102 protein-coding genes, 1 tRNA gene and 1 pseudogene (1 of these 104 only partly in view) are annotated in these 112611 nt (G+C 61.7%); 49 read left to right on the top strand and 55 right to left on the bottom strand.

Annotated elements, in window-relative coordinates; translation table 11 throughout:
* Positions 1-166: 166 nt before the first annotated feature.
* From ACIOVF_RS08970 to ACIOVF_RS08980, 3 genes are all read right to left on the bottom strand, one after another.
* Entirely contained in the window at positions 167-1462 is a 1296-nt protein-coding gene (locus ACIOVF_RS08970) for an NAD(P)/FAD-dependent oxidoreductase (RefSeq protein WP_045200816.1), read from the bottom strand.
* 84 nt (positions 1463-1546) lie between these two features.
* Entirely contained in the window at positions 1547-1720 is a 174-nt protein-coding gene (locus ACIOVF_RS08975) for a DUF3094 family protein (RefSeq protein ID WP_045200819.1), read from the bottom strand.
* A 168-nt stretch (positions 1721-1888) separates the two neighbouring features.
* Positions 1889-2518: a DUF1780 domain-containing protein gene (locus tag ACIOVF_RS08980; protein WP_010220617.1), complete on the bottom strand. Its 630-nt coding sequence runs from the start codon at positions 2516-2518 to the stop codon at positions 1889-1891.
* 122 nt (positions 2519-2640) lie between these two features.
* On the opposite strand from ACIOVF_RS08980, the gene ACIOVF_RS08985 reads away from it, so the two are divergent.
* A complete protein-coding gene (locus tag ACIOVF_RS08985) occupies positions 2641-3102 on the top strand; it encodes a hypothetical protein (protein WP_213603237.1) in 462 nt (153 codons plus the stop codon).
* Positions 3103-3147: 45 nt separating this feature from the next.
* Positions 3148-3837 (top strand): energy-coupling factor ABC transporter permease, encoded by a 690-nt coding sequence (locus tag ACIOVF_RS08990; protein WP_045200823.1) that lies wholly within the window; start codon positions 3148-3150, stop codon positions 3835-3837.
* A gap of 4 nt (positions 3838-3841) precedes the next feature.
* On the opposite strand, the gene yacG is transcribed toward ACIOVF_RS08990, so the two are convergent.
* Genes yacG through ACIOVF_RS09010 form a run of 4 tightly spaced genes read right to left on the bottom strand, consistent with a single transcriptional unit; the run spans position 3842 to position 6742 of the window.
* On the bottom strand, positions 3842-4042 hold the full coding sequence (gene yacG / locus ACIOVF_RS08995; RefSeq protein WP_045200825.1) for a DNA gyrase inhibitor YacG: 201 nt from the start codon (positions 4040-4042) through the stop codon (positions 3842-3844).
* On the bottom strand, positions 4039-4662 hold the full coding sequence (gene coaE / locus ACIOVF_RS09000; RefSeq protein WP_401288882.1) for a dephospho-CoA kinase: 624 nt from the start codon (positions 4660-4662) through the stop codon (positions 4039-4041). Before coaE ends, yacG begins: the two co-directional genes overlap by 4 nt.
* Complete coding sequence (locus ACIOVF_RS09005) at positions 4662-5531, bottom strand: A24 family peptidase (protein ID WP_195885041.1); 870 nt, start codon at positions 5529-5531, stop codon at positions 4662-4664. The genes coaE and ACIOVF_RS09005 overlap by 1 nt, the downstream gene beginning before the upstream one ends.
* A gap of 2 nt (positions 5532-5533) precedes the next feature.
* Positions 5534-6742, bottom strand: a complete 1209-nt coding sequence (locus ACIOVF_RS09010) for a type II secretion system F family protein (RefSeq protein ID WP_401288885.1) — start codon at positions 6740-6742, stop codon at positions 5534-5536.
* A gap of 217 nt (positions 6743-6959) precedes the next feature.
* Here ACIOVF_RS09010 and ACIOVF_RS09015 point away from each other — a divergent pair, with 217 nt between their 5' ends.
* From ACIOVF_RS09015 to ACIOVF_RS09065, 11 genes are all read left to right on the top strand, one after another.
* A complete protein-coding gene (locus tag ACIOVF_RS09015) occupies positions 6960-7370 on the top strand; it encodes a pilin (RefSeq protein ID WP_093379440.1) in 411 nt (136 codons plus the stop codon).
* Between the two features lie 70 nt (positions 7371-7440).
* Positions 7441-7516: transfer RNA gene (locus ACIOVF_RS09020), tRNA-Thr, on the top strand.
* 161 nt (positions 7517-7677) lie between these two features.
* A complete protein-coding gene (locus tag ACIOVF_RS09025) occupies positions 7678-8994 on the top strand; it encodes a tyrosine-type recombinase/integrase (protein ID WP_401288888.1) in 1317 nt (438 codons plus the stop codon).
* A gap of 310 nt (positions 8995-9304) precedes the next feature.
* Positions 9305-10249 (top strand): hypothetical protein, encoded by a 945-nt coding sequence (locus ACIOVF_RS09030; protein WP_401288891.1) that lies wholly within the window; start codon positions 9305-9307, stop codon positions 10247-10249.
* A 65-nt stretch (positions 10250-10314) separates the two neighbouring features.
* Positions 10315-10578: a helix-turn-helix transcriptional regulator gene (locus ACIOVF_RS09035; protein ID WP_401288894.1), complete on the top strand. Its 264-nt coding sequence runs from the start codon at positions 10315-10317 to the stop codon at positions 10576-10578.
* Positions 10575-11168: a hypothetical protein gene (locus ACIOVF_RS09040; RefSeq protein WP_401288897.1), complete on the top strand. Its 594-nt coding sequence runs from the start codon at positions 10575-10577 to the stop codon at positions 11166-11168. Before ACIOVF_RS09035 ends, ACIOVF_RS09040 begins: the two co-directional genes overlap by 4 nt.
* Before the next feature lie 394 nt (positions 11169-11562).
* Positions 11563-11721 (top strand): hypothetical protein, encoded by a 159-nt coding sequence (locus tag ACIOVF_RS09045; protein WP_401288900.1) that lies wholly within the window; start codon positions 11563-11565, stop codon positions 11719-11721.
* On the top strand, positions 11718-12002 hold the full coding sequence (locus tag ACIOVF_RS09050; protein ID WP_401288903.1) for a hypothetical protein: 285 nt from the start codon (positions 11718-11720) through the stop codon (positions 12000-12002). The genes ACIOVF_RS09045 and ACIOVF_RS09050 overlap by 4 nt, the downstream gene beginning before the upstream one ends.
* Entirely contained in the window at positions 11999-12283 is a 285-nt protein-coding gene (locus ACIOVF_RS09055; protein ID WP_401288905.1) for a DUF3077 domain-containing protein, read from the top strand. The genes ACIOVF_RS09050 and ACIOVF_RS09055 overlap by 4 nt, the downstream gene beginning before the upstream one ends.
* Complete coding sequence (locus ACIOVF_RS09060) at positions 12280-15180, top strand: DUF927 domain-containing protein (protein WP_401288908.1); 2901 nt, start codon at positions 12280-12282, stop codon at positions 15178-15180. Before ACIOVF_RS09055 ends, ACIOVF_RS09060 begins: the two co-directional genes overlap by 4 nt.
* An 87-nt stretch (positions 15181-15267) precedes the next feature.
* Positions 15268-16143 (top strand): chromosome segregation protein SMC, encoded by an 876-nt coding sequence (locus tag ACIOVF_RS09065; RefSeq protein WP_401288911.1) that lies wholly within the window; start codon positions 15268-15270, stop codon positions 16141-16143.
* Positions 16144-16514: 371 nt separating this feature from the next.
* Here the strand turns inward: ACIOVF_RS09065 and ACIOVF_RS09070 are convergent, their stop codons facing one another.
* The 4 genes from ACIOVF_RS09070 to ACIOVF_RS09085 form a co-directional block, all read right to left on the bottom strand.
* A complete protein-coding gene (locus ACIOVF_RS09070; protein WP_401288914.1) occupies positions 16515-17426 on the bottom strand; it encodes a hypothetical protein in 912 nt (303 codons plus the stop codon).
* A 37-nt stretch (positions 17427-17463) separates the two neighbouring features.
* The gene (locus tag ACIOVF_RS09075; protein WP_401288917.1) at positions 17464-18273 is read right to left on the bottom strand and encodes a hypothetical protein; all 810 of its coding nucleotides are present in this window, start codon (positions 18271-18273) and stop codon (positions 17464-17466) included.
* Positions 18274-19098: 825 nt separating this feature from the next.
* The gene (locus ACIOVF_RS09080; RefSeq protein ID WP_401288920.1) at positions 19099-21714 is read right to left on the bottom strand and encodes an AAA family ATPase; all 2616 of its coding nucleotides are present in this window, start codon (positions 21712-21714) and stop codon (positions 19099-19101) included.
* 774 nt (positions 21715-22488) lie between these two features.
* Positions 22489-23898: a hypothetical protein gene (locus ACIOVF_RS09085; RefSeq protein ID WP_401288923.1), complete on the bottom strand. Its 1410-nt coding sequence runs from the start codon at positions 23896-23898 to the stop codon at positions 22489-22491.
* 593 nt (positions 23899-24491) lie between these two features.
* On the opposite strand from ACIOVF_RS09085, the gene ACIOVF_RS09090 reads away from it, so the two are divergent.
* Positions 24492-25208, top strand: a complete 717-nt coding sequence (locus ACIOVF_RS09090; RefSeq protein ID WP_401288926.1) for a DUF4339 domain-containing protein — start codon at positions 24492-24494, stop codon at positions 25206-25208.
* A 530-nt stretch (positions 25209-25738) separates the two neighbouring features.
* The gene (locus ACIOVF_RS09095) at positions 25739-26260 is read left to right on the top strand and encodes a hypothetical protein (protein WP_401288929.1); all 522 of its coding nucleotides are present in this window, start codon (positions 25739-25741) and stop codon (positions 26258-26260) included.
* 66 nt (positions 26261-26326) lie between these two features.
* Here the strand turns inward: ACIOVF_RS09095 and ACIOVF_RS09100 are convergent, their stop codons facing one another.
* The 3 genes from ACIOVF_RS09100 to ACIOVF_RS09110 form a co-directional block, all read right to left on the bottom strand.
* A complete protein-coding gene (locus tag ACIOVF_RS09100) occupies positions 26327-26695 on the bottom strand; it encodes a YcgJ family protein (protein ID WP_401288932.1) in 369 nt (122 codons plus the stop codon).
* A 63-nt stretch (positions 26696-26758) separates the two neighbouring features.
* Complete coding sequence (locus ACIOVF_RS09105; RefSeq protein WP_258608058.1) at positions 26759-27061, bottom strand: DUF3077 domain-containing protein; 303 nt, start codon at positions 27059-27061, stop codon at positions 26759-26761.
* Between the two features lie 65 nt (positions 27062-27126).
* Positions 27127-27354 (bottom strand): hypothetical protein, encoded by a 228-nt coding sequence (locus ACIOVF_RS09110; RefSeq protein ID WP_258594901.1) that lies wholly within the window; start codon positions 27352-27354, stop codon positions 27127-27129.
* A 466-nt stretch (positions 27355-27820) separates the two neighbouring features.
* Here ACIOVF_RS09110 and ACIOVF_RS09115 point away from each other — a divergent pair, with 466 nt between their 5' ends.
* On the top strand, positions 27821-28423 hold the full coding sequence (locus tag ACIOVF_RS09115; RefSeq protein WP_401288935.1) for a hypothetical protein: 603 nt from the start codon (positions 27821-27823) through the stop codon (positions 28421-28423).
* On the opposite strand, the gene ACIOVF_RS09120 is transcribed toward ACIOVF_RS09115, so the two are convergent.
* Complete coding sequence (locus ACIOVF_RS09120) at positions 28420-29295, bottom strand: EamA family transporter (RefSeq protein ID WP_401288938.1); 876 nt, start codon at positions 29293-29295, stop codon at positions 28420-28422. The genes ACIOVF_RS09115 and ACIOVF_RS09120 overlap by 4 nt on opposite strands.
* A 95-nt stretch (positions 29296-29390) precedes the next feature.
* Here ACIOVF_RS09120 and ACIOVF_RS09125 point away from each other — a divergent pair, with 95 nt between their 5' ends.
* A complete protein-coding gene (locus tag ACIOVF_RS09125) occupies positions 29391-30167 on the top strand; it encodes a helix-turn-helix domain-containing protein (RefSeq protein WP_401288941.1) in 777 nt (258 codons plus the stop codon).
* Positions 30164-30718: a nucleotidyltransferase family protein gene (locus ACIOVF_RS09130; protein WP_401288944.1), complete on the top strand. Its 555-nt coding sequence runs from the start codon at positions 30164-30166 to the stop codon at positions 30716-30718. The genes ACIOVF_RS09125 and ACIOVF_RS09130 overlap by 4 nt, the downstream gene beginning before the upstream one ends.
* Positions 30719-31529: 811 nt before the next feature.
* Here ACIOVF_RS09130 and ACIOVF_RS09135 read toward each other — a convergent pair.
* From ACIOVF_RS09135 to cra, 4 genes are all read right to left on the bottom strand, one after another.
* The gene (locus tag ACIOVF_RS09135) at positions 31530-32234 is read right to left on the bottom strand and encodes a DUF4225 domain-containing protein (RefSeq protein ID WP_401288947.1); all 705 of its coding nucleotides are present in this window, start codon (positions 32232-32234) and stop codon (positions 31530-31532) included.
* Complete coding sequence (locus ACIOVF_RS09140; RefSeq protein WP_195885015.1) at positions 32231-32725, bottom strand: Hcp family type VI secretion system effector; 495 nt, start codon at positions 32723-32725, stop codon at positions 32231-32233. The genes ACIOVF_RS09135 and ACIOVF_RS09140 overlap by 4 nt, the downstream gene beginning before the upstream one ends.
* 98 nt (positions 32726-32823) lie before the next feature.
* The gene (locus tag ACIOVF_RS09145) at positions 32824-33603 is read right to left on the bottom strand and encodes a TatD family hydrolase (protein WP_401288951.1); all 780 of its coding nucleotides are present in this window, start codon (positions 33601-33603) and stop codon (positions 32824-32826) included.
* A gap of 2 nt (positions 33604-33605) precedes the next feature.
* Positions 33606-34601 carry a catabolite repressor/activator gene (gene cra / locus ACIOVF_RS09150; protein ID WP_045197136.1) on the bottom strand — a complete coding sequence of 332 codons (996 nt, stop codon included), beginning with the start codon at positions 34599-34601 and terminating at the stop codon, positions 33606-33608.
* A 389-nt stretch (positions 34602-34990) separates the two neighbouring features.
* Here cra and ptsP point away from each other — a divergent pair, with 389 nt between their 5' ends.
* From ptsP to ACIOVF_RS09165, 3 genes are read left to right on the top strand one after another with little or no spacing between them, the layout of a single operon-like run.
* Positions 34991-37849 (top strand): phosphoenolpyruvate--protein phosphotransferase, encoded by a 2859-nt coding sequence (gene ptsP / locus ACIOVF_RS09155; RefSeq protein WP_401288954.1) that lies wholly within the window; start codon positions 34991-34993, stop codon positions 37847-37849.
* Positions 37849-38799, top strand: coding sequence for a 1-phosphofructokinase (gene pfkB, locus ACIOVF_RS09160; protein ID WP_401288957.1), 951 nt, complete (start codon positions 37849-37851; stop codon positions 38797-38799). The genes ptsP and pfkB overlap by 1 nt, the downstream gene beginning before the upstream one ends.
* On the top strand, positions 38796-40532 hold the full coding sequence (locus ACIOVF_RS09165; RefSeq protein ID WP_401288960.1) for a PTS fructose-like transporter subunit IIB: 1737 nt from the start codon (positions 38796-38798) through the stop codon (positions 40530-40532). The genes pfkB and ACIOVF_RS09165 overlap by 4 nt, the downstream gene beginning before the upstream one ends.
* Here the strand turns inward: ACIOVF_RS09165 and ACIOVF_RS09170 are convergent, their stop codons facing one another.
* Entirely contained in the window at positions 40533-40763 is a 231-nt protein-coding gene (locus tag ACIOVF_RS09170; RefSeq protein ID WP_093379533.1) for a DUF3820 family protein, read from the bottom strand.
* Between the two features lie 201 nt (positions 40764-40964).
* Between ACIOVF_RS09170 and ACIOVF_RS09175 the strand changes: the two genes are divergently transcribed.
* Positions 40965-41441: a PA2169 family four-helix-bundle protein gene (locus ACIOVF_RS09175; protein ID WP_045197145.1), complete on the top strand. Its 477-nt coding sequence runs from the start codon at positions 40965-40967 to the stop codon at positions 41439-41441.
* On the opposite strand, the gene ACIOVF_RS09180 is transcribed toward ACIOVF_RS09175, so the two are convergent.
* The 7 genes from ACIOVF_RS09180 to ACIOVF_RS09210 all read right to left on the bottom strand — a co-directional run bounded on the left by ACIOVF_RS09180 (position 41438) and on the right by ACIOVF_RS09210 (position 51351).
* Positions 41438-42931 (bottom strand): diguanylate cyclase, encoded by a 1494-nt coding sequence (locus ACIOVF_RS09180; RefSeq protein ID WP_401289427.1) that lies wholly within the window; start codon positions 42929-42931, stop codon positions 41438-41440. The genes ACIOVF_RS09175 and ACIOVF_RS09180 overlap by 4 nt on opposite strands.
* A gap of 195 nt (positions 42932-43126) precedes the next feature.
* A complete protein-coding gene (locus tag ACIOVF_RS09185) occupies positions 43127-44458 on the bottom strand; it encodes an OprD family porin (protein WP_401288963.1) in 1332 nt (443 codons plus the stop codon).
* Between the two features lie 205 nt (positions 44459-44663).
* A complete protein-coding gene (locus tag ACIOVF_RS09190; protein WP_093379544.1) occupies positions 44664-44879 on the bottom strand; it encodes a hypothetical protein in 216 nt (71 codons plus the stop codon).
* 175 nt (positions 44880-45054) lie between these two features.
* Positions 45055-46437, bottom strand: a complete 1383-nt coding sequence (locus ACIOVF_RS09195; protein ID WP_401288966.1) for a heavy metal sensor histidine kinase — start codon at positions 46435-46437, stop codon at positions 45055-45057.
* Positions 46412-47086: a heavy metal response regulator transcription factor gene (locus ACIOVF_RS09200; RefSeq protein WP_045197149.1), complete on the bottom strand. Its 675-nt coding sequence runs from the start codon at positions 47084-47086 to the stop codon at positions 46412-46414. The genes ACIOVF_RS09195 and ACIOVF_RS09200 overlap by 26 nt, the downstream gene beginning before the upstream one ends.
* A 9-nt stretch (positions 47087-47095) precedes the next feature.
* Complete coding sequence (locus tag ACIOVF_RS09205; protein WP_045197151.1) at positions 47096-50188, bottom strand: multidrug efflux RND transporter permease subunit; 3093 nt, start codon at positions 50186-50188, stop codon at positions 47096-47098.
* Positions 50185-51351: an efflux RND transporter periplasmic adaptor subunit gene (locus ACIOVF_RS09210; RefSeq protein WP_401288970.1), complete on the bottom strand. Its 1167-nt coding sequence runs from the start codon at positions 51349-51351 to the stop codon at positions 50185-50187. The genes ACIOVF_RS09205 and ACIOVF_RS09210 overlap by 4 nt, the downstream gene beginning before the upstream one ends.
* 291 nt (positions 51352-51642) lie before the next feature.
* On the opposite strand from ACIOVF_RS09210, the pseudogene ACIOVF_RS09215 reads away from it, so the two are divergent.
* Together ACIOVF_RS09215 and ACIOVF_RS09220 are read left to right on the top strand one after the other, a co-directional pair.
* Positions 51643-51924: pseudogene (locus ACIOVF_RS09215) on the top strand (PAS domain-containing protein); the annotation flags it as partial.
* Positions 51925-52140: 216 nt separating this feature from the next.
* Complete coding sequence (locus ACIOVF_RS09220) at positions 52141-53226, top strand: methyl-accepting chemotaxis protein (RefSeq protein WP_371128667.1); 1086 nt, start codon at positions 52141-52143, stop codon at positions 53224-53226.
* A gap of 6 nt (positions 53227-53232) precedes the next feature.
* Here the strand turns inward: ACIOVF_RS09220 and ACIOVF_RS09225 are convergent, their stop codons facing one another.
* From ACIOVF_RS09225 to norR, 4 genes are all read right to left on the bottom strand, one after another.
* The gene (locus ACIOVF_RS09225; RefSeq protein WP_401288973.1) at positions 53233-53982 is read right to left on the bottom strand and encodes a YkgJ family cysteine cluster protein; all 750 of its coding nucleotides are present in this window, start codon (positions 53980-53982) and stop codon (positions 53233-53235) included.
* Complete coding sequence (locus tag ACIOVF_RS09230) at positions 53979-54290, bottom strand: hypothetical protein (RefSeq protein WP_093379574.1); 312 nt, start codon at positions 54288-54290, stop codon at positions 53979-53981. Before ACIOVF_RS09230 ends, ACIOVF_RS09225 begins: the two co-directional genes overlap by 4 nt.
* Before the next feature lie 80 nt (positions 54291-54370).
* Positions 54371-55270 carry a chemotaxis protein gene (locus ACIOVF_RS09235; RefSeq protein WP_045197161.1) on the bottom strand — a complete coding sequence of 300 codons (900 nt, stop codon included), beginning with the start codon at positions 55268-55270 and terminating at the stop codon, positions 54371-54373.
* Positions 55271-55350: 80 nt separating this feature from the next.
* Entirely contained in the window at positions 55351-56904 is a 1554-nt protein-coding gene (gene norR, locus ACIOVF_RS09240; protein WP_093379579.1) for a nitric oxide reductase transcriptional regulator NorR, read from the bottom strand.
* Positions 56905-57057: 153 nt separating this feature from the next.
* Here norR and hmpA point away from each other — a divergent pair, with 153 nt between their 5' ends.
* Positions 57058-58239, top strand: coding sequence for an NO-inducible flavohemoprotein (gene hmpA / locus ACIOVF_RS09245; RefSeq protein ID WP_401288977.1), 1182 nt, complete (start codon positions 57058-57060; stop codon positions 58237-58239).
* A gap of 171 nt (positions 58240-58410) precedes the next feature.
* On the top strand, positions 58411-58878 hold the full coding sequence (locus tag ACIOVF_RS09250; protein WP_093379589.1) for a phosphate-starvation-inducible protein PsiE: 468 nt from the start codon (positions 58411-58413) through the stop codon (positions 58876-58878).
* Here ACIOVF_RS09250 and ACIOVF_RS09255 read toward each other — a convergent pair.
* A complete protein-coding gene (locus tag ACIOVF_RS09255; protein WP_123566509.1) occupies positions 58847-59152 on the bottom strand; it encodes a DUF3509 domain-containing protein in 306 nt (101 codons plus the stop codon). The genes ACIOVF_RS09250 and ACIOVF_RS09255 overlap by 32 nt on opposite strands.
* A 200-nt stretch (positions 59153-59352) precedes the next feature.
* Between ACIOVF_RS09255 and ACIOVF_RS09260 the strand changes: the two genes are divergently transcribed.
* The 4 genes from ACIOVF_RS09260 (at position 59353) to ACIOVF_RS09275 (ending at position 63132) form a co-directional block, all read left to right on the top strand.
* Positions 59353-59769: a hypothetical protein gene (locus ACIOVF_RS09260; protein WP_401288981.1), complete on the top strand. Its 417-nt coding sequence runs from the start codon at positions 59353-59355 to the stop codon at positions 59767-59769.
* A gap of 3 nt (positions 59770-59772) precedes the next feature.
* Positions 59773-61200, top strand: a complete 1428-nt coding sequence (locus ACIOVF_RS09265; RefSeq protein ID WP_401288984.1) for a PAAR domain-containing protein — start codon at positions 59773-59775, stop codon at positions 61198-61200.
* The gene (locus ACIOVF_RS09270) at positions 61193-61591 is read left to right on the top strand and encodes a hypothetical protein (RefSeq protein WP_401288987.1); all 399 of its coding nucleotides are present in this window, start codon (positions 61193-61195) and stop codon (positions 61589-61591) included. Before ACIOVF_RS09265 ends, ACIOVF_RS09270 begins: the two co-directional genes overlap by 8 nt.
* Before the next feature lie 1139 nt (positions 61592-62730).
* Positions 62731-63132: a hypothetical protein gene (locus ACIOVF_RS09275; RefSeq protein WP_045197177.1), complete on the top strand. Its 402-nt coding sequence runs from the start codon at positions 62731-62733 to the stop codon at positions 63130-63132.
* A gap of 57 nt (positions 63133-63189) precedes the next feature.
* Here the strand turns inward: ACIOVF_RS09275 and ACIOVF_RS09280 are convergent, their stop codons facing one another.
* From ACIOVF_RS09280 to ACIOVF_RS09295, 4 genes are all read right to left on the bottom strand, one after another.
* Positions 63190-63594: an HPF/RaiA family ribosome-associated protein gene (locus tag ACIOVF_RS09280; RefSeq protein ID WP_045197178.1), complete on the bottom strand. Its 405-nt coding sequence runs from the start codon at positions 63592-63594 to the stop codon at positions 63190-63192.
* 178 nt (positions 63595-63772) lie between these two features.
* Positions 63773-66112, bottom strand: a complete 2340-nt coding sequence (fecA, locus tag ACIOVF_RS09285; RefSeq protein ID WP_401288991.1) for a TonB-dependent Fe(3+) dicitrate receptor FecA — start codon at positions 66110-66112, stop codon at positions 63773-63775.
* A 90-nt stretch (positions 66113-66202) separates the two neighbouring features.
* A complete protein-coding gene (locus ACIOVF_RS09290; protein ID WP_401288993.1) occupies positions 66203-67135 on the bottom strand; it encodes a FecR domain-containing protein in 933 nt (310 codons plus the stop codon).
* The gene (locus tag ACIOVF_RS09295) at positions 67132-67626 is read right to left on the bottom strand and encodes a sigma-70 family RNA polymerase sigma factor (protein ID WP_045197879.1); all 495 of its coding nucleotides are present in this window, start codon (positions 67624-67626) and stop codon (positions 67132-67134) included. Before ACIOVF_RS09295 ends, ACIOVF_RS09290 begins: the two co-directional genes overlap by 4 nt.
* 219 nt (positions 67627-67845) lie before the next feature.
* On the opposite strand from ACIOVF_RS09295, the gene ACIOVF_RS09300 reads away from it, so the two are divergent.
* The 7 genes from ACIOVF_RS09300 to ACIOVF_RS09330 all read left to right on the top strand — a co-directional run bounded on the left by ACIOVF_RS09300 (position 67846) and on the right by ACIOVF_RS09330 (position 76155).
* Positions 67846-69813: a ligand-gated channel protein gene (locus tag ACIOVF_RS09300; RefSeq protein ID WP_401288996.1), complete on the top strand. Its 1968-nt coding sequence runs from the start codon at positions 67846-67848 to the stop codon at positions 69811-69813.
* A gap of 74 nt (positions 69814-69887) precedes the next feature.
* Entirely contained in the window at positions 69888-70193 is a 306-nt protein-coding gene (locus tag ACIOVF_RS09305) for a DUF3649 domain-containing protein (RefSeq protein ID WP_045197184.1), read from the top strand.
* Positions 70190-71764 (top strand): PepSY domain-containing protein, encoded by a 1575-nt coding sequence (locus tag ACIOVF_RS09310; protein WP_258715765.1) that lies wholly within the window; start codon positions 70190-70192, stop codon positions 71762-71764. Before ACIOVF_RS09305 ends, ACIOVF_RS09310 begins: the two co-directional genes overlap by 4 nt.
* Positions 71764-72090, top strand: a complete 327-nt coding sequence (locus ACIOVF_RS09315; protein WP_401288999.1) for a DUF3325 domain-containing protein — start codon at positions 71764-71766, stop codon at positions 72088-72090. The genes ACIOVF_RS09310 and ACIOVF_RS09315 overlap by 1 nt, the downstream gene beginning before the upstream one ends.
* Positions 72091-72112: 22 nt before the next feature.
* Positions 72113-72676, top strand: coding sequence for an RNA polymerase sigma factor (locus tag ACIOVF_RS09320; RefSeq protein ID WP_258717221.1), 564 nt, complete (start codon positions 72113-72115; stop codon positions 72674-72676).
* Positions 72673-73647, top strand: coding sequence for a FecR domain-containing protein (locus ACIOVF_RS09325; protein WP_045197189.1), 975 nt, complete (start codon positions 72673-72675; stop codon positions 73645-73647). The genes ACIOVF_RS09320 and ACIOVF_RS09325 overlap by 4 nt, the downstream gene beginning before the upstream one ends.
* Before the next feature lie 105 nt (positions 73648-73752).
* Positions 73753-76155, top strand: a complete 2403-nt coding sequence (locus ACIOVF_RS09330; protein WP_401289001.1) for a TonB-dependent siderophore receptor — start codon at positions 73753-73755, stop codon at positions 76153-76155.
* Here ACIOVF_RS09330 and ACIOVF_RS09335 read toward each other — a convergent pair.
* Complete coding sequence (locus ACIOVF_RS09335) at positions 76152-77027, bottom strand: AraC family transcriptional regulator (protein WP_195884991.1); 876 nt, start codon at positions 77025-77027, stop codon at positions 76152-76154. The two genes, ACIOVF_RS09330 and ACIOVF_RS09335, sit on opposite strands and share 4 nt — an antisense overlap.
* 137 nt (positions 77028-77164) lie before the next feature.
* On the opposite strand from ACIOVF_RS09335, the gene ACIOVF_RS09340 reads away from it, so the two are divergent.
* Together ACIOVF_RS09340 and ACIOVF_RS09345 are read left to right on the top strand one after the other, a co-directional pair.
* Entirely contained in the window at positions 77165-78067 is a 903-nt protein-coding gene (locus ACIOVF_RS09340) for a DMT family transporter (protein WP_045197195.1), read from the top strand.
* Between the two features lie 190 nt (positions 78068-78257).
* Complete coding sequence (locus ACIOVF_RS09345; protein WP_045197197.1) at positions 78258-78626, top strand: hypothetical protein; 369 nt, start codon at positions 78258-78260, stop codon at positions 78624-78626.
* Here the strand turns inward: ACIOVF_RS09345 and ACIOVF_RS09350 are convergent.
* Positions 78623-79600: a D-glycerate dehydrogenase gene (locus ACIOVF_RS09350; protein ID WP_045197199.1), complete on the bottom strand. Its 978-nt coding sequence runs from the start codon at positions 79598-79600 to the stop codon at positions 78623-78625. The two genes, ACIOVF_RS09345 and ACIOVF_RS09350, sit on opposite strands and share 4 nt — an antisense overlap.
* Before the next feature lie 73 nt (positions 79601-79673).
* A complete protein-coding gene (locus tag ACIOVF_RS09355) occupies positions 79674-80621 on the bottom strand; it encodes a LysR family transcriptional regulator (protein WP_045197201.1) in 948 nt (315 codons plus the stop codon).
* 186 nt (positions 80622-80807) lie between these two features.
* Between ACIOVF_RS09355 and ACIOVF_RS09360 the strand changes: the two genes are divergently transcribed.
* Genes ACIOVF_RS09360 through ACIOVF_RS09375 form a run of 4 tightly spaced genes read left to right on the top strand, consistent with a single transcriptional unit; the run spans position 80808 to position 85585 of the window.
* Positions 80808-82334, top strand: a complete 1527-nt coding sequence (locus ACIOVF_RS09360; protein WP_401289006.1) for an efflux transporter outer membrane subunit — start codon at positions 80808-80810, stop codon at positions 82332-82334.
* The gene (locus ACIOVF_RS09365) at positions 82331-84517 is read left to right on the top strand and encodes an FUSC family protein (protein WP_045197206.1); all 2187 of its coding nucleotides are present in this window, start codon (positions 82331-82333) and stop codon (positions 84515-84517) included. The genes ACIOVF_RS09360 and ACIOVF_RS09365 overlap by 4 nt, the downstream gene beginning before the upstream one ends.
* On the top strand, positions 84507-84707 hold the full coding sequence (locus ACIOVF_RS09370) for a DUF1656 domain-containing protein (protein ID WP_028943216.1): 201 nt from the start codon (positions 84507-84509) through the stop codon (positions 84705-84707). Before ACIOVF_RS09365 ends, ACIOVF_RS09370 begins: the two co-directional genes overlap by 11 nt.
* A gap of 11 nt (positions 84708-84718) precedes the next feature.
* Positions 84719-85585, top strand: coding sequence for an HlyD family secretion protein (locus ACIOVF_RS09375; RefSeq protein WP_258594834.1), 867 nt, complete (start codon positions 84719-84721; stop codon positions 85583-85585).
* A gap of 7 nt (positions 85586-85592) precedes the next feature.
* Here the strand turns inward: ACIOVF_RS09375 and ACIOVF_RS09380 are convergent, their stop codons facing one another.
* A complete protein-coding gene (locus tag ACIOVF_RS09380) occupies positions 85593-86045 on the bottom strand; it encodes a universal stress protein (protein ID WP_401289011.1) in 453 nt (150 codons plus the stop codon).
* A 162-nt stretch (positions 86046-86207) separates the two neighbouring features.
* Here ACIOVF_RS09380 and ACIOVF_RS09385 point away from each other — a divergent pair, with 162 nt between their 5' ends.
* From ACIOVF_RS09385 to ACIOVF_RS09400, 4 genes are all read left to right on the top strand, one after another.
* Positions 86208-87113, top strand: a complete 906-nt coding sequence (locus tag ACIOVF_RS09385) for a LysR family transcriptional regulator (RefSeq protein WP_045197211.1) — start codon at positions 86208-86210, stop codon at positions 87111-87113.
* A gap of 111 nt (positions 87114-87224) precedes the next feature.
* Positions 87225-88766 (top strand): MFS transporter, encoded by a 1542-nt coding sequence (locus ACIOVF_RS09390; RefSeq protein WP_401289014.1) that lies wholly within the window; start codon positions 87225-87227, stop codon positions 88764-88766.
* A 23-nt stretch (positions 88767-88789) separates the two neighbouring features.
* A complete protein-coding gene (locus ACIOVF_RS09395) occupies positions 88790-89860 on the top strand; it encodes an HlyD family secretion protein (RefSeq protein WP_401289017.1) in 1071 nt (356 codons plus the stop codon).
* The gene (locus ACIOVF_RS09400) at positions 89857-91311 is read left to right on the top strand and encodes an efflux transporter outer membrane subunit (protein ID WP_258607995.1); all 1455 of its coding nucleotides are present in this window, start codon (positions 89857-89859) and stop codon (positions 91309-91311) included. The genes ACIOVF_RS09395 and ACIOVF_RS09400 overlap by 4 nt, the downstream gene beginning before the upstream one ends.
* Before the next feature lie 38 nt (positions 91312-91349).
* Here the strand turns inward: ACIOVF_RS09400 and ACIOVF_RS09405 are convergent, their stop codons facing one another.
* The 15 genes from ACIOVF_RS09405 to yaaA all read right to left on the bottom strand — a co-directional run bounded on the left by ACIOVF_RS09405 (position 91350) and on the right by yaaA (position 110897).
* Positions 91350-92174 (bottom strand): SDR family oxidoreductase, encoded by an 825-nt coding sequence (locus tag ACIOVF_RS09405; RefSeq protein WP_045197880.1) that lies wholly within the window; start codon positions 92172-92174, stop codon positions 91350-91352.
* A 469-nt stretch (positions 92175-92643) separates the two neighbouring features.
* Positions 92644-93108, bottom strand: a complete 465-nt coding sequence (locus ACIOVF_RS09410) for a hypothetical protein (protein WP_045197219.1) — start codon at positions 93106-93108, stop codon at positions 92644-92646.
* Positions 93109-93214: 106 nt separating this feature from the next.
* Positions 93215-94666, bottom strand: coding sequence for a mannose-1-phosphate guanylyltransferase/mannose-6-phosphate isomerase (locus ACIOVF_RS09415; RefSeq protein ID WP_045197221.1), 1452 nt, complete (start codon positions 94664-94666; stop codon positions 93215-93217).
* Positions 94667-94699: 33 nt separating this feature from the next.
* Positions 94700-95356, bottom strand: a complete 657-nt coding sequence (locus tag ACIOVF_RS09420) for an alginate O-acetyltransferase AlgF (RefSeq protein WP_401289022.1) — start codon at positions 95354-95356, stop codon at positions 94700-94702.
* A gap of 13 nt (positions 95357-95369) precedes the next feature.
* Entirely contained in the window at positions 95370-96527 is a 1158-nt protein-coding gene (locus ACIOVF_RS09425; RefSeq protein ID WP_401289025.1) for an alginate O-acetyltransferase, read from the bottom strand.
* An 11-nt stretch (positions 96528-96538) separates the two neighbouring features.
* Positions 96539-97996: an MBOAT family protein gene (locus ACIOVF_RS09430; protein WP_195884985.1), complete on the bottom strand. Its 1458-nt coding sequence runs from the start codon at positions 97994-97996 to the stop codon at positions 96539-96541.
* Positions 97997-98135: 139 nt separating this feature from the next.
* Positions 98136-99245 carry a mannuronate-specific alginate lyase gene (locus ACIOVF_RS09435; protein ID WP_401289028.1) on the bottom strand — a complete coding sequence of 370 codons (1110 nt, stop codon included), beginning with the start codon at positions 99243-99245 and terminating at the stop codon, positions 98136-98138.
* A gap of 7 nt (positions 99246-99252) precedes the next feature.
* A complete protein-coding gene (locus ACIOVF_RS09440) occupies positions 99253-100662 on the bottom strand; it encodes an alginate O-acetyltransferase (RefSeq protein WP_213603309.1) in 1410 nt (469 codons plus the stop codon).
* 13 nt (positions 100663-100675) lie between these two features.
* A complete protein-coding gene (algG, locus tag ACIOVF_RS09445; RefSeq protein WP_195884982.1) occupies positions 100676-102241 on the bottom strand; it encodes a mannuronan 5-epimerase AlgG in 1566 nt (521 codons plus the stop codon).
* Positions 102242-102259: 18 nt separating this feature from the next.
* Complete coding sequence (locus ACIOVF_RS09450) at positions 102260-103741, bottom strand: alginate export family protein (RefSeq protein ID WP_045197235.1); 1482 nt, start codon at positions 103739-103741, stop codon at positions 102260-102262.
* On the bottom strand, positions 103738-105234 hold the full coding sequence (algK, locus tag ACIOVF_RS09455; RefSeq protein WP_401289032.1) for an alginate biosynthesis TPR repeat lipoprotein AlgK: 1497 nt from the start codon (positions 105232-105234) through the stop codon (positions 103738-103740). The genes ACIOVF_RS09450 and algK overlap by 4 nt, the downstream gene beginning before the upstream one ends.
* A 12-nt stretch (positions 105235-105246) precedes the next feature.
* Positions 105247-106413, bottom strand: a complete 1167-nt coding sequence (locus ACIOVF_RS09460; protein ID WP_093379721.1) for an alginate biosynthesis protein Alg44 — start codon at positions 106411-106413, stop codon at positions 105247-105249.
* A gap of 37 nt (positions 106414-106450) precedes the next feature.
* Positions 106451-107941: a mannuronan synthase gene (gene alg8 / locus ACIOVF_RS09465; protein ID WP_177329156.1), complete on the bottom strand. Its 1491-nt coding sequence runs from the start codon at positions 107939-107941 to the stop codon at positions 106451-106453.
* Positions 107942-108004: 63 nt separating this feature from the next.
* Positions 108005-109321, bottom strand: a complete 1317-nt coding sequence (locus tag ACIOVF_RS09470) for a nucleotide sugar dehydrogenase (protein ID WP_045197240.1) — start codon at positions 109319-109321, stop codon at positions 108005-108007.
* Positions 109322-110117: 796 nt separating this feature from the next.
* Positions 110118-110897 (bottom strand): peroxide stress protein YaaA, encoded by a 780-nt coding sequence (gene yaaA / locus ACIOVF_RS09475; RefSeq protein ID WP_045197242.1) that lies wholly within the window; start codon positions 110895-110897, stop codon positions 110118-110120.
* A 134-nt stretch (positions 110898-111031) separates the two neighbouring features.
* Between yaaA and ACIOVF_RS09480 the strand changes: the two genes are divergently transcribed.
* Positions 111032-112159, top strand: coding sequence for a polysaccharide deacetylase family protein (locus ACIOVF_RS09480; RefSeq protein ID WP_401289037.1), 1128 nt, complete (start codon positions 111032-111034; stop codon positions 112157-112159).
* Between the two features lie 340 nt (positions 112160-112499).
* Positions 112500-112611: the start of a PhoH family protein gene (locus ACIOVF_RS09485; RefSeq protein ID WP_045197246.1), read on the top strand. It continues 1283 nt past the right edge of the window; 112 of the gene's 1395 nt are visible here — the first part of the coding sequence; its start codon is at positions 112500-112502; its stop codon lies off the right edge, out of view.

Here is a 112611-nt window from a genome sequence, read left to right on the forward strand (position 1 = left end):
TCCTCCCACCCCCCAAACCACCAACGTTCTGCCTCCCTCGTAAACTTTCTCCCCCCCCGGCCTCGGGCCCCCCCGCCGCCGCCCCCCCCCCCCCCCCCCCCCGGGGGGGGGGGGGCCCCCCCGCCTCGACTTGACCCGCGATGAGGCCCTCAAAGCCAATACAAAATCAGTGCAGCTTCAACCGCGGCTCAGTCCCGCGACCAATCCGGCTGCCGAGCATCAGCATCAGCGTACGGAAAGTCCCATACAGCGCCATCTGGTGCATGCGATACAGCGACACATAAAACATCCGCGCCAACCAGCCCTCGAGCATCACGCTACCGGTCAGGTTGCCCATCAGGTTACCCACCGCCGAGAAGCGCGACAGCGACACCAGCGAGCCGTAATCCCGGTACGCATAAGTCGGTAACGGCTTGCCTTCCAGGCGCGCCTTGAGCCCCTTGGCCAGCAACGACGCCTGCTGATGCGCAGCCTGTGCCCGTGGCGGCACGTTACGGTCGCTACCCGGTTGCGGGCAGGCAGCACAGTCGCCAAAGGCGAAAATGTTGTCGTCCAGAGTAGTCTGCAGGGTAGGGCGCACCACCAGTTGGTTGATGCGGTTGGTTTCCAGGCCGTCGATGTCTTTGAGGAACCCCGGCGCCCGAATACCTGCTGCCCACACCTTGAGGCTGGCCTGAATCACCTCGCCATTGCTGGTGCGCAGCTCATCGGCCGTCACTTCACTGACCGCCGCGTTGGTCATCACCGTTACACCGAGTTTTTCCAGGGTCTTGTGCACCGGCACGCTGATGCGCTCCGGCAGGGCTGGCAGCACCCGTGGGCCGGCTTCGATCAGGGTGATGTGCATGTCTTTTGGCTGGATACGATCCAGGCCATAAGCCGCCAGTTCGTGGGCCGCGTGATGCAGCTCGGCGGCAAGCTCGACACCGGTGGCACCGGCACCAACGATGGCCACGCTGATTTTTTCATGGGCCTGATCACCTGCGTGGGCACGCAGGTAATGGTTGAGCAGTTGCTGGTGGAAACGCTCGGCCTGCTTGCGGGTGTCGAGGAACAGGCAATGCTGCGCCGCGCCCAGGGTGCCGAAGTCGTTGGTGTTGCTGCCCACCGCGATCACCAGGGTGTCATAGCCCAGGGTGCGCGCAGGCAGCAGCTCGCGACCGTCTTCATCGAGGGTCGCGGCCAGCTGGATCTGCTTGGTTTCGCGGTCCAGGCCGCTCATGCGCCCGAGCTGGAACTGAAAGTGATTCCACTTGGCCTGGGCCACGTAGTTCAGTTCGTCTTCGGAAGAGTTGAGCGAGCCGGCCGCCACTTCGTGCAGCAGCGGCTTCCAGATGTGCGTCAGGTTGGCGTCGACCAGGGTGATGCTGGCGCTACCCTTTTTGCCCAGGGTCTTACCCAGGCGGGTCGCCAGTTCCAGGCCGCCGGCGCCGCCGCCGACAATCACTATACGGTGAGTCATGGAGATATCTCATAAGGTTTACGGAATTCGGGTCTTGAGTGGTAGGCCGCACGGGGCGGGCGTTGTGGGCGAGCGCAAGGCAGCTCATAGCACCAGTTGACTCAAGAGGCGGCTCAACAAGCCGAGCGCAACCGTTACGGCCACCACCAGCACAAGGAGCAGCCAGGGCCGGAAAGGCTTGCGCTCGACTTGGTGCTGAGGGGCTTGCAGGTATTCATCGACACGACGCTGGTCATCGGGATTCAGGCGGCTGGTCATGAGGGCCTCGTCAGATAGACGCTTGTGACTGTGGGAAAGCTACAGTGTTCACTGTAGTAGCTCGAAGGTCGCCCATCTTTCAGTCACTTGGCTGTCTTTATAACGAATGATTGCGCTTTGTATCACCGGCGCAGAATTTATGCCATCGGGCTTTGGCAGGGGGCCAGCTCAGAGGCTGATTCCGACATCAAAAACGATGCTGCGGCCCAGATTGCCACGCAAGAAGTCCGGTGCATCGGGGTGGGCAAACAACACCCGGGCGAAGGTCGGGCCCACCAGCGACAACGAGCGCCAGCCCTGGCGCAGGTATTCGGTGGGTGGCGGGAAGTGGCTATTGAGGTCGAGCACTTCGCGCTTGAGGCTGGCGAAGGCAATGATGTCCAGCTCGCTCAGGTCGAGGCCGCGTTCCTGATAGTTGTGCGATTTTTTCCGCAGGGTCGGCGCCAGGCGCTGCAGCAGTTCCTGGGCGCTGATCCGCCGTGGCCGGGCCTCGCGGCGCACCAGCTGGCTCAAGGAGAAAGCACTGCGCCGGCGCTGCAGCTCTTCGCGCCACTCGTCGTTCAGGCGCCGGCCCTCATCGAGGACAAAAAACACCTCGAAGGCGGCATCGCGAAACAGCACGTCAGGCGGCTCTTGCCCGGCGGCGGCAAAATCTTCGCTGCGGTAAGGAATATTCAGGCCTTGCAGCAGGCGCTGGCAGACCCAACGCTCACGTTCCCATTTACGGGCATTGGATAGAAACGCATTGGCTTGTTCGGCCTGAATGGTGAGCAGGCGCAAGTAGTCTGAGTCGTCCATGGGCACAAGCTTAGCGTTCAATTGAGCTTTGCAGGAAATGTCTGCAAGGCCATTGCTGCAACGCCGGGCCAGCGCCTAGACTGCGCACCCGTTGTGGGCTCAGTGAATATCAGGGAAGAAACATGAGCGTAGTGAAGATGGGCGGCATATTCGGTTCCGGCACAGTGGTTTGTGCCCTGGTGGTGTACGGCGTGGGCTTTTTGTTCTGGACGCCTACCGTGCCTTACGACACCCCGGATGGCCGCTATGTAGTGCTCAAGGAGGGCGACTCAGCGCCCTACAGCGTCAAACTCATCGACCATCGCGGCGCAGAAGACGAAATCGTGCGCAGCTACGCCGAGTTCAACCCCAAGGTGCTCAGCGTCATGCCCGGCGATTACCGCTTGCGTCTGACCCTGAACGAGTTCGCTTGCTACGGCGCCTGGGCCGATGTGCAGGTGTCGGCGACCACCGTCAGCGTGGTCGAGCTGCAGCGCAACCCGAGTTGCCAGCCAGCAGACTGGCTGGTTGAAGGCGCGGTGTTCCGCCTGTTCGAGGCACCCAAAGCACCGGCGGAGGCTGATCAAGCCAGCCCCGAGGTGTAGACTGCCCCCAGGTCTATTGCCTTACTCGCACAAGGGTTATTTGCCGTGATCAGTGCCGCCGTACTTTCCAGCCAGACCCTGACCATCGCCTGGGTCGCCTATGTGCCCGTGCTGATCTGGGCGGTGGCGCGTACCCGCTGGCTGGAACTGTTCGCTGACAGCCGGCGCCAGCACTTGCTGTTTGGTACGGTGTTCGCCTTGTTTGCCCTGTGGCTGGTACGCCGCGACTTCGACACCGGGGTGTCGTATCACTTTATCGGCATGACCGCCGTCACCCTGCTGCTGGACTGGCCGCTGGCGATTGTCGGTGGCTTGCTGGCGCAGCTCGGCCTGCTGGCGCTGGGGCGTCAGGACCTGGCGGCGATGGGGGTCAATGGCCTGCTGCTGATCGGCCTGCCGGTGCTGGTCACCGAGGTGTGCGCGATCCTGGTGGAGCGAGCCCAGCCGCGCAACCTGTTCGTCTATATCTTCTGTTCAGGCTTTTTTGCCGCGGCGCTGTCGGCACTCTTGTGCCTGCTCGGTGGGCTGGGGTTGCTGTGGATGGACGGGCGGTTCGTCATGCCGGAGTGGATCGAGGACTTTATCGGCTACCTGTGGCTGATCATCTTCCCCGAAGCCTTCATCAACGGCATGGTGGTCAGCGCCCTGGTGGTGTTCTGCCCGGAGTGGCTGGAGACCTTCAACCGGACCCGCTACCTGCAGGCCCCGTGGAAGGATGACGACCCCGAGCGCTGAGGCCTCAGTGACGCGGGTCGAGCTCGCCGGAGAACAGCTCGTCTTCGGCATCCGGAGCGACCGGAATCTTGTGCTCTTCCGAGGCCCAGGCACCCAGGTCGATCAGCTTGCAGCGGTCGGAACAGAACGGCCTAAACGCGCTGGCCGCGCTCCATTCCACAGGGGCGCCACAGGTCGGGCAATCTACGGTCGTTGGTTGGCTCATACTTGGCCTCCTCGCAAAGTCAGGTAAAAGTGGTGCAGGCGGTCGACCTCCGAATGCAGCCAGGCCAGGTCGCGGTCGTTGACGATCACGTCGTGGGCGTGGCTAAGGCGTTGTTCACGGCTGGCCTGGGCCTTGAGGATGGCCTGCACCTGCTCAGTGCTGGTCTGGTCGCGCAGCAGGGTGCGTTGCACCTGCAGTGCCTGCGGCGCATCGATCACCAGCAGGCGGTCGGTGCGTTTGTACTGGCCAGACTCGACCATCAACGGCGAAACAAACACCGCATAGGGCGACTCGGCCTTGGCCAGGTAGCTGAAGATCTCCTGGCCGATCAAGGGATGCAGCAGCGCTTCGAGCCACAGCCGTTGCTGCGGGTCGGCGAAGATCAGCTCGCGCAGGGCCGCGCGGTTGAGCTGGCCGTCTTCGAGCAGCACCCCCGGGCCGAAACGCTCGACGATACTCGCCAGCGCCGGGCGGCCCGGCTCGACCACCCAGCGCGCGGCCTGGTCGGCGTCGACCAGGTGCACACCCAGCTCGACAAAGCGCTGCGCGGCGGCGCTCTTGCCACTGCCGATGCCGCCGGTAAGGCCGAGAATCCAGGGGGTGAAAGCAGCGGTGGTCATCAGAATCCGGAATATTTCAGATAGGAAGTGGTTATTTGACCACCCCAGAGCAGCGCGATCCAGCCCGCAATGGCCAGATAGGGACCAAAGGGGATCGGCGTGCTCGCCTGCTTGCGCTGCAGGCGCAGCATAACCAGGCCGATCACCGCCCCCAGCAGCGACGACAACAGCAAGGTCAGCGGCAAAATCTGCCAGCCGCCCCAGGCGCCGAGCATGGCCAGCAACTTGAAATCGCCATAGCCCATGCCCTCTTTGCCGGTGACCAGCTTGAACACCCAGAACACCGACCACAGGCTCAGGTAACCGGCCACCGTACCCCACAGGGCATCCTCCAGCGGCACGAACAGCTCAAAGGCATTGGCGATCAGCCCCAGCCACAACAACGGCAGCACCAGGGCATCGGGCAACAGATGGTGCTCGATATCGATCAAGCTCATGGCCAGCAGGCCCCAACTCAGCACCATCAACGCCAGAGCCGCGGCGGTAAAACCCAGATGCCAGGCGGCAAACAGCGTCAGCGCCCCGCAGGCAAGCTCCACCAGCGGATAGCGCGGGCTGATGCGCGCCTGGCAAGCGGAACAGCGCCCGCGCAAGGCCAGATAACTCACCACCGGTATGTTTTCCCACGGGCGAATGCGGTGGGCGCAATGCGGGCATTGCGAGGGCGGTAAAAACAGGTCGAAGCGCGGCGCTTGTGCCTCGCTGGGCAACGCCAGCACCTCACGGGCCTCGGCCTGCCATTGGCGTTCGAGCATGATCGGCAGGCGATGCACCAGCACATTGAGAAAACTGCCGACAATCAGCCCGAGCAACAGGGCGAAGCTCAGGTACATCAGTGGCTGGCTGGCCAGGGTGTTCAACAGGTTCATGGTCAGATCACATTGCCCAGCTGGAAGATTGGCAGGTACATGGCGATCACCAGGCTGCCCACCAGCAACCCCAGAATCAGCACGATCAACGGCTCGAGCATGGCCGTGAGGGTGTCGAGCAGGTGGTCGATGGCCTGTTCATAATGGCTGGCGATCCTGGCGAGCATATCGTCCAGCGTGCCAGCTGTCTCGCCAATGGCGCACATCTGCACCACCAGCGCCGGGAACAGCCCGCTGGTGCGCAACGCCACGTTCAAGGCCAGGCCACTGGCAAGGTCGTCGCGCACCTTGTGCACCGCCTGCTCATACAACGGATTGCCGCAGGCCCCGGCAACCGGCCCCAGCGCCTCCACCAGCGGCACCCCGGCGGCAAACGAGGTCGACAGGGTGCGGGCAAAGCGGGCGAGGGCGGCATGCCGGAGCAGGCTGCCCAGCACCGGCAAGCGCAGGGCCACGCGCACCAGCCACAAACGCACCCCAAGCTTGTGCCGATAAGCCCAAACCAGCGCACTGCAAGCGCCGCCAAACGTTATCAACAGCCACCCAATGTGCGCGCTCAACCACTGCGACAAGCCAATCACCTGTTGAGTAAAGGCCGGAAGCTCGGCACCAAAACCGCCGAACAACGACTGAAAGCGCGGCACCACCTCCAGCAATAACAACGCCGACACCCCAAAGCCCACCAGCAACACCAGCAGAGGATAAGTCATGGCTTTTTTCAGCCGCATGCGCAGGGCCTGGCGTTGCTCCTGCAGCGCCGCCACTTGGGCCAGCACCGTCTCCAGGCTGCCGGACTGCTCACCGGCGTCCACCAGGTTGCAGTACAGCCGATCGAAGTACTGCGGGTGCCGGCGCAGGGCAGTGGCCAGGCTGCTGCCGGCGGCGATATCGGCCTTGATCGCCCCCAGCAGGCTGGCCAGCGCCGGGTTGGCGCTGCTCTGGGCCACTACATCCAACGCCTGCAACAGCGCCACCCCGGCCTTGACCAGGGTGGCCAACTGGCGGCTGAACTGGCTCAGCGCCTTGCTATCCAGTGGCCGCCGCCATTGCCATAGCGGCGGGCGCACACTGGCGATACGCCCCGGGCGAATCCCGCGCTGGCGCAACTGCGCCCTGATCAACGCCGGGCTGCGCGCCGCACTTTGGCCGCTGATCAAGGCACCCTGGGCGTTAGTGCCTTGCCAGCTGTACATCCGGTTGCTTTCGGTCATCGCCACATCCTTGTTGCGCTGCCTTGCACAAGCCTGGTAACAGCTCCAGGCCCCGAGTGGCGAGCAGGGTTGCCCGCCGCCCACTAGAGTAGTCGAGCCAGAGCGACCGAATGACCGTCACGGGGTGACAAAAGGTGTCTGTTCGGGCCTACTGGCGCGCCTGCTGGCGCCGCACCACTGCGGCCGGCATGAACTGATTTTGTGAGGGAGAGTGTCCATGAAAGGGCAACGCGGTATTACCTTGATCGAACTGATGATCGTGGTGGCGATCATCGGCATTCTGGCGACCATCGCCTTACCGATTTACACCAACAGCCAGGTCCGCACCAAAGCCACGGCGGCCCTGGTAGAAATTTCTGCGCTCAAAACCGCCTTCGACCTGCGCCTGAACGAAGGCAAAGACATCGCCAACGTCGCCGCCCTGGGCGGCCAGGAGCGCACCGCCCACTGCGCCATTGCCGCCAGCGGCACCGCGGCCACGGGCGTGGGCAGCATTGTCTGCACCCTGATCGACGCCCCGGCCATCGCCACCGACAAAACCATCACCCTGACCCGCGCCGCAAGCGGCTGGGCCTGCACCAGCACCCTCAACGAAGACCTCGCCCCGGCAGGCTGCAAAGCCCTCTGAAACAGACGCAATTGCTGTTAATAAACAGTGATTTGCGTAAGCGATCCGGCAGTGGTAGCGTTATCGCCACGCCGGTGTAGCTCAGTCGGTAGAGCAGCGCACTCGTAACGCGAAGGTCGCAGGTTCGATTCCTGTCTCCGGCACCAGAGACCAGTTTACAGAAGTCTATGACTGTCTACGAAACGCCCCACAAAGCCCGCCTAGTGCGGGCTTTGTTGTTTCTGCTTGTCTCGTTTCGTCTCTGTGCATCTACGCGATTTAGGGATATGGTTAGGGATATCTCGGTTCGACAAGGAAACGTATCCCTATGGCACGCACTGTGGTGCCCCTGTCCGATCCCAAATGCGATGCGGCCAAGCCCCGGGAGAAGGACTACAAGCTCTTTGACGGCAAGGGCCTCTACTTGTTGGTGAAGCCGACAGGGGTGAAGACCTGGCGGTTGAAGTACACCAAACCTGACGGGCGTGATGGTTTGGCCACGTTCGGCAATTACCCAGCACTGGGCCTGAAGGCTGCCAGGGAGAGACGCGCTCAGGCGCTGGAGCTTCTCGCAGCAGGGAAGGATCCCATTGAGCAAGCTCGTCTGGACAAGCAGGAAGCGGCCAATGCTCGGTCGAATACCTTCCGTTTGCTTGCGCAGGAATGGCACTCGGCATGTGCTCGTAAATGGTCACCCGGTCACGCTGCCACTGTTTGGCGCCGCATCGAAGCCCACCTGTTACCTGCTCTTGGGGATCGCCCCGTTGCAGAGCTAAAAACTCGGGACCTGCTTGTACCACTCAAGGCGGCAGAAAAACGGGACACCTTGGATACGGCTGGGCGGCTGCGCCAATACATGACTGGCATCCTCCGTATGGGGGTTCAGCATGGCCACATAGATTTCAATCCGGCGGTTGATCTGCAGGGAGCCACGGCTACCCGGAAAACAGCCCATCGACCGGCGCTGCCGTTCGAGCGGTTACCCGAACTCCTTCAGCGCATTGAGGCCGACAGCGGGCGCGGCTTGACTAAGCTAGCGGTGCAACTGACTTTGCTGGTTTTTATCCGATCCAGCGAGCTCCGCTTTGCGCGCTGGGGGGAGATCGACATGGGCAGGTTAATGTGGGAGATTCCTGGTGAACGAGCGGCCATCGAAGGCGTAAAGAACTCCCATCGTGGTTCGAAGATGAGCACCCCCCATCTGGTGCCACTTAGCAGCCAATCTGTAGAAGTTTTGGAAAATATCCGCACTCTGACTGGGCGTTTCGAACTGGTGTTTGCCGGTGATCACCATCACTGGAAACCCATGAGCGAGAACACAGTCAACAAGGCGCTTAGGCGAATGGGCTACGACACTAAAACAGAGGTATGTGGCCACGGTTTTAGGGCAATGGCCTGTTCCGCATTAATTGAGTCAGGACTGTGGAATAAAGATGCAGTCGAGCGGCAAATGAGCCACCAAGAGCGGAATACGGTACGCGCCGCGTACATCCACAAAGCCGAACACATCCAGGAGCGAAGGCTTATGGTGCAGTGGTGGGCTGATTACCTTGATGCCAACCGCACGGAAGCAATCACTCCGTATGACTACGCGCACAGGCAAGATGCGGTGGAGAACGCGGTGAAGCTGCGCGGGCGGACATGAGAGGGATAGTCTCATCGCCAAACCAGCTGTTGCCGATTCAGTCTTGCGGACTCATTGGACCTGCGTGCCTTTGTAATGTTAAGCACATTGTTCAGAAAACGGGTGTTTCTGGTGTTGAAGGTGTTTCGCATAGCTCCAAATACCCGAAAACCGTGACCTGTGGCGTAGCAACACCATGGCCCCGCTGTTCGGATGCAATGGTGTATCGGAGCCTTCAGGTGTATCAATCGCAGCAGGCCCCTTTGAACTGTTGGCCGCTTGAGAGGCGACAACCGCGCAGGTTCAGCCCTTTGCTACTGGGGCGTGGGTAATGAAGAAGCCAGGAACGAGCCAAGAACCATTTTTCGCCGAGATTGCTGGAACTGAGTTTTTAAGCTTGCTTGAGGATCTTGATGAGATCGAGGATGCCGTAAGGGCTGCTGCCCTATATCACCAATTTCACGAGCACTACCGAGGCGCTTTCGAATTAGCTGGGCATGCCGCCTCCTACTGGCTCGAAGAGGATGGAGCCTATGCAGATGTGGCTGCCGGGGTGATACAGGAAATGTTCCGTTTGCGGGATGTCATTCTCGATCACTTCAGTTACGCCGAAGCCTCATCATTGCCTCGCGTCCTTGGCGGCGTCATGAGCTTGGATGAAGACGTGACTGATTCTCGAATTGTTGCCAGCTATGCGTTTGTCCAGGCTATGGAAGCGGTCCAGGTACTCGGTGATTGGCTGTTGGAGCTGGAAGACTCTGTTTACGATCTTGACGCCGATCTGATTGAGCAATTACGTCAGAGCGACCCTGCGCAATATCGATTGTTAGTGGAAAGAAAGCGCCGAGCTCAGAGTGATAGCGAGATAACTGCCAGGGAAAGTTTTGCCCAACTGATGGGAGCAGCGGATAAAACCTTGATGATTGCGGCTCTCTACGAGCAGGCTGAGATCGGCCTTGCTTCCGATAGATTCGAGCCTGGCAGCTTTTTCCCCCAAGCGCTCGACACGATATTTGCGACGAAAGCCTCGGAGAAAGCGCGTGCAGCAGGCAAGGCAAACAGCCATCCGGACTCCGTAAGACAAGTCAATATGCAGGAGCGGAAAGAGAAAATTTGTGAGGAGGCCGACCGCCTCAAGAGGCTTGAACCCAAAATTGGTGAGACTGAGTTAGTGTCACGTTTAGCTGCGAGACCCGAATTTGGCACTCCCGATACCGTCAGGAAGCACCTCCGCGCAGGGGGTATCATTCCGGAGAAGAAATCGAGAGCCAAATAACGAACCGTGTTTGCTCTTTTGTTCGCTCTTAGTCTGTGCCTGTCTCTACCAATACAGGCACGAGTATGAACACCTCCACTACGTCCACATTGCACCGATCTGGACGCGATCCAGAAACCACCCTGATCCGCATTGCTGAAGTAATGGCCATCGTTGGGCTGGCCCGGCCCACCATATACAAACTGATGCAGCAACCTGGAAGTGGCTTCCCGCTTCCAGTGAAGTTGAGCAGCAGCAACGCACGTGGTGCCCCTGTAGCCTGGGTTCTCTCCGAAGTTCAATCATGGACACGCAGCCGCATCAAGGCGCGTGAGCGGGTGGCTGCATGAACGTGCGCCGTTACCACTTTGTTGGCCCATTTCATGATCCTTACGGCGCGGGGTTCTGCCTCTACAAGCCTGGGGATATCAACTGGCGCCACCGCATCATTGCAGGGGTTAGCTGGAACGGCCAAACCCAAGAGGCCTTCTTCTTCAATCCTGATGGATTGACCATCCCCCTCCGGGCGAACTCGTGGGAAATGCCCGCCTTCATGCGAAAGCATGGGCTCCGCCGAGAGTTCTCCATCATCTACGGCAGCGGCCCATTCTCGATGGATGATCAACGTCGTGCAGGCCTTAATGCGAGCCAGTTGGCTGAATGGGTGACGTACTGGTTTACCGACGAAACCTATCTCTACTCCAACGATCCTGAAGTTTGGGGGGGCTGGGTGGAGCGTGATTTGGAGCAAGAGCGTGCTACCAGCGAGCAGAGCCATGCGTTCGGGCGGGAACAGGTCGATCTCGAAACCTTCGCGGCTGTGTGCGTGGCAAAACGCGAAGAGTGGCTCATGGAGGAGCACCGTCGCCGGTGCCTGGAGGACGCAAGGATCTTCGCCTGGCTGAAAGGCGAGGCGCATCCGCCTGCATCCAGCAACTGAATCGTTGGTTCTCCCTGCTCAAATGAAAACGCCCCCGGCGGCTACCGGGGGCGTTGAGGTAATACTTCATGCACGTTCAATCTAATCGCGCAGGTGCTTTGGCGCAAGAGCACCTGACTGTTGCGCTTTCGGTCGCGGCCATTTACTCTGTTCCGGTCGCTGCAAATTCAGCGACCGGGTTTGGCGACCCGATGAATTCAAGGCGCACGAGCGCCCCATTACGACTGCTGGCGCTTTTTTTGTGCCCGCACGTCCTGTTTATGGTGGCTGTGCGTGGGAGACCTTCGGGTCTGCCGGTTTCCTTGATTCCCGGTTCGCCAACCCGCGTACAGCTACCACCCTTAATCGTTTGGCGACGGTTCGTGGTAGCTCCTCAAATCAAGGAGTTCCACCCATGCACGCCCTCAATCCGTCCAAAATTCGCGCCGCTGCCCACAGGGCAATGGCTCTCGCCGCTTTGCACTCCGACTCCAGCCTTCGTACCCGCATCACCCGCTACAACGACCACATTGCAAAAGCCCGGGCACTGGAAAATGCCGGGGGCTCCAAATGAACAGCGCACTCAATTTCTCCCTCCCCGAAGACTTGCTGAGCGTCAATCAAGAAGCTCCGGCCGGCATCCCAATCGACGCTATTACATGCACCGTCGAGCGTGCCAATGCTGTTCTGCTTTTGCTCGAGGACCAGTTCGAGGCAGAACAAGGCCAGCGGCTCGCCAACCGGATTATCCTCGGCGCCTTGTGGGATGTTCGTGGCACTCTGGAACTGATCCGCACGCTGGCGCTGCACGCCGACGACACTACCCGCATGACTGTAGAAGGAGGTGCCCAATGAGCGCATCCCTTTTGATCGACACCGTCGGTGCGGCGACCTTCGCTAAATGCAACTCGGAGAATCAACCACTGTTCCGAGTGAATGCCGGAGTCTCTTGTGAGGAAGCCTTGGAGCAGGCATCGCTACTCATGGATTGCATCAACAAGCTGACATTGATGGGTGGCATGGATGACAACAATGGGGCGCTGGTATGGGCTGCTCACTACTTGGGCGAGCAGGTCAAAGCCGTCATTGATGATGTGGCCGACGGTCTCCAGCGTGCACAGGCAGGTGACGTATGAGCACCGCTAAAACCTATGTTCGGCGTCCTTCCTTTGCTCAGGTCAAAATTGCCACACTGCAAAACATCGACTCAGTTTTGACTCATTGGCTGCCCAACGGAAAACGTGTTGATGGCGGCAAGGAATACACCGCCCCGAATCCTACGCGCAACGATAAGCATGCAGGGTCGTTGAAAATTAGCCTGAGCAAAGGAACCTGGGCGGATTTCGCCACGGGCGACAAGGGCGGCGATCTGATTGACCTGGTGCGGTACCTCGAAGGCGGCACGGACATTGATGCTTGCCAGAAGCTCGTAGACTTTCTGCGCATTGATCCCGACGCAGCCACACCGTCCCGGTTGGCGAAGAAGCCAGCGACGGTTGAATGGCAGGCCGTGCTGCCAATTCCGGCCGAGGCGATGACGAAGTGCCCCAGTAAGCATCGACAACATGGTGCTCCGTCCAAGGTCTGGTGCTACCGCAACGGGTACGGCGAGCCCTTGATGGTGCTCTACCGCTTCGATGTGGCCGGTGCCGAAGGAGAGCCCAGCAAGAAGGTCTTCGCGCCGCTGACCTGGTGCACGTGTGGCGAGCACGGGGCCGCTCAATGGCGCTGGCAGGGACTCTCTGAGCCTCGCCCCTTGCTACGTCTAGATGAGCTGAATAGACGACCTGAGGCACCGGTAGTGCTGTGCGAGGGCGAAAAGGCCGCTGATGCTGCGGAGGCACTTCTGCCCGGGCACATCGCTTCCTGCTGGCCGAATGGTTCCAACTCTTGGCACAAAGCGGACTTCTCGCCGCTGCAGGGGCGTGGGGTGCTGCTGTGGCCGGACAACGATGGTAGTGGCTCGAAATGCATGCAGGCCGTGGCGGCAAAACTGGCTGAGATCGGTTGCATGGTGCAGACCATCGACCTCGCTATTTTCAAGCGTAAGCCAGTACTCAAAAGTGGCACTCCCAGCTTCGCCAAAGGCGGACGTTGGGGCGATGGTGATGACGCGGCCGATGCACTGGACAGAGGTTGGACTGCCGAGCACTTGGCATTGCTAGCTCAGAGCGGTGAACTATTCGGCGCTGTGGAGCAGAGTGCTCCGTCAAGTCACCAGCCAGCCGACGCGAAGCTCAGTAATCCGGCTGGGGGGACGGTTCGCCCTAACCGTGATCTGCTTCCGACAGGTTTTCGCCTCACCGAGGACGGCGTGTTTTATGCCACCGAGGATGGTGACGCGCGTCCAGTGTGTTCGCCCTTGGAGATCCTCGCTCGGACCCGCGATGAGAAGGGTCACAACTGGGGCTTGCTCGTTGAGTTCGATGACCCTGACGGCGAGAAGAAGCGTTGGAACATCCCCGCACGGACAATGACAGGTGATTTCGGCAAAGACGTGCTTGGTCCGCTCGTCGATATGGGCCTGCGATTGGCCGGGTCTCGATCTGGTCGGCATGCACGCAACGACCTACAAAGCTACCTGCAGGGGTTCGACAGTTCCCAGCGGGCACGCCTGGTCACGCGATTGGGCTGGCACAACCATGCATTTTTGTTGCCGGATCGCCAGATCGGCCAGCACGGTGAGCACCTGCATTTTTATGACGCTGGTGCGCAGCTTCCACCGATCAATGAGTCGGGCACACTGGATCAGTGGCAACACCAGATTGGGGCCTTGTGTGTGGGCAATCACCGCTTGACCTTCGTGGTCAGTACGGCCTTTGCCGGTCCTTTGCTCCATCTGCTCGGCCATGAGTCGGGCGGTTTTCACTTGTACGGAGACAGTTCAGGCGGCAAGACCACCCACCTGCAGGTCGCGGCCTCAGTGCATGGCGGGCCGCGCTTGGTGCGTTCCTGGCGCTCAACCGACAATGCGTTGGAGTCCATTGCGGCAGCGCACTCCGATGGGCTTTTGATCCTCGACGAGATCGGCATGTGTGATGCGCGGATCATTGGTGAAACGGTCTACATGCTTGGCAACGGCACAGGCAAGGCCAGGGCCAATGATCGAGGGCAAGCGGGGCGCTCTGTGCAGGAGTGGCGGCTGCTGTTCCTTTCGACTGGTGAGAAGACGCTGGCGCAGCACATGGCCGAGGCAAACAAGGAACTCAAGGCCGGTATGGAGGTGCGCATGCTGGCCGTGCCAGCGGATGCCAGTAGGGGCCTGGGCATGTTCGACACGTTGTGCGGATTTGAAGATGCAGCGGCACTGTCGGACGCATTGAAGGTGCGAGTGGCCAAGTACTACGGTACGCCCCTTACGGCCTTCCTGGAGTCGTTGTGTGCCCCTGGCAAATTACTGGGCTGGGTGAGCATTCTGCGCCGAACCTTGGAGCAGTTCATTGCGCAGAACTTGCCAGCTTCCGCGAGTGGACAGGTACAGCGAGCGGCATTGCGCTTCGGCCTGGTCGGTGCAGCAGGTGAACTAGCCACTGCGTTGGGCGTTACCGGCTGGGCGGATGGCGCTGCAATCACAGCAGCGCGAGTCTGTCTGAATGCGTGGCTGGCCGAGCGTGGCGGTGCGGGCAATATGGAGGGCGAAGCAATCATGGCTCGGCTGCGCCAAGTCATCGAACGCTTCGGCGAAAGCCGATTCACCCGTTGGGAATCCACTGCCGCCAAGATTGATGAGCATGGCCCCCGCACGATCGATCGCTTGGGCTTTCGCAAAACCATGGAACACGGCATGGGCGACAGTCTGCATACCACCATCACCTATTACGTACTTCCTGAAGCTTGGCGTTCGGAAGTCTTCCGTGGAATGAACATTACGGCGGTCAACCGGGAGTTGATTGAGCGTGGTGTCCTGCAAACCGATAAGGGTGGGAAGGCCTCATGCACCGTTCGCCTGCCCGGCATGGGTATGCAGCGCTGTTACGTGGTGTTGAGCGAACCCAACAAAGACGCACCGCTGGCAAAGGCCGAGGCGGCCTGACGGCAGCCTGCGCAGATGAGGCAAGTGTCGGCGCGTCCGGCCTCGCCAGCCGCTCAACCCAAAACTAATTCTATGGATGACAGAACAATGCAAAGCCTCGAAAAACTGAACACCGAACGCAGCAAGCACGAAGTAGAGCTCTGTGACCTCGAAGGGCAAATCGCTCGATGGGAAGAGCAACTGAATATCCCCACCTTCGCTGGAACTCCGGCCGGTGAAGATCTGCGGATCAGCGTGCGAAATGCGGAATCAAAGGTAGGGGATATCGAACACAAAATCTCCGTCATTGATCAAAGCATTGCCTGGATCGAGCGCAAAGCCAATAGCGTCGAGTTGATGGCCGACTACAAGGAAAAGATGGAGAACTGGTCGTTGGACAAGGCCGACCTTCATGGCAAAAGGAAAACGTTGAGCACGCGACTGGAGGAGGTCCGAGCACATAACGAGCAGGCGATCACCAATGCCCGTCAAGCAGAAGAGAAGGCGGCTCGCGCGTTTGCACAAGCTGTCGCTTGGGGCGATGCTGATGGCGAAAAGACATCTGCTGCTGATGTGCAGAAAGCTGCCAAAGTCCTGGCAACCGAGCTGGAGCAGCAATGTCGTCAAGGTCTGATCGTCTCGGCATTGGAGCAAGAGATCAAGCTCATCGACGAACATATTGAAGAAGCAGTCCGCGAGTCGGAAAAGATAGAACGATCAGCGGTACGGCTGGCCACCGAGCGGCTTCAGGAGGAGTGGGATGCTGCTGTTCAGCAGCTGATAGCTACGGGGTCAAAGCTGTATGCCGGTAAGCGTTACATGGGTTGTGAGCAGAATGCCTTCCATGATTTGAAGATCCGTAACGAGCTGAACTCCTCTATCGCCTGGGATTGGAGCGAATTGCTGAAGCTAAGCTACCAGTATGGGCCGCAGCAAATCATTGATATACAAGCCGACACCTTCGCTGAAGCCGAAGCATCATAACGGTGCAGGTAGGTTGCATCACATGATGTCAATTGAGTGGTGCATCAGGCCCATGCCCCTCCGCGTAATTTCTAGGTGTCGTCATGAGTAAATATTCTGAAAGTACGAAGTCACTGCTAGAGGATTTAGACGCCCGAAAGCTCCACCTCAAAAACCTGGTCAAAATAATTAAGGGGAACTACAAGTCATTGACCACAGTCGAAGTTAGCTCCATCAACGTAATCAATTTGGAGGTCCAACGGATAGAGGATAACCTTGGGCGGCGGTAAGCGTCGGCAGTCTGATTGCCGAAAATGGAAAAGGGGCCAGAAGGCCCCTTTTTCATTTGTTTGGTTGTGCTGAGTGAATGATGCAGGCTTGGTGTATGAACGCTACAGGTTTATTGCTGTTTCAATTGCTTTAGCTGCGACACCTACACCAATCTTTGTTGCCACATCAAACGCCCACTTCCCAGCGGACTTCAGATGTTCCAATGCACCTGCGCCATCTTGTTTCTTCGCCGCAACCTCCGCTGCACCAATGCTAGCAACTGCTAGGTCATGTTCAACTTCGGTAGCTTGACTACGCATTGAACTGCGAAGTGTTGAAAGCTCCGAAGCAAGCGTAGGGAGATCGAGGTTGGATGCCGCCTGTTGCAATACTTGGTTAAACGTATTGTTTTCTGCTTTGGCGTTAGGTCCGACCGCTCCAACCTGCCCGGTTATGTTGTATTGGTCACTCATAGAAACCTCCTTGACAAAGAACTGCTGAAAAAAAACCTGATTATTATACTGTGAGGGCAAATTTTTATTAATATCGATATTTGTTAAATTGAAATTATGGACTTGGTTGTAAACACTACAGTCCAAAAAATGGCAAGGGGACATGAAGCCCCACTCATAGCGCCAATCGTTTGGCTTATTTTCCCTTTCGGCAATCCTACGCACATAGTCGCCATCAATGTCATCTACGTATTTCGCTAAATAGCTTGCGTAATAGTGGAAGTATTTGAAAGCCACCTCCGGGCAAAAATTTGAAAAAGCACTCCAGCGCCCTTGAGAGCCCCTTATATCAGGATCTTCTTCAGCAACAACTGGTAGCAGTCCAGAGTCAGCCCATAATTTATCTAAATGTTCTTTTTTATCATCACTTATGCAAGTGGTAATTCCAGCTCTTCCAAGGATATCTAAGCTCAAATAATATCTTGGGCATTTGTGTACATTTGCGTATGGGCACGATGCTGGAGCATTTCTCTCAGAGCTTTTGCTTCTATACCATTGCAAATCAGGGATCGTGATAGACATCGCTAATGTCCTGGAAAAATAAACCTATAGATGCTTGCTATAGACTAATTGCCTTTTTGATTGCTTTAGCAGCGACGTTAGTTCCAATCTCCGTGGCCACATCCAGCGCCCAGTTTCCAGCAGTCCTTAAATTTTCCAATACTTTTGCTCCGTCGCACTCCTTCGCTGCGCTCTCCGCGATGCCAATGCTGGCAATCGATTGGTCGTGCTCAACTTCAATAGCTTGTTTGCGCATTGAACTACGAAGCATCGAAAGTTCCGAAGCAAGCAAAGGTAGATCGAGACCGCAGGCTGCTTGTTGTAATGCTTGAGTAAATGTATTGCTTGTGGCTATAGCATTGGGACCGACCGCTCCAGCCTGCCCGATTACGTTGTATTGGTCGCCGGAATAGAAGTTCTGCACCAATACGGGTTTAGTCGGTGGGCGCGAGAAATCACCGGCACTGTGGATTTCTGAGATTGGGGTTATGTCTAATTTGCTCTCCTGCTCAAGCTCATGCAGCAAACTAAATTCGCTCGTCATTAGTGCCCACATATGTTGAGCGGAAACGCTATCGGGTAAAAAGTATTTTGCTTCAATGATTGGTCTAATGATATCGCCGGAGACAAGCCCAGATTTTAAGTCTCGTTTAATAGCGCTTGCAAACTCAATTAGTGATGACGCATTATTAAATCGCTGACAATTTCCTTCAATTTGACGCGCGCTGCAGTGTGGCGGCAAGTAGGAAAGCACTCCCTGCCTGTCAATGAGTATTAGGGTTCTATCAATTTGATGAGTCTTGTTTTTTTGAATAACGAAATCAACTATAGTTGATTTTTCAATAGTGTGGCGCGTTAGGATTTCCACTAGACGATGCTCTGCATCTTCGGTTGGGGCGCCTAAATTTGTAATTTTTATGACCGGGAAAACTTTAGGGGGGGTCGGAAAGTTTCCGTATGTTAGTGGCGCCTGCAGTAGTTATAGCAATAACTTCAGAGACAAATCTAAACAATCCTTTATGGGATTTAATATTTTGCAATTCGGCAATTACAGCAAGAGAGTCGACACTAAAAGCCTGGACTTTGACTGAGGCACATATGCAAGACAAATATCTTCGTAGGCCTATCGTTACTTGAAGGCGCTGTTGTGCTTTCTCAAAAAAAACTGTAAAGGTAAAATGCTTTCCCTCAATACCTAGCTCGCTCTTCGTCGACCTCATTGCGTGATGAAAATTTTTTGTCGGTTCAAGTGTTGTGGGCGCGTAAGGCACGCGTGGATTACCTCCAAGCGTACGCAAGAAAGAGCGCGCCCCTTTGACATTGAAAAGCGGGCTAGACAGGCTAGTCTTTTCGGCCCCTTGACGGGATAGGTTGGAGAAAATTTTCCAACCTAATTCAACTTGGTAAGACACAGTTCATACCTTCATTGGGTTGGCGAGGGAGGAGTCGAACCTCCTTGGTCTAGAAACTAGAATCTGTCGGCGCAATGTCTCCAAAGCGCCATCCACACAGCCCGCCGGGGACGAGAATATCACCCATTTGTAGCGATATGAATCGGTTTCAAATTTGGCGACTCATCTGTGACGACAGCTTCTGGCCGGAATCTGCCTCTTGCGACCGTCCGCGATGGGTCGTAAACAGCCTCGCGCCAGATGTTGCCAGGCGCTGCAAAGATGCTCACGTAACGGCCGACTCAACCTCTTCGGCTTCGGATACGCGTAAACAACGTGTTCACGGCCTCGATATCCCCAAGCAGCTCATCGGGATGTGTTACGGGACGCTGCTGGCCGGACGCATGCGAATGCGCGCTCACATTGCGACAGCATCTATCGTGAAGCCGCTGTACTTCACGGAAGTCCTGTTCCTGCACAGCCATCACGCCGTTAAGGCGGCCTACTGAGATTCCGTCGCGGAACCGGACAACGGTTTCGTTGAGTATCGTATCTTCGATACCGATTTCGATCGTCACGCGAAGGTCACTGTATGCATTACGGATCGAATACCGCTCAGTGTCTCCGGGAGGGGTGTTGAAGGTTGCTGCAATTTGCTGCTGGTCACGACGGTGTTGTGCGATGCGCTCGCGGTGCCGGCGCATGTCATACGGCAAACCGGCATCGACGTAGCCAGGGCCTTCCGCCCGGTAGCTTATCGACCTCACTTCAGGTGCCAGACCCGCATCTTGGCAGAGCGTTATCAGTTCCCCGAAGAACACAGCGTCGTGGGTAAATACAATGACTTGCCGGTTGGCGGACTCTTCGACAATTCGTCGCGCAACGGCGGTCCGGTGGCTGTGGTCGAGGCTTGAGACCGGGTCGTCGAAAACGATTCCAGAAGTCGATCCCGACTGGTGAAGCTCAGCGAAGAAGTAGGCGAGCGCACACATACGCTGCTCTGCCTCGCTCAGCACTTGGTGCGGGGCAAGCTGGCATTCCAACAGCTGAATTCCCAGGCGAACTGACCCGGCCTCACCGGCTGAGCTGACTCCGGCTTCAACGTGCCTAAGTTCCAGCCTAGTGAGCTCCTCGTTCATGCGTCTCGCCAGAGCCTCGCTGATGTAAGTCCGAGTCAGTTGGCCAGCCAACACGCTAATCGGCCGTGTGGCTGCAATGTCATTTAGGCAGTTCTGGAGCCGAGTCCTGTGGGCCAGGTTATCAATCGCACGTGCTATGCCTTCGATATGCTCGGAAAGCAACTGCCGCGCTTCCAGTTCTTTCAACCGTAGCTTTTTGGCCGCCAAGGCCTCTGCATCCATGTTTGCGCGCAGGCGCCCCGCCTCTACGCGAAGTACCGCCGCAACCTGAGTGATCGACGCCACCGGATTCGCTTCACGATACTCAGGACAATCCTGCCATACCCCAGTAGCCACCGCTGTTTTGAGCCACTGAAGTCGGGCGACCAAGTCATCCTTAAAGGTCTGGATAGCGTCCGGAAGCGCTGGCACACGCGCCCTCAGGCTCTCCATCATGTTGGGGGCAACGGTGAAGTCGACACTTGCTGGACCGACTTCTCGAACGATCTGCTGCCAAGCGTTGCGTGCAGCCTGAGCTGTATCCGCTGCCCGGTCTCGAATGTAGTGATCGAATCGCTGCAAGCGGTCCTGCGCTTCAGGGCTTAGCTCCTGCTGGCAAAGTACACAGACTGCATCGTCAAAGGTGACCGGGAAAGCCTGTCCTGGATATGCAGTGGTGGACGAGTACTCACGAGCAGCGTTGAATAGCACTGCCCAAGGACCTTGCCCCGTTCCAGGAAGTAGCTGCGTAGCATCTCCTGCCTGCAAAATGGCGGACGCTGCACGTTCAGCTGCCTCAGCCTCAACGACGGCTCGATGTGCCTGGTGCTTGGCATTTATAGCCTCATCAGACACTACGGCGGTCACCGCAGTGATGAGGCTGGCCAATTCATCGACCCGCGTTGCAGCATGGTCAATTAGCGAGGCCCGAGCAGTTGGGTCCGCTTCGCTGATTTCCTGCGGAAGTCGTGCACGCTCTGCCTGCTCATCATCGGCGAGCGTAGCCAATTCACGTGCTCGCGTCAGGTCAGTGGTTGGGCCAATCGGATGCACCGCCCGTCCGGCGTCGGTGTCGGCTGGAATTACACTGAACGGCGTCGTGTCTAATGCAAGGCCCGTGATCTCAGCCTGTAGCAAGGGGCGCAGAGTCTGATTGAGTCCATTCGCCAATTGCTGGAGATAGGTCAGAGCAGATGGCTGAAAGTTGGCAGCTTCTCGTGACTGGAGGTAGTGCCGAGCGCAGTCGCCATCGAAAACGGAAATGCCCCGGAGCTTTGGATGCGGTACGTTATCGCGATGACTGCTCCAGGTCGTCTGTTCGGCGGCGCCGTCCAGCGCGAAGTCGATAGCAGCGCTTGGTACGAGTTGCTGGTAATCCGAAGCGTAAGCATTGGCGTAGACATCACCCGGGCTCCGGGCACGGCACGCCTGCTTCAGTACCCGTGCGTAACCGGACTTACCCGTGCCGTTTCCGCCGTACACGATGGTGAGACCATGCGGCTGGAAGTTCAGAGTCTGACTGTTCGGGATCTTCCCCACGTTAGTAAGTGAATGCAGGGACTGCAATACGACGGTGTGGTCCTGATTCGCCTCGGCGGGGAAATGGTCTGCTGCGAATAGAACAGGCTGAAGAACCGGCAGGAATGCGCTTCGCACCCCATGGTGTTGCTTTGCGAGATCGAGAATTTCGACAAAATCCTGGTCACTCCAGCTACCCTGGACACACAGACGACGCAAAGCGTCGCTGCGCCACGGCGGCAACCTTTCCGACCAAGCCAGTACTTCCTCGTATAGAGCCATGCCTTACCTCTCTATGTCTGTGAGGTTGTAAGGATAGTGCAGCAATCGCTACCTGGTGGCCGACGAGCTCTGAGTCTGGATTACGACGCCCGTGCTATTCCGTCGCGATGTGACAACCTGAGGTATGGGATGGTGGTCCTGCTTCCGCACACAAAGAATCAGCTGCTCTCCGTGAGTAGGTGGAGCAAGTGCGAGACACCAAAAATCCATTTGGGGCGAGCACGGCGGGCTCTCACAACAGACAGCCCCGAACTGAACTCCGTGAAGGACAGCTATTCGCCCAAAGCTGAAGGTTTAAGTAACACCGATACACTCTGTCTCGCGGTGTTACACGTTGGGCCCGAGAAATGGCTTATAGAAAATAATCCTTTAAAAACAATAAGATGCATTGAATGCAACACTTGTAACACTTGAAACCCTAAAAATACGAGCTCATCCCCCGCCCAGATCGCAGTGTGTCCTTCAGCGAGATAAGGTAGCCGCAGACGTTGTGGGAAGGTTGAACGGGAATTGTGCCGGGGACCCTGTAGTAAGTCATAAAGTACGGGGCTGGAAACCCGCAGGACTTTGCTAGCGGCAGGATGCCCAGCTTAGTGAACTGGTGAATCCGGTGAACCGGGTGAATTGTGCAGCTTCTTAAACACTGCCTCCCTTCCTCACCTAATCGGTAAAAATCAGGGGCTTGCCCACGGGCGATGATTTTAATAATTGAGATTCTGGTGACTGGTTGCTCGCCAGCTAACAAGATAGCGCCGTCAGTGTATAAACCCTCAATCACGATGGTTCAGCATCGTCAGAATTTCTGGCGATCTGGGCGAGCATCGCCTCTTCGTTTTTGTCGGCCCACTTCATATACGCACCAAACCACTTGGCTAACTGGCCAGATCTGAGCCGTCCAAGACGTAGACCCTCTACTCCCAAAGCTTCTATCGCTCTAGTCAACGCCATTTCGGCGACCTGGCCAGCATTAAATGCACCCTCGTCAAGATCCAGTGCCGCTGGTGATATAGAACCATGAACTAAACGCGATCTAAGGTCGTAAGCTGCCTTAGCTCTACTCAACCATTCATCCCGTTTCACCTCAGGGGAAAAACACAAAGCGGCCACTCGTTGAGAAACGAGCGAGGAGATATCGTCTCGTTCTTCAGTCATCAGCATTCTTTCAAGAGAGGTCACATACTTGACAATTTTAGTTGCCTGACTGGTATCGCGTGCGGCCTCACCAAACCACTGTGCGGCATCGATAAACCTCCTACTGATAGGACGCTCAGAGTCCGGATCAGTTGTTACCTCAAGAGCTACGTCAAATAAGTTTTTCCAATAAAGCGTACGTGGCGTCGATAACATTTCAGACCAGCCGTCTCGGTATATAACTTCACCCAGGTATGCGAAGGATAACGAAGGGTCGAGCATTCCGTTCTTATCAATGGTTAGTTTGGCTCGGCTATCCCCTTTGACGTTAAGGCCACCTAGTTGCATTCGGCTCGAGTTCGCGACGCCCAATAAAAGATGCAAGCAATTAAGGGTTGATGTGACAGCTTCCTCTGCAACTCTACTCGAAGTCTGGTTGTCGCATTCTGAAATGGTTACCTCTGCCACCCAGCGGAAATTGCGGTAGTACCGAATTGCTTTCACCAGCAGGTAGCGTTCGTGCCTACCTTGATCCGTATCTTTTGAACATGTATTAGTGGAGCGGTTGTTTAAGATTTTTCGAGTTATGCTTAGTCGGTTGTGGAATGTGACCGGGCCAAGAGTGAATGATTCAGGTTCCTTTGAATTCATAAGGTGGCAAGGGATTAAGTGAGTGATGCTCTCAGCGAGGGTTTTGGAAGCTTTAATTGTCGAGTTGAATAGGCGATCAATTTGTTTGATGTCAATATCTCGCTTTTCCTTGAAGAATCGAAGTACGAATAATTCCGCCAGCTTCTTCCGTACATTGTCCAAAGTCACTCGCTTCGATAATCCGCCTCGTTCTGCTGCCACCTGAGCAAAACGAGTAATTATTTTTGCTGCGGCAGCTCCACAAATCATCTCTCCATAACCCTTAGGATGAGGCAAAGATGCCATATGGTCGATTCGCTCGATCGTTTTGAAGCCGCCGATATTTACCAGCCCCTGGAAGCGGTTGCACTCTGAAACCACGAATTTTGCATCATCAACTAGCTGCTCTTTGCTGTAACGCATTTCACCTGTCGTCCATGTTGGGTGGGAGAGGATTTGTTTGGGGTAGGTTAATGCCCCAGCAGTCTGTCCGGTAGGGGTAGCCACTGGCAGAGTTTAGGAATAAGAGACGAAGGCGAGCGAGGGTGGAAATTTTTTTTGGGATACATTTAGGGATACGTATGCTGGGATTCTATCTAGGACCACAGCTTTTATTGCGCGTCCGTGGGGTTATTCGATTCCTGTCTCCGCACCACATCCAGCTCCACTGCATTCCGCTGAATGCTCTGGAAGCCCTCTAAACCGGCCTTCTGGCCGGTTTTTCGTTTCCACGACCCTCCGTCGGGAACCAACAAAATCCCCAATAGCCGGGGGTATTTTTGGGGTACAGCGTCTTTCCTGAATGGAGAACGTACCCCAATGCCACGTTTAGCCACTCCGCTCAGTGATCTCAAATGCCGCACGGCCAAACCGAGTGATCGCACCATCAATTTAATTTCGAAAGCGCCGCAAGCAGTATGAGAGGCAGACCCCCTCTCAAGCCTTTGGATCTAATGCCGATAGTGTCTTATAGCCATCTTTTGGTTGATGGTTAATTGAGGCGTAGGAGATGAGGGATGTCTGAAGGATCTTGGTATTACGCACTGAATGGATCACGTCAGGGGCCGTTCACTGTCGAGCAAATGAGAGCGTTCGTAGCGTCGAGCGCTATTCATGCTGAAACGAAGGTATGGGCAGGAGCGGGGGAGTGGGTCTCCCTGAAAGAAACGGATCTTGCTAGCAGTATCGATCGCCCTGTAGGGCCACCTCCACTTGCGGCCAGTGAAGTAGACAACCGCTTTGTCTGGGGCTTGGTAGGGATTCAACTGGTGGGTGGTGCCATCGAACTCATCTCTGGCATCAGCTTGTGGTGGGTGTTTTTGATCCTCAACGTCGGCCTCTGCGTTGCAGATGAAAAACGCCTGAAAGCTGCCGGCCATTCTGCACCCACAACCTGGTGGGTATTCCTCATTCCGGTGTACCTGTGGAAGCGTGCGAACCTTCTGGGGCAGAAAAAAAACTATTTTTATGCATGGGTAGCAGCTTTCGTGGTCTCCCTGCTCCTGGCGGCAGCCGGTGGTGAATCGGCAGTTGAGGAAGCGGCGTGCCCGCTGGTCACTGAGATCATCCATAAGCAGTTTTACCAGTCCTCGTCCTGCGTGGCTGTAACCATCGATGATGAGCCCAAGTCAGGCTTCTATCGAGCCACTGCGCTGCTGGATAACGGAAACGAGATCGACATCACCATCGAAAAGAAAGGTGAGAATATCTTCGTGCGAGTCCCTCAGCAGTAAGCTGAGCAGCAGTTGAAGAAAAGCCCGGTTGCAGTGCCGGGCTTTTCGGGTTCCAGACAGGTTAATGCGGGGGGCCTTTCCCACCTCTACTGTTGCATCGGAATTTCTGTTGGGACGGTATAGCGCCGCGCAATCCAGCCTTTGAGGATTTCACCTGAAACATCAACGGAAACCCGTATCCATACCTCCTAATCCTCCAGTACCTCAAGAACTGCTCCGATTCTGGGAAACGCTTTAATTTCTGACTTTTCGGCAGGTTGAATCCTGAGATTAACCTTGTCTACGATCAACACTCGGTGACCTAACAGCAAGCTCGCGTGTTCTTGAGGAATTTGAGCAATAGATTCCTTAACCTCTGCTGGGCTTTTCGCAAACCCAACAAATCCCGCATTGTGCAGACTTTGTTGTTTCTGGCTTCACCTGATGTCTTGTTGCCTATCTGCTGGTCCGAGGACTAGTTAGGGACATTCAGGTGGTACCAACGATGAGTTTTGCGGATAATCGAGGTCATGGAATGATGGAGTGTCAGTGTGAAGAAATGGAAATTAGCTTTAGTTGGCGTGGCGTCACTGTTCCTCGCAGCCTGCGAGAAAGCACCCTCTTATGAGTTCGAGGGCACATACTTCATAACTGAAGGTGAAGACTGCACGATTCCGGCAAGTGCGGAAGACAAAAAAAATTATTTTTTAGAAATAACCAAGCAGGTAAACACTGGAAGCGTGTCGTACTCCGCCAAGCTCCCATCAGTTGCAAAAGCCGAAATGCCCATTACTAGCGTGCAAAACGCCTCGCCAAGCAAAGACAATGAACTCACGTTCAGCTTCACTCACGCCAAGGTACCCGGCGCCGTGCCGGGGAGCTCAAAGATGAGCTTCGAAATTTCTGTAGTTCCTAATAAGAACAAGGAAAACCATCTATGGCTAACAAAACAAAAGGCCATCATGGTTCGGGACGAGAAAGTATCCGAGTACGACGTTCTTGATAATTTGAGAAGATTTTTCGAACTCGGGAAGGCAGGGGCTTGCTTGAGAAAGGGAACAGCGGCAGGCTGAGTACAACAGGGAGGCGGTGTTGGCGAGGATAACCAGACGCGTTCAACCTCGCCCGCTACCTTTCGGTCATTCGCCAAACAGCGCCTTGGTGTATTTTTTGGAGACGGCTCCGGATCGCTCTCCGTTCGCGCCGTAGTAGCGATCTTCGCGACATAACCGCTCTTTCACGTCGCAGAATATCCCGTTGGCGAAGGTGAATTCGGTCAGGTCAACGTCACTCGATGTGAAGACGTCGGTCGCAGCCGCCTTCTTGCCTAGGTACTTTTCCGTTAGCTCGCGGGAGATGCCTTTGTCATTGGCGCACACGTAACGGTCGCAGAGCACGCCCGACTCTGGCGTTTTCAGTGCGGCTCGCTGTTTGGCCTGTGCGGGCATCACGCCCACGGCCAGCAGCAGCGCCAAAGAGAACAGTAGAGGTGATTTGTTCATACTCATTGGACTTCATTCTGTGGGTTTCAGATTTACGCAAGCCGTGGCGCTGCAGGTTAGCAGACCATGTTAAGGCAAAGAGGTTTCTGCGAGACCAGGCGATTCATTTGCCGTCGCCAAATCCTCGATCAATGCCTTCGCCATCCCACTGAGAAAATGAGCCGCACAAGTCATCGCTTCATCTTCTTCAATCATCACGTGATGAGTCAGCTTGCTCACGCAGCCCATCAACAAAGCTGCCTGCTCCAGCACAAATTCCACACTGTGCCCTGGCTCAACCCGAAACAGTCGTTCGGTGGTCTTCCCGCCCGGGCCTTCGCCGAAGGTGCCGACGCCTATCGTTTTCAGAGCTGAAGCATGATCATCGTTCATCCGTACCTCCCAAAGCAGGCAGCCAGCATTGCCCAGGCAACACTGGCGCTCTTCTGAAATTGACCTCAGTGCTTCAACTGAACCTTGCTCAAAGCCACTTCAATCAAGCTTCGGGCGTGTTCAATCTCGTGCATGGTGGCCAAGGTCAGTACCTGCTCAGGCGGCCTGGGATGGAGCAGCACGGTCTGCTGAGCAATAGTCAGCGCACGGACCAAATATCCGGACGTCTGGACGAGAAGGTCTTCAATGGATTGGTCGGGATGATGCGGAGGATCTGGGACGATTTTTAACATGGTGTCTCCCCGGTGAATGGAGTCGCCACGAATCTGCTGTCAAACAAATGGGTGGCAACTGTACGCGGGTTGACAGACCGAACACCGGAGAACTCGGCGCACACGAAGGTGCCCCACGTACAATCGCCATAAAGGCTTGCACATGTCCACGGTGTAGTCGGCCTGTCAAAACCGGTCGCTGAAATTGCCAACGACCGGCCGAGACTAGTGTCCTCCCGGGACCACTGCAATGCTTTGAAAGCGGCAAAAGTATGATTGGGAAATGGACTACATGGAATCAGGAAATTCTGAAGATTTCCGCCGTTAAAGTACCGTTCTCGCGACTATTCGTTACAAATCCACGCTCGACGCTGGTGACCCTGCCATCACCCACGCCATCATAGGAGGTCACCGCAACCTGGCCTGTCCAGGCGCTGCGTTTTATACGAAGGGCAACAAGAGCCCTCTTTTTCTGCTGGGGCGATGGATGAAACAAGGGCGAGTGTGGGCGCTGATGTTGATGGTTGCGGTCTTGTCGGGCTGCGCCACGGCGCCGCCGAGGGATCAGAACAATCTGTGCAATATCTACCGCCAGTACCCGGACTGGTACGAAGATTCGCTGAAGATGCAGCAGCAGTTCGGCACGCCGCAACATGTGGCAATGGCGATCATGAAGCAGGAAAGCAGCTTCGTCCCCGATGCGCTGCCGCCCCGCGACTACTTGCTGTGGGTAATTCCGTGGGGGCGGGTGAGTTCGGCCTATGGTTATGCACAGGCCCAGGACCCGGTCTGGGGTGAGTACAAATCCGGCACCGGCAATGGCGGCTCGCGCGATAACTTCGATGACGCGGTGATGTTCATCGGCTGGTACACCGCCGGCACCCAGCGCCAGTTGGGGATTTCCAAGTGGGATACCTACAACCAGTACCTGGCCTATCACGAAGGGCGCGGCGGTTTTAGTCGTGGGACCTATCGCAGCAAGCCGTGGCTGATGCAGGTGGCGCGCAAGGTGGAGGCGCAGTCGCGGGTCTATGGCGCCCAGCTCAAGGCCTGTCGCCAGGAGCTGGAAGATGATCGCGGTTGGTTCTAGACCGTTCGGCGCAGCAGCGGGCGGGTCTTGATCAGGCCCGCTGCAAGGGCCGCCAGAATCAGGGCAATGGCGATGCCTTCGTTGCGGTCGATGTGGTGGCCGAGCATGACGATGGAGCCGGCGATGCCGAATATCGGGATCAGCAACGACAACGGCGCAACGGTTGAGACCGGGTATTCGCGCAGCAACAGGTTCCAGCCCCAGTAGCAGAAGTGCGTCGCCGCGTAGACCTGGAACAACAGCGATAACAGCGCGATGCCCTCAAGGTGGCTGGCCAGGGCGGTGAACGGCGCGCTGCCATGGTTGAGCCAGGTGAGCAGCAGCAAGGGGATCGGCGGGAAGAGGCTGGCCCACACCACAAAGGCAAACATCTCACGCACTTTCGAGCGTTTGATGATGACGTTGCCAACGCTCCAGCTGAAGGCGCTGACCAGCAACACGCTGTAGCCCGCGGTCGTCGCCTGGCCGGGGCTGCTGGCGATAATGCAGATCAAACCCAGGGCGGCGAGTACCACGCCAACGCACTGGCCAAGGCTCATGCCTTCGCGAAACAGCAGCACGCCCCAACCCAAGGTGAAGAAGGCACTGAATTGGATCAGCAGGGCAGCGGTGCCGGGTGGCACGCCCAGGCTGATGCCTAAGTTGATCAGCGCCCACATTGCCACGCCGAAGATCAAGCCATAGGCGGCCAGCCAGCCCAGGGCCACGGACGGGCGTTTGATGAACAACACCCAGGGCAGGGCGGCGAGGCTAAAGCGCAGGGCGGTAAGCAACAGCGGGTCGATCTCGGCCAGGGCCAGTTTGCTGATGGGGAAGTTCAGGCCCCAGACGGCGGTCACCAGCACGGCGAGCAGCAGGTGTTTTGGTTGCATAGTGTTGTTATCCACAGGCGGGCAGGGCGCCACTATGCGCAATGCAGGCGCTGGCCCGCTTGCGTTATCGGGTCGCAGGCCGGTAGATTCGGGCCATGATTGAAATTGACCCGGCTGAACACATTCCCCGCGATGCGGTGGTGACCGCCGTTGACTATGCCGATGGCCATCACTTCGCGCTGCATACCCACCAGCGCGGGCAGTTCGCCTACGCGGCCTGTGGGGTGATTACCGTGTTCACCCGCCAGGGCAACTGGGTGGTGCCGCCGCAACGGGCCATCTGGGTGCCGGCGCAGGTGCCCCATGAGATGGTCATGAGCGGGCCGGTGACCATGCTCAACACTTACATCAGCAACGAGGCGGCGGCACGTTTGGCGCTGCCGGGGTTGTGTCAGGTGTTCGATGTGTCGGCGTTTTTGCGCCAGTTGCTGATTCAGGCAGCAGCCGTGCCGGCGCTGTATGCGCAAGAACAGCGCGACGGTCATTTGATGGCCTTGCTGCTGCACGAAATCGCCAGCATGGCGCCGCTGTCGCTGAATGCGCCGCTGCCGGATGATCCGCGCCTGGCCCAGGCGTGCCAGCGGCTGTTGCAGCAACCCTCGCTTGAGGTGAGCATCGATGACATGGCCCGGCAGGTGGGCCGGAGCCGGCGTACGTTTACCCGGCTGTTTCGTCAGCAAACCGGTATCAGCTTTGTCGAATGGCGCCAGCAGGCATGCCTGTTGGCAGCGGTAGTGCGCCTGGGCAATGGCGAGCCGATCACCCGGGTGGCGGTGGACCTTGGCTATAGCAGCCCGAGTGCGTTCACCAGTGTGTTTCGCAAGGTGCTGGGAGCGGCGCCGAGTCGGTATTTCAGCAAGGATGCGCTATGAATCATGAAGCACAGGTGCAGCAGATTATCTCGACCGATACGCGCCGCTGGCAGGTGCTTGAGGTGGTCCGGCGCCTGGATCTGCCGGACTGCTGGATCGGTGCCGGATTTGTGCGTAATGCGGTGTGGGATTATTTGCACGGTCGTACGCCGTCAGCGCTGACCGGGGATGTGGATGTCATCTGGTTTGATCCGGCTCGGGCAGACGCTGCCGAAGACCAACGCCTGGAAGCGACGTTGCGCGTGCTGGCTCCCGGCATCGACTGGTCGGTAAAAAACCAGGCGCGCATGCACAGCCGCAACGGCGATGCGCCCTACGGTTCATCCGCCGAAGCGATGTCCTGCTGGTGTGAAACGGCTACCGCCATTGCGGTAAGACGCACTGCTGATGACAGGTGTGAAGTGTCGGCGCCTTTGGGGCTTGATGACTTGTTCGCGCTGCTGCTCAGGCCGAGTCGGCGCTTTGTGGTGGATAAGCGGCAGGTTTATGAGGAGCGGATTGCGGGTAAGGCGTGGTTGAGTAAGTGGCCACGGTTGCGGTGTGTTGGCTGATGTCCTTTTGTGGGGTGGCTGAGTCCCTGCAGAAAGCGAAAACCCGATGAAAGCTGGTGGGATCATTTCTCGCTGGGCTCGTACTCGGGTTTTATAGCTTTCGCGGATAAGCCCATCCATGAAATAGTACTAGTGCCATGGAGAGCCAATCTATGAGTGGGTAATCACCCGATGAATAGTTTTGAATTCTAAGGTAGGTGTATTTTTCATGGTTCACCAGATAGAGGTAGCAACTGCTGAAAAAGACATTGCAGGTCAAGGAGATGAGGAACTTTGTCCAGCCTAGGTCAGCCCCAGTGAAGCGCTTCTTTAATAGAAGTGCTAATGAAATGCCCAGGGTTGCAAACACGAAAAAAGCAGTAATTATCATTTTTAAATTCGTCGCATACTTTCTTGTTTGTTATGGCGTCGTTCATAATTTTAGTGGCTAGTGATACGTTTTCCAGTTTTTTGAATGCGCGTACATAGGCCATTTTCCAGAATCGGAAAGGGTGCAAAGTGAGGCGCGCTTCAGGTGGTGTTGGGCCTCATCTTCGCTTTTCTTTCTTGGGGTAGCTGAATCCATGAAAGAGGAATAGAAGTGGAGCGCTCCAGCCAATAAATTGATAGTCTTCGATTATGTCGGGGCGGTATCCGAAATAAACAAAATGATCCTGTTTTGCGATTAAAAGATAGCAAACTCCAAAAAAGGCATTGTAAGCCAAGCAAAACAGTAGCTTGGTCCAGCCTAAGGATGGCCCGGAAAAATGTAATTTTAAAAAAATAGAAGACGCAATGCCAATAATTGCAAATCCTATAAATGCTAATGGGATCATTTTTTTATTTCATCATGGATTTGCATTCCAGTGAGTATGTCAGCTATGACTTCGGAACCCAGCGTCCCTGCCCCCATATTTTTATAGCCCCGCTCGAAGTCAGATTTCAGGTAGCGAAATAAGCGCCAGGAGTCTTTCTTGAGTACATGTCTGCCGAAGCCGTAAGCCGATAAACCTAAGTCAATACTGTTGTATGCGATATTTCCTTCGCGATTTTGAAAGCCGGCCGTTTTAGCAAGGGACTGATATCCCTTACGAATCGGACCTTCGGTATCATTGCTTCTTGTAACGAGATTTCGCCCATTTTCATAAATGTTATTTGTTCCATGTGCCATAAGTGGCACTCCAAAAAATACACATAGGGATCCAACACTGGCGTAACAAATACCTCCGCCAGCTACGACCTGAGCGGTGCCAACAGCCACACCGAATCCTTTGAAAAATATCTCCTGCGACTGTTTGAGCAAACTCCGCTGCTCTTCCTGGATTTCTCTAAGCCCTTCCTCAGGGCTCAAGCGTCGCTGCTCGACATCATCGACCACGCGCTTGGCGTAGTACGCCAGCTCGCGGTTGAATTGCATGCGTACACCATCATCCTCAAGGTGGCGGGCACTGATCGAGCAGGCGTAGCTGGTCAGGCGTGCGGCGGCGCTACTGACTTCCCATAGATCGTGTGAGCGCAGTTCAGGTTTTTTCTTCATTCGCTCCATTGCTTGTCCCCCCAAAAGGCGTGACCGCTGGTGCCTGCCAGGTGATGAGTCCAGAAAATGTCGCTATAGCGGATGGCAAGGTGTTCCTGGGCATCCATGTCGTGCTGGAGAACCGCGTGGGGTACATCGATTCTCAAATCGACGACCATCCCGCCCCTGAGCTCTATGGTGTAGTACTTCTCATGGTGGCCGCTGGAAGAGATTCGAAAGAAGTTGATCAGGCACTTCAGCTCCTCTCGATTGGCCAGCGCCTGAGCCAGTAACGGTGATGCCTTGTCTATGTTTTTGCTGATGACAATCGGGCGGTGGGTGGCGTTCTGGGTGTTGCCGAGGTTGGAAAGGTTATGACTGTACGCCAGCACCATGATCTCGTCGCAATGCCCGGACTGATACTTGTTGCCCATTGAATCTGCGGTGGAACAGCCAGCCGAGATCAGCCCTTGCTGCCTGCCGGTGATGGTCATGTATCCATGATTGGCCATAAGCGTTACTCCCTGTAGTCAGAGAGCGCAGCCTAGATTCGAATAAGTTGATGGGTATGTAGGTCGTTTCCGAAAATTGTCGCTTTGGCCTGAAAGATTTACGCCCAGCCAAACAACTCACAAGCATTACCCGTACTCACCTCAGCCAACCGCTCAACCTCAATCCCCATGATCCCAGCCAGCGCCTGGGCAATCTGCGGCAGGTGCTCCGGGCTGTTGCGCACGCCGGGGAACATCACCGGGGCCATGTCTGGCGCGTCGGTTTCCAGCACCACGCTGTCGAGCGGTAACTGTGGCAGCACCTTGTGCAAGCGCAGCGCTTGCGGCCAGGTCGCGGCGCCGCCGAGGCCGAGTTTGAAGCCGAGCTTGTGGTACTCGCGGGCTTCTTCGACGCTGCCGGCGAAGGCGTGGATGATGCCGCCGCGCTTGAGTTTGTAGCGCTTGAGCGTGGCGATCACCACGGCGTGGCTGCGGCGCACGTGCAGCAGGGCGGGCAGGTTGCAGTCCGCGGCCAGTTGCAGCTGGGCTTCGAACAGCGCTTGCTGACGCTCGCGGTCGAGTTCGGGCAGGTAGTAGTCCAGGCCGAATTCACCGACGGCGCACAGCTGACGCTCGCCTTGCAGGCGGGTCAGCCAGTCGCCCAATTCGACAAGGTGCTCGGGGCGGTGCTGGTCTAGGTAGACCGGGTGCAGGCCGAACGCGGCATAAAGTTGCGAGTCGCTGCGCACCAGGTCCCAGACGCGCTGCCAATTATCCTGATGCACCCCCAGCACCACCATGCGCTCGACCCCACCGGCCCGGGCGTTGGCCATTAAGGCCGGGCGGTCGGGGTCGAAGTCTGGAAAGTCCAGGTGGGTGTGGGTGTCGATCAGGCGCATGTTCAGGCCGGGAAGATTCGCTGTTTGAAGGTTCGACCGATGGCGTGCACGCCCGGTTGGTATTGCTTCTGTTCAACGGCGGCGAGGGCCAGCTTGAGCGCGGTTTCAGCGATCAGGCCGTGTTGCTGGGCCATGGCGTTGACCGGCAGCGGCAGGAAGTCGAGCAGCTGGTTGTCACCGAAGGTGCCCAGTTGCAGGCTGCGCGAGTCGGCCGGGCGTGCTTGCAGTACGTCGAACACGCCTTGCAGCAGCACGTAGGAAGTGGTCACCAAGGCGTCGGGCAAGCGGCCGAGGTCTTCGAGCAGCTGGTTCATCAGGCGCTGGCCGCACTCGCGGCTGAAGGCTTCGCCTTGCAGGCGGCTGACGTTACCGCCGAAGCCTTCCAGGGCCTGGTCGAAGCCGCCGGCGCGGGCCTGGCTGACGCTCAGCTCCGGGCGCGCGCCGATCAGGGCGATGTGCGCAGGCTGGGTGGCCAACAGGCTGCGGGTCAGTTGCTGGCTGGCGTTGCGGTCGTCGCTGACGATCGAGCAGAAGTGCGCGGGGTCGAGGCTGCGGTCGATGGCGATGATCGGCATGCCCTTGGCTTGCAGTTCGCGGTAGCTGTCGTCTTCTGGCGGCAGGCAGCTGGCGACGAACAGGGCGTCGCAACGGCGGGCGCGAAACAGCTGCTGCAGCTGGCGCTCGCTGTCGGGCTGGTCGTCGCTGCTGGCGATCAGCAGTTGGTAACCCTGGGCCCGGGCGCGTTGTTCCAGTTGTTTGGCGATACGCGCGTAGCTGGGGTTTTCCAGGTCGGGGAGGATGAAGCCGAGGGTACGCGTGTGCCGGCTGCGCAAACCTGCAGCCTGGGGGTTAGGGGTAAAGCCGTGGGCTTCGACCACCGCCTGCACCCGCTCGACAGTGCTTTTGCTGATGCGTTGCTGTTCGGCCTTGCCATTGATGACGTAGCTGGCGGTGGTGACGGACACACCGGCCAGACGCGCGATATCGCTGAGTTTCACCGCATTTTCCTTGTTATTACCGAGACTGGCTGCAAAGCCTGACCGGGTATTGTCGCCGATCCTGGAAGGATGGCGCAGACGACCATTGTCGCAATTGTCCTACAACATGGGCAATGTTGTTCACAGTTCCTACAGGAGCTGCATGCACTGAACCCTGTGGGAGCCGGCCTTGCCGGCGATGGGCTGCAGAGCAGCCCCCCGCAATACGACAAGCAGGGCTTCATTCATCCCACATTATCGAGTAACGTGCTCGTTAATCTAGATTAAACGTTTCAGCAGGCGATTTACTGCCGATCCCTTCGCCTGGACAGGGCCATTGCAACTGGCCCTTAGCTGAACAATTCACAACAATACCTCAGCACCGCCCTGGTGCTGCAAAGGAGAAGGTCATGCTCGAGCTCACCGTGGAGCAGATATCCATGGGCCAGTCGGCTGTGGATAAGTCGGCGGCGCTGCACCTGTTGGCCGAGCGCCTGGTCAGCGACGGCCTGGTTGCCGAAGGCTATCTGGCCGGCCTGCAAGCCCGTGAAGCGCAGGGCTCGACCTTCCTCGGCCAAGGTATTGCCATCCCCCATGGCACCCCCGCAACCCGCGAGCTGGTGCATGCCACCGGGGTGCGCCTGCTGCAGTTCCCCGAAGGGGTGGACTGGGGCGATGGCCAGATCGTCTACCTGGCCATCGGCATCGCCGCCCGCTCCGATGAGCACCTGCGCCTGCTGCAACTGCTGACCCGCGCCCTGGGCGAGACGGACTTGGCCGAAGCCCTGCGCCGTGCCAGCTCTGCCGAGGCATTGCTGAAGTTGCTGCAAGGCGCGCCGCAAGAGCTGGCGCTGGATGCGCAGATGATCGGCCTGGGCCTGCCCGCCGAAGATTTTGACGAGTTGGTATGGCGCGCCGCACGCCTGCTGACCCGCGCGCAGTGTGTCGGCGGCGGCTTTGCCGGGGTGTTGCAGCAGCTCGACCCGCTGCCGCTGGGCGAGGGCCTGTGGTGGCTGCACAGCGAGCAGGCGGTGCGCCAGCCGGGCCTGGCCTTCGTCACCCCGCAGCAACCGCTGCGCCACAATGGCCAGCCGGTGCAGGGCCTGTTCTGCCTGGCCAGCCTTGGCGCTGCCCATCAAGCCTTGCTCGAGCGCCTGTGCACGCTGTTGATCGAAGGCCGCGGCCAGGAGCTGTGCCGCGCCACCAACAGCCGCACCGTGCTGGAAGTGCTGGGCGGTGAGCTGCCTGCCGACTGGCCCAGCGCGCGTATCGGCCTGGCCAATGCTCACGGCCTGCATGCGCGGCCGGCCAAGGAGCTGGCGCAACTGGCGAAAAACTTCGATGGCGAGATTCGCCTGCGCCTGCTCGACAGCGGCCAGCCGGCGGTGTCGGCCAAGAGCCTGAGCAAGCTGCTGAGCCTCGGCGCCCGGCGTGGGCAGATGCTGGAAATCATCGCCGAACCCGCCATTGCCGGCGATGCCTTGCCGGCGTTGCTGGCCGCGATTGAAGCGGGCCTGGGCGAAGAGGTGGAGGCGCTGGCGCCCGTCGTCGAGGCGGTCATCGAGGTGATCGCCGAGCCAGAGCTTGTGCCACCGGCAGCGGGCGCGCTGATCCACGGCGTTGCCGCCGCGCCGGGCATTGCCAGCGGCCCGGCGCATATCCAGGTATTGCGCGAGTTCGACTACCCGTTGCGCGGTGAGTCGCTGCCCATCGAGCGGCAACGCCTGCAGCAAGCGTTGGCCAATGTGAACCAACAAATCGAAGCGCTGACCCAGCGCAGCCCGGCCAAGGCCATCCGCGAGATTTTCGTCACCCACCAGGAGATGCTCGCCGACCCGGACCTTACCGACGAAGTCGACCAGCGCCTGCGCCAGGGCGAAAGCGCGGCGGCGGCGTGGATGGCTGTGATCAATGCCGCCGCACGCCAGCAGGAGTCCTTGCACGATGCACTGCTCGCCGAACGTGCCGCCGACCTGCGCGATATCGGCCGGCGGGTATTGGCCCAGCTGTGCGGCGAAGCCGACGTGCCGGCGCCGGAGCAACCCTATGTGTTGGTGATGGAAGAGGTCGGCCCCTCCGATGTGGCGCGCCTCGACCCACAACGGGTCGCCGGGATTCTGACCGCTCGGGGCGGCGCCACCGCCCACGGCGCCATCGTCGCTCGTGCCCTGGGCATCCCCGCTGTGGTGGGGGCCGGCGACGCCGTGCTGCTGATTGCCCCGGGTACGCCGCTGCTGCTTGATGGCCAGCGCGGGCGCCTGACCGTCGCCCCCGCCGCTGACCAACTCGAACGGGCGTTGGCCGAACGCGACCGCCGCGAGCAACGCCTGCACGCCGCCAAGGCCCGGCGCCTGGAGCTTGCGATCACCCGCGACGGCCATGCCATCGAGGTGTTCGCCAATATCGGCGAAAGCGCCGGGATCGAAGCGGTGGTCGATCAGGGCGCCGAAGGCGTTGGCCTGCTGCGCACCGAACTGATCTTCATGGCCCACCCGCAAGCCCCCGACGAAGCCGTGCAAGAGGCCGAGTACCGCCGCGTGCTCGATGGCCTCGGCGGTCGGCCGCTGGTGGTGCGCACCCTCGATGTCGGCGGCGACAAACCCTTGCCTTACTGGCCGATCGCCAAGGAAGAAAACCCCTTCCTCGGCGTGCGCGGCATTCGCCTGACCCTGCAACGCCCGCAGGTGATGGAAAGCCAGCTGCGCGCCTTGCTCCGCGCTGCTGGCGACCGGCCGTTGCGGATCATGTTCCCGATGGTCGGCCAGCTCGAAGAGTGGCGCCAGGCGCGGGCCATGGTCGAGCGCCTGCGCGAGGAAATCAGCGTCAGCGACCTGCAACTGGGGATCATGATCGAGGTGCCCTCGGCCGCCTTGCTGGCGCCGGTGCTGGCCCAGGAAGTGGACTTTTTCAGCATCGGCACCAACGACCTGACCCAGTACACCCTGGCCATCGACCGCGGCCACCCGAGCCTTTCGGCGCAAGCCGACGGCCTGCACCCGGCGGTGCTGCAACTGATCGACATCACCGTGCGCGCCGCCCATGCCCATGGCAAGTGGGTCGGCGTGTGCGGCGAGCTGGCGGCCGATCCGCAGGCGGTGGCGCTGCTGCTCGGCCTTGGCGTCGATGAGCTGAGCGTTGCCGCGCGCAGCATCGCCGAGGTGAAAGCCGAAGTACGTGAACTGAACTTTGAACATGCCCAAAAGCTTGCGCGCCAAGCCTTGCTGCAGGGCAGTGCCGGCGCAGTGCGGGCACTGCTGGAGACCCGTTGATGGCCAAGATACTGACCCTGACCCTGAACCCGGCGCTGGACCTTACCGTCCGCCTCGACAGCCTGCAGGCCGGCCAGGTCAACCGCAGCCAGGCGCAGCACAGCCATGCCGCCGGCAAGGGCCTGAACGTTGCCCAGGTGCTGGCCGACCTTGGCCATAGCGTGACGGTGGGCGGCTTTCTCGGTCGCGACAACCTGGCGCCGTTCGAGGCCCTGATCGGCCGCCGTGGCTTTGCCGATTGCTTCGTGCGGGTAGCTGGCGAGACCCGCTGCAACATCAAGCTGGTCGAAGCCTGCGGCCAGGTCACCGATATCAACGGCCCCGGCCCGCAGGTCGATGAACAGGCGCGCCTGGAACTGCTGACCCGCCTGGAGCAGATCGCCCCCGGTCACGATGCAGTGGTGGTGGCCGGCAGCCTGCCGCAGGGCATCAGCCCGCAGTGGTTGCAGATGCTCCTGGCCCGGCTCAAGGCCATGGGCCTGAAAGTGGCTCTGGACACTAGCGGTGAAGCCTTGCGGGCCGGGCTTGCCTGCGGGCCGTGGCTGGTCAAGCCGAACACCGATGAGCTGAGCGAAGTGCTTGGCACTGCGGTGCATGATGTTGCCCAGCAGCAACAAGCTGCAACCCGGTTGATCGGCCAGGGTGTCGAGCATGTGGTGGTGTCCCAGGGCGAGCAGGGCGTCAACTGGTTCCGCCAGGGCAGCGTCCTCAGCGCCGTGCCGCCCAAGGTCACGGTAGCCAGTACCGTCGGCGCCGGCGATTCGCTGCTGGCAGGCATGGTCCATGGTCTGCTGAGCGCCGACACGCCGGCGCAAACCCTGCGCCGGGCCACGGCGATTGCCGCCCAGGCGGTGACCCAGATCGGTTTTGGCATCAACGACCGGGCGCAACTGGCGCAACTGGAAAGCCAGGTGCAGCTGACAGAAGCACAACAAGAGGCTTGCAGATGAACATTGCCATCGTCACCGCCTGCCCCAATGGCCAGGTCTCCAGTGTGCTCAGTGCGCGCCTGCTGGAAGCGGCCGCGCTGCGCCAGGGCTGGAGCACCAGCGTTGAAGTGCACGACCCGCAGCAACCCGAGCGGCAGTTATCGGCGGCGGCGATCGCTGCCGCCGACTGGGTGCTGGTGGTCAACACCGGCCCGCTGGAGCTGCGTCGTTTCGCCGGCAAGCGCCTGTACCAGAGCACCCCGGCGCAAGCCCTGGCGGATGTCGAAAACTTTCTCAGTGAAGCGGCCGACAAGGCTGTGGTTTATCAGCCCGAGGCCGAGCCGGTTGCAGCGCCGGTAGAGCGCGGCGCGAAGATTGTCGCGGTCACTGCCTGCCCGACTGGCGTCGCCCATACCTTCATGGCCGCCGAGGCCTTGCAGCAGGCGGCGCAGCAACTGGGCTACCAGCTCAGCGTCGAGACCCAGGGCTCGGTGGGCGCGCGTAACCCCTTGTCGGCAGCGGCCATTGCCGACGCCGACGTGGTGCTGCTGGCCGCTGATATCGAGGTGCCCACCGCGCGCTTTGCCGGCAAGCGCATCTACCGCTGCGGCACCGGCGTTGCCCTCAAGCAGGCCCAGGCGACACTGAAAAAAGCCCTGGCCGAAGGCCGCGAAGAAGCTGCCGCGCAAGGTGCAAACGCAGCGCTTGCGCGCAGCGAAAAAACCGGGGTGTACAAGCACCTGCTCACCGGCGTGTCGTTCATGCTGCCGATGGTGGTGGCCGGCGGTTTGCTGATCGCGCTGTCGTTCGTGTTCGGTATCGAGGCTTACAAAGAGCCCGGCACCCTGCCTGCGGCATTGATGCAAATTGGCGGTGACGCGGCGTTCAAACTGATGGTGCCGCTGCTGGCCGGTTACATCGCTTATTCGATCGCCGACCGTCCGGGGCTGGCGCCGGGGATGATTGGCGGCTTGCTCGCCAGTACCTTGGGCGCGGGGTTTATCGGCGGGATCGTCGCAGGCTTTCTCGCCGGTTACAGCGCCAAGGCCATCAGCCGCTGGGCGCGCCTGCCCAGCAGCCTTGAGGCGCTCAAGCCGATCCTGATCATCCCGCTGCTGGCCAGCCTGTTCACTGGCCTGGTGATGATTTACGTGGTCGGCAAGCCGGTGGCCGGCATGCTCGAAGGCCTGACCCATTTTCTCGACAGCATGGGCACCACCAACGCGATTCTGCTTGGGGTGTTGCTCGGCGGGATGATGTGCGTCGACCTCGGTGGGCCGATCAACAAGGCGGCCTATGCATTCTCGGTCGGGCTGCTGGCGTCACAGAGTTATGCACCGATGGCCGCGACCATGGCCGCCGGCATGGTGCCGCCGATTGGCCTGGGCATCGCCAGCTTCATTGCCCGGCGCAAGTTCGCCCAGAGCGAGCGCGAAGCCGGCAAGGCGGCGCTGGTGCTGGGCCTGTGTTTTATTTCCGAGGGGGCGATTCCGTTTGCCGCCAAAGACCCGCTGCGGGTGATCCCGGCCAGCGTCGTCGGCGGTGCGCTGACCGGCGCCTTGTCGATGTATTTCGGCTGCAAGCTGATGGCGCCCCATGGCGGCCTGTTCGTCATGCTAATCCCCAATGCGATCAACCATGCCGTGTGGTACTTGCTGGCGATCGTCGCCGGCAGCCTGCTGACGGCAGTGGTGTATGCCGTGCTCAAGCGTGGTGAAGGGGTGGAGCTGACAGTGCAGCCGGCCAAGGCCTGATCAGTTGCGCGGGCGCGGGTACTTCTTGCGCAGGGGGACCAGCAGGTCGCTCAGGCCGTTGTGATCGACCTCGTGCATCAGTGCCAGCAGGCTACCCAGCTCGCCCTTGGGAAAGCCCTGGCGGGCGAACCAGTTGAGGTAGTGACCAGGCAGGTCGGCGATCAGCCGACCCTGGTATTTGCCGTAGGGCATTTCGCGGGTGACCAGCAGGACGAGGGCTTCCGGGTTCATGGCAAGGCTGTTCTTTGAAGAGGTGGGCCAACATACATGCAATCTGCATGAAGGCCAAAGGACAGTTCATGCAGAACGCGTGCAAGTGATAAGTTCATTTAATTTCAAGTTATTGAAAGTTAACGATATTTTTTATGTTCGCCGGCTGGCACGAACCCTGCTCCGATCTATTGCACTTCCCTCATGCAAAGGAGCAACGTCATGACTACCCCCAACAAAGAAGTGGTCTCGGTTCTCAACGAACTGATCGAGTTCAGCAAGGATGGCGAAAAGGGTTTCAAAACCTCTGCCGAGGATGTGAAAAATCCGCAGCTCAAAAGCTACTTCATCCAGCGTGCCGGTGAGTGCGGTAGCGCCGCCGCCGAACTGCAACAGCAAGTGCGCAGCCTCGGTGGCGACCCGGAAACCTCGACCAGCGTCAGCGGTGACCTGCACCGTGGCTGGGTCAACCTGAAGTCGATGCTCACCGGCAAGGATGAAGAAGCGGTGCTCAACGAAGTCGAGCGCGGCGAGGACCACGCCCTGAAAGCCTACAAGGACGCCCTGGAAAAACTGGCTCGCCTCAACACCCTGCCAAGCAGCGAGGTGTACGCCCTGGTTGAACGCCAGTACCACGGTGTGCAGCGCAACCATGACCAGGTCAAGGCCCTGCGCAACCAGGCTCGCGCCAGCTCTTAACGCGCAGCCTCGACCCGGTTGCGGCCGTTGCCCTTGGCACGGTAAAGCGCCTCGTCGGCATCGCCCAGCAAGGTCGCGAGATCTTGCTGGGCGCCTGGCGTGTGGCAACCGATGCCGATACTGACGGTCACCGGCGCCGTGTCAGCGCCAAACGGTGGCAATGCCTCGACGGCTGCGCGAATGCGTTCGGCCAGCAGCAGTGCCCCCGGCAGTTCAGTCTCCGGCAACACCACCAGAAATTCCTCACCCCCATAGCGTGCGGCCAGGTCGGCCGGGCGGCGAATGCTGCTGGCAATCGCTGCGGCCACCTGGCGCAAGGCGGCATCGCCACCCGGGTGGCCATGACGGTCGTTGAAGGCCTTGAAGTGATCGACATCGACCATCAGCACCGCCAGCGGCCGGGCATTGCGCAGGCTGCGCGCCCATTCCTGGCGCAGCACCTGGTCGAGGCGCCGGCGGTTGGCAAGGCCGGTCAGGCTGTCGGTGGCGGCCAGCGCCGCAAGGCCTTGTTCGGCGCTCTGCCGGCGGCGCAATTCGCGACCCAATAGCAGGGTCAGCCAGAGAATGCCGATGCACAGCACGCCGGTGGCGACGCTGACCAGCACGGCGGTGCGCCGCCACGACTCGAAGACTTCGTCGGCGGAGTGGGCGACGATGACGATCAGCGGCAAGTCGCCAACCCGGGCGAAGGTAAACAGCCGTTCTTTGCCGGTGCGGGTGGAAACCCCGGCAAAGGTGCCGCTGACATCGGCGCGCATGCGCTGGAAGTTCGGCCGGTCGCTGTAGTTCTGGCCGATTTTTGGTTCATCCGGGCTGCCCGGCTGGCGTACCAGCAGGGCGCCGTCGGTGTTCATCAGGTTGATGCTGCTGTCGGTGCCGATGTCCAGGCGCTGGAACAAGGCGCTGAAATACGACAGGCGCAAGGCCCCGGCAGCGACCCCGAGAAACTCGCCGTGGGGCCCGGAGATGCGTCGGCTGAAGCTGATGCACCAGTCCAGGTCGCCCAGCCGTGCCTTGAACGGCTGGCCGATGACCAGGCCCAGGTCGGGGTTGTCGCGATGCTGCTGGAAGTCCTTGCTGTCGGCGAAATTGGCCTGGCGCGGGATGCTGCTGGTGGAGTCTGCAACCACGTCGCCCTTGGCATCGAGCCAGAGGATATCGCCACGTACTGGTGCGGTAACGGCCTGGTTGAAGAGAATCTGCTGGCGCAGCTCGATCGGCACGGCGAGCAGTTCCGGGCGCTGCACGGCCCAGATCAGGCCTTGCAGGGAAAGGTCGTAGAGTTCGACATTGCGCACGATGTCGCTTTCGATCAACTGCACTATGTTGCTGGCCGAGCGTGCGGCGGCCTGTTCGACGCTGCTGCGTTCGCGCATCAACAGGAAGGTGACGATGGCGACGATGGCGAGCACCGCGAGGCAACTGCCCAGGTTGAGGATCAGCTCCGGATGAGACTTGTACAGGGCGGATCGCTGGGATCGGGTGGGCAACGTCATGGTCACTGATGCCGAAGACCGTCTGGAAAGTGCGGTATTACTGCGCGGCGGCCGTATTCTAGGGGCGCGCGGATTGTCGGACAAGGATTTAATGGTGACATTCTGACGAATGTGGGAGCGGGCTTGCCCCGCGATTGCAACGGGTCAGACCCATCGCATCGCGAGTCAAGCTCGCGCCTACAGGTTCGATCAGAAAATGTTCAGCGGGTAGTCAACGATCACTCGGTACTCGTCGACATCGTTGTCGATGTGCGAGTAGCCCTGGGTGCCACGGTGCGAGGCCCAGCGCAGCAGTACCGAGAGGTCCTTGAGCTGGCCTTGCTGGAACACGTACTGCAGGTCGACGTCACGTTCCCAGTGCTGGGCATTCTCGCCGTCGGCGTTGTACCAGTGGCCGTAGCCGACGCTGTCGGGGTCGACCTTGCTCATGTCCAGCTCACCGCGCGAGTAGGACACAATCGAGGTCAGGCCGGGGATGCCGGCACCGGCGAAGTCGTAGGCGTACTTGAGCTTCCACGAGCGCTCGTTGGGGCCGTTGAAGTCCGAGTAAATCTGCGAGTTGTCGAGAAAGACGCTGTCGCCCTGGTTGATGTAGTCGAACGGGGTGTTGCCGTTGACCCGCTGGTACACCGCGGTGAGGCTGTTGTAGCCGACGTTGACGGTGAAATGCAGGCTGTAGGTGTTGTTGTCGATGTGCCCGAGCAGCGCCTGGCCGGTGTCCTGGGTGTGGTAGAAGTGCAGGCCGGGGTTGAGGCTGACCCGCTCGTTGAGCTGCCAGGTGTAGTCCAGATCGAAGTAGTACTGGTTCCAGATGTCCTTGAGCTCGGCGGCATACAGACTCGAGGTCAGGTTCGGTACGCCGCTCCAGGCCACCCCGGCCCAGTTCAGGTGGCGGCTGTCGCGCTCGTCCTGCAACTTGCCGTAGAAGGTGTCGATGCGCCGGTGGCCGCTCTGGTTGTAGGGCTTGGTGAAGCTGGCCTGGCCGGCTTCGAGCATCACCCCGTCAAAGCTGTTGTTGGTGACGCTGATGCCGCGGAAGGTCTGCGGCAGCATGCGCGACTCACCGCCGGCGATCACCGGGTTGGTGAGGAACAGGTCGCCGGCCTTGAGTTCGGTGTCGAAGGCTTTCATCTTCAGCGCAGCGCCGGCAGTGGAGAACGAATCGTGGGCCTTGCCCGGTTCGCCATCGCCCTTGGTGTTGATCGGCAAAATACTCGAGCCGGAGGTACCGCCACCGCCGTCGAGTTTCAGCCCGAGCATGGCGTGGGCATCGAGGCCGAAACCGACCGTGCCCGGGGTATAGCCCGATTCGAACTTGCCGAGAAAACCCTGGCCCCATTCGCGGTTGTCACGCACGCCTGGCAACAGCTGGTTGCGGTTCAGGTAGTAGTTGCGAGCGTGCACATTGAGGCTCGACCCTTCGATGAAGCCTTCGGCTTTTTCCTCGTCGGCCTGGGCGCTGCAGGGCATCGTTGCAGCCAATGCAACGAACAGTGGGGTGAAGCGTAAAGCAGTGTTCACCGGTGTGGACTCCTTGGGGTGAATGTACGGCAGTTTTTATTGTGTGAAAGACGGTCTTGTTATGAACAAACGAGCCAGCGCGCTGGCATTTTTCGACACACGAAAAAAAGCCGCTGATCGGCAGCGGCTTTGAAAGACAACCGCACAGGCGCTCAAGTCACCTGTACGGCCATCGAGGGAGTCGAAGGAGTGGAACGTGGCACGATCAGCTATCGGAAGCGTCACTCGCTTGAGCCTTGGAAGCGGTCTGTTCCAGGCCTTTGGCCTGCTCGGCCTTGTGTGCGGCAATGGCCTCCTGAACGACGGCGGCGCGCTCGGCATTACGGGCAACAAAGGCCGGGGATTCTTCAGCCATGGCCAGTGGCGACAGCAACAGGGACGACAGGACGAATACGCTGGCAACACCCATACTGTTGGACATTTGCAACAACCTTCTTGCTTGGCAAGTGTGGATTAGGTTTGACTAAATTAGTCGGAAATGGGTGATAGAAACAGTTACTTTTAGGATAAGCACTGTTGCGTCAAAGGTAATAGTCATCGCGGGTCAAGCCCGCTCCCACAATGGATCTGTGTACACTTGACCCGCGATGAGGCCCTCAGGCCGGCAACAGGATCCCGAAGGTATTGGCCCCCGCCTGGCTGCGCACGAACACGCTGCCGCCATGCATCAGCGCAATCGCCTTGACGATCGCCAGCCCCAGCCCGTGGTTGCCGGCGCCGCTGTTGCTGCGCGCCGCATCCACCCGGTAGAAGCGCTCGAACAGCATCGCCAGGTGTTCCTCGCCAATCGCCGGCCCCGGGTTGCTCACGGCGATGCTCACCTGGCCGTCCTGCTCCTCGATGCGCACCTGGATCACCTGCTCGGGCAAGGTGTGCTGCACCGCGTTGTTCAGCAGGTTGATCAGCGCCCGGCGCAACTGGGCCTTTTCGATGCGCGCCTGGGCATCGCCGCTGACCTGCACGCGGATGCGCGCGTCCTCGAGGATGTAATCCAGGTAGTCGAGGGTGGTCGCCACTTCTTCGGCCAGCGAGCTGCTGGTCAGCGCCGTGGCCTTGCTGCCCTGGTCGGCGCTGGCGAGGAAGAGCATGTCGTTGATGATGCTGCGCAGCCGCTCCAGCTCTTCAAGGTTCGATTGCAGCACCTCGAAATAATGCTCGGCGCTGCGTCCACGGGTCAGGGCGACCTGGGTCTGACCGATCAGGTTGGTCAGCGGCGAGCGCAGTTCGTGGGCGACGTCGGCGTTGAAGGCTTCCAGGCGGCTGTAGGCCTGGTCGACCCGCTCCAGGGTCGAGTTGAAGGCGCTGGCGAACTGCGCCAGCTCCGGGGGCAGGTCGGCCAGTTGCAGGCGCCCGCTCAGGCGCGGTGGCGCCAGCTTTTGAGCTTCGGCCGAGAGTGCCAGCAACGGCCGCAAACCATAGCGCGCCACCCAGTAACCGAGCAACGAGGCCAGCACCACGCCCAGCACCGACAGGCTGATGATCGCCACCAGCAAGGTGTGCTGGGTGTGCCAGAAAGTCTCGGTGTCGATGCCGATCAAAAAGCGCAGGGCCGGGCGCTTGCCCATGGCCGGCAGTTCGCTGACCAGTACCTTGTAAGGGTAGGGGCTGGCGGCCAGGTGCAGGTCGCGCATGCCCAGCCGGCCCTGGGCAAAGGTGCGGATGCTGGCGTCTGGCTGGCCATACTCGAACGGGCTACCGTCGCTGACCACCCAGAAGCGGATGCGCCGGTCTTCTTCGCTGAGCAAATTGAGTTTGTTGGTGATCTTCTGCCAGTGCTCGCGGGTGTCGTAGCGGGTCAGCGACGACTCCAGCACGCTAAAGCGCGCTTCAAGCTCGGCGGTGGGCAGCAGGTCGAGGCTGCGGTCGACCTGCTTGTACAGCGCGGTACCGATCACCAGGAACACACCCAGTGCCACCAGGGTGAACAGCGCGCTCAGGCGCAGGGCGATGGAGTTAGTCGGCACGGTTTTCCAGAACATAGCCCATGCCTCGGATGGTGTGCAGCAGTTTGGTTTCGAAAGGCCCGTCGAGCTTGGCGCGCAGGCGCTTGATCGCTACCTCGACGACGTTGGCGTCGCTGTCGAAATTGATATCCCAGACCAGCTCGGCAATCGCCGTTTTCGACAGAATTTCGCCATGCCTGCGGGCCAGCACGCTGAGCAGCGAGAACTCCTTGGCGGTCAGCTCCAGGCGCTGCCCGGCGCGGCTGGCCTTGCGGCTGATCAGGTCGACCCAGAGGTCGGCGACCTGGATCTGCACCGGCTCATGGCCGCCGCCACGGCGGGTCAGGGCTTGCAGGCGGGCGACCAGTTCGAGGAACGAGAACGGCTTGCCGAGGTAGTCGTCGGCGCCTTCGCGCAGGCCGTGGATGCGGTCTTCGACCCGCTCGCGGGCGGTGAGCATGATCACCGGCGTCTGCTTGCGCGCACGCAGGGCGCGCAGCACACCGTAGCCGTCCAGGCCCGGGAGCATCACATCGAGGACGATCACCGCATAGTCGCCTTCCAGGGCCATGTGCAGGCCATCGATACCGTCGCGCGCCAGGTCCACGGTAAAGCCTTGCTCGCTGAGGCCGCGGTGCAGGTAGTCGGCGGTCTTTTGTTCGTCTTCGATAATCAGCACACGCATGGTCGGCTCTCAACTGGCATCGGTTTGCGCCATGGTCACGGCCGTCTGGCGCCGGTGGAACAGGCGTTCCAGGGCCAAGTATATGACCGGTGTGGTGAACAGTGTCAGCGCCTGGCTGACCAGCAGCCCGCCGACCACAGCAATGCCCAGTGGCTGGCGCAGCTCGGCGCCGGCGCCCATGCCGAACATCAGCGGCACGGCGCCAAGCAGGGCGGCGAGGGTGGTCATCATGATCGGCCGAAAACGTGTCAGGCAGGCCTTGTGGATCGCCTCTTCGGCGCTCAGGCCCTGGTGGCGCTGGGCGTCGAGGGCAAAATCGATGAGCAGGATGCCGTTCTTCTTGACGATGCCAATCAGCAGCACGATGCCGATCAAACCCATGATCGAAAAATCCTCGCCCGACAGCCACAACAGCGCCAGGGCGCCGAGCCCGGCCGAGGGCAGGGTGGAGATGATGGTCAGCGGATGGACGAAGCTCTCGTAGAGCACGCCGAGGATGATGTACACCGCCACCAGCGCCGCGAGGATCAGCCACGGCTGGCTCGACAGCGAACTCTGGAAGGCCTGGGCCGCACCCTGGAAGGTGCCGATGATCGAATCGGGCATGCCCAGTTCGCGCTGGGTGCGTTCAAGAATCTGCACCGCGTCGCCCAAGGCCACACCGGGGGCCAGGTTGAACGACAAGTTGGCAGCCGGGAACAGGCCGTCATGGGCAATCGACAACGGCCCGGTGCTCGGCGCCGCGACCTTGGCCAGCACCGACAACGGCACCATCTCGCCGCTCAAGGGCGAGCGCAGGTAGAAGTAGTTGAGGCTCTCGGCCTTGCCGCGCTGGCGGGCGTCGAGTTCGAGGATCACCTTGTACTGGTTGGTCTCGGTCTGGAACTCGCTGATCTGCCGCTGGCCGAAGGCATCGTAGAGCGCCTGGTCGACGTCGGTGGTGGTCAGGCCGAAACGCGCCGCGGCCTTGCGGTCGATGTCGATGCGGGTAACGCTGGCGCCCAGTTGCAGGTCGTTGGACAGGTCGCGAAAGGCCGGGTTGGCCTTCAGCCGCTCGGTCAGGCGCTGGGTCCAGAGGTTCAGCGCCGGGCCGTCATTGCTCTTGAGCACGTACTGGTACTGGCTGCGGCTTGGTCCGGAGCTGAGGTTGATGTCCTGGCCGGCGCGCAGGTACAAGACCACGCCTGGCACCTTGGCCAGTTTCGGCCGCAGGCGGTCGATGAATTCGCTGGCCGAGACGTCGCGATCGCCGCGGTCTTTGAGGGCGATCCAGAAGCGGCCGTTGGCGATGGTCTGGTTGCTGCCGGTCACTCCGACAGCATGGGAGAAGGCTCGCACGGCCGGGTCGGCCTCGACGATCCTGGCCAGCGCCTTATGTTTTTCGAGCATGTCCGGGTAGGAGACATCGGCCGCCGCCTCGCTGGTGCCGAGCACGAAGCCGGTGTCCTGCACCGGGAAGAAGCCTTTGGGGATGGCAATGTAGCCGACCACCGCCAGGGCGAAGGTCAGGCCGAACAGGCCCAGCATCAGCCGCTGGTGGGCCAGGGCCTTGACCAGCCCGCGCTCGTACCAGCCGAGCAGGCGGCTCGGGGCGTCATGGGCGTTGTGCTGCGGGCGGCGCATGAACAGGGCGCAGAGGGTCGGCGCCAGGGTCAGCGACACTACCACGGAAATCAGGATGGTCGAGGTGGCGGTGAGGGCGAACTCCTTGAACAGCCGCCCGACCACGCCGCCCATGAACAGCAGCGGAATGAACGCGGCAATCAGCGAAAAACTGATCGACACCACGGTAAAGCCGATTTCGCCCGAGCCCTTGATCGCCGCCTCGCGCATGCCGTCACCGGCTTCCAGGTGACGGTGAATGTTCTCCACCACCACGATCGCATCATCGACCACAAAGCCCACGGAGATGACGATGGCCACCAGGGTCAGGTTGTTCAGGCTGAAACCGAACAGGTACATCAGGGCGAAGCTGGCCACCAGCGACACACCGAGCACGCTCGACACGATCAGGGTCGCCGACCATTGGCGCAGGAACAGCGCCATCACCCCGATCACCAGCAGCACGGCGATCATCAGGGTGATCTCCACCTCGTGCAGCGAGGCGCGGATGGTCTGGGTGCGGTCGTTGAGCACCGACACCTGCACGGATGCCGGCAGCATCTGCTCAAGCCCCGGCAAGGCCGCCATGATGCCGTCGACGGTATCGACGATGTTCGCCCCGGGCTGGCGGAACACCACCAGGTTCAGGCCCTGCTGCTCGCCGGACCAGGCTTTGACGTAAGCGTTTTCGGCGCCATTGATGACCTTGGCAACATCCTGCAGGTGCACCGGTGCGCCGTCGCGGTACGAGACGATCAGCTGGGCGTACTCCTCGGGGTGGAACAACTGGTCGTTGGTGGCGATGGTCGACACGCTGTTCTGCCCGTACAGCGCGCCCTTGGCCAGGTTCAGGCTGGTCTGCTGGATGGCCTGGCGCAGGTCGGCCAGGGTCAGGCCCAGGGCGGCGAGTTTTTCTGGCTGGGCCTGCACGCGGATGGCCGGGCGCAACTGCCCGGTGATGTTGATCAGGCCGACCCCGTCGATCTGGCTCAACTGGCGGGCCAGCAGGGTTTCGGCGTAATCACTGAGCTCGTTGGCCGGCATCTGCGCCGAGCTTACGGTAAGAATCAGCACCGGGCTGTCGGCCGGGTTGACCTTGCGCCAGGTCGGCGGGCTGGGCATGTCCTGGGGCAGGCGCGCGGTGGCGGTGTTGATTGCCGCCTGGACTTCCTGGGCGGCGGTGTCGATGCTCTTGTCGAGGGTGAACTGCAAGATCAGGTTGGTCGAGCCCAGGGCGCTGCTGGAGGTCATCTGGGTCATGCCGGGGATGGCGCTGAACTGCACCTCCAGCGGCGTGGCCACCGACGAGGCCATGGTTTCCGGGCTGGCGCCGGGCAGTTGCGCGGTAACCTGGATGGTCGGGAAATCGGCTTCGGGCAATGGCGCCACCGGCAGGCGCGGAAAGGCGATGACCCCGAGCAGCACCAGGGCGAAGGTCAGCAGCAGGGTGGCGATCGGGCGGTCGATGCACCAGGCGCTGATCGAGCCGCGCGGGTTCATGGCTGCACCTTGGCGCTGGTCACGTCTTCTGGCGGCGGTGCCTCAGGGGCGATTTCGACATGGGCGCCGGGCTTGAGCCGCGACTGGCCGTCGGACACCAACCGGTCGCCAGCTGCGACCCCGGCAATGATGTTCAGCACACTGTCCTGGTACAGCACCTTGACCGGCACGCTGTCGACCTTGTCGCCATTGAGGCGGTACACGTAATGGCCGTCGATGCCGCGCTGTACCACTTGCGGCGGCACCACCAGGGCTTTTTGATCCAGCGCGGTCTGCAGTTTGAGGGTCACCAGTTGCCCAGGCCACAGCCGCGCATCCGGGTTGGCGAACTCGGCCTTGACCCGGATGGTGCCGGTGTTGGCCGCCACCTGGTTGTCGATCAGGCTAAGCCTGCCCTCGCCCAGCAGCGTGCCGCCGCTGTCGCCGTCGCCTTCCAGGTAGGCTTGCACCACCGCCGGGGTTGGCGCGGTGAGCAGGCCCTGCAGGGTTGGCAGCTGTTGCTGCGGCAGCGAGAATTCGACACCGATCGGGTCGATCTGGGTCACGCTGAACAGCCCCTGGGTGTCGGCCACGCGCAGGAAGTTGCCTTCATCGACATTGCGAATACCGACCCGGCCGGTCACCGGCGAGCGAATCTGCGTGTACGAAAGTTGCACTTGAGCGGCGGCAATCGCGGCCTGGTTGCCGAGTACCGTGGCCTTGAGCTGGTTGAACAGCGCCTGCTGCTGGTCGAGGGTCTGTTTTGAGACGCTGTTGTCGGTGCTCAGCAGGCGGTAGCGCTTGAGGTCGACCTCGGCCACCTGCAACTGCGCCTGGCTCTGGCCCAGTTGGGCCTTGGCCTGTTCGAGGCTGGCGCGGATCGAACGGTCGTCGATGGTGGCCAGCAGGTCGCCTTGCTTGACCGCCTGGCCTTCTTTGACCAGCAACTGCGTCAGCAGCCCTTCGACCTGCGGGCGAATCACCACGCTGTGCAGCGACAGCACCGAACCGATGCCGCTGACAAAGCGCGGCACGTCCTGCTGCTTGACGCTGACCACGCGCACCGGGATGGCGCTGGTGCTGGCGGATTTTTCCTGGGTTGGGCGATTGCCCAGCCACAGCGCGGCGCCTGCCACGGCGATGAGCAGGGCGCAGATAACGAGGGAACGAGGCTTGATTCGCATGCTTGCAGGGCACCGCGGACGGAAGGGTGAGTATTTAGCGTTATAGCTGCTCAATCAGGTCAGCAGCGTGACCGCTAACTGACAGCGCTGACAGGTTTGGCGTACACCGCTCCTTTGTGGGAGCGGGCTTGACCCGCGATGAGGCCCGACCTGCCAACACAGCAGATTCTGTGTATTTCAGCTCGGTAATGGCCAAGTGCCAATGTCCTGAGCTGGATCAAGATTGCGCAAAAATTTGCCACTAGAGTCGTACGCCCTGCCGATTCTCCCCGACAAAAACGAGTGCCTCCGATGAAGAGCAATTTGCCTGTGACCGGTCGCAATGTGGATTATCCCGGTGACGCCAATATCCTTTCCACCACTGACCTGACCAGCCAGATCACCTACGCCAATGACGATTTCATCAAGATCAGTGGCTTTACCCGCGAAGAGTTGATCGGCAACCCCCACCATATCGTCCGCCACCCGGACATGCCGCCCCAGGCTTTCGCGCAGATGTGGCAAACGCTGAAGAGCGGCCGCTCATGGATGGGCCTGGTGAAAAACCGTTGCAAGAACGGCGACCATTACTGGGTCAGCGCCTTTGTTACGCCCATCTCCAGCAACGGTCAGGCCATGGAGTACCAGTCAGTGCGGACCAAGCCCAGTGCGGAGCAGGTCGAGGCCGCTGAGCGTTGTTACGCCCACCTGCGCAGTGGCCGCAACCGCTGGTGGCAGCGTCTGCCGGTGCTGGGGTTGGGCTGGCAGTTGTGGGGCGGGGTGACCCTGGCGCTGGCGGCGGTGTTTGCCATCAGTCGCCTGCTGCTGCCGGTGCTGCCATGGCAAGGTGCGCTGGAGCTGATTGTGGCCAGCGGCCTGGCGGCGTTGATGATCTTCATTGCCCTGCGCCCGCTGGAGCGCCTGCGCGTGCAGGCCCAGGCGATTGCCGACAACCCCTTGAGCCAGCAGCTGTACACCGGCCGGCGCGACGGCATCGGCCAGATCGACTTCGCCCTGCGCATGCTCAAGGGCCAGTTGGGTGCGGTGGTCGGGCGTATCGGCGATACCTCGCGGCGCCTGGCCGGGCATACCGGCAGCCTTGCCCAGTCGCTGCAAAGCAGCCACAGCAACAGCCTGGAGCAACAAAGCGAAGCCGACCAGGTGGCCACCGCGATCAACCAGATGGCCGCCAGCGTTGCCCAGGTTGCCAGCAGCGCCCAGCAGGCTTCACAGGCCGCCGATCAGGCCGAAGGGGAAACCCAGGCCGGGCATCAACTGGTCGATCTCAACCGCAGCGCCATCCAGAACCTGGCGAACTCGCTGAATTCGGCCACCGAAGTTATCCACAACCTGGAAAGCCACAGCAGCGAGATCACCGGGGTGCTCGAGGTGATTCGCGGCATCGCCGAGCAGACCAACCTGCTGGCCCTCAACGCCGCCATCGAAGCGGCGCGAGCCGGTGACCAGGGCCGTGGTTTTGCCGTGGTTGCCGACGAAGTACGCGGCCTGGCCCAGCGCACCGCGCAGTCGACCCACGAGATCCAGCGCATGATCAGCGCTCTGCAAAATGGTGCGCGCGAAGCGGTGCAGGTCATGCAGCAGAGCAGCGAACATGCCGGGCACAGTGTCGAACAGGCCCAGCGCGCCGCCAGCGCCCTGGACGGCATCAGCCTGCGGGTCAACCAGATCAGTGAAATGAGCCTGCAGATTGCCGCGGCAGTGGAGCAGCAAAGCCAGGTCAGCGAGAGCATCAACCGCAACATCATCAGCATTCGCCAGGCCAGCGAAGCCACGGTGCAGGTCGGCCAGCAGAGCCACCTGAGCGCCACCGACGTGGCCGGGCTGGCGCAAGACCTGCGCCGGCTGGCCGATGAGTTCTGGCGGCGCTGCCAGTAGGGTGATTCAAAAACCGATGAAGCTGTAGTACAAGCCCGGTTCGCTGCACACCTGCGCGCCGCAGGCTTCAAGCTCGGCGCTCAGTTGCGGATCGACCACATGCAGCGTCCACGGCGCCAGCGGCTGCTCCAGCGCCGGTTGTTGCAGGGCCTGGGCAAGCGCGGCAGTGTCGGGCAGGTATGCGGTAAAGCCATTGCCCTTGAGCGCGCTGACATCGATGCCCAGCGCCTGGCAGATGGCAACCTTGGCACGGATATCATCGCGATCGGCCTGGCGCGAACGCTCGATCAGCTCCGCCAGGCGCTTATCGACCAATTGATTGCCGTGGATCAGCGCCGGGCCGCTTTGCCAGGCTTCGCCCGGGCAGTCCTTGGCTTCGGGGCGCAGCGGGATGTGCGGGTTGATTTCCATCGGGTAGATGCGGCACACCAGCGGGCGGATCTCGTAGATGCCGCAGCGGTTGTCGTCATCCAGGTTGCGGCAGCGGCCGGGATTGAAGGCGGCGAAGGTGATGGTCACCCAGGCTTCGCTGCTGCCGCAGGGCACCGGCCAGGAGCGGCGCATGGCGTGCTCGCGCTGCTCGGCCGGCAGGCCCAGGCCGTTGACGAGGAAGGCTTCGACCAGGACGATGACCTGGCCGCCAGAGCCAGCCCAGTGGCGGGCTTCGCTCAAGGTCAGGGGCACATGATGCCCGGTGCAGCATTTGCCACAGCCGGTGCAGTCGAAACGGATATCGGAGGCAGGTGCGCTGTTCACGGTTGGCCGGGTGCCCACTCGGTGACGAAAGCCGCCTTGCGTTTTTTATCGAACAGGCACAGCTCGGTGCCTTTGCGGTTGTTCATGTGTTTTTGCGGGTAGCGGCCTTCGAGCAGCAAGGCGCTGTAACCGACGCGGTCGTCGAACTCGGCGGCCTTGCCCAGGGCCTTGACCTGTTTGAGCTGGCTGGCGGCGATGCAGCTTTTCAGGACCTGCTGTTCATGCTCGCTCCAGGCCTGGCTGCTGGAAGCCTGGGCGCCGGCACTGAACACAGCGCAACCGAGCAGGGTGAAAAGGAGGGCTTTCATGGGCGGGTACTCGCAAAGACGTGCGCACAATTGTGCCTGAGCCTCAGGCACATTCAAGCGCAGCGCTTCGCGGGTATGTGTCAGCGTTCTTCGAAGGCCACGGTGCGCGCGGCGACGATCAGGCAGTCGGTCAGCTCCGGCGAGGAGAACTTGGTCAGCACCGCGTTGGCCCCGGCATCCTTGGCTTTATCGCTGTTCATGGCGCTGTCCAGCGAGGTGTGCAGCAGCACGTAGAGGTGCTGGAAGTCAGGGGTTTCGCGCAGGGTGCGGGTGAAGGCGTAGCCGTCCATCTCCGACATCTCGATGTCCGATACCACTACGTTGATCTCGCGCTCGGTGCCTTGCAGTTCCAGCAGGGTGTTGATTGCATCCTTGGCGCTGCGCGCGGTGTGGCATTCGATGCCGAGGTTGCGCAGGGTGTGCACCGACTGCTGCAGGGCCACCTGGCTGTCATCGACCACCAGAATGTTGGTGGCGGCCAGTACCGCAGCATCTTCTGCATTGAGCTCGGAGCTGGCCACCTCGTGGGGCGGCGGGGCGATGCCGTGGATGACCTTCTCGATATCCAGTACCTGCACCAGGGTGTTGTCGACCCGGGTCACGCCGGTGATGAACGACTTGCTCCCCGAGCCGTAGGGCGGCGGCTTGATGTCGGTGCTCAGGCAATGGACGATCTTGCTCACCGCCTGCACGTGCAGGCCCTGTTTGGAGCGGCTGATGTCGGTGACGATCAGGCAGCCGCCGTCCGGGTCTGCCAGCGGCCGTTCGCCGATGGCCCGGGACAGGTCGATGACCGACAGCGAGTTGCCGCGCAGGGTGGCCACGCCTTTGACGTGGGGGTGCGACTCCGGCAGCTTGGTCAGCGGCGGGCAGGGGATGATTTCACTGACCTTGAGCAGGTTGATCGCCATCAGCTTGCCGCTGCGCAGGGTAAACAGCAGCAGCGACAGCGAGTCCGCGCGGGCATTTTGCGACGCCATAGGCACCTTCAGGGCAGAGTAATAGGGGGAGATGCCAGGTTATCGACCCGGCAGCCCGTGGCTTTAATCACTCGGTGAAATCAGCGTAGACCCAAGCGCCGCGCCAGGCGACTGAGATTGGCCCGGTCCAGGCCCAGCTCGCGGGCGGTGCTGGCCCAGTTGTGCTGGTGGCGTTCCAGGCAGGCCTGGATCAGCTGGCGCTGGTAGTCATCCAGGGCCTGGCGCAGGTCGCCAACGGGCAGCGGTGCTTCGACCAGCGGCTGTGTTTCGGCTTGTGTCGGCAGCGCCTCGAGCGGGCGCAGGTCCAGGTCAGCGGCCTCCAGGGTGAGGATTTTCGGCCGCTGTGCATGTTGACCCAGGGCCTTGAGCGCCGAGCGGCCGATCAGGTGTTCCAGCTCGCGCACGTTGCCCGGCCAGCTGTAGGCAAGCAACGCGGCCTGGGCTTCGGCGCTCAGGCGCAGGCTACCGAGGCCCATGCGCGAGCGGTTCTGTTCCAGAAAGTAGCCGCTGAGCAGCAGCACATCGCGCCCGCGCTCACGCAGCGACGGTACCAGCAGCGGATACACGCTCAGACGGTGGTAGAAGTCGGCGCGGTAACGCCCGGCGCGCACTTCTTCGGCGAGGTCGCGGTTGGTGGCGGCGATCAGGCGTACATCGACGCGGTGCTCCTGGTCCGAGCCCAGGCGTTGCAACTGGCCGCTTTGCAGCACGCGCAACAGCTTGGCCTGCACGCTCAGCGACAACTCGCCGACTTCATCGAGAAACAACGTGCCGCCATTGGCCAGCTCGAACTTGCCACGGCGCTCGCCGACCGCGCCGGTAAAGGCGCCACGCACATGGCCGAACAGCTCGCTCTCGACCAGGGTGTCGGGCAGCGCCGCACAGTTGAGGCTGATCATCGGCCGCTCGGCGCGGCTCGAGGCCTGGTGGATGGCCTGGGCCACCAACTCCTTGCCGACCCCGGTTTCGCCGGTGATCAACACCGTCAGGTCGCTGCTGCCGACCAGGCGGATTTCTTCCAGCAGGCGTTTGTGCGCCTTGCTCTGGCCGATCAGTTCCTTGTGCTGTTGGCCGCTGGCCTGGCGATACACCTCGGCGCGCTGGTGTTCGTCTTCGGCGCGCAAGGCCAGTTGTTCGATGCGCTCGGCAACACTGACCGTAGCCGCGGCCAGGCTGGCAAAGGCCTGCAGGGCATCGAGCTCGACCTGCTGGAACTGCTCCGGGTCGAGCGCATCGAGGGTGATCAGGCCCCAGGGCTGTTCGTCGACAAACAGCGGGCAGCCCATGCAGTCGTGGACCTCAAGCTGATGATGCAGGCCTTCGACCAGGCCGTCATAAGGGTCGGGCAAGTCGCTGTCGCTGGCGAAGCGGGTGGGCTCTTCGCGGCTGAGGATGGCGGCAAAGCGTGGATGTTCATCGACCTTGAAGCGCCGCCCGAGAGTATCGGTGCTCAAGCCGTCCACCGCCAGGGGCACCAGCCATTCGCCGTCCAGGCGCAACAGCGCCGCGGCATCGCACGGCAGTAGGCTGCGCATGGCTTGGAGCAGGCGCCGGTAGCGCTCGCGTTCGGGCAATTCGCGGGACAGGTCGCTGACCAGCGGCAGCAAGGCGGTGAGCAGGGATTTTGCGGTCATAAAGACTCCTGTGGGTCAAAATGACTATATCGCAGATGTTGTCGTTATGACTCTTTAATTTATAAGTTGTTGATTTATATGAATTAAATAGTTGGCACGAAAGCTGTAATAACTCAGGCATTCATCAAGAAGCCACAGGCTCAGGAGTCATCCATGCTCAATGCCCAGGATCGTGCAATCGTCAAAGCCACCGTACCCCTGCTGGAAAGCGGCGGTGAAGCGCTGACCACCCATTTTTACAAGCTGATGCTCAGCGAGTACCCCCAAGTGCGCCCGCTGTTCAACCAGGCCCACCAGGCCAGCGGCGACCAGCCACGGGCCTTGGCCAATGGCGTGCTGATGTACGCCCGGCACATCGACCAGCTCGAACAACTGGGTGGCCTGGTCGGGCAGATCATCAACAAGCATGTGGCTTTGCAGATCCTGCCGGAACATTACCCGATTGTCGGTAGCTGCCTGCTGCGCGCCATCGAAGAAGTCCTCGGCAAAGACATCGCCACCCCTGAAGTGATCGCCGCCTGGGGCGCGGCCTATCAGCAACTGGCCGATATCCTCATCGGCGCCGAAGGCGAGGTCTATGCACAAAAAGCTGCGGCCCCTGGTGGCTGGCGTGGCGCGCGCGCATTCAAGCTGGTCGAGCGGGTCGAGGAGAGCCGCGAAATCGTCTCGTTCTACTTCGCCCCGGTTGATGGCGGCGCGATCCTGCAGGCCGAGCCTGGCCAGTACATCGGGTTGCAACTGCTGATCGACGGCGTCGAACAGCGCCGCAACTATTCGCTGTCGGCCCTGAGCAATGCTGGCCAATACCGCATCAGCGTCAAGCGCGAAGCCGGCGGCAAAGTCTCCAACTACCTGCACCAGCAGCTGGCGGTAGGCGACAGCATCAACCTGTTCCCGCCATCGGGCGAGTTCACCTTGAGTGCCAGCGACAAGCCGCTGGTGCTGATCAGCGGCGGCGTCGGCATCACCCCGACCTTGCCGATGCTCGAAGCGGCGCTGGAAAGCGGCCGTTTGGTGCACTTCATTCACTGCGCACGCAACGGCGCGGTGCACGCCTTTCGCGACTGGGTCGATGAACTGGCGGCGCGCCACCCGCAGGTCAAGCGCTTCTACTGCTATGCCGAGGACGATGGCGTCAGCCAGCCGGCGGACGCCGTGGGTTTGCTCAGCGCCGATCAGCTTGGCCAGTGGTTGCCGCAAGAGCGTGATGTGGACGCCTACTTCCTCGGCCCGAAAGGCTTCATGGCCAGCGTCAAGCGCCACCTCAAGGGCCTGGGCGTGCCCGAGCAGCAGAGCCGCTACGAATTCTTCGGCCCGGCTTCGGCGCTGGAGTAAACACGTTTCGGTAACCGCGAACTGAAAGGATAGGGGCACGGCCAGCGATGGCTGTGCCTTGCGGCAATCGGTCGCCTTCTCAAGCAGGGGGCCTGGCCTTTTTACTGCATGCAGACAAAGCGTCATGCGCCTGGCGCATCATCCTTCCAGCCGTATCAAGGAAACCGTATCGTGAGCATCAATTGGGCTGACAAACTGCGCAAGAGCCTGCATGGCTCGGCCGACTCGCTGGGCAACCTGTGCGTCGAGGCGTTCCACTACCTGGCCCTGTTCGGCATCGGTGGCATCACCGCCTACGCGGCCGTGGTCACCTTCATCGAGATGCTCGGCAAGGGCGTCAGCGTCGACGACATCCTGCTGCTGTTCATCTACCTCGAGCTCGGCGCCATGGTCGGGATCTACTTCAAGACCAACCACATGCCGATCCGCTTCCTGCTGTATGTAGCGATCACCGCGCTGACCCGCCTGCTGATTGGCGACGTGTCGCACCACAAGGCGCCGGACGCCGGTTTGCTGTACGTTTGCGGCGGCATCCTGCTGCTGGCGTTCTCGATCCTGGTGGTGCGCTACGCCTCGTACCGCTACCCGTCGACCAAAGCCATCGATGCTAGTGGCAAGGAGATCGAGGAAGCGAAGTAACCTGGCCGGCTTTTGCACCGTTGCGGGTCATGGCGGCGAGGATTTCCACGGCGCTGTGGCCCTGTTCGATGGCGATACCGAACTGGACGCTCTCGATCAAGCGCTGCAGGCGCTGCGGGTCGTTGCGCTGGGCCGGGCTGATCAGCCGCTTGGCGACGATGCCGGTGTCGTTGGAGAGGGTCAGCATGATGCTGCCGTCGAGTCGCTCGATACTCAGGTTGACCCGGTACTCGGGGGCGAAAGCGTCGTTGATCTGTTCGAAAGGGTTGATCATGGTGCTTCACCTGGCAAAGACATGCAGTGATTGACCGGGAGGGGGAAGGTTGGTTCAGGTAACTTTTCTCACGATCTTTTGCGATATCTGACAGCTAAATCCTACGACCGAGTGGGATGCTTCTGAATTGCCTCTGCCCAGGCAGAAGGCCACCTTTACCGTGCTAGGTTCCGGGCTTCATTTGCCCAAGGAAGCTACACATGACACGGAATAATCAACCCGCCACCCCCTTCACCAACGCGCTGACTTCGCAACAGAGCGCAGCCGTTTCATCGCCTGTTACCGAAGCCATCTATCGTCTGGCAACCCAAGGCAGCCGCACGCGCAAGGGTGGTGTCATTCGCCAGGCCAGCGCCCCACTGACCATCACCCTGGACGATGGCCAGGTGGTGCGCGTGGCGCAGACCGGTGACTATGCCGAGTATCCGGACGGCAGCCGCGCGCACATCATCAGTGGCGCCGGAGCCCAGGGGCAACTGCAGGATCAGGCCATTGCCCTGGTCGGCAGTGCCTTGAGCAACGGTGATGAAATCATCGACACCCCACAAAACACCGTGCTGATCAGCAAGCAGCACGGTGTACCCATGGCGGACGACTTCCTCACGAGCGCGAGGTGAGCGATGGTTTATCGCCTGAGCCTCAATGGTCGCGGCGCCGGGCAGCATGGCGACCCGACCACCAGCGGGGCGACCTGCCTCAGCAGCCAGTCCAGTCACCTGCAGAACGGGGTCGGCAGCCTGCGCCTGGGGGATGCCACCACGCCATGCCCGGAGTGCGGCCAGGCCGGCAAGATTGCCGAAGGGTATGCTGACTGGACCATCAACGGGCTGCCGATCGCCTTTGATGGTGCGCAGATCGACTGCGGCTGCCCGACCGGCAGCAACCGCCTGGTCGCGCCGCTGGATGGTAGCGGCGCCAGAGCGGCGCCGGTAGCGGGCGGCTTTGCCGCGCCGGCTGGCCAGGCCTTCAAGCCGCCTGCGGCGACGCCAAGGCCAGCCGCCATCGCCACGACTAATCCCGCTTCAGCCATGTCCAGTGCGCCTGGCGCGCTGGAGCCGGGCTTCTATGTGGTGCCACGCAGTATGTCGGGTCAGCAGATGCTGGCCCGGCTTGGCGGCGAAAACCGCTACCTCAGTGCCCGGCTGCAACGGCTTAACCCCACCTTCGCCGAAGGCTTCAAGGCAGGCGAGCTGTTCGTCCTCGGCGACCCCGACAACGGCATGAGTTGCACCCGTGAGGAAGCGCAACTGATGGCCGCTGCCGCCCAGGTGCGCGAGGTACTGGCGCCGCTGACCGAGGAAGAGGCCAACTTCATGGTCCGCTACCAGGGTGAAATCGCCGGCTTGTTCAGCGGCGCCAGCCAGTCGATGGGCGTCGGCAAAGACATGCTCGGTCATGGTTTGAGCCAGGTTGAAAACAGCCTGCGTGCGCTTGAACAGCTGCATCAGCGCTCGTTCAGCACCTACGGGCATCTGAACAGCCCGCAGTTTTTCGCCTCCCGCCAACAGCTGTACCGCCAGCTGGATGCCCAGTTGAAGACGGCGTTTCTCAACAAGCCATTGAACCTGGGCAGTTACGACAGCCTGCGTCGAGACCTCGGCATCTCGACCAAAAGCCTGGTTCACCACTGGAGCCGTGCCGGCGCGTCGGGTGAGATCCCGGGTTACGCCACGCACCTTGAGCAGGTATCCCGGACCGCGAAATACCTTAAGCACGGTGGGTATGTCGGTATTGCCCTGGGGGGCGGCGCGTCGGTTCTCAAAGTGCAGGAAGTGTGTAGAGCGGGGGAGACGGAGGAGTGTAAGAAGATTCGATTTACTGAGGCTGGGAGTTTTTCTGGGGGGTTGGCGGGTGGTGCTGCTGGTGCCTATCTGGGAGGGAAGACAGCTGTAGCTGTATGTGGCGTCGCCGCTGCGGCTGCCGGCGGAATTGGTCTGGCGGTATGTGGAATCGTCCTAGTGGGAGGGGGATCATTTGCAGGAGGGAGCGGCGGTGGCTCATTTGGAGAATGGCTAGGAGACAAGATTTATCAGGTGAAACATGATTGACATAAACACTTGGCCGCCGAGCGTTGCGATCGCTTTCGGTTTTGCGCCCTTTGTCATCCTCTTATCTGGCGTAGCCATGGAAACCTACATCGCCCGAAGCCGTGACTTCGACCTCGTCATTGCCAGCCTACCAAACAGTCTCTGGCTCAAGCAGCAGATACCGTTCTGGGGGACCACCAGGTTGAAATCGCGCTGCTATTTGCTCAGCACAATTTGCGGTGCAATGCTTTATCCAAAGCTCTGTATCCGCCTGGGAATGATGGATGCAGAGGATCTGCGCAACTTTCCTCCACGGCTTCGGCGACGATTGTTGATTGCTTCCTGGCTGATAATCGTTGGTTCGGCGTGGATGTTTATCGGTGTCGGCTTGATCAAGCTTTCAAAAACCTGAGCATAAAAAATCAAGTCCCATGGACTCTCCTTTTTACCGTCTACGTCGTTGACTACCAGTTGAGGCGAGCTTGCTCGTTATTCAGGAATTATTTGAGCCCAAGGCGAAGGTACTTTACAACCGGATGGAACCATGACGCTTGATTACTACACTTGGCATTCTGATATCCAGATTTCATTCCTGCTCACCCCCATTGTAACTGGTGTGACAGGCGTATTTATCAACCGATACGTGGCCAGTAGTCGACACTTGAACGTCATGCTTGCAGCCCTTAAGAACAGTCGTTGGCCAGAGCAGCAGATATTAAAGGGAGGGCTGATCCTTCCGACGGCTCGAGTCAATCTGGTTGCCGGTGTCTCAGGCTTTCTAGTGTTCCCGAGCTTCAGTGTTCGCACCGGGAGGCTGAATGCAGAAGACTTACGTAACTTTCCACCTTACCTTCGACGGTGGTTGATCGCATCGTTCTGGCTCACGATTTTGGGGTGCATAGGAATGCTCTTAAGTGTATGCCTTCTCAAACTTTCAGCAACCTGAACATTCCAAAGCGAGCCCCATGGGCTCGCCTTGGAAGTTTGCAGGGCAGAGGAGACGGATGGGTGTAAAAAGATTCGATTTGCTGAGGTCAGAAGCTTTTCTTGTGGGTCGCTTGCCGGTGGACCAGGAGGTGAAACAGGTGGCGAATGGCTCGGGGATTTTGTATATGAAAAGGTCAATCCATGACGGAATTTTGGAGCTCTTGGTGGGCATTTGCTTTCATGCTGACTCCTTTCGTGCTCAGTCTTTCCGGCGTGGCGATAGGTGCGCATATAGCCTGTAGCCGTGACTTCAACACCATGATTGCAGCGCTCCCAAACTGTCGCTGGCTTAAGCAACAGATACCGTTCTGGGGCACTTCGAGTCTCAAATCACGTTGCTACTTGGTTAACACTGTTTGTGCTGCGATGGTTTTTCCGGCGATCGGAATACGTAGAGGCTTGTTCGAGGCAGACGAGATACGAAATTTCCCAAAACCCCTTAGGTATCGAATGGTTGCATCCGTCTGGCTGACGACTACTGGCTTTGCCTGGATGCTAATAGCCGTAGCGCTTCTTAAATTATCGAAAGATTGAATAGTGCAGAGGTACAGTTGGCATGGAGTCATGATCTTTGAATATTACACCTGGCATCCAGGGTTACGATTCGCCTTCTTGTTCACGCCGTTCGTGATCATGATGTCTGGTGTGGCGATGAGTACTTACCTTGCCCTAAGTCGAAACTTTGAGACTATGATTGCGAGCCTGCAAAAGAGTTTTTGGCTTCAACAGCAGATGCCTTTCTGGGGGACGACAGGTTGGAGGTCACGTTGCTATCTGCTTAGTACAATCAGCGGAGCATTGCTCTATCCGAAACTCAGTGTTCGATCAGGGATGATGGATGCCGAAGAGTTGCGTAACTTCCCTCGGTTCCTTCGACGCAGAATGCTAGTGGCTTCCTGGCTGACAATCATTGGCTCAGCCTGGTTGTTTATCGGCTTCGGCCTGATCAAGCTTTCAAAAACCTGAGCATAAAAAAAGCGAGCCCCCTGGGCTCGCCTTTTTACCGTCTGCGTTGCTGCTTGTTCAGTTGATACGAGCTTGCTCGTTCTCCAGGAACTCTTCCTGCAACAGCCCGTCATTCTGGGCGCCGTCGATGCTTTGCTGGGCCACCGCGCGTTTGCTGCGCAGTTTGCCGTAGAAGTGCTCCAGGGCGTGGTTCAGTTTGATTGCGGCGCCTTCGACAGCCTGGTCGAGGGATGCGGACTTGTGGCTTACGGAAATCGGTTGATGGCCTTTTGGGCGTGCCTCCATCTGGCAGCGTTTGTCGTGCGGACCTGGCTTGTCGCCGTTCTCGTCGCGCAGGTGGACCTCGATGCGGGTGAGGTCTTCGTCATATCGTTCGAGCGTGCTTTCTACCGTGCTGCGGACCCACTCTTCCAGCCGGATGTTGCCTTGAATATGGTTGTCGCTATTGACCTGGATTTGCATAGTTCAATCCCTTATTCAGCTAGCTCGCAAGAGAATCGATGGGGCCTTGGCGGCCTGTGACAACCATCGCCTCTTGACTACAAGGTCAGGCACTTGGCCAAACAATTCAAGCCCTTTTGAAATAAAAATATCTTGTAGCAAATAGCCCGGCACAGGCCGGGCTTTTGCATGCGCTGGATCAGAACGCGACGGAGGTCTGCAGGTATACCGTACGGGGTTCACCCACGTACTTGCCCTTGTTGTTGTCGTCGAACGAGCGGGTGTAGTACTGGTGATTGAAGATGTTTTTCACTCCCACGGCGACGTTGAGATTCGACAGTTGCGGGCCGAAATCGTAGGCCGCGCGGCTGCTGAACAGCATGTAGCCGGGGATGCGCCCGGTGCTGCCGTCAGCGCTTTCGGCCGCGGTATTGGCGTTGTCGGCGAACTGGTCGCTCTGGTAGCTGCTGTCGAGGTTGAGCTGCCACTGGCCTTCGGTATAACCGATGCCCAAGGTGCCTTTGTGGCGCGAGGAGAAGGGCACACGATTGCCCTTGTTCGGCCCGTCTTCGCGGATTTTAGCGTCGACGAAGGCGTAGGTGGCATACACGTCGAAACCTGCCAGCGCCGGGTTGAGGCCTTCGAGGGCGTACTTGACGCTGGTCTCGATGCCCTGGTGGCGGGTTTCGCCGCGGGCGATCACCGAATCGTTGGTCTGGTTGCTTTCGTACTGGTTGTCGAAGTTGATCAGGAAGGCGCCGATCTCGGCCTGCAGGTTGCCGTTGTCGTAGCGGGTTCCCAGTTCCCAGGTGCGGGCTTTTTCCGGTTTCACTTCGCCGCTGCTGACCCGGTTGGGCATCTGGCTGTACTGCACGCTGCCGAACGAGCCTTCGGTGTTGGCGTACAGGTTCCAGCTGTCAGTCAGGTGGTACATGACGTTTAGCGCCGGCAGCGCGGTGTTGTAGTCGCCCTGGTAGCGCTGGCCGTTGAGTGTGTTCGACTGCTCGGAGTCGATCATTTCGTAGCGGATGCCCGGGGTGATGGTCCACTGGCCGATGTCGATGCGGTCATCGAGGAACAGCGCGTGGGCTTCGGTGCTGCCACGGGTGTCGCGGTCGTTGCGGCTGGCGCTGGTCGGCAACTGGTTGGCAGCGATCGGCTCGCGGTAGCGCAGCTCGTGGCCGGCTTCGTTGACGTAGCGGTAGCCTACGCCCACTTCATGCCAGCTCTCGCCGAGGGCAAAGCCCTGGGAGAAGCGCGTTTCGATGCCGCGTACCCAGTACTCGCGCGGCGACAGCGAGACGAAGCTGCCCTGGTCCAGATAGCCGCTGCGCAGGGTCTTGGTGAAGAAGCTGTTGACGCTGAACTGGCGGGCGTCTTCCTTGTAGTCATAGCCGAAGTTGAACATCGTTCGCCGGCCCCAGAACTTGTCCTGCAGGCGGGTCGACTGGTACGGGTCGGCATCGTAGTCGGCAACGCTCAGGCCGCCGGGCATCTGCGCTTCGCCTTCGTAGTACTGGGCCATGGCGTGCAGGCTGTTGGCCTCGTCGAGCTGGTATTTGCCCTTGAGGATCAGGTCGTCGATCTGCGTGTCGCTGTGCTCGCGCCAGTCACCGCCACGGCTGCCGGAGTACAGCAGGGCGCCGCCCAGGCCGTTGGCGTTGGTGCCGCCGGCGAGCAGGTTGGCGCTGGTCTTGAAGCCGTCGTGGCTGGACGACGGGCTGGTCTGGGTCTGGAAACCGGCTTTCACCGTCGGCTCGTCGGGGATCGCCCGGGTCACGAAGTTGACGATACCGCCGACGTTCTGCGGGCCGTAGCGCACCGCGCCGCCGCCGCGCACGACGTCCACCGCGTCCATGTTGCCCATGCTGATCGGAGCGAACGACAGCTGTGGCTGGCCATAGGGTGCGAACGGCACCGGAATGCCGTCCATCAGCACCGTTGAGCGCGAGGCCAGGCGCGGGTTGAGCCCGCGAATGCCGAAGTTCAGCGCCATGTCGTGGCTGCCGGTGCCGTTGTTTTCCGGGGCGTTGACCCCGGGGATGCGGTTGAGCACTTCGCGCGCGGTGGTAGCGCCGCTGCGCTCGAATTCTTCGCGGCGGATTACATCGCGGGCACCGGCATGTTCGAAGACGTTGTCTTGCTGCGCCGCGCCCAGCCAGTCGCCGACCACGGTAGAGGCGCCGAGCTCGACCGGCGCGCTGGTGGCCGCGAGCGGTTGCAGGCTGAAGGCGTTGTCACCTTCGGCGCGGGCGTGCAGGCCGGTGCCTTGCAGCAATGCATCGAGACCCTGCTGCGGGCTGTACTGGCCCTGCAGGCCGGGGCTATGCACACCGCGAGTGAGCTGCGAGCCAAACGAGATCAGCACGCCGCTTTCACGGCCGAACTGGTTCAGGGCGTTTTCCAGCGTGCTCGGGGCGATCTGGTAAGTGCGCGCCGGGGCCTCGGCTGCCTGGACGGCAACGGCGCTGAAACTCAGGCTGGCACCCAGCAGCAGGGTGCGCAGGGCCTGGGCAAGTGGACTCGGTCGAAGGGGCATGCAGAAGGTCCTTGAGAAGGTCGAAGCAAAGGGTTCTGCCTTCTCTGTCACGCGAGAGGTGAAAACGGCTCAGGTCAGTGGAAAAAACGTTCAGGCCCGCGCTTCGACCGTCACCCAGTAGCGGGTAAAGCGCCGCACGCGCACCGGCAGCGCCACCTCGAGCAGGTCGAGAATGCGTTCGCTGTCGGCCAGCGGATAACTGCCGGAGATCAGCAAACTGGCCACCTCGGGTGCACAGTTGAGCTGGCCGCGGCGGTAGCGGCCGAGCTCGTCGAGAAACGCGCCAAGGGGCATGTGCGCAGCCACCAGCATGCCGTCGACCCAGGCCCCGAGGTTGCTGTCCAGGGCCTGGCTGGCCTGCCAATGCGGGCCGTTGAAGCGCGCTTGCCGGCCCGCCCCCAGGCGATTGCCGGCCAGGCTGGCGCTGCCTTCGAACACCGCCAACTGGCTGTAGCCGGCGAACTGGCGCAGGTTGTAGCGGCCGTTGCCCAGGTTCAGCAGGCCGTGTTCGCTGCGCAGTTGCAGCGGTCGGCTATCGCCGGCCACGGTCAGTTGCAGTTCACCTTCGAGCAGGTGCACCAGGCGCTGGCTGGCATCGAAACGCACGTCGGCGGCGCTGCGGGTGTTGAGCAGCAGCAGGCTGCCGTCGTCCAGGGCCAGGCGCCGGCGTTCGCCGACCGGGCTGCGGTAATCGGCAAGCAATGTCGGCAACGGGTTGTGCTGCTGCAAGGCCAGGCCACTGGCGCTGCCGACCCCGAGGATCAGCAGGGTTTTCAGCGCCCGGCGGCGGCTGGCCGAACGTGGCGCCTGCAACGCGGCGTGGGCCAGGGGCGAGGACAGGCCGCGCAAGCGTTGATTGACCCGCTGAATGTGCTCCCAGGCGCGCTGGTGGTTGTCGTCGGCCTGCAACCATTGCTGCAGGGCCTGTTGCTGACGCGCATCGAGGGCGCCGCCCTGCAGCTCGATCAGCCAGTGCACGGCCTGTTCGGCCACCTGCGGGGAAAACTCCTGATGGCCGTTCACAGGGCGAAGTAACAGCGCATGGCCGCCTTGTTCAGGTAGCGCTTGACCGTGGCCAGGGAGATGCCCAGTTGCGCGCCGATCTCGGCGTAACTCAGGCCATCGACCTGGGCCATCAGGAACGCGCGCTTGACCACCAGCGGCAAGCCGTCGAGCAGACGGTCGAGCTCCAGCAGGGTTTCGAAAATGATTGCCCGGTGTTCTTCCGACGGCGCCAGTGCTTCGGGCAACTGCGCCAGCGCCTGGAGGTAGGCGCGCTCCAGGTCCTGGCGGCGGTAATGGTTGCACAGCACCCGCTTGGCGACGGTGGTGAGGAACGCCCGCGGCTCGTTGAGCAGCGGCGTTTCGCGGCCCTGGAGCAGGCGCATGAAGGTGTCCTGGGCCAGGTCGGCGGCACTGTCGGGGCAGCCCAGACGCCGGCGCAACCAGCCGGTCAGCCAGTTGTGATGGTCGAGGTAGAGGCCTTCGAGCGAGGAAGGGGGAGCGCTGGGCACCGTGAACACTCCGGCGCCGGGATGCGCAACAGAATAAGAATTGTTCGCATTGTAGTGAAAGGTGCCACTACTCGGCAATCGGTGCCTGACTGACGGGCGTAGCAGAGGATCGGGGAAATGTAAAAAACGTAAATACGCTTTACTCACATTTGAGAATGAATAGCATTCGCTCCATAGATGAATTTACGCAACCTTTACATTTCTCAGGGAGAGGTCCTCGTGTCCCCGACTTTCAGTAAATCCTGCCTCGCGCTTACCCTCTGCTCGCTCTACACCGTGCAAGCCACAGCTCAGAACCAGCCGCTGGAGCTGGACAACATGGTGGTCACCGCGTCGGGTTTCTCCCAGCAGATCAAGGATGCGCCGGCATCGATTTCGGTGATTACCCGCGAGCAGATCGAGAACAAGTCCTACCGTGACGTCACCGATGCCCTGCGCGATGTGCCGGGCGTGGTGGTCACCGGTGGCGCCAGCTCCAGCGACATCAGCATTCGCGGCATGGCTTCCAAGTACACCCTGATGTTGGTCGACGGCAAACGCCAGGACTCGCGTGCCACCCGCCCGAACAGTGACGGCGCCGGTATCGAGCAGGGCTGGATGCCGCCGCTGGAAGCCATCGAGCGCATTGAAGTTGTGCGCGGGCCGATGTCTTCGCTGTATGGCTCCGACGCTATGGGTGGGGTGATCAACATCATCACCCGCAAGGTCACCCCGCAGTGGTACGGCGGCGTGCGCACCGAAGCAACCTTCCAGGACCGCTCCGACTCGGGCAACTACAACAGCACCAACGCCTTCATCTCCGGGCCCCTGGTCGACAACCTGGTCGGCCTGCAGCTGTACGGCCAGCGCTCGCGCCGCGACGAAGACCATATCGTCAACGGCTTCAACGAGCAGAGCACCGACAGCGCTACGGCCAAGCTGTCGTTCACCCCGGATGAACACAACGACATCACCCTCGAAGCGGGCAAGTCCGAGCAGGAGCGCAACTCCCACGTCGGCCGTTCGGCCAGTCGTTCCGCCAGCCGTAACGACTACGACCGTACCAACTTTTCCATCACCCATTCCGGGCGCTGGGACAGCCTAACCAGCGAAAGCTACCTGCAGCGCGAAAAGATCGAGAACCCGGGTCGGCGCATGGAACTGGAAAACACTGTGCTTAATTCGCAGGTGTCGTTCTTCAGCGATTCGCACATCACCACCTTCGGTGGCCAGTACAAGTACGAAGACCTCAGCGACGAAGGCAACCAACTGGCCTCGGCGGCCAGCGTCAACCAGCTGACCCGCTGGTCGTGGGCCCTGTTTGCCGAAGACGAATGGCGCCTGACCGAAGCCTTCGCCCTGACCGGCGGCCTGCGCATGGACCGCGACGAGAACTACGGCACGCACTGGTCGCCACGCCTGTACGGGGTCTACCACCCGACCGAGCAGTGGACCATCAAAGGTGGTGTATCCAGCGGCTACCGCTCGCCGGACATCCGCGCCGCCGTCGATGACTGGGGCCAGATCACCGGTGGCGGTGGCGACCCGGCGATCATCGTCGGCAACTCCAGCCTCAAGCCGGAGAAGAGCCTGAGCCAGGAAATCGGCTTTATCTGGGACAACCTCGAAGGATTCTCCACCGGCCTGACCCTGTTCAACACCGACTTCAAGGACAAGATCACCGAGACCCGCCGCTGCACCGACAGCACCGGCAATGCCTCGGGCCAGTGCCAGATCGGCGGTACCTCGTACAAGTTCATCAGTGACCGGGTCAACGTTGACGAGGCGCAGATGCGCGGCATCGAAGCGACCCTGGACTGGGACATCACCCAGACCGTGTCGCTGGCCACCAACTACACCTTCACCGCCTCCGAGCAGAAGAGCGGCCCGCAGAAAGGCAAGGCCCTGAACCAGATGCCGCGGCACATGTTCAACGCCACCCTCGACTGGCAGGCCACCGACCAGCTGGGCACCTGGGCGCGCCTGAACTATCGCGGCAAGACCTCGGACTACCTGGGCCGCACCACCATGTCCGACGGCACGCCGTCGTACACCTTCGTCGACTTCGGCGGTACCTACCGGGTGACCAAGAACGTCAAGCTGCTGGCCGGTGTGTACAACGTCTTCAACAAGGAAGTGGACTACGACAACTACCAGACCGTGCTGGACGGCCGCCGCTACACCATGGGCGTCGACCTGTCGTTCTGATCGGCCGGCCTGCGGTTTTGCTTATGAGAATATAAATCATTATTATTGTGCGCTTCTCGTAATGGACTGATGCCATGAAAAGCAAAGCCGCCGGGCTGCCCATCAGCTATCGCCTGGCCGTGACTTCCCGCAGCCTGGCTGCCGTGTTCGGTGGCTACCTGCTGGCGGCCATGGCCAGCGTCTGTATCACCCTGCTGTTGCCCGTGCCGCGTGCGGAGGCTGTGATCAGCGGCATGATGCTGTCGTTCCTGTTCTACCTGGTGGCTTTTCTCTGGTGCTTCGCCTGTCGTAGTGCCTGGCAGGCCTGGCTGGGAGTACTGGTGCCGAGCCTGGTGCTGGCGATGATCAGCGGCCTGGCCTACTGGATGAAAAACCCATGAAAGAGGGCTTTCGCCAGGCCATGGCCTGGCTGCATACCTGGACCGGGCTGATCTTCGGCTGGTTGCTGTTTGCAATTTTCCTGACCGGGACCATGTCCTACTTCAAGGAAGAAATCAGCCACTGGACCCAGCCGGAAGTGCCCAGCCGGGCGCTGGATCCGGCGGCCAGCCTGGACCTGGCCCAACGCTACCTGCAAGAGCATGCGCCGACTGCGGGCAGCTGGTTCATCGAGTTGCCCAACGCTCGCGAACCGGCGCTGAGCGTGAGCTGGCCCAAGGCTGGAGGCGGGCGCCGCGACTTCACTTCCAAAACCCTCGACCCTGCCACCGGCGCCGAATTACAGGCGCGCGAGACCCGTGGCGGCAATTTTTTCTACCGTTTCCATTTCCAGCTGGAGATGCCTCACCCCTGGGGCCGCTGGCTGTCGACCTTTGCCGCGTTCATCATGCTCCTGGGCCTGGTGACCGGGATCATTACCCACAAGAAGATCTTCAAGGAGTTCTTCACCTTCCGCCCGGGCAAGGGCCAGCGTTCCTGGCTCGACGGGCATAACGCCATCGGCGTATTGGTGCTGCCGTTTCACCTGATGATCAGCTACAGCAGCCTGGTGATCTTCATGGCCATGGTCATGCCGGCCAGCATCATCGCCAGCTATGGCGACAACACCCGTGGCTTTTTCAACGACCTGTTCGGCGGCCAGAGCCAGGTCCAGGCCGCCGGCACCGCGGCGCCGTTGCTGCCCTTGCCGCAGCTGTACGCCAAGGTCCAGGAGCAGGCGCCCGGGGCCAATCTTGCCTGGGTCGAGGTACAGAACCCCGGTGACCAGAACGCCCGGGTCCGGTTTGCCCGCCATGCCGGTGACCGTATCGCTCACCAGCGCGGCGGTGGCTGGCTGTTTGACGGGGTTAACGGCACGCTTGAGGGCGGCAGCCAGATCGAGGCCACGCCGGTGCTGATTTCCGGCGGCATGTACGGCCTGCACATGGGCATTTTCGCCGGGCCGTGGCTGCGCTGGCTGTACTTCTTCTTTGGCCTGGCCGGCACCGCAGTGATCGGCACCGGCCTGGTCATGTGGCTGGGCAAGCGCCAGCTCAAGCATGCCAAGAGCGGCACCCAGCCGTTCGAGCTGCGCCTGGTCGAGGTGCTCAACATCGCCAGCATGAGCGGCTTGCTGCTGGGTGTGGCGGCGTTCTTCTGGGCCAACCGCTTGTTGCCGATCGACCTTGAAGGCCGTGCTGACTGGGAGACCAACTGCTTCTTCCTGCTCTGGGCTTTGTCACTGGTGCACGCCATGCTGCGCCGCGGCCGCCGAGCCTGGGCCGAGCAACTGGGCCTCGGCGCGCTGATGTGGGCGGGCTTGCCGCTGCTCAACGGCCTGACCACCGGCCAGGGCCTGAACCACTCGCTCGCCGTCGGCGACTGGGCCATGGCCGGTTTCGACCTGACCGCCTTGGCCAGCGGCCTGTTCCTGGCCTGGGCTGCCAGCAAGATGTGGCGGGCGCCGCTAGTCGCGCCCAAGCGCAAGCCCAAGGCCGCGCCTGGCACGTTGATTGAAAGTGAGGTGAACTGATGCTGGCCATTGCCCTGTTTGGTTTTGCCGGCTTCGCCGCCCTGTGCCTGGCCATGGACAAGCACTACAAGGACCTGCTCGGACAGCCACCGAGCAATGCGCGGCGTGTGGCGCTGCGGGTGGCGGGCTGGGCGCTGCTGGCCCTGGCGCTGTTGTTGGCGGTGCGCCACAGCGGCTGGGCCATGGGCCTGGTCGAGCTGTTCGCGGTGCTGATGGCCGGCGTCACCCTGTGGGTGTTCCTCCTGCCTTACCAGCCGCGCCTGCTGCTGGGCCTGGCGGCGGCCAGCGTGGTGCTGGCGCCATTGACTGCCCTGGCGTCGCTGTAGCTTGGTCAACGAGCCGCTCGATCTGCCCGCTGAAGGTGGCAACGACACCGACGGGGCCAGCGGGCGGGCGCGCTTTGTGCAGGTGTTTCTCGCCCAACGGGCGCAGATGGAAGCCCTGGTCAGCCGCCGCATCGGCTGCCGGGCCACAGCTTCTGACCTGATCCAGGAGTTGTTCCTGCGCTTCTGGCGCCGGCCGCAGGTCAAGGTCGAGGCGCTCGATACCTACCTGCTGCGCTGCGCCGGCAATATCGCCATCGATCACCTGCGCAGCGAAGGTGCCCGCGAGCGGGTCAACGACAGCCTGCAACTGGAGGTGGCCGACGAGCATGTCAGCGCACCGCAAGTGGCGCTGGAGGTAAACAGCGACCTGCAGCGCATCGAGGCGGCGTTGCGCCAACTGCCCGAGCGTACCCGGCAGATCTTCTTGCTCAACCGCATTCACGGGCGCAAGTACGCCGAGATCGCCAAGGCCATGGGCCTGTCCCAGAGTGCGGTGGAAAAACATATGATGCGCGCACTGGAGGCGTGCAAGGCGAGTATCGAGCTGCCGCCGGCCAGCACCCGCAAGCCAGGGAAAGCACCATGACTGACATCACCGCCGCGCAGCACCAGGCCGCACTGGGCTGGCTGAGCCGGATCAACGAGCAACCGCAACTGGCCGAGCGCGCCGAGTTCAAGCGCTGGTTGCTCGCCCATCCGGCCCATGGCCGCGCCTATGCCCAGGCCCAGGCGTTGTGGCGCCTGAGCGAAGCGCCGGCGAGCCTGTTGGCAGCCGAGGACGACCCGGCCTTGCAAGGCTACTTGCGCGCCATGCAGCAACCGCCAGCGGGGCGCACCTGGCGCCGTGTCGCCACCTTGGCTGCCGCTGCCTGCCTGGTACTGGCGCTGGGCACCGCTGCCGGCTGGCATCCGGCCTACTGGCTGGATGACCTGCAGGCGGATTACGTCACGGCGCCGGGGCAGGTCGAGGAAGTGGTGCTGGCCGACAACTCGCACATGACCCTGGATGCTGGCAGCGCCGTGTCGGTAGATTTCAGCGAGGGTCAGCGCCAGGTGACGATCCGCCGTGGCGCGGCGTTCTTTCATGTCACCCACACCGGCGCGCCGTTCGTGGTCGAGGCGGCAAAGGGCGAGACGCGGGTACTCGGCACCCGCTTCGAGGTGCGCAAGCACAATGGCGGCGCGCGGGTCACCGTGCTCGATGGCCGGGTGGCGGTGACCGCCGAGCCCGGGCGCTTGCAGCAACAGCTTAGCGGCGGCCAGCAGGTGGCCTACCGCCACGGCACCGCCAGCGCCGTCGAAGCGGTGGACAGCGAGTCGCGCCTGGCCTGGCGCCAAGGCTGGCTCAATTACTACCAGGTGCCGCTGAGCACGGTGATCGACGACCTGGCCCGCTACTATCCAGGGCGCATCATCGTGCTCGACAGCGAACTGGGCAAACGCAAGGTCAGCGGCAGCTTCCCGGCCAGCCAGCCGCTGGCGGCGCTGGATTCGCTCGGCGCGGTGCTGGGCTTCAAGCGCAATACCCTGCTGGAGCGGGTGACGCTGATCCGCTGAAAAATATTTTCAGAAAACTGATGAGGTAAGTTCGCGCGGCAACCGTGTAGTGAGTGAAAGTGCGATTCATTCGCATAAACGTCACTCCTTCACAGGTTACCGGTCATGAAGTTCACCCCCTCGGCAGCGCGCAGCTTTTCAATCTGGCTCAGTGTCTCGGCCCTGGCCACAGCGGGCGCATTCCCCCTGGGCGCGGTGGCCGCGCAGCAAGTCTATGTGTTTGCCCAGCCGAGCAAGCCGCTGGTGCAGGCGCTCAATGACTTCAGCCGGCTGACCGGGCAAAGCGTGATCTATACCACCGATCTGCCGGCGCTCAACGCCCCGGCCCTGCATGGCAGCCTCAGCGCCGAGCAAGCCCTGCAGCAACTGCTGGGCAATTCCGGTTTTGCCGCACGCCGGGTCGATGCCCGCACCCTGACCCTCGAACCACTCGATGCCGGCGCTGCGCTCAAGCTCGACGCGACCACGGTGAACTCGCAAGCCGATGCCGACTACAGCTACCAGCCGCCAGCCAGCAGCTCGGTGATGCGCAGCCAGGCTTTGATCATGCAGACGCCCCAGGCGATCAACGTGGTGCCGGCCCAGGTGCTCAAGGACCAGGCCCCGCGCAACCTCGACGATGCCCTGGCCAACGTCAGCGGCGTGACCCAGGGCAACAACTTCGGCGGCACCCAGGACACGGTGATGAAGCGCGGCTTTGGCGACAACCGTGACGGCTCGATCATGCGCGACGGCATGCCGATCGTGCAGGGCCGCAGCCTCAATGCCAGCACTGAGCGGGTCGAAGTGCTCAAGGGCCCGGCCTCGTTGCTGTATGGCATCCAGGACCCGGGCGGGGTGATCAACGTGGTCAGCAAGCGCCCGCAACTGCAGCAATACAACGCCCTGAACCTGCGCGGCTCGAGCTATGGCAGCGGCAAGAACGGCAGCGGTGGCGGCCTGGACAGCACGGGTGCCCTGGGCCAGAGCAACTTCGCCTACCGCCTGGTGCTCGACCATGAAGACGAAGACTACTGGCGCAACTTTGGTACCCACCGTGAATCGCTGGTGGCGCCGTCGCTGGCCTGGTTCGGCGAAGACAGCCAGGTGCTGCTCGCCTACGAGCACCGCGAGTTTCTCTACCCGTTCGACCGCGGCACGGCCATCGACCCGCGCACCAACCACCCGCTGGACATCCCCAGCACCCGGCGCCTGGACGAGCCGTTCAACGACATGCAAGGGCGCTCGGACCTTTACCGCCTGGAAGTCGATCATCAGCTCTCGGACGACTGGAAAGCCCACTTCGGCTTCAGCTACAACCGCGAAACCTACGACGCCAGCCAGGTGCGGGTGACCGCCGTCAACGCCGCCCGCGGCACCCTGAGCCGAAGCATGGACGGCACCCGCGGCGCGCTCAGCAGCGACCGTTTCGCCACCGCAAGCCTGGAGGGCAAGGTGCAACTGGCGGGCATGCAGCATGACCTGCTGTTCGGCCTCGACAATGAGTACCGCAAGGTCTACCGTGCCGACCTGATCCGCCAGGGCAGCCTCAGCACTTTCAGTTACCTCGACCCGGTGTATGGCCGCGAAGTTGAGGGCACCAGCGTGCGCGATAGCGACAGCGCACAGACCGACAAGCTGCGCAGCGACTCGTTGTTCTTCCAGGATTCGATCCACCTCGATGAACACTGGATTCTGGTCGCCGGTGCGCGCTACCAGATGTACGACCAGCTCGCCGGGCGCGGGCGGCCGTTCAAGGCCAATACCAACACCAACGGTCAGGCCTGGGTGCCGCGGGTGGGGCTGGTGTACAAGGTTGACGAGCAGTTGTCGTTGTATGGCAGCTACAGCGAATCGTTCAAGCCCAACTCCAGCATCGCCCCGCTGACCGGCGGCCTGGTTCTGGATTCGGGGATCGAACCGGAGGAGGGTAAATCCTGGGAACTGGGCGCCAAGCTCGACATGCCGGGGGCGCTGACCGGCACCCTGGCGCTGTTCGACATCCGCAAGCGCAACGTGCTGGTGGCCAACTTCGATTCCGCTACCGGCGACACGCTCTACAGCAACGCCGGCGAGGTGCGCTCGCGCGGCATCGAGCTGGACCTGACCGGGCAGTTGAGCGAGCGCTGGAGCCTGATCGGCAACTATGCCTTCACCGACGCCGAAGTCACCCAGGACCCGACGCTTGAAGGTAATCGCCTGCAGAACGTGGCGCGCCACAGCGGCTCGCTGTCGGCGGTGTATGACGCCGGCAGCCTGTTCGGTGGCGACCGCCTGCGCCTGGGCGCCGGGGCGCGCTATGTCGGTGAGCGGGCCGGTAACGCCGAGAACGATTTCGAGCTGCCGGGCTACACCGTCGCCGATGCCTTCGCCAGTTACGAAACCCGCCTGGACGAACACAAGGTGCGCTTGCAATTGAACGTCAAGAACGTGTTCGACCGCACCTATTACAGCTCGGCGGTGAACCGCAACTTTGTCTCGGTGGGCGATGCGCGCCAGGTCAGCCTGTCCAGCACCCTCGAATTTTAACTGTTGAAGGCCGCCCGGTAGGCGCCGGGCGTTGCTCCCAGGGCCTGGCGGAAGCGGTTGCTGAAATGGCTGGCGCTGGCAAAGCCGCACAGCAGCGCCACTTCGCCCAGCGGCAGTTGGCCATGGCGGAGCAACTGCCGCGCTTTGGCCAGGCGCCGGGCCAGCAGGTACTGGTGCGGCGGCAGGCCGAAGCTTTGACGAAACATTCGCGCGAAGTGGTACTCGGAAAGGTTGCACAGCGTCGCCAGTTCGCCAAGGCTCAGCGGCTGATCCAGGTGGCCTTCGACATATTCACTCAGTTGCCGGCGCTGGTGCGCGGCCAGCCCGCCCTTCAGGCGCAGGCCCTGGCGCAGGCCGACCTGGCTGAGCAGGGCGTGGTCGAGAATCTCGTGAGCCAGGCTGCTGGTCAGCAGGCGTTCGGCGGGCTCGTCCCAGTCCAGGGCAATCAACTGACGAAAGCGCCGGGCCTGCTCGGGATCGTCGAGAAAGGTCGCTTCCTGCAATTGCAGCTCGCGCGGTTCGCGGTCCAGCAGGCTGACGCAGCCGAGAGCGAACTGCTCCTGGCTGATATACAGGTGCGCCAGGCGGATCGAGCCGTTGACCACCCAGTGCGAGGCGGAACCGGCGGGCATGATGCACAGTTTGTCGGGCGAGCCGGTGTGGCCGGGGCGGTCGCGGCGAAAGGTGCCGGTGCCGTCGGCGATGTAGCACGACAGGGTGTGATGGCTGGGCGCTTCGTAGTCGCGGGCGTCGTGGCGGTTGTTCCACAGGGCTGCCGCCAGGCCGTCCCCCAGGTGCGCGCTGTGTTCCAGGCGGGCATGGGGTGAGTCGTGCATGGCTTTGAAAACTTGCAGCTGGTCCAACGGCGTCATGGTCGCTACCTCTATTGGCCATCCTACTCCGCCGCGTCCGGGCTGACAGCTGCTGCCTGCGCAAAAGCGCAAGAATGTGCAAGTGCCGTTGCCGTGGGCGGCTGCACACTGGTGGCCTGGAATTGAGGAGTGCCGCCATGAACCTGTCGTTATACCTGCTCACTGTGCTGATCTGGGGCACCACCTGGATTGCCCTGAAGCTGCAACTGGGGGTGGTCGCCATCCCGGTGTCGATCGTCTACCGCTTTGCCCTGGCGGCGCTGGTGCTGTTTGTCATTCTGCTGCTCAGCCGCCGCCTGCAACCGATGAACCGTCGCGGTCACATGATCTGCCTGGCTCAGGGGTTGTGCCTGTTCTGCGTCAACTTCATGTGCTTTCTGACCGCCAGCCAGTGGATACCCAGCGGCCTGATCGCCGTGGTGTTCTCTACCGCGACCTTGTGGAACGCGCTGAATGCGCGGGTGTTCTTTGGCCAGAAGGTGGCCGCCAATGTGCTGGCCGGTGGCGCCCTCGGCCTGGCCGGGCTGGGCCTGTTGTTCTGGCCCGAGCTGTCCGGGCATGCCGCCAGCCGTGAAACCATCATCGGCCTGGGCCTGGCGCTGCTGGGAACCCTGTGCTTTTCGGCCGGCAACATGCTCTCCAGCCTGCAACAAAAAGCCGGTTTGCGCCCGCTGACCACCAATGCCTGGGGCATGCTCTATGGCGCCAGCATGCTTGGCCTGTATTGCCTGGTCAGCGGTATTGCGTTCGCCATGGAATGGAACACGCGCTACATCGGTTCGCTGATGTACCTGGTGATCCCGGGCTCGGTGATCGGCTTTACCGCCTACCTGACTCTGGTCGGGCGCATGGGCCCGGAGCGGGCCGCTTACTGCACGGTGTTGTTCCCGCTGGTGGCGCTGAACGTCTCGGCGTTCTATGAGGGTTACCAATGGACGGCACCGGCGCTGGCCGGCCTGGTGCTGGTGATGCTGGGCAATGTGCTGGTGTTTCGCAAACCCCGGCCCAAGGTGGTCGAGCCGGTGGTGGCCTTGCGGTAGCTATCGCGGGTCAAGCCCGCTCCCACAAGTTGGGATTAATCTGTGGGAGCGGCGGTGCGGCGCCCCGACTTGACCCGCGATGAGGCCGACGCAGTACCTGATAAAAATGCCAGGTTTCAGGGACGTTCCAAGGGCGTAACTTGCGCTCAACACATCCGCAGCGCTCGAGGCAACGGTCATGGAAGTGATAATGGGCAAGTCCGATAAACCGGTGGTCGCGCCGCCCACGCTCAAAGATGCGAGCTGGACGGTCAGCCTTTCCCAGGTGGGCGAGGCGGGGCTGACGCTCAGTGGTTACGCCTTGCCAGGCTTGCAGGGCTCTCAAGGGGCAACCTTGCTGCTTGGCTGGATTGGTTTTCCACCGGGAGGAGAGCCGGAAACTTTCTCGGACTCGCATGCAATCGAGCATTGGGAAGACTATCGCGGGCACGACTTCGTACTGCCCAGGCGCTATTTGCAAAGCGCGCTGGGCGGTACTGGTGTGCTGTTTTTCGATCTCTCGGTGCTCAGCCTGCCGTCGCAGATTTCACCACTGGTAACGGTAAGGGTGGTTGATTAGGCCGACTTCCACACCTGCGGATTGACCAGGTCCCGTGGCCGTTCACCGAGCAAGGCGCTACGCAGGTTATCAATCGCCCGATTGGCCATGGCCTCGCGGGTTTCGGCGGTAGCCGAACCCACATGCGGCAAGGTCAGGGCGTTTTTCAGCTGGAACAGCGGCGATTCGGCCAGCGGCTCCTTCTCGTAGACATCCAGCCCGGCGCCGCGAATAGTGCCGGCCTGCAAGGCTTCGACCAGCGCCGCTTCATCGACCACCGGCCCACGGGAGACGTTGATCAGAAACGCGCTGGGTTTCATTAACTGCAGCTCGCGACTGCTGATCAGGTGTTTAGTCTGCGCGCCCAGTGGCACCACCAGGCAGACGAAATCAGCTTCAGCCAGCAGTTCATCGAGGCTGCGGTACTGCGCGCCGAGTTCCTGCTCCAGCGCTGGCTTGCGGCTGTTGCCGCTGTAGATCACCGGCATGTTGAAGCCGAAGCGCCCGCGCCGGGCGATGGCTGCGCCGATATTGCCCAGGCCGACGATGCCCAGGGTCTTGCCGTGCACGTCGCTGCCGAACTGCGCCGGGCCGACGGTGGCTTGCCATTGCCCGGCCTTGGTCCAGGCATCCAGCTCGGCGACCCGCCGCGCCGCGCCCATGAGCAGGGCAAAACCGAGGTCGGCAGTACTTTCGGTAAGCACGTCGGGGGTGTTGGTCAGGGCGATGCCGCGCTGGTTGAAGTAGGCCAGGTCATAGTTGTCGTAGCCCACCGAGACGCTGGCGACCACTTCCAGCTTGCTGGCGTTTTCCAGCTGCGCCTGGCCGAGTTTGCGGCCGACGCCGATCAGGCCATGCGCTTGGGGCAGGGCTTGGTTGAACTGGGCGCTGATGTCGCCGAGCTTGGGGTTCGGCACGATCACGTTGAAGTCTTGCTGCAGGCGTTCGACCATCGCCGGGGTGATGCGGCTGAAGGCAAGGACGGTCTTTTTCATCGGCGAAATCTCTGCGGGCGGTGGAGAATGGGTAGCACGCTATCATTCTCCACCGCCGCTGTGCAGCAAGATTTCAGGTGGCAATGCGCAGTTCATGGGTTTTCAGGTCCGCTTCATGGGCGGCGAGAATTTCCGGCAGCGAGTTGCGCAGGTACTCGACCCAGGTCTTGATCTTGGCATCCAGGTACTGGCGCGACGGGTAGATCGCGTACAGGTTCAGCTCCTGCAGGCGGTACTCGGGCATTACCCGCACCAGCGAGCCATCGCGCAGGCCCTCTATGGCCGAGTAGATCGGCAGTACGCCAACGCCCATGCCGCTGCGGATCGCGGTTTTCATCGCATCGGCGGAGTTCACCTGGAACGGCGCCTGGGTGATGTTCACCACTTCCTGGCCTTCGGGCCCGTCGAACAGCCATTTTTCCAGCGGGATCACCGGGCTGACCATGCGCAGGCAGGCGTGGTTGAGCAGGTCGCTGGGCTTGTGGGCGATACCGTGGCGCTTCACGTATTCGGGCGAGGCGCAGACGATGCTGTAGGTAATGCCCAGGCGCTGGGAGACGAAGCCCGAGTCTGGCAGCTCGCTGGCCAGCACGATCGACACGTCGTAGCCCTCGTCGAGCAGGTCCGGCACGCGGTTGGCCATGGTCAGGTCGAAGGTCACGTCCGGGTGGGTTTCGCGGTAGCGGGCGATGGCATCGATGACGAAATGCTGGCCGACCCCGGTCATCGAATGCACCTTGAGCTGCCCGGCCGGGCGCGCATGGGCGTCGCTGGCTTCGGCTTCGGCTTCTTCGACGTAGGTAAGAATCTGTTCGCAGCGCATCAGGTAGCGCTTGCCGGCTTCGGTCAGGGCAATGCGCCGGGTGGTGCGGTTGAGCAGGCGGGTTTGCAGATGGGCTTCAAGATTGGAGACCGCCCGCGATACGTTAGCGGTGGTCGTATCCAGTTGCACGGCCGCGGCAGTGAAGCTGCCGACTTGCGCGACGCAACTAAAAGCACGCATGTTTTGCAGGGTGTCCATGGGTCGCTCTCAAAGTAGACGACAAATTGTGACATGAAGTAACCGGGGCGGTCTTCAGACTAAAGCCGGATTATCGCTGTTTTCGTAACAAAGATTCGCAGTAATGCACGCTTATCGCCAGTGCGGCGGCCCCCTAGAATTGCCTCTCCAAGCGTCATCCACCTTCTACGTCGGGAATTCGCAGCTGTGCCGCGTCGCATTATCAGAGCGCTCAATGCGCTCAGTGCCTGTGCCTTTAGCTTGACCTTGAGCGGCTGTATCGGAACCTGGGGCATTGCCCCGCAAAGCAAGACGCTGCAAGCCAATACCCTGACCACCGACGCGGCCATCCGTGAAGCCGCCCTCGACGCCCACTGGCCCGACCAGCAATGGTGGCGTGCCTACGGCGACCCGCAACTCGATCGCTGGATCGCCCTGGCCGTACACGACAGCCCCAGCATGGCCATGGCCGCCGCCCGTGTGCGCGAAGCCAGGGCCATGGCCGGGGTGGTCGAGTCGGCGGAGAAACTGCAGGTCAACGGCCAGTCGACGCTCAAGCGCCACAACTGGCCGGAAGACCAGTTCTATGGCCCTGGCGCACTGTCGGGTTCCAACACCTGGGACAACAATGCGGCATTGGGCTTCAGTTATGCCCTCGACCTCTGGGGCCGCGAACGCAATGCCAGCGAGCAGGCCGTGGACATGGCCCACATGAGCGTGGCCCAGGCCCGCCAGGCCCAGCTCGAGCTGCAGAACAACATCGTCAAGGTCTATATCCAGCTGTCGCTGCACTTTGCCCAGCGCGATATCGTCAAGGCCGAGCTTGAGCAGCAGGAGCAGATCCTGGCCCTGGCCGAACGGCGCCTGGCCGGCGGTATCGGCACCCATTTCGAAGTCAGCCAGGCGCAGACACCGCTGCCGGAAACCCACCGCCAGCTCGATGCCCTGAATGAAGAAATCGCCCTGGCGCGTAATCAACTGGCGGCGTTGGCCGGCAAAGGGCCGGGGCAGGGCGCGCAGTTGCAGCGTCCGCAACTGGTCCTGGGTACCGCGTTGAAGCTGCCCTCGGCGTTGCCCGCCGAACTGGTCGGCCAGCGCCCCGACGTGGTCGCCAGCCGCTGGCAGGTGGCGGCCCAGGCCCGTGGTATCGATGTCGCCCATGCAGGCTTCTTCCCCAATGTTGATCTGGTCGGTGGTCTCGGCTTCATGGCCACCGGTGGCGGCGCGCTGGAGTTTCTGACCGGGCGCAAATTCAACTACAACGTCGGCCCGGCGATCAGCCTGCCGGTGTTCGACGGCGGCCGCCTGCGCTCGCAGCTGGGGGTTGCCTCGGCCGGTTACGACATCGCCGTGGCGCGCTACAACCAGACCGTGGTCGAGGCGCTCAAGGGCATTTCCGACCAGCTGATTCGCCGTGAGTCGATGAACGAGCAACAGCACTTTGCCGCCGAGTCGGTGGCTTCGGCGCAAAAAACCTACGACATCGCCATGATCGCTTTTCAGCGCGGCCTGACCGATTACCTCAATGTGCTCAACGCGCAAACCCAGTTGTTCCGCCAGCAGCAGATCCAGCAGCAGGTCCAGGCTGCGCGCCTGAGTGCCCATGCCGAATTGGTTACGGCCCTGGGCGGCGGCCTGGGCGCGGGTAGCGATGTGCCCGGCGAAGACCGTCAGCAGGCGCCGAAGCCCCCGGCGACCCTGGCGATTTTCGATAAGCCGGTTCATGCCCAATGAGCGCACTGACCCTGCCGTTTCGCTGGCTGGCCACCCTGGAGTGGCGTCGCGGGTTCTTTGAATGGCTGCGCACCGACGGAGTGACCTGGGTGTACATCTTCAAGGTCCTCAGCGCCGCCTTCCTGACCCTGTGGCTGGCCATGCGCCTGGAGTTGCCGCAACCGCGCACGGCGATGATCACCGTGTTCATCGTCATGCAGCCGCAGAGCGGCCATGTGTTCGCCAAGAGCTTCTACCGGCTGCTCGGCACCCTGGCCGGCTCTTCGATGATGGTCGCGTTGATCGCCTTGTTTCCGCAAAACACCGAGCTGTTCCTGCCGAGCCTGGCGATCTGGGTCGGCCTGTGTTCGGCCGGTGCCATGCGCTACCGCACCTTCCGCGCCTATGGTTTCGTGCTCGCCGGTTATACCGCGGCGATGGTCGGCTTGCCGGCCCTGCAGCACCCCGACGGCGCGTTCATGGCCGCCGTGTGGCGGGTGCTGGAGATCTCCCTGGGGATTCTGGTCTCGACCCTGGTCAGCGCCGCGATTTTGCCGCAGTCGGCCAGTGCCTCGATGCGCAACGCCCTGTACCAGCGCTTCGGCGTGTTCGCCGGTTTCGTTGCCGAGGGCCTGCGTGGCGACAGCCAGCGCGACCGCTTCGAAAGCAGCAACGTGCGTTTTATCGCCGAGGCCGTGGGCCTGGAGAGCCTGCGCAGCGTTACCGCCTTCGAAGACCCGCACATGCGCCGGCGCAACGGTCGCCTGGGGCGGATGAACAGCGAATTCATGGCCATCACCACGCGCTTCAACGCCTTGCACCAGTTGCTTGAGCGCCTGCGTTTGCGTGGGCCGCTGCAGATCGTCACCGCCATCGAACCCGGGCTCACCGCCCTGGCCGAGCTGCTCGACGGTTATGCCGGGCGCGGCCTCACCGAGCGCGATGCGGCGCGCCTGGCCGAGCAACTGGCGGCCTACAAGGAAGGCTTGCCGGAGCGCGTGCGCACGCTGCGCGCGGCCTATGTCGAAAGCGGCCCGAGCGACGCCGACCTGCTGGATTTTCACACCGCCTATGAGCTGCTGTACCGCTTCGTCGACGACATGCACAGCTACGCCCAGACCCACGCCTCGCTGACCGAACACAACCATGCCCGCGAGCAGTGGGATGAGCCCTATGTCGCGCAGACCAACTGGATGGCTTCGCTGGCCGCCGGTGTGCGCGCTTCGTTCATTTTGCTGGTGCTGGGCAGTTTCTGGATTCTTACCGCCTGGCCGAGCGGGGCGATGATGACATTGATCGCCGCCGCCACCGTCGGCCTCTCGGCGGCGACGCCGAACCCCAAGCGCATGTCGTTCCAGATGGCCTGCGGCACTTTGTTCGGCGCCTTTGTCGGCTTCTTCGAAACCTTCTTCGTGTTCCCCTGGATCGACGGTTTCCCGTTGCTGTGCCTGGTGCTGGCGCCGGTGTTCGTGTTCGGTGCGTTCCTCGCCTCGCGCCCGGCCTATGCCGGTTATGGCCTGGGCCTGCTGATCTTTTTTGCCACCGGTTCCGTGCCCGACAACCTGACCATCTACAACCCCTACAACTTCATCAACGACTACATCGCCATGGTCATCGGCATGCTGGTCTGCGCCGCTGCCGGGGCGATCATCCTGCCGCCCAACAGCCGCTGGTTGTGGAGCCGCCTGGAGCAGGACCTGCGCGCCCAGGTGCTGTATGCAATTACCGGGCGCCTGCGCGGCCTGGGTTCGAGCTTCGAAAGCCGCACCCGCGACCTGCTGCACCAGGCCTATGGCCTGGCGGTCGGCCAGCCGTTGGTGCAGAGCAAGCTGCTGCGCTGGATGTTCGTGGTGCTTGAGGTTGGCCACGCGATCATCGAGCTGCGCAAGGAACAGGCAATCTTGCCAGTGCACCCGTGCTATGCCGAATCGCAGCCCTGGCGCCAGGCCATCCGGGTCATGGGCCGGGCGTTGGCGCGGCTGTTCATGCAACCGAGCGCCAGCAACCACGAGCGCGCCCTGGTGGCGGTGGATCACGCCATCAGCCGCGTACAGGCCACCGACGAGCCGTTCGCCCGCCACTTCGACACCTCGGCCCTGCGCCGGGTGCAGAGCTACCTGCACTTCATCCGTACTTCGTTGCTCGACCCTCAGTCGCCGCTGGCCGAACTGGCCCCGGCCAAAGGACTGCCCCATGCCTCGTGAAATCGCCTTCCATGGCGTCTACATGCCGACCATGACCTTGATGTTCCTGTTCGCCGCCGGGCTTGCCTGGGGGCTGGACCGGTTCATCGCCAGCCATGACGGCTACCGCTTTTTCTGGCACCCGGCGCTGCTGCGCCTGTGCCTGTTTATCTGCCTGTTCGGATCCATGGCCCTGACTCTCTACCGTTGAGACCCCTGTTGATGAAAAAGTTTTTCAGCCTGATCGCCACCTTGCTCGTGCTGGCCGCTGCCGTGGTGATCGGTCGCCAGCTCTGGGTGCATTACATGAACACACCCTGGACCCGTGACGGGCGGGTGCGTGCCGATATCATCAACGTCGCCGCCGACGTGCCGGGCTATGTGGTCGACGTGCCGGTGCGCGACAACCAGTTGGTGAAGAAGGGCGACGTGCTGCTGCAGATCGACCCCGAGCATTACGAGGTGGCGGTCCGCCAGGCCCAGGCGCTGGTCGCCTCGCGCAAGGCCACCTGGGAGATGCGCAAGGTCAACGCCCATCGCCGCGCCGACATGGACAACCTGGTGATCTCGCGGGAGAACCGTGACGATGCCAGCAACATCGCCAACTCGGCGCTGGCCGATTACCAGCAGGCCCAGGCGCAGCTGGCGGCGGCCGAGCTGGACCTCAAGCGGACCCGGATCCTCGCCACCGTCGATGGCTATGTCACCAACCTCAACGTCCATCGCGGCGATTACGCGCGCACCGGCGAGGCGAAGATGGCGGTGGTCGACAAGGACTCGTTCTGGGTTTATGGCTTTTTCGAAGAAACCAAACTGCCGCACGTACGCGTGGGTGACCAGGCCGAGCTGCAGATGATGAGCGGCGAGCGGCTCAAGGGCCACGTCGAGAGCATTTCGCGCGGCATCTATGACCGCGACAACCCTGAAAGCCGCGAACTGATCGCCGACGTCAACCCGACCTTCAACTGGGTGCGCCTGGCCCAGCGGGTGCCGGTGCGGATTCACATCGATGAAGTGCCGGAAGGCTTTTTGCTGGCGGCGGGGACCACCTGCACGGTGGTGGTCAAGCCGGCTCGGAAAGAAGGCTAAAAGCGCCTCAAGCCTGGCGCGAATCCACCAGCACCGGGCAACTGACCTGATCGATCACCTTGTTGCTGATCGACGGGTCGAGCAACCGCCCGAGGCGGTTCAAATGCCGGTGGCCGATGATGATCAGCTCGCACTCAAGCGCGCGGGCGGCAGCGACGATGGCCGCCACCGGCTCGCCCGGCACCAGCCTGCCTTCGCTCTCGAAGCCCAGCGCCCGCAGGTTCTCCAGGGCCTGGCGCACGGCCTGGACGGCATGGCGCTGCTCATCGGTGGCCGCCGGGTATTCCTGCTGCTCGTACAGGCTGATCGCCCCCGGACCGTCGCTCAGGGCGAAGGCGCTGTCGATGGCCAGCACCACCTGCAGGCGATGGCAGTTGGGCAAACAGTACTGTTGCGCGAGCTCGACCAGGCCCAGGGAGGCGGGCGATCCATCGATGGCAATCAATACGGGGCTGAGCATGGGCGGCTTCTCTGGGCGGCAATCGAGCCGGCTATTGTTGAGGATCGGCGGCCTGCGGATAAATAGCCTGGCATGCACTGTGTAGTTGCGTGACGCGCAACCCGGTGGCCGCTGCCGAGCTGTTAAGATCGGCCCTTGTTTACCCGTCATGGATGCCTGGCAATGCAGATCCCGGATATGAACCTGTTGGTCGCTCTCGATGCCCTGCTTGATGAGGGCAGCGTGGTCGGCGCAGCGCGGCGCATGAACCTCAGCCCGGCGGCCATGAGCCGGACCCTGGGGCGAATCCGCGAGGCCATCGGCGACCCGATCCTGGTCCGCGCCGGCCGTGGCCTGGTGCCGACGCCGCGGGCGCTGGCCCTGCACGAGCAGGTGCGGGCCCTGGTCGAGCAGGCCGGGCTGGTGTTTCGCAGCCGCGAAGAAGTCGACCTGGCAACCCTCGACCGGGCCTTCAACATCCGCACCAACGACCTGTTCATCGCCCTGTATGGCGCGCAACTGCTGCAGATGATGCACGAGCAGGCGCCGCACACCGTGCTGCGTTTTGTCCCGGAAGGCGGTGGTGACGATGATGCGGTGCTGCGCGACGGTGGCACTGACCTGATCGTCAGCTCGACCATCGACCTGGGCCCCGAGATCAAGATGCAGAGCCTGTTCAACACCATCTACGTCGGCCTGGCGCGCCAGGATCACCCGATCTTCGAGGCCGAAATCACCCCCCAGCGCTTTGCCGCCTACCCGCAGATCAGCGTCTCGCGCCGCGGCCGCGCCAACGGCCCGATCGATGTCGAGCTGGCCAACTACAAGGTGCAGCGGCGGGTGGCGCTGATCACCCCGAGCTTTCATTCGGCGATGTTCTCCTTGCCTGACTCTGACCTGTTGCTGCCGATGCCGGCCAATATCCTCAGCAGCGTGACCAAACTCGGCCTGCCGCTGCGCTCGTTCCACATCCCGTTGCCACTCGAGCGGGTGACGGTGATGCAGGCCTGGCACCCGCGTTTTGACAACGACCCGGCCCACCGCTGGCTGCGCCAGACCCTCAAGGCGTGCTGCAGCGAGCAACGCTGAACCAGTCGATTGCGTTTGCTGCACTAGTAAACTGCCAATATGTCAGTTTTCGTAAGCATTGCCCCTTCATAGACTTGCGCCGGTTCTTTTGTTTGTCCGGAGATGTCTGTGATGAGTTCGCTGACCGCGACTCCTTTACCTGTGCTGCCCCGACCGGTTGCCGCTACGGCAGCGCCGGCAGCTTTTGGCACGCGCATTCTGGTCGGCCTGCTCGGGGTACTGCTGGCGGTGCTCTGCGCCGGCCTCAACGAGATGGTCACCAAGGCCTCGCTGGCCGATATCCGTGGTGGCATGTTCATCGGCGCCGATGAGGGCGCCTGGCTGATCGCGGTGTATTCGGCGGCGTCGGTCTCGGCCATGGCCTTTTCGCCGTGGCTGGCGGCGACCTTTTCCCTGCGCCGTTTTACCCTGTGCGCCATCGGCGTGTTTGCCCTGCTCGGGCTGGTGCAGCCGTATGCGCCCAACCTGTCCAGCCTGATGCTGCTGCGCACCTTGCAGGGCCTGGCATCGGGGGCGTTGCCGCCGATGCTGATGAGCGTCGCCCTGCGTTTCCTGCCGCCGGGGATCAAGGTCTACGGCCTGGCCGGCTATGCCTTGACCGCGACCTTCGGGCCCAACCTGGGCACGCCGCTGGCCGGGTTGTGGACTGAATATGTCGGCTGGCAGTGGGCGTTCTGGCAGATCATTCTGCCGTCATTGCTGGCAATGGCCTGTGTTGCCTGGGGCCTGCCCCAGGACCCGCTGCGCCTGGAGCGTTTCAAACAGTTCGACTGGCGCGGGCTGCTGCTCGGCCTGCCTGCCATCTGCGCCCTGGTGATCGGCCTGACCCTGGGGGATCGCATGGGCTGGTTCGATTCACCGCTGATCTGCTGGCTGCTCGGCGGCGGCCTGGTGCTGCTGGTGCTGTTCCTGTGCAACGAGTGGTCCGAGCCGCTGCCATTCTTCAAGCTGCAGATGCTCAAGGTGCGCAACCTGACCCACGCCCTGGTGACCCTGTTCGGCGTGCTGATCGTGCTGACCGCAGTGATCATCATCCCCTCCAGCTACCTGGCGCAGATCCAGGGTTATCGCCCGGCGCAGACCGGCCCGCTGATGCTGCTGGTGGCCTTGCCGCAGTTGCTGGCGCTGCCGCTGGTGGCGGCGCTGTGCAACATTCGCGCAGTGGATTGCCGCTGGGTGCTGGCGGCGGGGCTGGGCATGTTGTCGCTGTCGTGCGCGCTGGGCAGCCAGCTCACCAGCGTGTGGATTCGCGACAACTTCTACCTGCTGCAACTGCTGCACATCTTCGGCCAGCCGATGTCGGTGATCCCCTTGCTGATGCTGGCCACCGGCGGCATGACCCCACAGGACGGGCCGTTTGCCTCGGCCTGGTTCAACACGGTCAAGGGCCTGGCTTCGGTGGTTGCGGCCGGCTTGATCGAGGCGCTGACCACCGTGCGCCGGCATTTTCATTCCAATGCGCTGGTCGACAGCCTGGGCAATTCGCCGCTGGCCGACAGCAGCGCCCCGGGCTTGGCCAGGCGCATCCATGAACAAGCCCTGGTGCTGACCTCGGCCGATCTTTACCTGTGCATGGCACTGCTGGCTGCGGCGCTGATTGTACTGATTCCTTTTGTGCCTACCCGGATCTACCCACCGCGCGCGGTGGCCTAGGTTTGCGGATTTGAGAGAAAGACATGACCACGACAACAACTCACCGAAAAACCGCCTTGATCGTCGCCGCCCTGGTGGTGGCAGGGATTGCCGGCGTGTTCGGCCCGATGCTGCTGGGCCACGACAGCGCGCAGAGCACCAACGACGCCTACGTGTCTGCCGACTACACGGTGATCGCACCGAAGGTGGCCGGCTTTATCAAGCAGGTGCTGGTGGAGGACAACCAGCAGGTCAAGGCCGGCCAGTTGCTGGCGCAGATCGACGACCGCGACTACCAGGCGGCGCTGGCGGCGGCCCAGGCGCAACTGCTGGTGTCCAGCGCGCAAAGCCACAACGCCCGGGCGACCCTCGAGCGCCAGGCCTCGCTGATCGACCAGGCCCAGGCCGCGGTCAGTGCCGACCAGGCTGAGCTGGCCTTCGCCAATCACGAACTGACCCGCCACAGCCGCCTGGCCGAGCAGGGCGCCGGTACCGTGCAGAACGCCCAGCAGGCGCGCAGCCGGGTTGATCAGGCGCGGGCGCGGCTGGCCAACTCGCAGGCGGCGCTGGCGGCGGCGCGCAAGCAGGTGGATATCCTCAGCGCCGAGGTCGACAGCGCCGAAGGGGGCTTCAAGCATGCCCAGGCAAGCCTTGAGCGGGCGCAACTGGACCTGTCGTACACGCGCATCGTCGCACCCATCGACGGCATGGTCGGCGAGCGCGCGCTGCGCGTTGGCGCCTACGTCAACCCGGGGGCGCGGTTGCTGTCGGTGGTGCCGCTGGAGCACGCCTATGTGCTCGGCAACTTCCAGGAAACCCAACTGACCCACGTGCAACCCGGGCAGCCGGTGCAGATCCGCGTGGACACCTTTGCCGATGAATACCTGCACGGGCGGGTCGAGAGCATCGCCCCGGCTACCGGTGTCACCTTCGCGGCGGTCAAGCCGGACAACGCCACCGGCAACTTCACCAAGGTGGTGCAGCGCATTCCGGTGAAAATTGTCTTCGACGCCAACCAGCCATTGCTGGATCGCCTGCGGGTCGGCATGTCGGTGGTGGCCACGATCGATACCGGCGCGAGCCTGAGTACCGGTAAAGAGGTCAGCGCCCGATGAAACCTGCATTCGCCCTTTGCCCGCTGCTGCTGAGCCTGCTGGCCGGCTGCAGCCTGGGCCCGGATTTCAGCGCGCCTGACAGCCATGCCCCGGCCGCATGGCCGGCGCTGCAGGAAACCCCCGCCGCCAGTCAGGCCCAGGCCACACCGCTGGAGCAGCGCTGGTGGGAAAGCTTTCACGACCCCAAGCTCAGTGCCCTGATCGAGCGCGCCAGCCAGCGCAACCTCGACCTGCAGATCGCCAGCGCGCGCTTGCTGCAAAGCCGCGCGCTGCGCATGAGCATCGCTTCCGAGCAAACCCCGTCGGTTGATCTGGGCGGCGGATACAGCCGGGCGCGCAACAGTGCCGAAGGCCTCAACGACCCGTCCGGCAACGGCGGCAAGTCGGCCTTCAACCTCTGGCAGGGCGACTTTACCGCCAGTTGGGAGCTTGACCTCTGGGGCCGCGTACGCCGCCAGGTCGAAGCCGCCGACGCGGTGGTCGAAGTCGCCGAGAACGACCGCCGTGGCGTGCTGTTGTCGCTGCTGGCCGAGACCGCCGGCAACTACATCCAGCTGCGAGCGGTGCAGAGCACCCTGGCCGTCACCCGGGAGAACCTTGAGGTTTCGCGGCACAGCCTGCGCCTGTCGCAAATGCGCCTGCGCGACGGGGTAGCCACCGCCCTCGATGTGGCCCAGGCCAGTGCCCAGGTCGCCTCGGTCGAGGCCCGCCTGCCGACCCTGGAAGAGCGCCAGGCACAATTGATCAACGCCCTCGGCCTGTTGCTGGCCGAGCCGCCACGCAGCCTGCAGGCCGAATTGCTGGAGCCAGGCGCGATGCCGACGCCGCAGCAACGCTTTGCCATCGGCGTGCCGTCGGAGCTGGCCGAGCGGCGCCCGGACATTCTTCAGGCCGAGGCCCAGCTGCATGCCGCCACCGCCAGTATCGGGGTGGCCAAGGCGGATTTTTATCCGAGCATCCGCTTGTCGGGCAATGTCGGTCTGCAGTCACTGCAGTTGTCGGATTTCGGCAGCTGGGATGCGCGTCGATTCGCCATCGGCCCGCAACTGAACTTGCCGATTTTCGAAGGCGGGCGCCTGCGCGGCGTGCTCAAGTTGCGCGAAGCCCAGCAGCAGGAAGCGGCTCTGCGCTACCAGCAGGTGGTACTGCGCGCCTGGCACGAAATCGACGATGTGCTGCGCCTGTACAACGCCAGCCAGTTGCGCCGCGACCTGCTCGAAGAGGCCGTGCGCCAGAACCGCATCGCCCTGCAGACCGCGCAGCAGCAGTATGTCGAGGGCGCCGTGGACTTTCTCAATGTACTCAGCGTGCAGGGCGCCTTGCTGGCCAGCCAGGAGCAGTGGGTCGAAAGTTCGGCGGCGGTGTCCCAGGCCCTGGTTGGCTTGTACAAGTCGCTGGGCGGTGGATGGCAGCCGTTCAGCGAGCCGTTGCAGACCGCCGCCCAGGGTTGATTTTCGCGCGTCGATGGCGGTGTGCTGCGCTCGATCGCCTAGAGCGCGCGGTCCAGGCCGAAACGTTTTTTCAGCACGCGCTGCAGCAAGCCCCGCGGCAGCCAGTTTTGCAGCAGCGGCAAGGCGCGGCTGCCATTGCCCAGGCGTACCAGCGCCGCCGGCTCTGGCTGGCGCACGGCCTTGAGGACATCGCGGGCGAAGTCGGCCGCCGGGGTCGGTTTGTCCTGGGAAGCGCGTGAGCGGGCCCGGATGCCTTCGCGCAACGGCCACCAGGGCGATTGTTCACCGATCAGTTGTTCGGCTTCGTGCCCGGCGTTGCTGGCGAACTGCGAGGCAATTGCGCCAGGCTGTACTTCCATGACCCGTATGCCAAAGGGCGCCACTTCCAGGCGCAAGGCTTCACTCAGGGCGTGCACGGCCGCCTTGGAGGCGCAGTAGGCGCCGGCGAACGGCGTGACCAGTACCCCGGAAACACTGCCGATATTCACCACCAGGCCTTTGTTGCGGCGTAGCGCCGGGAACAATGCGCGGGTGACCCCGACCACGGCGAACACATTGGTTTCGAATTGCCGACGCATCGCCTCGGCGCCGCCATCGAGCAGCGGCCCCATGGCGCCGTAGCCGGCGTTGTTGATCAGTACATCGAGGCCCTGGCCGTGCTGTTCCAGCTCACCCGCCAGCTGCGTCAGCGCCTGCTGGTCATTGACGTCCAGTTGGCGGGCATTAAAGCCGCTGGCGGCCAGGCGGCTTACGTCCTCGGCCTTGCGCGCCGTGGCCCAGACCTCGAAGCCGGCATTCTTGAAGGTCTCGGCCAAAGCCAGACCGATACCGCTGGAGCATCCGGTGATCAACACGCTGGGCATGAGCTGCTGTCCTTGAGCAGTGGGGGTACTGGATGATAGTTCAGCAATCAGCGTTTTCAATGCATTTTCCAACCGATCGGTGCAAATGCCGGTCCAGAGCTGGCGTTGGCTTGCCCTGTCATACAGCAGTTGAGTGGGCACGTGGGTGACCTGAGTGTCGAGGGACAACGTTTGAAAGGCAGCGAATGTCAGCTGGTAGAAGTCAACCCGGTCCCGATAGCCGTTATCGGCCAGGGTTGTCACGTTGCGCTTGGCATCGGCACACGCCGGGCAGGTGTCCGAATACACCAGGATCACCACGGGCCTGGCCAGCGGTTGATGATGATTGATCCGTTCGAACAGTTGCTTGAACTGGTTCTGAACCGCTGGCGATGTATCGACCATGACCTTACTCCGCTAGGCAGTGAAGTACGCGGAGTCATTCAACAGGATTTTGCCGCTTGGGTAACCTGGCAAAAATACCAGGTGCTCAGTCGGCGAAGCTGCCTTGCAGGTGCTCGGCGCGGTAGTCGACGCTCTGTGGCCGGTAGCCGGAACGCAGTGGCGGCAACGGCAGGCACTCCTGCCAGCTGGCGCCGGGCTGCAGCTCGCCGGGGCCGCGGTAGCGCGGGGCGGCGTAGGTGTTCTCAGCAAGGTTGACGGTATCGCCCGGGGCATAGGCCGCGACCCGCCAGCGCAGCTCCACCAGTGGCACCGGGTTGCCGTTGTTGATGTGCACCTGCAGCGGGCGATCGGCCGGGCATTGCTCCGGGGCGTAGGTCAGGCGCAGCTCCAGATGGGCCAGTTGCCTGGCTTCGCGGTTGTCCAGCCAGACCACCCACAACGCCACCAGGCCCAGGCCGAACAGCGCCGCCAGCGAAATCGGCAGGGCTTTGGCCGGGTAGCGCAGCAGCAGGACCAGCCAGGTGAGGATGAGCAGGGCGCCGATGAACATGGAGCGAACCTTGTGGGCAGGGGGGCTTTCATCCTAACCAAAAAGCATCGCGGGGCAAGCCCGCTCCCACAATGTGTAGGAGCGGGCTTGCCCCGCGATTGGGGTTTTACTGCGCGATGGTCTTGATCGAGATCCCGCGCTCGATCGGCGTCGAGCGTCCGTAGATATCTTCAAAGCGCTCGATATCGTCCTCGCCCAGGTAGCTGCCGGACTGCACTTCGATGATCTCCAGGGGGATCTTGCCCGGGTTGCGCAGGCGGTGCACCGAAGCGATCGGGATGTAGGTGGACTGGTTTTCGGTGAGCAGGAACACGTTCTCGTCGCAGGTCACCTCGGCAGTGCCGGACACCACGATCCAGTGCTCGGCGCGGTGGTGGTGCATCTGCAGCGACAGGCTGGCACCGGGCTTGACGGTGATGTGCTTGACCTGGAAGCGCCCGCCCATGTCCACCGAGTCGTACGAGCCCCACGGTCGGTACACCTCGCAGTGGTTCTGGGTTTCGCTGCGGCCCTGTTCGTTGAGGGTGTTGACCAGTTGCTTGACGCCCTGGACCTTGTCCTTGTGGGCAATCATCATGGCGTCCTTGGTCTCGACCACGACGATGTTCTCAAGGCCGATCACCGATACCAGCTTGCCGTTGCCGTGGATCATGCAGTTGTGGCTGTCCTGGACCACCACGTCGCCCTTGGTGACGTTGCCGTTGTGGTCTTTTTCATGCACATCCCACAGCGACGACCAGCAGCCGACATCGCTCCAGCCCGCCGACAGCGGCACCACGCAGGCGCGCTGGGTCTTTTCCATCACCGCGTAGTCGATGGAGTTGTCCGGGCAGCAGGCGAAGGTGGCTTCGTCGATGCTCAGGTTATCGCCGTCTTCCTCGCTGCGCTCCAGGGTCAGCAGACAGGTGTCGTAGATATCGGCGTCGTGCTTTTTCAGCTCTTCGAGGAAGCGGCTGGCGCGGAACAGGAACATGCCGCTGTTCCAGAAGTAGCCACCGGCCCGGACGAACTCGGCGGCGCGTTTTTCATCCGGCTTCTCGACGAACTGCGCCACCCGGCTGACGCCTTCGGGCAGCAGCACGTCCTGGCTCGACTTGATGTAGCCGTAGCCGGTTTCCGGCTTGGTCGCCGGCACCCCGAACAGCACCATCTCGCCGCGCTCGGCGGCCACGGTGGCCAGGGCCAGGGCCCGTTGCAGGGCTTTCTGGTCGTCGATCACATGATCGGCCGGGAGCACCAGCATCAGCTCGTCACGGCCTTCGTTAACCAGCTTCATCGCGGTCAGTGCCACTGCCGGCGCGGTGTTGCGGCCGAAGGGCTCCATGAGGATGCCCTGGGTTTGAAGTTTGAGGCTTTGCAGCTGCTCGCTGACGATGAACTTGTGGTCTTTGTTGCAGACCACGATGGGCGCGTCCATACCGTCGAACACCAGGCGCGAGAGGGTTTGCTGGAACAGAGTGTGTTCACCGGTCAGGGCCAGGAACTGCTTGGGAAACTGCTTGCGCGACAGCGGCCACAGACGCGAACCGCTACCACCGGACAGAATGACTGGAATCATGGGTGTTCTCCAAAAATAGAAATAGGCAGGTGGTTAACGGGTGGATACCGGGCGCTTGACCCAGACCGGCGACAGGCTGCTGCCGGAACCGGTGACATACAGCACCGCCGCTTCGCCGCGCTCCAGAGCCACAGGCTTCAGATCGCTGACTTTTTTATCGCCTTCATACAGCGCCAGGCTGACCTTGACCGGGTTGATCTCGCGCTCGCCACGGGCCTTGGCGGCCACCGGCTTGACCACTTCGGTCTTGCCGTCGGCGGTCTTCAGGGTCAGGGCCTGGTTACTGAGGTTCTGGACCCGCACCAGGGATTTCTGCTTGTTCTTGAACGGTGGCTCCTCGACCAGTTGCGGCTGGCCCGAGGCGTTGTTGACCAGGGTGTAGTAGTGATCGGCGGCGAGCTTGACCGGCAGGCTCTGGCTGCCGACCTTGGCGCTGTAATCGCCCTGGGGCATGAAGCTGAAGTCACTGCTGCCTTGGGCCGCCACTTCGCTGATCTGGGTGTTGCCGACGCTGGCGCTCACTGGCTGGGCGCCGGCGTTGTAGATGCGCACGAAGGTCGAGCCTTTCGGCGCGGTCGGGCCATACAGCGCGGCGTCGGCGCCGGCCAGGGCTTGCAGCGAGAGCAGGCTGAGGCCGGCGGCCAGGGCGCAGGCTTTGGCGATGCGCAGCTTTTGGGTATGCAAGGTCATGTGCGTTTCCTCTTCAGTTTTCCGTCCGATGGGACGACAGGGCCAGGTCTTGATTGGCATTGCGGGTTTTTTTCAGCTGCGCGATCCACTGCGGATCGAAAGCGCTGAGGTCGTTTTTCATTGGCAGATAACGTTCCGGGAACTCCCAGATCAGCACTTGCGGCGCGCTGTTCTTGAAGGCGTCGGTTTGCAGGTACTTGAGCATCGGCAGCAGTGGGCCATGGCCGTCTTCGGCGTAATTGACCACGTCGCTGCGCAGCGCTTGCTGCAGGGCTCCGAGGAAGTTCCAGTTGGGGTTGGCGCTGTAGCTGGTGCCGATCAGCGCCACCGGGATTTCACTGTCGGCGAACAATGCATCGCCGCTTTCACCTTCAGCCTCGGCCGGGCGGGTGCTGCGTTTTTGCAGGTTGTCCGGCGGCGGCAGCAGGTTGCTGAACAGCGGGTCGAGCGGCAGGAAGTTGGTCAAATCGCCCTTGTATGGCGCGCTCTGGCGCTGTTCGGTGACGAACTGCTGGGGCTCGCCGTTGAGCAGGGTCTGGCGCGCCACGGCGGCGGCCAGGTGCTGGGCAACCACTTCGGCGCCCATCGGCGTCCAGTGGGTGTCGGTGCGCAGGAACACCTGGCCACGGGCTTTGGCCTCTTGCAGCGGCGCCAGCAGGTCGGGGGCGAACACGCCAGCCTGGCGGGCCTGGGCGTGGAACTCGTTGTACAGGTCGGTGTGCAGGCTGGCCGGGGTCTGTTCGCCGACATACTCCGGATACAGCCGCGCCTTGGCCGGCACAATCGCCAACACCAGTTGCACGCCGTGTTGCTGCAGGGTGTCGCGCACACCGCGGATCAGCGCCAGGTTCTCTTGTTCGTACTGGTCGCTGTTGGCCACCGGCTTGAACTCCTCGTCACTGAACAGCCAGTGCTCGCGGCCCAGCACCACGCCCGGGCGGCCTTCGTTGAACAGTTTGAAGTCCAGCGCCGCCCACAGGTTGGTGCCGATGCGCTTGAGCGGGAACTGCTCGTCGTAGTGGGTTTCGGCGGCCTTGGCCAGTTTGCCGTCGAGGGCGCTCATCTGCGCAGTGCGCTGGAAGCTGCCCAGGCCGCCCAGCGACCACAGGCCCAGGCCCAGCAACAGGGCGAGGAACAGCAGGGCGTAGAGTTTGCGTAAATGTCGGGTCATGGTCGGCTCGCTCAGAACTGGAAGTAGAGGAACGGCGAGTAGCTTTGCGCCGAGAGCTTGAGGATCGAGGCCACGAACAGCAGCAGCACCAACGCGCGGGTGGCGTACAGGCCCCAGTCCAGGCTCAGGCTGCCGTCGGCATGCACGGCCACCGGGCTGGCCTTGGGCGCGGGCCTGGCGTTGCGATAGAAGTCGCGCAGGCCGAAGTACGCCAGAGTCACGTAGGCCAGCACCAGGGTTGCCACTTGCAGGCCGGTGAGGCTGGCGCGGTTGAGCTCCGACAGTTGCCAGTCACCGAAGCTGAACATGGCGCCGTACATGCGTGCGGCGACGTGCAGGTTCTCGGCGCGGAAGATCACCCAGCCCATCACCACCAGCAGGAAGGTGAAGGCCCAGCGCACCAGGTTGAAACGCTGCGGCGCGGCGTTGATGCCCAGGGCCCGCTCGATCGCCAGCCACATGCCATGCCAGGCACCCCAGACGATGTAGGTGAAGTTGGCGCCGTGCCACAGGCCGCCCAGCAACATGGTCAGGAACAGGTTGCGGTAGGTGGCGAAGGTGCCGCCGCGGTTGCCGCCCAGGGTGATGTACAGGTAGTCGCGCAGCCAGGTCGACAGGCTGATATGCCAGCGCCGCCAGAACTCGGTGATCGACTGGCTGATGTACGGCTGCTTGAAGTTCTCCATGAAGCGAAAGCCCATCATCAGGCCCAGGCCGATGGCCATGTCGCTGTAGCCGGAGAAGTCGAAGTACAGCTGCGCGGTGTAGGCCAGGGCGCCGAGCCAGGCGTCGCCGGTGCTCGGGTTCTGCAGGGCGAAGCAATGGTCGGCGACCACCGCCAGGGTGTCGGCGATGAACACCTTCTTGATGAAGCCCTGCATGAAGCGCGTGCAGCCTTCGGAGAACTTGTCGAGGGTGTGGGTGCGGTGGTTGAACTGGTCGGCCAGGTCCTTGAAGCGCAGCACAGGGCCGGCGATCAGGTGCGGGAAGATCGCCACGAAGGCGGCGAAATCGATCAGGTTGCGGGTTGCCGGGGTGTCGCCGCGGTACACGTCGATGATGTAGCTGATCGACTCGAAGATGTAGAACGAGATACCGATCGGCAGCAGCACATGGGTGAGGATGAACGGCTCAAGGCCGAACGAGGTCATGATCGCGTTGATGCTGTCGACGCCGAAGTTGGCGTACTTGAAGTAGCCGAGGATGCCCAGGTCGACCGCAACCCCCAGCAGCAGCCAGCGCTGGGCCGGCTTGCTGCGCACGCCGGCGGCGCCGACTTTCAGGCCGATCCAGTAGTTCCACAGGGTGACCCCGGCAAACAGCGCCAGGAAGTCCACCCGCCACCAGGCATAGAACACGTAGCTGGCCAGCAGCAACAGGGCGTTGCGATAGCGTTGCCCGCTCAGGTAGTACAAGCCGAGAAAGATCGGCAGGAACAGGAACAGAAACACGTTGGATGAAAACACCATCCCGATCTCTCCTTGTCGTTAGCAACCGGGGCAGCAGCCCCCCAAACCCCCCATGTCGGAACGCGGGGGGCAGTGTTTAAAGCATCGCGGGTTCGCCGCGCTCCTGTGGGAGCGGGCTTGACCCGCGATAGGTCCTAGCTCATTTTTTCTGTTCGGCCTGCGGGTCATAGACCCGGGTCAGGTCGCCGCCCAGGCGGAAGCTCTTGAACGGCTGCATGTCGTGCTTGCGCCCGAGCACGTCGCTGTTGCAGCTGTAGAGGCTGCACCAGGGTTCGAGCCAGGCGTATTTGCTGTCGATCTTGAGGTCGTCCATGTCCTGCTTCTCGCCGTTCTTTGCCTTGAACGGGCTCGGGTCTTTCGAGCCCGACAGCACCCGCTCACCCAGGCGCTTGAGTGCGCCGTTGTTTTCCGGGCGCACATCGACACCGTTGGCCTGGGCGAAGCTTGCGATCATCGCCAGCGGCGGCAGGGCATAGTTGTGGTAGGCCAGGGCGCGCTGCTTGCGCTTGAGCTCGTTGGGCAAGAAGCCCTGGGCGTCGACCTGGTTGGCGGCCACGCGGTATTCCTTGATCGACCAGTCGAACAGGTCGCGGCGGTCGGTGGCGACGGCGGTGGCCATCACCGACCAGGCCGCCCAGTAGGAGTGGTTGTTGATCTTCTCCAGCGGCAGGTCGCTCCAGTCCTTGACCACCTGGTCGGCCAGGCGCCCGAACCATTTCTCGATCAGTTCGGCCTGTTGTTGGTGCGCCGCCAGCGGCTGGGAGTTGGAGAACTTCAGGCGCAGCCAGGCCGAGCTGAGGCTGCCCAGCGCCCATTTGCGCATCGACTTGCCGGTGTGGTTGTAGTCGGTGGACATCAGCGCATTGGCGCTGGCCCAACTGCTCAGCCACTCCAGGGTGCAATCGAGCTGCTGCGGGCGGCCATCGCGCATGTACTGCATGACCTGTTTGCTGACCCCGCGCTCGAGGGTGGTGATGCTCGCGGTGGAGTCGCGGAAGGCCTTTTCCGAGGTTTTGTTCAGGGTTGCGCGGGCCTTGTCCGAGCCTTCGTACTTGCTGCGAAACTGCAGCTTGTCGGTGTAGGGCGTGGGGATGGCTGCACATTTGAAGTCACTGTCGCCGGTCTTGAGCTTTTCGATCCCGGCGTAATAGCCCTGGGGAGGGACCAGCCCGGCGGCGTGCGCGGCCGGGCCGAACAGGGCCAGCGCCAGTGCGAGTGCTGCTGCAGGGGATGTGCTGAAATTTTTCATAGGCGCCTCACTTTCGTTTGCACAGCGTGGCTTCGACTTTCTGGCTGCCGCTTTGCGGTCCCTGGACTTCGACGGCGAGCAGGGTCTGGGCGGCCCAGTCCTCATCCTCGCGCAGCTCGAAGGCAAAGCGGCCATCGGTGTCGGCGGTTTCCGGCTTCTCGATCTTCAGGTCTTCGTGGCGGCCGTTCATGTACCAGAGGGTGGCTTGCAGGGTCTTGACTGACTTGTCTTCGAACTGGATATCCAGTTGGTGGCGGCCATTGGTCAGGTCCTTGATCACGCCGTTACGGCCGTTGACCATCAGCTCGTTCTTGCCCGGCTTGAGCGCGGTGCTGGCGCTCATCTGCGCAGGCTTGCCTTCGCAGCCGTTGTCGACCAGGGCGAGCATCTGTCGCCAGATGGTTTCCTGGTCGAGGCGGTACAGCGGCGAGAATTCCCAGATGAGGATCTTCGGCGGGTTGTTCTGGAAGTCTTCGCTACCCAGGTACTGGATCATCGAGCCTTCCAGGCCGCCGCCGGGGAAGGCGACGTTGAGCACGTCGGCGCCGATGTACTGCTCAAGGAAGCCCGAGAAGTTGTAGTTCTTGCCGCTGTGGCTGGTGCCGACCAGGGTGATCTGCGGGTTGCCGGAGTCGCCAAACAGGTCGTCGCTGCCGCTCTCGCCCTTGGGCTCGGTGACGAACTGGTCCATGTACTGCACCGCATAGCTGGTGCCGCACAGCTGCCCGGCGACGTTGTGCAGGGTGCCGGTCTTACCCATGCGCCCGGACTTGTGGCTCTCGAACTCACGCTTGGGTACGTCGGCGAAGGCCGGCATCTTGTGCACGCTGTCGGCGACGATTTTTGCCGCGCGCTCGGCGCCGTACGGGGTCCAGTGCTGGTCGCCACGGAAGTAGAAGTCCTTGCCCTGGTCGGCCGCAGCCAGTTGTTCGTTGGTCAGCGGCGACAGGTCGGGCACGGTGTAGCCCATCTGGCTGAAGCGCCCGAGCATGGCCTGGTAGTTGTGCAGCGCCTTGGCGTAATTGAACGCGGCCTTTTCGGCCGGCTTGAGCATGTTGCGGTTCACCAGGCCGCGGGTCGGCTGGTAGACGATCACCAGTTCCACGCCCTTGGCCTTGAACGCATCGTGCAACTGCTGCAGGCGCCGGTAGCCGGCCGGGGTGGTGTCGAATTCGGTGCGCAGGTCTTCGCGGGTGCGGAACAGCCAGTCGCCCTGGGCTTGCACCAGGGTGGTGAAGTTCTGCTGGTAGCGGGTGGTGTAGCGGCTGGCGTCGTGGGCCTGCGGGCACAGTTGGCAGCACGGCTCGGCGGTGAAGTCCGGTGCCTGGACCTGTTCGGCCGAGGCGCCGGCGCTGATGGCCAGCAGGGCAGTGGCGAGGCCGCAAAGGCTCAGCAGCTTGGTCAGTTGTGGTTGCATAGGATTGGCTTCCTCAGTCCAGCATTTCGGTCTGGCGCTCGACCGGATCGATCAGCACGGCTTTGCCCTGGCGCACCATCAGGTCGAGAATCTCGTCCTGACGATCGCCCAGTACTCCGGAAAAACTGATGCCGCTGGCCTTGCTCGGCGCCAGCATCGACACCCGGTACAGCTCCACGCTCAGCGGCGAATCGATCGACAGCGGGCCGCTGCCGTTGGCCGCCAGCTCACCGCCGACGACGATCAGCGAGACCTTGGTGTCGAACGGGTCGAGGGCGATGTCGCGGTCGGTCTCGGACAAGTCCTTGATGTGCCCGTAGACGCCTACCAGGCCGTTGGCCATGGCGACGTTCTCGTACAGGCGGATATTGACGCTGTTGCGCACGCGAATGCCGTGGCGGCGGTTACTGATCAGCTTGTTGCCCCAGATCAGGTTGTCACCGCTCTCGTACAGGGTGATGCCGTCGGTGTGGTTGCGGTAGATCTCGTTGTAGGCGATCAGGTTGTTGACGCTGTTACGGTCGATGACCACGCCCGAGAGCTTGTTGTCGTAGCTCTTGTTGTTGATGATCCAGCTGTCGTTGACCTCGCGTGAAACGATGATGCCGTGCTTCTTCTTGGTCCCGTACACGGTGTTGCCGGCGATGATCAATCGGTGCGAGCGGTCGTGGGGGTCGATGCCGTAGACGATGTTGTCGCGGTAGGTGCTGTCCTTGACCACGAAGTCGCTGGTTTCGTAGCAGTAGAAGCCGTACCACATGTCGCTGAACTCGGAGCCGATGATCCAGCCGGTGGGTTCCGGGCGGCCCATCTGCTTGGCCATGTTCGGTGTGTACTGAGAAATGCTCACGCCGTAGGACTTGCTCTTGGCATAGCCGAAGCTGGCCATCTTGCTGTTGACGATGTAGGTCTCGGTGCCGCCCCACGACAGCAGGAACGGGCGGAATTCCTTCGGCGAGCGGAAGGTCGCCGGGCCGTTGTCTTTCTCGCGCCAGCCAGTCACCCGGGTGTCGCTGACGAACAATTTGCCGTCGTTGACGATGAACGCGCCACCCTCCTGGGACAGGCGCAGTTCCTTGACCTTGGCGTCGATCTCGAGCACGCCTTTTTGCCCGACCACGATCGGCAGGCGCGCCAGGTACACGCCCGGCGCGGTTTCGCGCAGGTACTGGGCGGGCACCTGCTTGCTCAGCTCGGTGAAGTTCACATGGCCGTCGTCGATGAAGATCGCCTGGGGAATGCCATGCTGGCGCGCCACCCATTCGGCCATCTTGTTGTCGCCGCCGATGAACTCCTTGAGGCTGTTTTCCTGGAGCATGCGCCGCACCGAGACCTTGCCCTTGTGCGAGCGGTCGATCTTTTTCTGCACCGCTTGCGCGCTATAGCCGGACAGGTCGGGCAGGGTCGGCGCCGGGATCTGCAGCGGCTCGATCGGCGCGCTGCTGACCGTGTAGGTCTTGGCCTGCTGCAGCTCCTTGGCCACCGGCGTCGGCGCCTGGCCGTTGGCCAGGGCGATGCTGCTGGCCAGCAGCAGGGTGCCGGCCAATAAGGCGTGGAGCTTGTTCGGTTGAAGGCTCATTTGATTGCACCCCAGGCGTCAGAAGCGCCAGATCACGTCGACGAAAGCGCGGTGCATATAGGAGTCCGCTTCCTTGCCATAGGCATCACCGGGCTTGAACACGCCGCCACGAAAGCGCACCAGTGCCGACGGCTCGTCGATCGACTGGCTCAGTGCCGCCGGCAACAGGCCCTGCTTGAAGTACTTGGTGACCACCAGGTCCATCTCCTGGCCGAGGTCTTTCTCGCCCTGGATCAGCGGCCGGTTGATGCCGTTGTCCTCGACCACGGCGTTGATGCCGCTGCTGCCGATGTTCTGGTCGCCATCGACGCGCCAGAACTTGTGGTAGATCAGGCTGGCGTCGTAGTCGTCGCGCAGTTGCCAGGAGGTGAACAGGGTCGCCGCCTGGACATTGCCCAGTTCGCCACGGAAGGCTTCGCCGAAGCGGTGTACGCGCGAGCGGGTGCCGGTGAAGTTGGAGCGGTTGCTTTCAAGGCCGGTCTGCTCGTAGTTGCCCGAACCGTCGCCGCCACCGCCGCCGCTGCCGCGGGCATAAGCGGCGCCGACCTGCCAGTTGGGATCGAGGCGCAGGCGGATACCGAGGTCGGTGGCCCAGGCATTGACGTCGCCGCTCTGCTTGCCGCTGGCCACTTGCTCGCCGTTGACCGTGGTGGTGTTGAGGCTGTCGCGATCGCCGCTCAGCCAGGTCAGGCTGCCCCAGTAGTTGACGCGGTTCTGGTTGCGCCAGTTATAGGCGTCGCTGTTGGCTTCCAGTCCCAGCCAGGTGAGGTCGCCGGTGCGGGTCTTGTCCAGGGCGTCGACGGTTTCGCCGGGATTTTTCAGCTTGCCGTCGTCGTGGGTGTGGTGGGCGCGCAGGCCGACCCAGTGCCCGGGCGTCCACTGCGTGGCAACGTCGCCGTAAATGTGCAGGCGGTCCTTGTCTTCCGGCGCCAGCTCGGTGAGGTCGGTACGGTACTCGCTGAAGCGCTCGGCCACGCCCAGGTTGGCGCGCAGCAGGGTGGTGTCGAAGGTCCAGTTCAGCGCTTCGATGTTGGTGTCGCGCCACATGCCGTCGTCGTTGCGCAGGCGTTGGCGGCCAAAACGCAGTTGCTCGCCGGGGTAGGCGGTCAGGCCGCTGTAGCCGACCCAGAACTCGCGCATGGCCAGGTAGCTTTTATCGGCTTCGCGGCCATGGGCGCGGCCGCTGTCGGACTCGGCCTCATCGCCGGACTGGCGCAGGGTGTCGGTCTCGATGATGTCGCTGGCGGCCACCGCCTGGCCCATGGCAAAGGCGCTCCAGTTGCCGCGCTCGCCGTACACCCAGGGGCGCAGGTCCAGGCCCAGGCCGTTGACGTCGCCGCCGGAGCGGGTACCCAGGTCGCGGTCGTCTTCGGACTGGCCGGTGATCTTCACGTCCAGGCCGAAGTTCTTTTCAGCGGTCATTGCCGCCAGGGTCGGGCACGACCAGAGCAGGGCGAAGCCCAGGCCTACGCCTGCTTTCATCCACGGATTGAGTGTCATAGGGAGTCCTCGCCTTGTTCGGGTTGCGCTTGGGCCTGCAGGGCCAGGGCATCGGCACCCGGGCCCATGGCGCCACGGGCCTGGCGCTCTTGCTGCAGCAGGCGCTCGGCCTGGGCTTTTTGCGCGGGAGTGAGTTGCTGGTCGAGCTGGGCGGCCAGCTCGCGCGACTGATCGCTGGGGTTGGCTTGCGCCAGTTGGCTGAACACCCAGGCGTTGACCAGGTCCTGGCGAATGCCGTGGCCTTCGCTGAACAACTGGGCCAGGGCGTAGTCGGCGCTGAGCTGGCCGCCGCGGGCAGCGCTGAGCAGATGATCGACGGCCTTTTGCGGGTCAACGCTGCCCAGGTAACCGCGGCGATACAGCTGGCCCAGGTAGTAATGGGCGCTGACTTCGCCGGCGCTGGCGGCGCTGAGCAAATGAGTTTCGGCCTGCTGCGCATCGGCCGGCACGGTCTTGCCTTCGTAGTACAGGCGCCCCAGCAGCAGTTCGGCGCGCGGTTGTTCGGCGGCGCGGCCCTTGTCGATGTATTCCATCAGCTTGTCGGTGTCGCCAAGCTCCGGGAAGTCGTAGAGCAACTGCGCCAGGCTGACCCAGGAACCGGGGTTGACCGGCGCCACCTGCTCAAGCAGGGCCTGGGCGGTTTTCTCGTCAGTCTGGCCGAGGCTGCGGTCGGCCAGGACGCGGGCCACGCTGTCGACCCGGGTGGCCGGGATTGCACCGCGCTGGTAGGCGCTTTTGACTTGCTCGAGCAGCGCCGCTTGCTGCTCGGGCTGGGCGCGCTTCTGGTAGACGGTGGCCAGTTCCACGTAGCAGATGTCAGTGCTGCTCAGCGCCGCTTTGCAGATGCGCTCGACCTCGTCCAGGTGCTGGTCGTAGCTGTCCTGGGTGCGGTACAGCAGGATCTGGGCCAGGCCGGCTTCGGGGTAGCCGGCGCTGCGCCACGTGTCGATCTGCTGCTGGGCGTTGGTGCCGGGGAAGCTCTGCGGGTATTGCAGGTAGAGCATCGCCAGCGGGATCAGGGTGTTGCCCTCGCCATTGCCGAAGGCTTTTTTCAATAGGGTTTCGGCTTCCTGGCGCTCGGCTTCGCTGGCGTCCGGCTTGGCCGCCAGCAAACGCCCGAGGCGGGCCTGGGCGCGCGGCGAGATATCAGCGGCGGCGCGGTAGGTGGCTTCGGCCTCCTTGAGCTTGGCCGGGTCGCGGGTTTCCACCTGGATATCGGCGAGGCCCACCTGGGCTTCGCTGTAACCGAGGTCGGCGAGCTGGCGGTAGTTCTGTTCGGCCAGGGCGGTGTCGCCGCGCTTGAGCGCTTCATTGGCCAGGCGCTGGTCGGGCAGGCCGGCACAACCGGCCAGGCTGATGGCCAGGGCCAGGCCGAGAAGGGTGCCACTGTGGGAGCGGGCTTGCCCCGCGATCGAGCACAACGCTTTGGGGAATTGAGGGGCTTCATCGCGGGGCAAGCCCGCTCCCACAGTTGGGGTGTTGAGCATATTCATGGGCAGATCCTCTTAGAGCCCACGGGCCACGGCTTTATCGATCAGCCAGTCCAGCGACGGGCCTCGATTGCTGTCTACCGCCACCGGGCGGCCGGCCAGTTCGCTGGGCAGCGATTCGTCCGGCTTGATCTGCACGCGGATGTCCGAGGACAGGTCTTCGCTGTTCAGGCTGCTACTGCTGACGATCTGCCCGGTACGGGTCTGCTCTTCGCCAGCGACGGTGAAGTGCACGCGCGAGCCTGGTTTGACGTCGTCGAACTGGCGGTAGCTGAAGCGCGCTTCGACCGTGGGAATGGTGGTGCGCGGGACCAGCTGGAAGATCACCTGGCCCTTGCTTGCATACTGGCCGTCATCCACCAGCTGGCGGGCGACCACGCAATCGCAGGGGCTGGTCAGGGTGCCGCTCATCTGTTTGCCGAACAGCTCCTCGACCTTGGCCGGCTCCAGTTGCTGGTCATCCAGGTGGCCCTTGAGCATGTCCAGCATGCTGGTGCTGAACGAGGCCAATGGCGCGCCCTTGACCACCTGGCCGCCGCTCTCCACCAGGCCCTGCACGGTACCGTCGCGGGGCATGGTGACGTTGCTGGTCGGCACGCTGACCACCCCGGCCTGGGCATGGCTGACGAAGTACAGGCCGTATACCGACTTGGCGATAAAGCCGAAGGCGGCAACGCCAACCACGAACACGCCGAGGCTGAAGGTCACTGCCCGCAAGCGGCCGAAGGCGCTCATCCCGCCGCTGGCGTCTTTCTGTTTGCGCGCCTTGGTGAAGTTGTCGCGCTGCAGGGTACTGAGTACGTCGCCGATGGTGATCAGTTCGCCCGACAGGTGCGAGGTGATGATGTGGCGCAGGGTGGCGATGTCGCGGGGTTCGAGGTTCTGGAACTGCACGCCGGCGCGGCCGCTGGAGGGGTCGAAGGAGCGCACCTGGAACTCGATGTCCATGGCCAGGCCGAGCTTGTCGACGGTGAACTGCAAGCGCCCGCGCAGCACTTCGCCGACTTTCAACGGGTGCTTGGCATGGAAGCTCAGGCCGCCGGCGGAAAGGTCGTCGACCTTCACTTCGAGGGTTTCGCGGTTCTCCCCCAGGTAGCGCAGCTTGGCCGGGATGCGTACCCGGGCGTGCTGGCGCTGGGCTTCGGACTCATGCACGACATTGACGTTCACGGCGGTATTCATGGCGATTTGTTCCTGTTTAATCCAATCGGGTTCCGGCTCACACGACCATGAACAGCACAGCAATGAAGATGCTGGCCGCCGAGAAGGTCATGGTCCGGGAGGACCAGGTGTTGAACCATTGTTGAAAGCTGGCGAGGTCGCGCTTGAGGGCAGTGGGCTGGCGGGTCCAGGACTGCTTGTCGAGGCGGAAGAACACGTAGATCTTCATGATCGCGCCGACGATCTGGTTGTAATAAAGAATCAGCGGGTAGGCCGGGCCGATGTTGTGGCCCGAGCACAACAGCATCAGGGTCAGGATCAGCCGGGTGATGCCGATCCACAGCAGGTACACCAGTAGGAACGCCGGGCCGAACTTGAGGCTGGCGATCACCGCGACGGTCAGGCCCAGCAGGCTGGTCCACATCGACACGCGCTGGTCGAACAGCACCACGCTGGTGAACAGGCCCAGGCGGCGGATGCCCAGGCCCAGGGCGCGGGAGTTCTGCCGCAGGTTGTTGCCGTACCAGCGGTACATCAGTTTGCGGCTGGCCTTGATGAAGCTCTTTTCCGGCGGGTGCTCGACCGTGTTGATCGCCGCGTCCGGCACGTAGAAGGTGTCGTAGCCCAGGCGCATGAGGCTGAACCAGCTCGACTTGTCGTCGCCGGTGAGGAACTTGAAGCGGCCCAGGCGCCAGTGCTGCAGCGAGTCGTTCTCGACGTCGGCGATGAACTCGGGGTTGGTCACCACGGCGGCGCGGAACACCGACATGCGTCCGGTCATGGTCAGCACGCGCTTGGACAGGGCCATCGAGCACATGTTGATGTGGCGCTGGGCGAAGCGCAGCTTGTGCCACTCGCTCATGATGTAGCCGCCACGCACTTCACAGAATTCATTGGTGGTCAGGCCACCGACATTGCCGAACAGCTTGAACCAGGGCACGGTCTTGCGCACCACGCCTTCGCCGAGCACGGTGTCGCCATCGATCACCGCGACCACGGCGTTTTCATCCGGCAGGTGGCGGGAGATGGCCCGAAAGCCGTAGGCCAGGCCGTCGCGCTTGCCGGTACCGGCAATGCGCACGAAATCGAGGGTCACGCGCTGCGGCGGGTTGTATTTCTCCCACAGGCTTTTCACCAGCAGTTCGTCGGACATTTCCACCAGCGAACAGACCACAGTGGTCGGGTAGCCGCAGTCGATCGCTTCGCGGATCACCGAGCTGTAGACCTGGGCGGTGGTCAGGGCATCGATGCGAAAACTGGTGACCATCAGGTACACATGAGACGGGTCGGCGGCGCTACCGAGCTTGCGCACCTTGCGCCGCAGGTAGGGGTAGACCACGTAGAGAAACAGCATGCCGCGGACAAAGTGCGTGGCACCCATGGAATAGCGCCAGATGCCGACGGCGCCGACCAGGAAAATGAAGTCCTTCGAGTCGGGGTCGAAAATGGAGTTGGGCAAGGCCAGGGCGATCAACATGAGCAGGCTCACGTAGAACAGCCAACCGGCGACCTGTAGCAGGCCGTGCTTGAGCCTATGCATGTTCTGCATCCGTATCGAATGGAAGGGGCGTTGATGGCGCGCGGGGCCGGGCGGCCCCGCGCAACCTGCGGGTTACCAGCAGATACCTTCGGTACGGCTGCTCGGGCAGGAGGCCTTGCTCATGAAACCGACCAGGTCGATGACCTGCTTGCCGGCTGGCGCCTGCTGGGCCAGGGCGCGAAACTTCTCGTCGCGGTTGCCCAGCACGATGACGTCGGCGTGGTTGATCACCTGCTCGAAGTCAGCATTGAGCAGCGACGACACGTGAGGGATTTTCGACTCGATGTATTCCTTGTTGGCGCCGTTGACCCGCGCATACTCGACGTTGCTGTCGTAGATGTTCAGCTCGTAGCCCTTGCCGATCAGGCGTTCGGCAAGCTCCACCAGCGGGCTTTCGCGCAGGTCGTCGGTACCGGCCTTGAAGCTCAGGCCGAGCAGGGCGACCTTGCGCTTGTCGTGGCTTTCGATGATGTCGAAGGCGTTCTGTACCTGCGACTCGTTGCTGGTCATCAGCGAGTTGAGCAGTGGCGCCTTGACGTCCAGGCTGCCGGCGCGATAGGTCAGCGCGCGCACGTCCTTGGGCAGGCACGAACCGCCGAAGGCGAAGCCCGGGCGCATGTAGTACTGCGAAAGGTTCAGGGCCTTGTCCTGGCAGACCACATCCATCACGTCACGACCATCGACGCCGACCGCCTTGGCAATGTTGCCGATCTCGTTGGCGAAGGTAACTTTGGTGGCGTGCCAGACGTTGCAGGTGTACTTGATCATCTCGGCCACTTCGATGTCCTTGCGGATGATCGGCGCGTCGAGTTCTTCGTACAGCGATTGCAGAAGGTCGCCACTGGTCTTGTCCAGTTCGCCGATGACGGTCATGGGTGGCTGGTCGTAGTCCTTGATCGCGGTGCTTTCGCGCAGGAATTCCGGGTTGACCGCTACGCCGAAGTCGACGCCGGCTTTTTTCCCCGAGCAGTCTTCGAGGATCGGGATCACCACGTTCTTCACCGTGCCCGGCAGCACGGTGCTGCGTACCACGATGGTGTGGCGGCTGGATTTTTCCCGCAGTACGAAGCCGATTTCGCGGCACACCGACTCGATGTATTCCAGGCCCAGGTCGCCGTTCTTCTTGCTTGGCGTGCCGACGCAGATCATCGACAGGTCGCTGTCGCGAATTGCCGCGGCAAAATCGGTGGTGCCACGCAGGCGGCCATTGTCGATACCCTGTTGCAACAGGGCTTCGAGCCCCGGTTCGACAATCGGCGATTTGCCTTGGTTGATCAGGTCGATCTTGGTGGTGGATACATCGACGCCAATCACTTCATGGCCACGTGCCGACAGGCAGCCAGCACAGACTGCACCCACATAACCCAAACCAAAGATGCTGATACGCATCGCATTCACCTCATGTGTTTATCACGCCGGCTCAATAAATAGAGCCAGACCGGGTTGATTAACCAACAGTTATCGGGCACACGGAGGCGTGGCAGAAAGATGTCACTTCACCGTGTGCAGGCATATAAATATCAAGTGCAAAAGTCGTTGCACTTAAAGTTGGCAGCCAAAGGCCAATAAATATGGGCGTGCCCTGTTATGCAGCCGTCTTTATTGCAGATCGGTTACCCGAAACTGCAGTGCTTGTTCTTTCAAGTGAATAAAATCCTTTGAAATCAACCACAAGGACGATTTGTAGGGGCGCGTTTCTCCTGGGTTCAACTGTGGGTCGGGTGACCGACACTCAAGTCAAAGTTGTCTGGATGCACAATGACTGTGCGCTCCAATCAATGCTGTAGGTCATCTCTCACATAACGCTCGAGAATCGTTACGGGTGGTATGAGCGATGGCTGAAGGGATAAGTTCCGGGGGCGGTTCAGGGGCCGTGAAAGATTTTTTAATATTTTATCTGATGGCCATACTTTCACTTTGATAGCACTTGTCAGTTTCGTCCCTGTATATAAAGGACGAACTCGAGGTGGGATGTTTTTATGCCAGTACCGGAAAATTTTTTTCAAAATTCGTCAAAAAATTACGAACGGTCTTATGGCGTTTTGCGATAAAGCTAGAGGGGTGGTTTTTTTGGCGCCAGGATTGTGGCGACTATTAGAGCGTCGTCGCTGGCAAGCCAGCTCCCACAAAAATCTGTGGGAGCTGGCTTGCCAGCGATTGGGCTGCGAAGCAGCCCCAGGGAGGTTTACTCGTCCGCGTGATCGCGCAGGAACACCAGGTTGTCGGCCTTCGACAGCTCGGCACTGTAGTAGTAGCCCTGCACATCGAACTGCTTGAGCTGCTCGGGATCGTTGATGCGTTCCTGGATCACGAAGCGGCTCATCATGCCGCGGGCCTTTTTGGCGTAGAAGCTGATGATCTTGTACTGGCCGTTCTTGAAGTCGCGGAACTCGGTGTTGATCACCCGCGCCTTGAGGGCATTGCGCTTGACCGCGCTGAAGTACTCGTTGCTGGCCAGGTTCAGCAGCAGGTCGTCGCCTTGCTCGGCCAGGGCCTGGTTCAGCCACTCGCTGATGCGCGTGCCCCAGAAGGCATACAGGTCCTTGCCGCGGGCGTTGGCAAGCTTGGTGCCCATCTCCAGGCGGTAAGGCTGCATCAGGTCCAGCGGGCGCAGCAGGCCGTACAGCCCGGAGAGCATGCGCAGGTGCTCCTGGGCGTAGCTGAAGTCGTCTTCGCTGAGGCTTTGCGCGTCGAGCCCGGTATACACGTCGCCCTTGAACGCCAGCAGCGCCTGCTTGGCGTTGTCCGGGGTGAAGGCCGGGGTCCAGCTGCCGAAGCGCGCGGCGTTGAGCCCGGCGAGCTTGTCGGAGAGGTGCATCAGCTCGCTGATCTGCGCCGGCGACAGCTCGCGCAACTGCACGATCAGTTCCTGGGAATCATCCAGGTACTGCGGCTGGGTGTAGCGCTGGGTTACCGGCGGGGTGTCGTAGTCGAGGGTCTTGGCGGGGGAAATCACCGTCAGCATCAGGTCGGCTCCTTTATTCGTGGCGCCGATTCTACGGGGCGGGGGCGGCGATCTCCAGCTATCAAGGCAATAGCCACAGACCATCCCGACACTTGGCGCTATAGTGCGCGGCGAGGAAAACGGAGAGCCCGATCGTGCGCATTGCCCTTGTTTTACTGGCTGGCCTGTTCAGCGTCACGGCCCAGGCCGCGCCAGCCCCGGTCGCCACTTTCGACCGCAGCCACTGGCCAGAGCAGCTCGACAGCCCGGCGCTGTTCGATGTCGCCTCGCGCGCCGAAATCCTCGGGTTTGCCCGGGTGCTGGCTGAAAGCGAAATGCTCGACCAGAGCGCCATGGCGGCGCGGCTGAACCTGCGCCAGGTCAATCTGCTGTCGATCAACACGCTGCGCCAGCGCCTGTGGCAGCGCTTATGGCGCAACTACGACCTGGCGCAGAAGAGCTGCGAGCAGGACGCCTCGTTCTGTTATGCCATCGACGACCTGGGCGATTTTCGCAAGCAGACGGCAACCTTCGAAGTCGCCGCCGACTCGTTCTACGCGAGCTGGGCCGAGCCCAGCCGGGCCTTTCACGAGCGCTACCTGGACGAGCTGCTGCGCAAGGCCGCGCTGTTCCCGCAGACCGCCAGCGAAATCGAGCGCTTCTCCGACCTTGAGCGCAATGGCGACGAGCTCAACGACCGGCTATTCATGCTGACCTTCGATGGCGGCCCATCCTTGGCGGGCGGCAGTACCGACGGCCTGGCCGAGTTCCTGCGCCGGCAACGGCTGTCGGCGACCTTTTTTGTGCTGGGCAACAGCCTGCAGAACCGGCGCGACAAGACCTCGCTTGGCGACCTGCGGGCGCTCTACCAGGGCCAGTGCGTGGGCTTGCAAGGCTGGCAGTACCGCTCCCACGGGCAGTGGCAGGGCTGGCAGGACTCGGTGCTGCGCAGCCAGGCGCGGGTACAGGGCGACTTGCCGCAGCAGTATGTGCCGTTGTTCCGGCCGCCTTATGGCCAGCGCCGTGCCGACAGCCAGGCATTCTTCGCCGGCCAGCATTTGCAGGTGGTGTTGTGGGATATCGACGCCCAGGATCAGGGCGCGTTGAACAGCGAACAGTCGGCCCAGCGGGTGCTGACCTTGATGTTGCTGTGGCGAAAGGGGCTGATCCAGTTTCACGACGCCCAGCCCAAGGCGCAGGAGGCAGTGGCCTGGTTGCTCAAGCAAACGGCACAGAGTGGAATTGGCTGGGAAGATTGCCGTAATTTCGGCGAAAAGCTGTGAAAAGGTAAGGTGATGGCGACGCCCGGGAATAAAACGCCGCAGGCATTTCACATGACTGGATTTATGACTGTAGCGGTGCTTTGCCCCTGCGCCAAGGGCTAATTGGTCGATCGAAAAATAAACTTCAAAAAAACGTAAAAACGCTTTTTCCGGTCATGGGTTTTGCGGTATTACGAAGACAGACCGCCGAACCCTGCAGCACAGGTGGCGTCCTACGGCCCATTCTTTGTTCGCAGCTCCCTACCCGTAACGACGCGGACCAGGGGAGAACCGGCGGCCACTTCGCGGCGCAGCACCGCTCAGGTATTGCGTCGTCTGGCTCCCACAAAGGTGACCGAGTATGGATGATCAAGGACGCAGCACTTCCTCCAACCAGCCAATCCTTTATGTGCTCGATACCAATGTACTGATTCACGATCCCAACGCTTTGCTCAACTTCGAGGAGCACCACG

Source organism: Pseudomonas sp. NPDC087612 (genome assembly GCF_044743505.1).
Classification (GTDB): Bacteria; Pseudomonadota; Gammaproteobacteria; order Pseudomonadales; family Pseudomonadaceae; genus Aquipseudomonas.

What these genes read in the sequence shown, in the direction of transcription:
- ACIOVF_RS08970 (WP_045200816.1), bottom strand. Translation starts at nt 1,462, where the DNA reads ATGACTCACCGTATAGTGATTGTCGGCGGCGGCGCCGGCGGCCTGGAA.
- ACIOVF_RS08975 (WP_045200819.1), bottom strand. Translation starts at nt 1,720, where the DNA reads ATGACCAGCCGCCTGAATCCCGATGACCAGCGTCGTGTCGATGAATAC.
- ACIOVF_RS08980 (WP_010220617.1), bottom strand. Translation starts at nt 2,518, where the DNA reads ATGGACGACTCAGACTACTTGCGCCTGCTCACCATTCAGGCCGAACAA.
- ACIOVF_RS08985 (WP_213603237.1), top strand. Translation starts at nt 2,641, where the DNA reads ATGAGCGTAGTGAAGATGGGCGGCATATTCGGTTCCGGCACAGTGGTT.
- yacG (WP_045200825.1), bottom strand. Translation starts at nt 4,042, where the DNA reads ATGAGCCAACCAACGACCGTAGATTGCCCGACCTGTGGCGCCCCTGTG.
- coaE (WP_401288882.1), bottom strand. Translation starts at nt 4,662, where the DNA reads ATGACCACCGCTGCTTTCACCCCCTGGATTCTCGGCCTTACCGGCGGC.
- ACIOVF_RS09005 (WP_195885041.1), bottom strand. Translation starts at nt 5,531, where the DNA reads ATGAACCTGTTGAACACCCTGGCCAGCCAGCCACTGATGTACCTGAGC.
- ACIOVF_RS09010 (WP_401288885.1), bottom strand. Translation starts at nt 6,742, where the DNA reads ATGACCGAAAGCAACCGGATGTACAGCTGGCAAGGCACTAACGCCCAG.
- ACIOVF_RS09015 (WP_093379440.1), top strand. Translation starts at nt 6,960, where the DNA reads ATGAAAGGGCAACGCGGTATTACCTTGATCGAACTGATGATCGTGGTG.
- ACIOVF_RS09025 (WP_401288888.1), top strand. Translation starts at nt 7,678, where the DNA reads ATGGCACGCACTGTGGTGCCCCTGTCCGATCCCAAATGCGATGCGGCC.
- ACIOVF_RS09030 (WP_401288891.1), top strand. Translation starts at nt 9,305, where the DNA reads ATGAAGAAGCCAGGAACGAGCCAAGAACCATTTTTCGCCGAGATTGCT.
- ACIOVF_RS09035 (WP_401288894.1), top strand. Translation starts at nt 10,315, where the DNA reads ATGAACACCTCCACTACGTCCACATTGCACCGATCTGGACGCGATCCA.
- ACIOVF_RS09040 (WP_401288897.1), top strand. Translation starts at nt 10,575, where the DNA reads ATGAACGTGCGCCGTTACCACTTTGTTGGCCCATTTCATGATCCTTAC.
- ACIOVF_RS09045 (WP_401288900.1), top strand. Translation starts at nt 11,563, where the DNA reads ATGCACGCCCTCAATCCGTCCAAAATTCGCGCCGCTGCCCACAGGGCA.
- ACIOVF_RS09050 (WP_401288903.1), top strand. Translation starts at nt 11,718, where the DNA reads ATGAACAGCGCACTCAATTTCTCCCTCCCCGAAGACTTGCTGAGCGTC.
- ACIOVF_RS09055 (WP_401288905.1), top strand. Translation starts at nt 11,999, where the DNA reads ATGAGCGCATCCCTTTTGATCGACACCGTCGGTGCGGCGACCTTCGCT.
- ACIOVF_RS09060 (WP_401288908.1), top strand. Translation starts at nt 12,280, where the DNA reads ATGAGCACCGCTAAAACCTATGTTCGGCGTCCTTCCTTTGCTCAGGTC.
- ACIOVF_RS09065 (WP_401288911.1), top strand. Translation starts at nt 15,268, where the DNA reads ATGCAAAGCCTCGAAAAACTGAACACCGAACGCAGCAAGCACGAAGTA.
- ACIOVF_RS09070 (WP_401288914.1), bottom strand. Translation starts at nt 17,426, where the DNA reads ATGTCTATCACGATCCCTGATTTGCAATGGTATAGAAGCAAAAGCTCT.
- ACIOVF_RS09080 (WP_401288920.1), bottom strand. Translation starts at nt 21,714, where the DNA reads ATGGCTCTATACGAGGAAGTACTGGCTTGGTCGGAAAGGTTGCCGCCG.
- ACIOVF_RS09085 (WP_401288923.1), bottom strand. Translation starts at nt 23,898, where the DNA reads ATGCGTTACAGCAAAGAGCAGCTAGTTGATGATGCAAAATTCGTGGTT.
- ACIOVF_RS09090 (WP_401288926.1), top strand. Translation starts at nt 24,492, where the DNA reads ATGTCTGAAGGATCTTGGTATTACGCACTGAATGGATCACGTCAGGGG.
- ACIOVF_RS09100 (WP_401288932.1), bottom strand. Translation starts at nt 26,695, where the DNA reads ATGAGTATGAACAAATCACCTCTACTGTTCTCTTTGGCGCTGCTGCTG.
- ACIOVF_RS09105 (WP_258608058.1), bottom strand. Translation starts at nt 27,061, where the DNA reads ATGAACGATGATCATGCTTCAGCTCTGAAAACGATAGGCGTCGGCACC.
- ACIOVF_RS09110 (WP_258594901.1), bottom strand. Translation starts at nt 27,354, where the DNA reads ATGTTAAAAATCGTCCCAGATCCTCCGCATCATCCCGACCAATCCATT.
- ACIOVF_RS09115 (WP_401288935.1), top strand. Translation starts at nt 27,821, where the DNA reads ATGAAACAAGGGCGAGTGTGGGCGCTGATGTTGATGGTTGCGGTCTTG.
- ACIOVF_RS09120 (WP_401288938.1), bottom strand. Translation starts at nt 29,295, where the DNA reads ATGCAACCAAAACACCTGCTGCTCGCCGTGCTGGTGACCGCCGTCTGG.
- ACIOVF_RS09125 (WP_401288941.1), top strand. Translation starts at nt 29,391, where the DNA reads ATGATTGAAATTGACCCGGCTGAACACATTCCCCGCGATGCGGTGGTG.
- ACIOVF_RS09130 (WP_401288944.1), top strand. Translation starts at nt 30,164, where the DNA reads ATGAATCATGAAGCACAGGTGCAGCAGATTATCTCGACCGATACGCGC.
- ACIOVF_RS09135 (WP_401288947.1), bottom strand. Translation starts at nt 32,234, where the DNA reads ATGAAGAAAAAACCTGAACTGCGCTCACACGATCTATGGGAAGTCAGT.
- ACIOVF_RS09140 (WP_195885015.1), bottom strand. Translation starts at nt 32,725, where the DNA reads ATGGCCAATCATGGATACATGACCATCACCGGCAGGCAGCAAGGGCTG.
- ACIOVF_RS09145 (WP_401288951.1), bottom strand. Translation starts at nt 33,603, where the DNA reads ATGCGCCTGATCGACACCCACACCCACCTGGACTTTCCAGACTTCGAC.
- ptsP (WP_401288954.1), top strand. Translation starts at nt 34,991, where the DNA reads ATGCTCGAGCTCACCGTGGAGCAGATATCCATGGGCCAGTCGGCTGTG.
- pfkB (WP_401288957.1), top strand. Translation starts at nt 37,849, where the DNA reads ATGGCCAAGATACTGACCCTGACCCTGAACCCGGCGCTGGACCTTACC.
- ACIOVF_RS09165 (WP_401288960.1), top strand. Translation starts at nt 38,796, where the DNA reads ATGAACATTGCCATCGTCACCGCCTGCCCCAATGGCCAGGTCTCCAGT.
- ACIOVF_RS09170 (WP_093379533.1), bottom strand. Translation starts at nt 40,763, where the DNA reads ATGAACCCGGAAGCCCTCGTCCTGCTGGTCACCCGCGAAATGCCCTAC.
- ACIOVF_RS09175 (WP_045197145.1), top strand. Translation starts at nt 40,965, where the DNA reads ATGACTACCCCCAACAAAGAAGTGGTCTCGGTTCTCAACGAACTGATC.
- ACIOVF_RS09190 (WP_093379544.1), bottom strand. Translation starts at nt 44,879, where the DNA reads ATGTCCAACAGTATGGGTGTTGCCAGCGTATTCGTCCTGTCGTCCCTG.
- ACIOVF_RS09195 (WP_401288966.1), bottom strand. Translation starts at nt 46,437, where the DNA reads ATGTTCTGGAAAACCGTGCCGACTAACTCCATCGCCCTGCGCCTGAGC.
- ACIOVF_RS09200 (WP_045197149.1), bottom strand. Translation starts at nt 47,086, where the DNA reads ATGCGTGTGCTGATTATCGAAGACGAACAAAAGACCGCCGACTACCTG.
- ACIOVF_RS09205 (WP_045197151.1), bottom strand. Translation starts at nt 50,188, where the DNA reads ATGAACCCGCGCGGCTCGATCAGCGCCTGGTGCATCGACCGCCCGATC.
- ACIOVF_RS09210 (WP_401288970.1), bottom strand. Translation starts at nt 51,351, where the DNA reads ATGCGAATCAAGCCTCGTTCCCTCGTTATCTGCGCCCTGCTCATCGCC.
- ACIOVF_RS09230 (WP_093379574.1), bottom strand. Translation starts at nt 54,290, where the DNA reads ATGAAAGCCCTCCTTTTCACCCTGCTCGGTTGCGCTGTGTTCAGTGCC.
- ACIOVF_RS09235 (WP_045197161.1), bottom strand. Translation starts at nt 55,270, where the DNA reads ATGGCGTCGCAAAATGCCCGCGCGGACTCGCTGTCGCTGCTGCTGTTT.
- norR (WP_093379579.1), bottom strand. Translation starts at nt 56,904, where the DNA reads ATGACCGCAAAATCCCTGCTCACCGCCTTGCTGCCGCTGGTCAGCGAC.
- hmpA (WP_401288977.1), top strand. Translation starts at nt 57,058, where the DNA reads ATGCTCAATGCCCAGGATCGTGCAATCGTCAAAGCCACCGTACCCCTG.
- ACIOVF_RS09255 (WP_123566509.1), bottom strand. Translation starts at nt 59,152, where the DNA reads ATGATCAACCCTTTCGAACAGATCAACGACGCTTTCGCCCCCGAGTAC.
- ACIOVF_RS09260 (WP_401288981.1), top strand. Translation starts at nt 59,353, where the DNA reads ATGACACGGAATAATCAACCCGCCACCCCCTTCACCAACGCGCTGACT.
- ACIOVF_RS09265 (WP_401288984.1), top strand. Translation starts at nt 59,773, where the DNA reads ATGGTTTATCGCCTGAGCCTCAATGGTCGCGGCGCCGGGCAGCATGGC.
- ACIOVF_RS09270 (WP_401288987.1), top strand. Translation starts at nt 61,193, where the DNA reads ATGATTGACATAAACACTTGGCCGCCGAGCGTTGCGATCGCTTTCGGT.
- ACIOVF_RS09275 (WP_045197177.1), top strand. Translation starts at nt 62,731, where the DNA reads ATGATCTTTGAATATTACACCTGGCATCCAGGGTTACGATTCGCCTTC.
- ACIOVF_RS09280 (WP_045197178.1), bottom strand. Translation starts at nt 63,594, where the DNA reads ATGCAAATCCAGGTCAATAGCGACAACCATATTCAAGGCAACATCCGG.
- fecA (WP_401288991.1), bottom strand. Translation starts at nt 66,112, where the DNA reads ATGCCCCTTCGACCGAGTCCACTTGCCCAGGCCCTGCGCACCCTGCTG.
- ACIOVF_RS09305 (WP_045197184.1), top strand. Translation starts at nt 69,888, where the DNA reads ATGAAAAGCAAAGCCGCCGGGCTGCCCATCAGCTATCGCCTGGCCGTG.
- ACIOVF_RS09310 (WP_258715765.1), top strand. Translation starts at nt 70,190, where the DNA reads ATGAAAGAGGGCTTTCGCCAGGCCATGGCCTGGCTGCATACCTGGACC.
- ACIOVF_RS09315 (WP_401288999.1), top strand. Translation starts at nt 71,764, where the DNA reads ATGCTGGCCATTGCCCTGTTTGGTTTTGCCGGCTTCGCCGCCCTGTGC.
- ACIOVF_RS09325 (WP_045197189.1), top strand. Translation starts at nt 72,673, where the DNA reads ATGACTGACATCACCGCCGCGCAGCACCAGGCCGCACTGGGCTGGCTG.
- ACIOVF_RS09330 (WP_401289001.1), top strand. Translation starts at nt 73,753, where the DNA reads ATGAAGTTCACCCCCTCGGCAGCGCGCAGCTTTTCAATCTGGCTCAGT.
- ACIOVF_RS09335 (WP_195884991.1), bottom strand. Translation starts at nt 77,027, where the DNA reads ATGACGCCGTTGGACCAGCTGCAAGTTTTCAAAGCCATGCACGACTCA.
- ACIOVF_RS09340 (WP_045197195.1), top strand. Translation starts at nt 77,165, where the DNA reads ATGAACCTGTCGTTATACCTGCTCACTGTGCTGATCTGGGGCACCACC.
- ACIOVF_RS09345 (WP_045197197.1), top strand. Translation starts at nt 78,258, where the DNA reads ATGGGCAAGTCCGATAAACCGGTGGTCGCGCCGCCCACGCTCAAAGAT.
- ACIOVF_RS09350 (WP_045197199.1), bottom strand. Translation starts at nt 79,600, where the DNA reads ATGAAAAAGACCGTCCTTGCCTTCAGCCGCATCACCCCGGCGATGGTC.
- ACIOVF_RS09355 (WP_045197201.1), bottom strand. Translation starts at nt 80,621, where the DNA reads ATGGACACCCTGCAAAACATGCGTGCTTTTAGTTGCGTCGCGCAAGTC.
- ACIOVF_RS09365 (WP_045197206.1), top strand. Translation starts at nt 82,331, where the DNA reads ATGAGCGCACTGACCCTGCCGTTTCGCTGGCTGGCCACCCTGGAGTGG.
- ACIOVF_RS09370 (WP_028943216.1), top strand. Translation starts at nt 84,507, where the DNA reads ATGCCTCGTGAAATCGCCTTCCATGGCGTCTACATGCCGACCATGACC.
- ACIOVF_RS09375 (WP_258594834.1), top strand. Translation starts at nt 84,719, where the DNA reads ATGAAAAAGTTTTTCAGCCTGATCGCCACCTTGCTCGTGCTGGCCGCT.
- ACIOVF_RS09380 (WP_401289011.1), bottom strand. Translation starts at nt 86,045, where the DNA reads ATGCTCAGCCCCGTATTGATTGCCATCGATGGATCGCCCGCCTCCCTG.
- ACIOVF_RS09385 (WP_045197211.1), top strand. Translation starts at nt 86,208, where the DNA reads ATGCAGATCCCGGATATGAACCTGTTGGTCGCTCTCGATGCCCTGCTT.
- ACIOVF_RS09390 (WP_401289014.1), top strand. Translation starts at nt 87,225, where the DNA reads ATGAGTTCGCTGACCGCGACTCCTTTACCTGTGCTGCCCCGACCGGTT.
- ACIOVF_RS09395 (WP_401289017.1), top strand. Translation starts at nt 88,790, where the DNA reads ATGACCACGACAACAACTCACCGAAAAACCGCCTTGATCGTCGCCGCC.
- ACIOVF_RS09400 (WP_258607995.1), top strand. Translation starts at nt 89,857, where the DNA reads ATGAAACCTGCATTCGCCCTTTGCCCGCTGCTGCTGAGCCTGCTGGCC.
- ACIOVF_RS09405 (WP_045197880.1), bottom strand. Translation starts at nt 92,174, where the DNA reads ATGCCCAGCGTGTTGATCACCGGATGCTCCAGCGGTATCGGTCTGGCT.
- ACIOVF_RS09410 (WP_045197219.1), bottom strand. Translation starts at nt 93,108, where the DNA reads ATGTTCATCGGCGCCCTGCTCATCCTCACCTGGCTGGTCCTGCTGCTG.
- ACIOVF_RS09415 (WP_045197221.1), bottom strand. Translation starts at nt 94,666, where the DNA reads ATGATTCCAGTCATTCTGTCCGGTGGTAGCGGTTCGCGTCTGTGGCCG.
- ACIOVF_RS09420 (WP_401289022.1), bottom strand. Translation starts at nt 95,356, where the DNA reads ATGACCTTGCATACCCAAAAGCTGCGCATCGCCAAAGCCTGCGCCCTG.
- ACIOVF_RS09425 (WP_401289025.1), bottom strand. Translation starts at nt 96,527, where the DNA reads ATGACCCGACATTTACGCAAACTCTACGCCCTGCTGTTCCTCGCCCTG.
- ACIOVF_RS09430 (WP_195884985.1), bottom strand. Translation starts at nt 97,996, where the DNA reads ATGGTGTTTTCATCCAACGTGTTTCTGTTCCTGTTCCTGCCGATCTTT.
- ACIOVF_RS09435 (WP_401289028.1), bottom strand. Translation starts at nt 99,245, where the DNA reads ATGAAAAATTTCAGCACATCCCCTGCAGCAGCACTCGCACTGGCGCTG.
- ACIOVF_RS09440 (WP_213603309.1), bottom strand. Translation starts at nt 100,662, where the DNA reads ATGCAACCACAACTGACCAAGCTGCTGAGCCTTTGCGGCCTCGCCACT.
- algG (WP_195884982.1), bottom strand. Translation starts at nt 102,241, where the DNA reads ATGAGCCTTCAACCGAACAAGCTCCACGCCTTATTGGCCGGCACCCTG.
- ACIOVF_RS09450 (WP_045197235.1), bottom strand. Translation starts at nt 103,741, where the DNA reads ATGACACTCAATCCGTGGATGAAAGCAGGCGTAGGCCTGGGCTTCGCC.
- algK (WP_401289032.1), bottom strand. Translation starts at nt 105,234, where the DNA reads ATGAATATGCTCAACACCCCAACTGTGGGAGCGGGCTTGCCCCGCGAT.
- ACIOVF_RS09460 (WP_093379721.1), bottom strand. Translation starts at nt 106,413, where the DNA reads ATGAATACCGCCGTGAACGTCAATGTCGTGCATGAGTCCGAAGCCCAG.
- alg8 (WP_177329156.1), bottom strand. Translation starts at nt 107,941, where the DNA reads ATGCAGAACATGCATAGGCTCAAGCACGGCCTGCTACAGGTCGCCGGT.
- ACIOVF_RS09470 (WP_045197240.1), bottom strand. Translation starts at nt 109,321, where the DNA reads ATGCGTATCAGCATCTTTGGTTTGGGTTATGTGGGTGCAGTCTGTGCT.
- yaaA (WP_045197242.1), bottom strand. Translation starts at nt 110,897, where the DNA reads ATGCTGACGGTGATTTCCCCCGCCAAGACCCTCGACTACGACACCCCG.